The sequence below is a fragment of the Ideonella sp. genome (genome assembly GCF_041914305.1).
Taxonomy (GTDB): Bacteria; Pseudomonadota; Gammaproteobacteria; order Burkholderiales; family Burkholderiaceae_C; genus Ideonella.
On record NZ_JAYSDQ010000002.1, the window covers coordinates 1 to 115343 of the forward strand.

General features: G+C 68.6%; 95 protein-coding genes, 2 tRNA genes and 1 riboswitch (1 of these 98 running past the window's edge). Of the genes, 41 read left to right on the top strand and 56 right to left on the bottom strand.

Translation table 11 applies throughout. From position 1 onward, the window contains the following. Positions 1-323 precede the first annotated feature (323 nt). The 5 genes from ACE3SG_RS02845 to ACE3SG_RS02865 all read right to left on the bottom strand — a co-directional run bounded on the left by ACE3SG_RS02845 (position 324) and on the right by ACE3SG_RS02865 (position 12315). Positions 324-1595, bottom strand: coding sequence for an MFS transporter (locus tag ACE3SG_RS02845; RefSeq protein WP_374562454.1), 1272 nt, complete (start codon positions 1593-1595; stop codon positions 324-326). A 110-nt stretch (positions 1596-1705) separates the two neighbouring features. Next, a complete protein-coding gene (locus ACE3SG_RS02850; protein ID WP_374562455.1) occupies positions 1706-4165 on the bottom strand; it encodes an HDOD domain-containing protein in 2460 nt (819 codons plus the stop codon). After that, positions 4162-6039: a serine/threonine protein kinase gene (locus tag ACE3SG_RS02855; protein WP_374562456.1), complete on the bottom strand. Its 1878-nt coding sequence runs from the start codon at positions 6037-6039 to the stop codon at positions 4162-4164. Before ACE3SG_RS02855 ends, ACE3SG_RS02850 begins: the two co-directional genes overlap by 4 nt. Positions 6040-6286: 247 nt before the next feature. After that, positions 6287-9640 (bottom strand): UvrD-helicase domain-containing protein, encoded by a 3354-nt coding sequence (locus ACE3SG_RS02860; RefSeq protein WP_374562457.1) that lies wholly within the window; start codon positions 9638-9640, stop codon positions 6287-6289. Continuing rightward, positions 9637-12315, bottom strand: coding sequence for a PD-(D/E)XK nuclease family protein (locus ACE3SG_RS02865; RefSeq protein ID WP_374562458.1), 2679 nt, complete (start codon positions 12313-12315; stop codon positions 9637-9639). Before ACE3SG_RS02865 ends, ACE3SG_RS02860 begins: the two co-directional genes overlap by 4 nt. A 229-nt stretch (positions 12316-12544) precedes the next feature. Between ACE3SG_RS02865 and trxA the strand changes: the two genes are divergently transcribed. The 5 genes from trxA (at position 12545) to ACE3SG_RS02890 (ending at position 18386) form a co-directional block, all read left to right on the top strand. Then, on the top strand, positions 12545-12874 hold the full coding sequence (trxA, locus tag ACE3SG_RS02870; RefSeq protein WP_324154224.1) for a thioredoxin TrxA: 330 nt from the start codon (positions 12545-12547) through the stop codon (positions 12872-12874). Positions 12875-13138: 264 nt separating this feature from the next. Then, positions 13139-14404, top strand: a complete 1266-nt coding sequence (gene rho / locus ACE3SG_RS02875) for a transcription termination factor Rho (RefSeq protein ID WP_374562459.1) — start codon at positions 13139-13141, stop codon at positions 14402-14404. Positions 14405-14514: 110 nt separating this feature from the next. Further along, positions 14515-16230 (top strand): YbaL family putative K(+) efflux transporter, encoded by a 1716-nt coding sequence (gene ybaL / locus ACE3SG_RS02880; protein ID WP_374562460.1) that lies wholly within the window; start codon positions 14515-14517, stop codon positions 16228-16230. Positions 16231-16339: 109 nt separating this feature from the next. After that, positions 16340-16600, top strand: coding sequence for a type B 50S ribosomal protein L31 (locus ACE3SG_RS02885; RefSeq protein WP_329725337.1), 261 nt, complete (start codon positions 16340-16342; stop codon positions 16598-16600). A 133-nt stretch (positions 16601-16733) separates the two neighbouring features. Next, positions 16734-18386: a hypothetical protein gene (locus ACE3SG_RS02890; RefSeq protein ID WP_374562461.1), complete on the top strand. Its 1653-nt coding sequence runs from the start codon at positions 16734-16736 to the stop codon at positions 18384-18386. A gap of 48 nt (positions 18387-18434) precedes the next feature. On the opposite strand, the gene phoR is transcribed toward ACE3SG_RS02890, so the two are convergent. The 11 genes from phoR to ACE3SG_RS02945 form a co-directional block, all read right to left on the bottom strand. Next, positions 18435-19775 (bottom strand): phosphate regulon sensor histidine kinase PhoR, encoded by a 1341-nt coding sequence (gene phoR, locus ACE3SG_RS02895; RefSeq protein ID WP_374562462.1) that lies wholly within the window; start codon positions 19773-19775, stop codon positions 18435-18437. A gap of 34 nt (positions 19776-19809) precedes the next feature. Beyond that, positions 19810-20511, bottom strand: coding sequence for a phosphate regulon transcriptional regulator PhoB (gene phoB, locus ACE3SG_RS02900; RefSeq protein ID WP_374562463.1), 702 nt, complete (start codon positions 20509-20511; stop codon positions 19810-19812). Between the two features lie 44 nt (positions 20512-20555). Beyond that, positions 20556-21272, bottom strand: a complete 717-nt coding sequence (phoU, locus tag ACE3SG_RS02905; RefSeq protein WP_374562464.1) for a phosphate signaling complex protein PhoU — start codon at positions 21270-21272, stop codon at positions 20556-20558. Positions 21273-21292: 20 nt separating this feature from the next. Next, on the bottom strand, positions 21293-22078 hold the full coding sequence (gene pstB / locus ACE3SG_RS02910; protein ID WP_374562465.1) for a phosphate ABC transporter ATP-binding protein PstB: 786 nt from the start codon (positions 22076-22078) through the stop codon (positions 21293-21295). Positions 22079-22096: 18 nt separating this feature from the next. Continuing rightward, complete coding sequence (gene pstA, locus ACE3SG_RS02915; protein ID WP_374562466.1) at positions 22097-22966, bottom strand: phosphate ABC transporter permease PstA; 870 nt, start codon at positions 22964-22966, stop codon at positions 22097-22099. Continuing rightward, complete coding sequence (pstC, locus tag ACE3SG_RS02920; protein WP_374562467.1) at positions 22963-23940, bottom strand: phosphate ABC transporter permease PstC; 978 nt, start codon at positions 23938-23940, stop codon at positions 22963-22965. Before pstC ends, pstA begins: the two co-directional genes overlap by 4 nt. 142 nt (positions 23941-24082) lie before the next feature. Next, positions 24083-25120, bottom strand: a complete 1038-nt coding sequence (gene pstS, locus ACE3SG_RS02925) for a phosphate ABC transporter substrate-binding protein PstS (RefSeq protein ID WP_374562468.1) — start codon at positions 25118-25120, stop codon at positions 24083-24085. A gap of 234 nt (positions 25121-25354) precedes the next feature. Continuing rightward, positions 25355-26710 (bottom strand): phosphoglucosamine mutase, encoded by a 1356-nt coding sequence (gene glmM, locus ACE3SG_RS02930; protein WP_374562469.1) that lies wholly within the window; start codon positions 26708-26710, stop codon positions 25355-25357. Positions 26711-26751: 41 nt separating this feature from the next. Next, positions 26752-27537, bottom strand: a complete 786-nt coding sequence (folP, locus tag ACE3SG_RS02935; RefSeq protein WP_374562471.1) for a dihydropteroate synthase — start codon at positions 27535-27537, stop codon at positions 26752-26754. Positions 27538-27685: 148 nt separating this feature from the next. Beyond that, a complete protein-coding gene (gene ftsH / locus ACE3SG_RS02940; protein WP_374562473.1) occupies positions 27686-29569 on the bottom strand; it encodes an ATP-dependent zinc metalloprotease FtsH in 1884 nt (627 codons plus the stop codon). Positions 29570-29746: 177 nt separating this feature from the next. After that, the gene (locus tag ACE3SG_RS02945; protein ID WP_374562850.1) at positions 29747-30421 is read right to left on the bottom strand and encodes an RlmE family RNA methyltransferase; all 675 of its coding nucleotides are present in this window, start codon (positions 30419-30421) and stop codon (positions 29747-29749) included. Between the two features lie 20 nt (positions 30422-30441). Between ACE3SG_RS02945 and ACE3SG_RS02950 the strand changes: the two genes are divergently transcribed. After that, positions 30442-30918 (top strand): YhbY family RNA-binding protein, encoded by a 477-nt coding sequence (locus ACE3SG_RS02950; RefSeq protein WP_374562475.1) that lies wholly within the window; start codon positions 30442-30444, stop codon positions 30916-30918. Here ACE3SG_RS02950 and ACE3SG_RS02955 read toward each other — a convergent pair. The 4 genes from ACE3SG_RS02955 to carA all read right to left on the bottom strand — a co-directional run bounded on the left by ACE3SG_RS02955 (position 30893) and on the right by carA (position 36429). Next, positions 30893-31363, bottom strand: a complete 471-nt coding sequence (locus ACE3SG_RS02955) for a DUF4149 domain-containing protein (RefSeq protein ID WP_374562477.1) — start codon at positions 31361-31363, stop codon at positions 30893-30895. The genes ACE3SG_RS02950 and ACE3SG_RS02955 overlap by 26 nt on opposite strands. Continuing rightward, positions 31360-31836, bottom strand: coding sequence for a transcription elongation factor GreA (gene greA, locus ACE3SG_RS02960; RefSeq protein WP_374562478.1), 477 nt, complete (start codon positions 31834-31836; stop codon positions 31360-31362). The genes ACE3SG_RS02955 and greA overlap by 4 nt, the downstream gene beginning before the upstream one ends. A gap of 157 nt (positions 31837-31993) precedes the next feature. Then, on the bottom strand, positions 31994-35248 hold the full coding sequence (gene carB / locus ACE3SG_RS02965; RefSeq protein WP_374562480.1) for a carbamoyl-phosphate synthase large subunit: 3255 nt from the start codon (positions 35246-35248) through the stop codon (positions 31994-31996). Further along, entirely contained in the window at positions 35248-36429 is a 1182-nt protein-coding gene (gene carA / locus ACE3SG_RS02970; RefSeq protein WP_374562852.1) for a glutamine-hydrolyzing carbamoyl-phosphate synthase small subunit, read from the bottom strand. Before carA ends, carB begins: the two co-directional genes overlap by 1 nt. 315 nt (positions 36430-36744) lie before the next feature. On the opposite strand from carA, the gene ACE3SG_RS02975 reads away from it, so the two are divergent. Together ACE3SG_RS02975 and ACE3SG_RS02980 are read left to right on the top strand one after the other, a co-directional pair. Next, complete coding sequence (locus tag ACE3SG_RS02975; protein ID WP_374562481.1) at positions 36745-37440, top strand: Bax inhibitor-1/YccA family protein; 696 nt, start codon at positions 36745-36747, stop codon at positions 37438-37440. A 123-nt stretch (positions 37441-37563) separates the two neighbouring features. Beyond that, entirely contained in the window at positions 37564-38811 is a 1248-nt protein-coding gene (locus tag ACE3SG_RS02980; protein WP_374562483.1) for an NAD(P)/FAD-dependent oxidoreductase, read from the top strand. A 230-nt stretch (positions 38812-39041) separates the two neighbouring features. Here the strand turns inward: ACE3SG_RS02980 and rlmD are convergent, their stop codons facing one another. The 4 genes from rlmD to surE all read right to left on the bottom strand — a co-directional run bounded on the left by rlmD (position 39042) and on the right by surE (position 42979). Beyond that, the gene (rlmD, locus tag ACE3SG_RS02985) at positions 39042-40391 is read right to left on the bottom strand and encodes a 23S rRNA (uracil(1939)-C(5))-methyltransferase RlmD (protein ID WP_374562485.1); all 1350 of its coding nucleotides are present in this window, start codon (positions 40389-40391) and stop codon (positions 39042-39044) included. A 79-nt stretch (positions 40392-40470) separates the two neighbouring features. Further along, positions 40471-41352: a peptidoglycan DD-metalloendopeptidase family protein gene (locus ACE3SG_RS02990; RefSeq protein ID WP_374562486.1), complete on the bottom strand. Its 882-nt coding sequence runs from the start codon at positions 41350-41352 to the stop codon at positions 40471-40473. 32 nt (positions 41353-41384) lie between these two features. Further along, positions 41385-42209: a protein-L-isoaspartate(D-aspartate) O-methyltransferase gene (locus ACE3SG_RS02995; RefSeq protein WP_374562487.1), complete on the bottom strand. Its 825-nt coding sequence runs from the start codon at positions 42207-42209 to the stop codon at positions 41385-41387. After that, entirely contained in the window at positions 42206-42979 is a 774-nt protein-coding gene (surE, locus tag ACE3SG_RS03000) for a 5'/3'-nucleotidase SurE (protein ID WP_374562488.1), read from the bottom strand. The genes ACE3SG_RS02995 and surE overlap by 4 nt, the downstream gene beginning before the upstream one ends. A 161-nt stretch (positions 42980-43140) precedes the next feature. On the opposite strand from surE, the gene ACE3SG_RS03005 reads away from it, so the two are divergent. From ACE3SG_RS03005 to ACE3SG_RS03015, 3 genes are all read left to right on the top strand, one after another. Continuing rightward, positions 43141-44118, top strand: coding sequence for an NADPH:quinone oxidoreductase family protein (locus tag ACE3SG_RS03005; protein WP_374562853.1), 978 nt, complete (start codon positions 43141-43143; stop codon positions 44116-44118). 145 nt (positions 44119-44263) lie between these two features. After that, positions 44264-45007, top strand: a complete 744-nt coding sequence (locus ACE3SG_RS03010) for a LuxR C-terminal-related transcriptional regulator (protein WP_374562489.1) — start codon at positions 44264-44266, stop codon at positions 45005-45007. A gap of 76 nt (positions 45008-45083) precedes the next feature. Further along, positions 45084-47393: a sensor histidine kinase gene (locus tag ACE3SG_RS03015; protein ID WP_374562490.1), complete on the top strand. Its 2310-nt coding sequence runs from the start codon at positions 45084-45086 to the stop codon at positions 47391-47393. On the opposite strand, the gene ACE3SG_RS03020 is transcribed toward ACE3SG_RS03015, so the two are convergent. Next, positions 47344-48882, bottom strand: coding sequence for a 3-hydroxyacyl-CoA dehydrogenase (locus ACE3SG_RS03020; protein ID WP_374562491.1), 1539 nt, complete (start codon positions 48880-48882; stop codon positions 47344-47346). The two genes, ACE3SG_RS03015 and ACE3SG_RS03020, sit on opposite strands and share 50 nt — an antisense overlap. A gap of 189 nt (positions 48883-49071) precedes the next feature. Here ACE3SG_RS03020 and ACE3SG_RS03025 point away from each other — a divergent pair, with 189 nt between their 5' ends. From ACE3SG_RS03025 to ACE3SG_RS03060, 8 genes are all read left to right on the top strand, one after another. Next, complete coding sequence (locus ACE3SG_RS03025; protein WP_374562492.1) at positions 49072-50247, top strand: ABC transporter substrate-binding protein; 1176 nt, start codon at positions 49072-49074, stop codon at positions 50245-50247. A 23-nt stretch (positions 50248-50270) separates the two neighbouring features. After that, on the top strand, positions 50271-51149 hold the full coding sequence (locus ACE3SG_RS03030) for a branched-chain amino acid ABC transporter permease (RefSeq protein ID WP_374562493.1): 879 nt from the start codon (positions 50271-50273) through the stop codon (positions 51147-51149). Next, on the top strand, positions 51146-52132 hold the full coding sequence (locus tag ACE3SG_RS03035; RefSeq protein WP_374562495.1) for a branched-chain amino acid ABC transporter permease: 987 nt from the start codon (positions 51146-51148) through the stop codon (positions 52130-52132). Before ACE3SG_RS03030 ends, ACE3SG_RS03035 begins: the two co-directional genes overlap by 4 nt. Beyond that, positions 52129-52875: an ABC transporter ATP-binding protein gene (locus tag ACE3SG_RS03040; protein ID WP_374562497.1), complete on the top strand. Its 747-nt coding sequence runs from the start codon at positions 52129-52131 to the stop codon at positions 52873-52875. The genes ACE3SG_RS03035 and ACE3SG_RS03040 overlap by 4 nt, the downstream gene beginning before the upstream one ends. A 383-nt stretch (positions 52876-53258) precedes the next feature. Further along, positions 53259-53969, top strand: coding sequence for an ABC transporter ATP-binding protein (locus tag ACE3SG_RS03045; protein ID WP_374562498.1), 711 nt, complete (start codon positions 53259-53261; stop codon positions 53967-53969). Between the two features lie 2 nt (positions 53970-53971). Then, positions 53972-55780 carry a feruloyl-CoA synthase gene (locus ACE3SG_RS03050; protein WP_374562499.1) on the top strand — a complete coding sequence of 603 codons (1809 nt, stop codon included), beginning with the start codon at positions 53972-53974 and terminating at the stop codon, positions 55778-55780. Next, a complete protein-coding gene (locus ACE3SG_RS03055) occupies positions 55780-56196 on the top strand; it encodes an acyl-CoA thioesterase (protein WP_374562500.1) in 417 nt (138 codons plus the stop codon). Before ACE3SG_RS03050 ends, ACE3SG_RS03055 begins: the two co-directional genes overlap by 1 nt. Before the next feature lie 64 nt (positions 56197-56260). Next, positions 56261-56845 carry an NADPH-dependent FMN reductase gene (locus ACE3SG_RS03060; RefSeq protein WP_374562501.1) on the top strand — a complete coding sequence of 195 codons (585 nt, stop codon included), beginning with the start codon at positions 56261-56263 and terminating at the stop codon, positions 56843-56845. Between the two features lie 359 nt (positions 56846-57204). Here the strand turns inward: ACE3SG_RS03060 and thiD are convergent, their stop codons facing one another. The 7 genes from thiD to ACE3SG_RS03095 form a co-directional block, all read right to left on the bottom strand. Continuing rightward, the gene (gene thiD, locus ACE3SG_RS03065) at positions 57205-58767 is read right to left on the bottom strand and encodes a bifunctional hydroxymethylpyrimidine kinase/phosphomethylpyrimidine kinase (protein ID WP_374562502.1); all 1563 of its coding nucleotides are present in this window, start codon (positions 58765-58767) and stop codon (positions 57205-57207) included. Positions 58768-58849: 82 nt separating this feature from the next. Next, positions 58850-59944: a GGDEF domain-containing protein gene (locus ACE3SG_RS03070; RefSeq protein WP_374562503.1), complete on the bottom strand. Its 1095-nt coding sequence runs from the start codon at positions 59942-59944 to the stop codon at positions 58850-58852. A gap of 182 nt (positions 59945-60126) precedes the next feature. After that, on the bottom strand, positions 60127-60924 hold the full coding sequence (locus ACE3SG_RS03075; RefSeq protein WP_374562504.1) for a thiazole synthase: 798 nt from the start codon (positions 60922-60924) through the stop codon (positions 60127-60129). Positions 60925-60929: 5 nt separating this feature from the next. Next, the gene (thiS, locus tag ACE3SG_RS03080) at positions 60930-61148 is read right to left on the bottom strand and encodes a sulfur carrier protein ThiS (RefSeq protein ID WP_374562505.1); all 219 of its coding nucleotides are present in this window, start codon (positions 61146-61148) and stop codon (positions 60930-60932) included. Beyond that, positions 61145-62200: an FAD-dependent oxidoreductase gene (locus ACE3SG_RS03085; RefSeq protein ID WP_374562506.1), complete on the bottom strand. Its 1056-nt coding sequence runs from the start codon at positions 62198-62200 to the stop codon at positions 61145-61147. The genes thiS and ACE3SG_RS03085 overlap by 4 nt, the downstream gene beginning before the upstream one ends. Before the next feature lie 4 nt (positions 62201-62204). After that, positions 62205-64094, bottom strand: a complete 1890-nt coding sequence (thiC, locus tag ACE3SG_RS03090; protein ID WP_374562507.1) for a phosphomethylpyrimidine synthase ThiC — start codon at positions 64092-64094, stop codon at positions 62205-62207. 74 nt (positions 64095-64168) lie between these two features. Then, positions 64169-64272, bottom strand: a riboswitch (TPP riboswitch). 127 nt (positions 64273-64399) lie between these two features. Then, positions 64400-64618: a hypothetical protein gene (locus ACE3SG_RS03095; RefSeq protein WP_374562508.1), complete on the bottom strand. Its 219-nt coding sequence runs from the start codon at positions 64616-64618 to the stop codon at positions 64400-64402. A gap of 253 nt (positions 64619-64871) precedes the next feature. On the opposite strand from ACE3SG_RS03095, the gene ACE3SG_RS03100 reads away from it, so the two are divergent. Next, positions 64872-66227, top strand: a complete 1356-nt coding sequence (locus ACE3SG_RS03100) for an IS5 family transposase (RefSeq protein ID WP_374562509.1) — start codon at positions 64872-64874, stop codon at positions 66225-66227. Between the two features lie 623 nt (positions 66228-66850). Continuing rightward, positions 66851-67492 (top strand): hypothetical protein, encoded by a 642-nt coding sequence (locus ACE3SG_RS03105; RefSeq protein ID WP_374562510.1) that lies wholly within the window; start codon positions 66851-66853, stop codon positions 67490-67492. Positions 67493-67896: 404 nt separating this feature from the next. Here ACE3SG_RS03105 and ACE3SG_RS03110 read toward each other — a convergent pair whose 3' ends face one another. The 3 genes from ACE3SG_RS03110 to ACE3SG_RS03120 all read right to left on the bottom strand — a co-directional run bounded on the left by ACE3SG_RS03110 (position 67897) and on the right by ACE3SG_RS03120 (position 69115). Beyond that, on the bottom strand, positions 67897-68337 hold the full coding sequence (locus tag ACE3SG_RS03110; protein WP_374562511.1) for a GNAT family N-acetyltransferase: 441 nt from the start codon (positions 68335-68337) through the stop codon (positions 67897-67899). Further along, a complete protein-coding gene (locus ACE3SG_RS03115) occupies positions 68334-68528 on the bottom strand; it encodes a hypothetical protein (protein ID WP_374562512.1) in 195 nt (64 codons plus the stop codon). Before ACE3SG_RS03115 ends, ACE3SG_RS03110 begins: the two co-directional genes overlap by 4 nt. A 68-nt stretch (positions 68529-68596) precedes the next feature. Then, positions 68597-69115, bottom strand: a complete 519-nt coding sequence (locus tag ACE3SG_RS03120; RefSeq protein WP_374562513.1) for an HNH endonuclease — start codon at positions 69113-69115, stop codon at positions 68597-68599. Positions 69116-69490: 375 nt separating this feature from the next. Here ACE3SG_RS03120 and ACE3SG_RS03125 point away from each other — a divergent pair, with 375 nt between their 5' ends. Next, on the top strand, positions 69491-70018 hold the full coding sequence (locus tag ACE3SG_RS03125; protein WP_374562514.1) for a hypothetical protein: 528 nt from the start codon (positions 69491-69493) through the stop codon (positions 70016-70018). Positions 70019-70020: 2 nt separating this feature from the next. Here ACE3SG_RS03125 and ACE3SG_RS03130 read toward each other — a convergent pair whose 3' ends face one another. From ACE3SG_RS03130 to uvrC, 8 genes are all read right to left on the bottom strand, one after another. Further along, a complete protein-coding gene (locus ACE3SG_RS03130) occupies positions 70021-70515 on the bottom strand; it encodes a hypothetical protein (RefSeq protein WP_374562515.1) in 495 nt (164 codons plus the stop codon). A 109-nt stretch (positions 70516-70624) separates the two neighbouring features. After that, a tRNA-His gene (locus ACE3SG_RS03135) sits at positions 70625-70700 on the bottom strand. Between the two features lie 42 nt (positions 70701-70742). Continuing rightward, the gene (locus ACE3SG_RS03140) at positions 70743-72650 is read right to left on the bottom strand and encodes a peptidylprolyl isomerase (RefSeq protein WP_374562516.1); all 1908 of its coding nucleotides are present in this window, start codon (positions 72648-72650) and stop codon (positions 70743-70745) included. 175 nt (positions 72651-72825) lie between these two features. Further along, positions 72826-72901 (bottom strand) — tRNA-Val (locus ACE3SG_RS03145). Between the two features lie 11 nt (positions 72902-72912). Beyond that, positions 72913-73185 carry an HU family DNA-binding protein gene (locus tag ACE3SG_RS03150; protein ID WP_374562517.1) on the bottom strand — a complete coding sequence of 91 codons (273 nt, stop codon included), beginning with the start codon at positions 73183-73185 and terminating at the stop codon, positions 72913-72915. Positions 73186-73498: 313 nt separating this feature from the next. Continuing rightward, entirely contained in the window at positions 73499-74065 is a 567-nt protein-coding gene (pgsA, locus tag ACE3SG_RS03155; protein WP_374562518.1) for a CDP-diacylglycerol--glycerol-3-phosphate 3-phosphatidyltransferase, read from the bottom strand. Between the two features lie 89 nt (positions 74066-74154). Continuing rightward, complete coding sequence (locus ACE3SG_RS03160) at positions 74155-74685, bottom strand: hypothetical protein (RefSeq protein WP_374562519.1); 531 nt, start codon at positions 74683-74685, stop codon at positions 74155-74157. Beyond that, positions 74672-76726 (bottom strand): excinuclease ABC subunit UvrC, encoded by a 2055-nt coding sequence (uvrC, locus tag ACE3SG_RS03165; RefSeq protein WP_374562521.1) that lies wholly within the window; start codon positions 76724-76726, stop codon positions 74672-74674. The genes ACE3SG_RS03160 and uvrC overlap by 14 nt, the downstream gene beginning before the upstream one ends. Before the next feature lie 43 nt (positions 76727-76769). Between uvrC and earP the strand changes: the two genes are divergently transcribed. The 3 genes from earP (at position 76770) to mnmC (ending at position 80641) form a co-directional block, all read left to right on the top strand. Further along, the gene (gene earP / locus ACE3SG_RS03170; RefSeq protein WP_374562522.1) at positions 76770-77843 is read left to right on the top strand and encodes an elongation factor P maturation arginine rhamnosyltransferase EarP; all 1074 of its coding nucleotides are present in this window, start codon (positions 76770-76772) and stop codon (positions 77841-77843) included. Between the two features lie 177 nt (positions 77844-78020). Then, on the top strand, positions 78021-78575 hold the full coding sequence (gene efp, locus ACE3SG_RS03175) for an elongation factor P (RefSeq protein ID WP_374562523.1): 555 nt from the start codon (positions 78021-78023) through the stop codon (positions 78573-78575). 83 nt (positions 78576-78658) lie between these two features. After that, positions 78659-80641, top strand: coding sequence for an FAD-dependent 5-carboxymethylaminomethyl-2-thiouridine(34) oxidoreductase MnmC (gene mnmC / locus ACE3SG_RS03180; RefSeq protein WP_374562525.1), 1983 nt, complete (start codon positions 78659-78661; stop codon positions 80639-80641). 20 nt (positions 80642-80661) lie between these two features. On the opposite strand, the gene ACE3SG_RS03185 is transcribed toward mnmC, so the two are convergent. Together ACE3SG_RS03185 and rpiA are read right to left on the bottom strand one after the other, a co-directional pair. After that, positions 80662-80844, bottom strand: coding sequence for a hypothetical protein (locus ACE3SG_RS03185; protein WP_374562526.1), 183 nt, complete (start codon positions 80842-80844; stop codon positions 80662-80664). 106 nt (positions 80845-80950) lie between these two features. Further along, positions 80951-81613 (bottom strand): ribose-5-phosphate isomerase RpiA, encoded by a 663-nt coding sequence (gene rpiA / locus ACE3SG_RS03190; RefSeq protein ID WP_374562527.1) that lies wholly within the window; start codon positions 81611-81613, stop codon positions 80951-80953. A gap of 64 nt (positions 81614-81677) precedes the next feature. On the opposite strand from rpiA, the gene ACE3SG_RS03195 reads away from it, so the two are divergent. After that, positions 81678-82718: a quinone-dependent dihydroorotate dehydrogenase gene (locus ACE3SG_RS03195; RefSeq protein WP_374562528.1), complete on the top strand. Its 1041-nt coding sequence runs from the start codon at positions 81678-81680 to the stop codon at positions 82716-82718. Positions 82719-82730: 12 nt separating this feature from the next. Here the strand turns inward: ACE3SG_RS03195 and ACE3SG_RS03200 are convergent, their stop codons facing one another. Together ACE3SG_RS03200 and ACE3SG_RS03205 are read right to left on the bottom strand one after the other, a co-directional pair. After that, a complete protein-coding gene (locus tag ACE3SG_RS03200) occupies positions 82731-84590 on the bottom strand; it encodes a gamma-glutamyltransferase family protein (RefSeq protein WP_374562529.1) in 1860 nt (619 codons plus the stop codon). Between the two features lie 73 nt (positions 84591-84663). Continuing rightward, a complete protein-coding gene (locus ACE3SG_RS03205) occupies positions 84664-85446 on the bottom strand; it encodes an SDR family NAD(P)-dependent oxidoreductase (RefSeq protein WP_374562530.1) in 783 nt (260 codons plus the stop codon). Between the two features lie 123 nt (positions 85447-85569). On the opposite strand from ACE3SG_RS03205, the gene ACE3SG_RS03210 reads away from it, so the two are divergent. After that, complete coding sequence (locus tag ACE3SG_RS03210) at positions 85570-86481, top strand: LysR family transcriptional regulator (RefSeq protein WP_374562531.1); 912 nt, start codon at positions 85570-85572, stop codon at positions 86479-86481. A gap of 103 nt (positions 86482-86584) precedes the next feature. Continuing rightward, positions 86585-89473, top strand: coding sequence for a DUF3857 domain-containing protein (locus ACE3SG_RS03215; RefSeq protein WP_374562532.1), 2889 nt, complete (start codon positions 86585-86587; stop codon positions 89471-89473). A 40-nt stretch (positions 89474-89513) separates the two neighbouring features. On the opposite strand, the gene ACE3SG_RS03220 is transcribed toward ACE3SG_RS03215, so the two are convergent. Next, entirely contained in the window at positions 89514-90152 is a 639-nt protein-coding gene (locus ACE3SG_RS03220) for a CoA transferase subunit B (RefSeq protein WP_374562533.1), read from the bottom strand. Positions 90153-90165: 13 nt separating this feature from the next. Continuing rightward, positions 90166-90864 (bottom strand): CoA transferase subunit A, encoded by a 699-nt coding sequence (locus ACE3SG_RS03225; protein ID WP_374562534.1) that lies wholly within the window; start codon positions 90862-90864, stop codon positions 90166-90168. 97 nt (positions 90865-90961) lie between these two features. Between ACE3SG_RS03225 and ACE3SG_RS03230 the strand changes: the two genes are divergently transcribed. The 3 genes from ACE3SG_RS03230 to ACE3SG_RS03240 all read left to right on the top strand — a co-directional run bounded on the left by ACE3SG_RS03230 (position 90962) and on the right by ACE3SG_RS03240 (position 93987). Further along, entirely contained in the window at positions 90962-91399 is a 438-nt protein-coding gene (locus ACE3SG_RS03230; RefSeq protein WP_374562535.1) for a PaaI family thioesterase, read from the top strand. A gap of 29 nt (positions 91400-91428) precedes the next feature. After that, entirely contained in the window at positions 91429-91971 is a 543-nt protein-coding gene (locus ACE3SG_RS03235) for a LuxR C-terminal-related transcriptional regulator (RefSeq protein ID WP_374562854.1), read from the top strand. Between the two features lie 252 nt (positions 91972-92223). Then, positions 92224-93987, top strand: coding sequence for a right-handed parallel beta-helix repeat-containing protein (locus ACE3SG_RS03240; protein WP_374562536.1), 1764 nt, complete (start codon positions 92224-92226; stop codon positions 93985-93987). A 64-nt stretch (positions 93988-94051) separates the two neighbouring features. Here ACE3SG_RS03240 and ACE3SG_RS03245 read toward each other — a convergent pair whose 3' ends face one another. From ACE3SG_RS03245 to ACE3SG_RS03255, 3 genes are read right to left on the bottom strand one after another with little or no spacing between them, the layout of a single operon-like run. Then, a complete protein-coding gene (locus tag ACE3SG_RS03245) occupies positions 94052-94471 on the bottom strand; it encodes an acyl-CoA thioesterase (RefSeq protein ID WP_374562537.1) in 420 nt (139 codons plus the stop codon). Then, positions 94471-95127 carry a YceH family protein gene (locus ACE3SG_RS03250; RefSeq protein ID WP_374562538.1) on the bottom strand — a complete coding sequence of 219 codons (657 nt, stop codon included), beginning with the start codon at positions 95125-95127 and terminating at the stop codon, positions 94471-94473. Before ACE3SG_RS03250 ends, ACE3SG_RS03245 begins: the two co-directional genes overlap by 1 nt. A gap of 14 nt (positions 95128-95141) precedes the next feature. Beyond that, the gene (locus ACE3SG_RS03255) at positions 95142-95924 is read right to left on the bottom strand and encodes an SDR family oxidoreductase (protein WP_374562539.1); all 783 of its coding nucleotides are present in this window, start codon (positions 95922-95924) and stop codon (positions 95142-95144) included. A gap of 325 nt (positions 95925-96249) precedes the next feature. On the opposite strand from ACE3SG_RS03255, the gene ACE3SG_RS03260 reads away from it, so the two are divergent. From ACE3SG_RS03260 to ACE3SG_RS03270, 3 genes are all read left to right on the top strand, one after another. Beyond that, positions 96250-97935 carry an electron transfer flavoprotein-ubiquinone oxidoreductase gene (locus ACE3SG_RS03260; protein WP_374562540.1) on the top strand — a complete coding sequence of 562 codons (1686 nt, stop codon included), beginning with the start codon at positions 96250-96252 and terminating at the stop codon, positions 97933-97935. Between the two features lie 120 nt (positions 97936-98055). Continuing rightward, positions 98056-99045 carry a phosphotransferase enzyme family protein gene (locus tag ACE3SG_RS03265; RefSeq protein ID WP_374562541.1) on the top strand — a complete coding sequence of 330 codons (990 nt, stop codon included), beginning with the start codon at positions 98056-98058 and terminating at the stop codon, positions 99043-99045. Positions 99046-99121: 76 nt separating this feature from the next. After that, on the top strand, positions 99122-100510 hold the full coding sequence (locus ACE3SG_RS03270; RefSeq protein WP_374562542.1) for a serine hydrolase domain-containing protein: 1389 nt from the start codon (positions 99122-99124) through the stop codon (positions 100508-100510). 36 nt (positions 100511-100546) lie between these two features. Here the strand turns inward: ACE3SG_RS03270 and ACE3SG_RS03275 are convergent, their stop codons facing one another. The 4 genes from ACE3SG_RS03275 to ACE3SG_RS03290 all read right to left on the bottom strand — a co-directional run bounded on the left by ACE3SG_RS03275 (position 100547) and on the right by ACE3SG_RS03290 (position 104848). After that, positions 100547-101686 carry a S1C family serine protease gene (locus tag ACE3SG_RS03275; protein WP_374562544.1) on the bottom strand — a complete coding sequence of 380 codons (1140 nt, stop codon included), beginning with the start codon at positions 101684-101686 and terminating at the stop codon, positions 100547-100549. 93 nt (positions 101687-101779) lie between these two features. Beyond that, the gene (locus ACE3SG_RS03280; RefSeq protein ID WP_374562545.1) at positions 101780-102193 is read right to left on the bottom strand and encodes an Hsp20/alpha crystallin family protein; all 414 of its coding nucleotides are present in this window, start codon (positions 102191-102193) and stop codon (positions 101780-101782) included. A gap of 33 nt (positions 102194-102226) precedes the next feature. Next, on the bottom strand, positions 102227-102685 hold the full coding sequence (locus ACE3SG_RS03285; RefSeq protein WP_374562546.1) for an Hsp20/alpha crystallin family protein: 459 nt from the start codon (positions 102683-102685) through the stop codon (positions 102227-102229). A 147-nt stretch (positions 102686-102832) separates the two neighbouring features. Next, positions 102833-104848: a PhoX family phosphatase gene (locus ACE3SG_RS03290; RefSeq protein WP_374562547.1), complete on the bottom strand. Its 2016-nt coding sequence runs from the start codon at positions 104846-104848 to the stop codon at positions 102833-102835. Between the two features lie 131 nt (positions 104849-104979). Here ACE3SG_RS03290 and ACE3SG_RS03295 point away from each other — a divergent pair, with 131 nt between their 5' ends. The 7 genes from ACE3SG_RS03295 to ACE3SG_RS03325 all read left to right on the top strand — a co-directional run. Then, positions 104980-106731 (top strand): ABC transporter ATP-binding protein, encoded by a 1752-nt coding sequence (locus ACE3SG_RS03295; RefSeq protein ID WP_374562548.1) that lies wholly within the window; start codon positions 104980-104982, stop codon positions 106729-106731. Between the two features lie 171 nt (positions 106732-106902). After that, the gene (locus ACE3SG_RS03300) at positions 106903-108693 is read left to right on the top strand and encodes an ABC transporter ATP-binding protein (protein WP_374562549.1); all 1791 of its coding nucleotides are present in this window, start codon (positions 106903-106905) and stop codon (positions 108691-108693) included. A 39-nt stretch (positions 108694-108732) separates the two neighbouring features. Continuing rightward, the gene (locus ACE3SG_RS03305; RefSeq protein ID WP_374562550.1) at positions 108733-109731 is read left to right on the top strand and encodes a LuxR C-terminal-related transcriptional regulator; all 999 of its coding nucleotides are present in this window, start codon (positions 108733-108735) and stop codon (positions 109729-109731) included. Positions 109732-109868: 137 nt separating this feature from the next. Then, complete coding sequence (locus ACE3SG_RS03310) at positions 109869-111842, top strand: amidohydrolase (RefSeq protein ID WP_374562551.1); 1974 nt, start codon at positions 109869-109871, stop codon at positions 111840-111842. A 311-nt stretch (positions 111843-112153) separates the two neighbouring features. Next, entirely contained in the window at positions 112154-114238 is a 2085-nt protein-coding gene (locus ACE3SG_RS03315; protein WP_374562552.1) for a neutral/alkaline non-lysosomal ceramidase N-terminal domain-containing protein, read from the top strand. Between the two features lie 122 nt (positions 114239-114360). Then, entirely contained in the window at positions 114361-115263 is a 903-nt protein-coding gene (locus ACE3SG_RS03320; RefSeq protein ID WP_374562553.1) for a lipase secretion chaperone, read from the top strand. Positions 115264-115278: 15 nt separating this feature from the next. Continuing rightward, positions 115279-115343 carry the 5' end (the start) of a sphingomyelin phosphodiesterase gene (locus ACE3SG_RS03325; protein WP_374562554.1) on the top strand. 1240 nt of this gene lie beyond the right edge of the window, so only the first 65 of its 1305 coding nucleotides appear in the window; the start codon lies at positions 115279-115281; its stop codon lies off the right edge, out of view.

Genomic DNA, 115343 nt, shown 5'->3' on the forward strand with positions numbered 1-115343 from the left:
CCTTCTCGGCCCTGTAAAAGCCATCGTGCGCGCAGGCATTGCGCTTGCGCTCTCGACCTATAGTCGTCAATGGCGAGCGTTCCGACATCCCATTTCATGAGGGTGTTGCAGTCGCTTGTTGAACCTGCGCTCCTGGCGTGTCAGTCGAGAATCAGTTGTCCCTTGGAGAGGATCTCTTCTTCCCTGGCGCATTCGCGATCGATTGCGTTGTATATGCGGCCGTGGTGTGGCTGGTGTTCCATGTTTCCGCGCGGAGGCAGCGCACCGTCGCGCGGTCGGCGAGCTGACACGGCATCAGCCCATCCCCGTCACTCCCCCTGCCTTCACTCCGCCCGCAACCGATCTCGCCGCGCCAGCGCCGGAAACAGGCGCCACCACAGCAGCACCACCACGATGGTGCCGGCGCCGCCCAGCAGCACCGAGCCGACGGGGCCGAGCAGTGCGGCGGTGGCGCCGGATTCGAATTCGCCGAGTTGGTTGCTGGCGCCGATGAAGACGGAGTTGACGGCGCCGACGCGGCCGCGCATGTCGTCTGGTGTTTCGAGTTGCACCAGCGACTGGCGGATGACGATGCTGAACATGTCGGCCGCGCCTGCGATGGCGAGCATCAGCAGCGCCAGCGGCATCGTGCGCGCCAGGCCGAAGCCGATGGTTGCGGTGCCATAGACGGCGACCGCGCCAAGCAGCCAGGCGCCGGCGTGGCGTTGGATGCCGCGGCGGGCCAGCCACAGGCCGACCACCACCGCGCCGACGGCCGGTGCCGCGCGCAGCAGGCCCAGACCCCGCGGCCCGGTTTGCAGGATGTCTCGCGCGAAGATGGGCAGCAGCGCGGTCGCCCCGCCCAGCAGCACGGCGAACAGGTCGAGCGAGATCGCGCCCAGCATCACCGGCCGTTGCCAGATGAAGCGCAGGCCGGCGGTCACGCTGTCCCAGCTGGCCGCTGCGGTGCGTTCGAATCGTGCGCGGTAGCGCAGCAGCGCAACCGCCACCATCGACAGCAGCAGCATCAGCAAGGACACGCCGTACACGCCGACAGCCCCGGGCGACGCGCCGAGGTGGCCGCTGCCAGCGACCGAGGCCCAGGCATAGATCGCGCCGCCCAGCGCCGGGCCGATGACGATCGCCCCTTGCATCACCGAGCTGCTCGCAGCCACGGCGCGCGGCAGCAGCACCGCCGGCACCAGCGATGGCGTCAGTGCCTGCAGCGCAGGCATCTGGACCGCACGGGCGATTCCCAGCAGCACCGAGGTCGCCAGGATCCAGCGCGCGTCGACCCAGCCACCGGCGCTGCCGGTGGCCAGCACCGATGCCACCACGGCCTGCAGCAGCAGGCTGCCGACCAGCATCCAGCGGCGGTCGTGCCGGTCGACCAGATGGCCGGCGGGCAAGGTGAACAGCAGCGCGGGCAGAAACTGCGCCAACCCGACCAAGCCGAGCGCCCAGGCACTGGCGGTGATGTCGTAGACCTGCCAGCCCAGCGCCACCATCAGCATCTGGTTGGCGGCCGTGCCGCTGATGCGCGCGCCCAGCAGGCGCAGGTAGTCGTGCTGGTCGCGCAGGCGTGGCGCGGCCGTGTCCGGGGTCGAATCAGGCATGCAGCGCCGATTGTCGGCGGGCCCGGCGCGCGGCACCGGTGTGGGGGCTTGGCGCAGCGCCGCCCGGGGGCCGGTGCGGTTCACCCCTGCGCCGACTGGCGCGCGTGGGTTCAGCCCGCGGCTTTGAAGGCCATCACGGCCTGGTTGCGCAGCGTGCGCAGCAGCGTCAGCTCGCGCTCGCCGAAGTCCAGCGGGGTCGAGTGCCGGTCGGCGTAGATCAGTGCAAAGGGCGCGCTCTTCAGCATCATCGGCAGCAGCATGAAGCTGTGCGCCGGTGCGCCGCGGTACCAGGTCGGCAGCCGGGGCCCGAGTGCGGTGCTGCGGCCGTCGGCGATCATCGTGTCGGCGCCCTTCAGGCAGGCGGCGCCGAAAAGGTCGGTCGGTTGCGGGCCGCGCGCGTCGACGACGAAGCGCTTGGCCATCTGGTCGGCGCCATGGCCCAGGCCGATGCGGCCGGTGAGCTGGCCGGTCTTCGGGTCGCGCAGGCAGAACACCACGCGGTCGAAGCCCAGGCCTTTGTGGATCGTGTCGAGGATCAGCTTCAGCACCTCGTTGAGCTTGAAGCTGTCGCTGGCCATCGTGGTGGTCACGTCGGCGATGCCGGCCGAGAGCATCGCCTCGGCCTGCTCGTGGCTGGGCGGCGGGGCGGACAGGACCATCGTCGCATCGCGCGCCGCCTCCACACCCGGCGCTGCCGTTGGGGCCAACGGGCGCGACACGATGGTCGCGTCGACCACGCCGGCCTTGGCGCCAGGCTTGGCAGATATCGCCTCCGGGGCCGGATTCATCAGCCGGCGGGCCTTGGCCTGCGCCCCCGGCTCGATCTTCAGGCTAACGGCCATCTCCGACAGGTTCACCCGCGCCAGCTTCAGCGCCGAGCCAAAGGCCTCGGGCTTCAGGTCCAGCGCACGCGAGTAGCGCTCGCCCAGCGCCAGCACGCGCTGGTCGGTGAGTGCCGGGTCGCCGTCCAGCAGGATCTGCACCAGCTCACCCGACGCGCGCACGCGCCAACGCATGCGCTCGATCGGTGATTCGACCAAGCGGCCGGGCACGTCTTCTTGCGGCACGCACATCATGCGGCGCATGTTGTCGGGCAGGCCCCAGGACTGGGCCACGCCCTGCCCCAGGTCGTCGTAGCTCAGGCCCAGCACATCGGCGGCCACGCGGGCCTCGTCGGGCGCGTCGGCCCCGGTATCGCGCAAGCCGCTGCGCAACACGCGTGCGCGCACCTGCGCGGCCTCTTCGGGAAAGTAGTACTCGGCCATCATGCGGCCCAGGTGGCTCAACATGCCGCCGAGAAACGCCTCTTCACGCTCGCGCGTGGTGGGCGACAGCTGGTCGGTCAGCGTGCCGGTCAGCAGCGCCTGCAGGAACAGCTCTTTCATGCGCTGGGCATGGGTCTGGTCCTTCATGTGCTCGAGCAGCACCACCGACAACGCCATGTTGCGAATGCCGGCAAAGCCGATCAGCGCCGTGGCACGCGAGACGGTGGCGATCTCGCCCGCGCCCACATGGCGGAACTGCGCGGTGTTGACCAGGCGCAGCAGCTTCTGCGTCAGCGCCACGTCTTTCAGGATCTCGCTCGACAGCGCCTGCAGGCTCTCGTTTTCGGACGCAGTCACGCGCTGGATGCGGGTCACCGAATCGGACAGCGCCGGGAAATCGCCGTGCAGCCGCATGCGGCGCAACAAGAAGTCGAGCGTGCCGTGGCCGCCGACCTGCGGCGGCGCATCGGGCGGCGTCAGCCACTTGGCCAGCGCATCGCGAAACTCGGCGGCGCTCGCATAGCGCGCCTCGGGTGCGCGCGACGTGGCACGCATCACCATCGTGCGCAGCTTGTCGTCCACCGGCGCCTTGCCGGTCGGCCAGACCAGGTCCTGGTCGATCGCCTGCCGCAGTGCGGCCTCGGCGCTGGCCGGGATCGGCCGCAACGGCGCGCCCAGCAACAGCTGGCCCAGCATCATGCCGGCGGCGTACACATCCATCGCCGGCGACGGCGCCTGGCCCCCGGCTGCTTCGGGCGAGATGTAGCCCGGCGTGCCGACGATGCGGCCGTCGTGCGCTTCAGAGAGCTTGGCCGCGATGCCGAAATCCATCACCCGCGCACGGCCGTCGCTGCCAACGAGGATGTTCGACGGCTTCAGGTCGCGGTGCACCACGCCACGGGCGTGGGCAAAAGCCAGCGCGTCCAGCACCTCGCGCATCAGCTCGGCGGCTTCACGGGCCGGCATCGGGCCCAGGCCCTTGAGCTTCTCGCTCAGCGTCGGCCCGTCGACCCGTTCGAAGACGAGAAAGATGGCCCGGCCGTCCTGGTCGGCCTCATAGACCGGCACGATGCCCGGGTGGGCCAGCGCACTGGTCGCCCGCGCCTCGCTCAGCCATTCGTCGATCGCCTCGGCGCCGGCATCGGCGCTGATGACCTTGACGGCCACCTCGCGCTGCAGCTTCGGGTCCCAGCCCAGCCAGACGGTGGCCTGCGCCCCGCGGCCCAGCACGGCGCGAAGTTCGAATCGGCCCACGCGCTGCGCGCCGCCTTTGGCCGGCGTATTCGCCACCGCCGCCACGCTCATGTGAGGGTGCCCTCCAGCGCTTCAGACCAAGGGCCGGCCGGTGGCTTGCGGCCCGGTGCCGCACCCGCCGGTTTGCCGGCAGCGTCGCCGTCGCGGCGGGCCGGTGCGGCGCCAGCGGCGTGCTGCTTGCGCGCGCCCTCGCCTTGCAGTGCGTCTTGCATGTCGCGTCCGGTCAGGCCCAGCGGGCGGGCGTAGCGTTGCACCACCAGGTTCAGGGCCTTGGGGGCGCGGGCGGCCGGCAGCGTCATCGCGTCGACCAGGTCGTTGGCGCAGCTCGCGCAGACGCGCAGGATGTCGCCATCGGATTCAGGTGTGCGCACCGGCGCGTTCGGCGCAATGCGGCGGATCATGTGCTGCACCGAGTCATCGAGCCCCCAGTGGCGCGCCACCGCGGCGCCCAGGGCCTCGAGATCGGCGCCGAGCACGGCATACGACGCAGCTTCGGCGCTCATGCCCGGTTCTTCCTTGGTTTCAGGCTCCATGCCCGGTGTCTTGTGCGGCAGCGTCACGATGGTCGGCTGCATCAGGCGGCGGATCTGGCCGGCTTCGTCCGGGAAGTGGTACTGCACCAGCAGCCGGCCCAGGTTCTGCAGCAGCGTGATCAGGTAGACGACCTCGCCGTCGTAGCCGGCCGGCACCAGGCGCGTCGCCACGCGGCCGGCGCGCTTGATGCGGCGGATCAGCGTGTCGAGCTCGGACGCGGCCTGCTCGTTCAACGGCCCCGGCCAGCGGCGCAGCGACAACGCGGCACGGCGCACGCCGTCGACCCCCAGCATCGCGATCGCGCGGCGCAGCATCAGCACGGGGCCATCGCCCGAGACGCGGCCCCCGTGGACCTGCGCGTTGTTCACCGTGCGCAGCAATTCAAAAGTCAGCGCCAGGTCTTCGAGCACGATCTCGGCCAGGTCGCTGGTGCGCGCGCTTTCCATCAGCGCCATATGGGCCGCACGATCGGCGCCACCGGGTTGAGCCGGCAGCGTGCCGACCTGGCGCAGGCGGTCGAGCAGCAGCGCCAGCGGGCCGCCGTCTTGCTCGGTCGTGGTCTTGATCCAGCCTTCGAGCGCACGCTGCAAGGTGCGGGCGTTGAGGTAGCGGTGGCGCTCTTGTCGGTCGGTCGCGCGGTTGACGATCGCGCGCAGCGGCTCGGCAATCGGGCGCGGCACGGTCCACGGCAGGCGGACGATGTCAGCGCCTTGCGGCGGCATGCAGGCGATCACGCGGCCGATGTCGGGCTCGTCCAGCGGCGGCTGGCCGGCCAGGCACCAGTGGGCGATCAGGCCCAGCGCGAGCACATCCTGCCCGGCGGCGTCGCGCACGGCGCGCAGTTCGTCCAGCCCGCCGGGTTGGGTGACCGAGGCGCGCGGGGCGCCGGCCACTTCGAGGCCGAGCACGCTGACGCGGTTGTCGTCGTCGACCAGCAGCCACCACGGCTGCAGGTCGTGGTGGGCGGTGCCCGCTTCGTGGGCAAAGGCCAGCCCCTGGGCGGCTTGCGCCACCCAGTCGGCCAGTTCGGTGCCCGCCATGCCCTGGGACGAGACCTTCTCGGCCCAGGTAACCGCGGCGCCACGCTCGTAGACCACATAGGGCCAGCGCTCGTGCTCACCGATCTCCAGCGCCTTGGCCAGGCGCGGGTGGTTCAGCCGCGCGGCGCGGCGCACCGCCTGCTGCCAGGCGTGGGCACCTTCGCCAGGCTGCGTGCGGGGCATGGCCAGCATCAGCTCTTGCTGCGTGCGTGAATCGAGCGCGAGCCACAACATGCCGCGCTCGCTCTTGCCGAGCAGGCGCAACAACTGGAAGTGGCCGAACATGCGTACCGCGCCGGTCGAGGCGGCGTGGCGTGGACTGTCGGCAGAGTGATGGGCGGGCAGGACCATGGACGAATTGGGCGCTTTGCCGATTGAAACCCAGCGTCGGCAGCCTTGGCGGCCGAAAGTGCCGGGGAATCCGTGACCAATTCGCGCTCAAGCACCGGCAAGGCCAGCGTCAAACGTTTCCACGAGCCTTGAACCTCCCCGGCCTCTTTGGAATCCCTCTGTACCGCGCCTATCGTCCGGTCGGGGGCATTGTTTAGGGCCACCTTGAATAAGTCCCCGCGAGGCCGCGCGGGGCTTGTTCAGCGTTTTAGGGCAGCTCGATCAATTCGCCCCGGCCGTTGATGAACGCGGCCCGCACCGGCTCGCCCACTTGCAGCGCCGCCACCACCCGGCGGTAGCGCGCCAGCTGAGCCAGGTTGTCGGGGTCGCGTTGCGGGTGGGGCTCGAGCTTGTAGTCCAGCACCCACCAGGTGCGGGCGGCGGTGCCGCTGAACAGGTCGAGCGTGGCGGACGGCTCGGTCAGCGCGACCAGGCGGTCGATGCGCAGCGCTTCGCCGCCGTCGGCCACGGGCACCTCGTCGCCGGCCCAGTCGATGCGCGGGCCGCGCAGCAAGGGGGCGCAGGCCGGGCTGCCCAGCACCGCGGCGGCGGCGCGGCGGGCCAGCGCGGCTTCGTCGGCGGCCAAGGTGAACTCGGCCGCGGCCGAGGGCACGGCGGCGTCGAGCCAGGCGGCTCGCTGGTCGGGGTTGTCCAGCGGCGGGCCGTTCGGGCCGGCGGCCCACTGCAGCAGGCGGTGGAAGGTTTCGCCGATCAGCGTGGCGCGGGTGGCGGGGGCGGCCAGCACCTGGGCCGGCGCGGCGCGTGGCACCGGCGTGCCCCAGGCGGGCTCGGGCCAGCGGATCACCTCGATCGGCGCCGCGGCGGCCGGCGCGCCGGCCACCGGCGCTGGCGCGGCAGGCTCCCAGGCCTGAGCCTCGCCGACGAGACGGTCCCACCAGGCCGGGTCGGACGCCTTGCGCCGCGGCTCGATGCTGGACAGCACCAGGCGCTTTCGAGCCCGCGTGACCGCCACATACAGGCCGTTCAGCTCTTCACGCTCGGACTCGAGTTCTTCCTGAGCCTGCAACGCGCGCAGCGACGGCGCCAGCCGGGCCCAGCGCCCGACGAAGGCCACCGCCGTCGGGTGGGTCGACTCGACCGGCCAGTCGACCAGCAGGCTGCCGCTCTCGGCGTTGCGGGCCTCGGGGTCGGTGTCCATCAGGAACACGACCTCCGATTCCAGGCCCTTGGCGCCGTGCACCGTGAGCAGGCGCACCGCGTCGTCCGCCGCGGCCACGCTGCCGGTCAGCCAGCCGCTCTTCAGCGCCCGCACAAAGCGGTAGGGCGTGGTGTAGCGGCCACCGTCCAGCGCCAGGGTCTGCGCCAGCAGGCTGTCGATCACCGCACGGGCATGGTCGCGCCGCTCGGGCGGGGCCGAGCGCAGCATGCGCGCAGCGATGTCGCCCTCGTGCAGCACCCGGTCCAGCAGGTCGTGCGGCGGCAGCATGCGCGCCACCTCGGCCCAGCGCGCCAGCAGCATCGCGGCGCGGGCCAGGGCCGGTGGCGCCTGCGGGCCGGCGGCCTGCAATGCCGCCCACCAGCCACCGCTGCCAGCGCTGCGGGCGCGGGTCGACAACCACATCAGGTCAGCGTCGCTGGCATCGAAGATCGGGCTCTTGAGCGTCTGGGCCAGCGACAGGTCGTGCCCCGGCGAGGCCAGCGCGTCGAGCAGCGCGATCAGGTCGCGCGCCTCGGGCTCGTCGGCCAGCTGCAGTTCGTCGGGCCGCACATGGGGGATGTGCACGGCGCGCAAGGCGTCGGACAACTGACCCAACACGCTGCGCCGGCGCGCCAGCACCTGGATGTCGCCGGGGCGAAGGTTTTGGCCAGCGAGCAGCTCGGCGATCGCCGCGGCCACCCGGCGCGCTTCGGCCGCGGTGCGGCGCTCTTCTTCTTCGACGCGCGGCACGGTCAGGCTGTCGCGCCAGGTCAGTGGCGCGTCGCGGTCGGTGCGGGCGCGCTGCGGCGGCTTCGGCTCGCGCGGGAGCGTCCAGACCCCGCTGAAGGTGTCGCCCGGCGCGGTCTGCACCTCGGTCGTGTGGGGCCGAAAGCCGGCGTAGTGGCCCGCGGCCTGGGCCGCCACGAAAACGTGGTTCAGCGCCGCCAGCACCCGCGGCGCGTTGCGGCGCGTGTGGTCGCAGGCCAGGCGGCGCCCGTGCATCGCCCGGGCGATGAACTCGCCTGCCGCGGCGAACACCCGCGGCTCGGCGCGGCGAAAGCGGTAGATGCTTTGCTTCGGGTCACCGACGATGAACACCGACAAGGGCTCATGCCCGCTGGCCCCGCCGCCGGCGCCCGCGTAGCCAGCCAACCAGGGCCGCAGCGCGTGCCATTGCAGGGGGCTGGTGTCCTGGAATTCGTCGATCAGCAGGTGGCGCAGGCGCGTGTCGAGCCGCTCCTGGATCCAGCCGGCCCAGTCGCCCTCGCCCAGCAGTTGCAAGGCCAGCTGCTCCAGGTCGTTCATGTCGACCAGCGCGCGCTCGCGTTTCAGCGCGGCGTATTCGGCGAACAGCGCGCGCGCCAGCGGCACCATGCGGCGCTGGTCGTCGTGGGCGTCTTGCTGCATCACCTGCTGGTCGATCGCGACCAGCCAGTCGCTCAGCGCGGCGAACTCGGGCGGCACGCCACTGAGCTTGCGCAGCGTGCCCTCGTCGGTGTGGACCGCCTTCCACGCCAGCGCAAAGGCCTGCACGCGGTCGTCGGTCTCGAGCGCCTGGGCCAGCGCCCGCGCCGCCTTCTGGTGGTTGGCCTTCTCGACCGCGCCCAGGGCCCGGGCCACGATGGTCATCAGATCTTGCAGCGGCGCGGCGTCCCATTGGTCCAGCGGATGCGCAAAACCCGCGCAGGCCGGGAACTGCACGGCAGCTGGTGGCACCGAGTCGGCCAGCACGCCGGCCGCGTCGGCCCGCTCGACCTCGCTGCGGCGCTGCCACGCGGTGTTGAGCCAGCGCATCAGCGTGGTCCGGCCCTGGCGGGCGACGAGCGCGTGGTAGTGCTCGTTCAGCTCGGCGTCGGCCGCGGCGCGGCGCTGGAAGCGGCGCATCAGCTCGGGGCCCAGCTCCTCGGGGTCTTCGATCAGCGCCATGCCGGGCGACAACCCCTGCGCCACCAGCACCTCGAGCGGCGCCATGCGCATCAGCTGCGCAAACCACGCGTGGAAGGTGCGCACCTGCACGACGCGGCCGCTGGCGAGCACCTTGCCGTGCAGTTGGCCGAGCGCAGGGGCCAGCCGCTCGGCATCGGCCTCGCCCAGGCCCCGGTCGCGCAGCGCCTGCACACGCTGCGCATGGTTGGCACGCACATCGGAGAACTCGGCCAGCCAGTCGTTCAGGCGCTCACGCATCTCGCCCGCGGCCTTGCGGGTGAAGGTGATGGCCAGGATCTGCTGGGGCTCGGCGCCTTCCAGCAGTGCCCGCAGGATGCGCGAGACCAGCATCCAGGTCTTGCCGGCGCCGGCGCAGGCTTCGACCACCACGCTTTGCCGCGGGTCGCAGGCGGTGGCGTAGAAGCGGGCCCGGTCGGACTCGGCGCCGTCGATGCTGTAGGCGGCGTGCTGGCTCATCGCGTGTCGGTGGGGGGGGTGATGGGTGCGGCGGCATCGGGCGCCCAGTGGTCGCGCCGGCACAGCCCGCGCGCCTCGCAGTGCTCGCACAGCTCGCCCTGCCCCAGCGCGCGCAGGGGCTCGCCGGCACGCACGCGCCGCAGTTCGTCCGCCAGGCCGGCGACCAGCATCACCGCAGACGCGCCCACCTGCGCATGGGCCAGCTCGATCGGCGAGGCCCGGTCGTCCAGCGCCAGATAGGCGGCGCTCACCGCCTCGGGCGGCACCTCGCCTTCGCTGGCCACCAGCGCGGCGTAGAAGGCCAGTTGTGTGTCTTCGCTGCGGTCGATCAGCTGGTCTTTCAGCGCGGCGACGCTGCCGGTCTTGTAGTCGAGCAACTGCACCCGGCCGTCGAGGTGGCGGTCCAGCCGGTCGAGCCGGCCGTGGATCGACAGGCCTGCCAACGCCTGCGGCGCGGTGCGGCGCTCTTGCTCGCCATGGGCCCAGCGCCAGCCCTCGGCCTCGCGCGCATGCAGCCAGCGCAGGTAGCGCTCGGCCAGGGCCTCGAAGCTGGCCAGAAAGGGCAGCAGGTCGGCCTGGCTGTGGCCCGATTCGGCCTGCTCGTCCTGCGCCGCCTGGTGCAGGCGCGCGCTGTCGGCTGCCAGGTCCTGCGTCGGCACGCGGTCCAGGTGGAAGCGGTAGAGCACGGCGTGCAGCCAGTTGCCGTAGTCGCGCTTGGCCAGGCTGCGGTCCAGCTCGTCGGCCTCGCCCAGGCCCAGCAGCACGCGGCTGTAGAAGCGGTAGGGGCAGGCGCGCAGCGCCTCGACCGCACTGGCGCTCAGGCTGCTCGGCCAGCGGCTGCCGACCGTGGGCATGGGCGGCAGCACCGGCTGCGGCGCCACCTGGCGCGTCGACAAACGCGGCGCCACGCGCGGCAACTCGCGTGCACCACCAGGGGCGGCCAGCCAGGCCAGGCGCAGCCGCTCAACCAGCGCGCTGGCGCCCAGCGGCTCGCTGCCTTCGGCCACCCGGCGCAGCAGCGTCAACCGGGGTTGCCGCAGCAGTTGTGCGAACGCCAGCGTCTCGCGTGTGCGCTGTGCGGCCGCACCGTCCAGGCCCAAGGTCTGCGCCGCCGAGTGCGGGATCAGTTCAGGCTGCGGCTCGACCACGCCGAAGCGGCGCTCGTCGACCCCGGGGAACACCACCGCGTCGAACGGCCGCAACAGCGCCCGTGCCAGCGGCGTGATCACGACACGGGCGTGGCTGTCGTGCGGCGGCACGAAGCTGGCCTCGGACAACACCTCGTCGACCCAGGCGACGAAGTCGTCCAGCGTCATCGTCGCCTGGTTGGCCAGCGCAGCCCAGGTGCCCTCGTGGCCGGCCTGGGGTTCCAGCCGCAGCGCGGTCAACACCGCGCGCCCGGCCGAGTCGTCGCGCCAGCGGGCGGCCTCCGTCGGCTCGGCCAGACACAGGGCCGACAGCGCGCGCAGCCACTCGGCCAACGGCCGGCGGCGATCGGCCAGCAAAGGCGCAAGGCGCGCTTGCGCGTCGGCCCACAAGGCTTCGGCGGGCTCGAGCAAGGCTTCGTCGATGCGGCGGCCGCGCCAGTGCGCTTCGAGCGCGGCCAGGGCCTCGGGGCGCGCCAGGCCCAGCGGGTCGTCCTTGAGCCAGTCCAGGCGCTGGTCGGCGGCAGCCGTGTCGGCCCGGCCAGGCCGCAGCCCCTGCGCCGCCCGCAGCAGGGCCACCAGGCGCGCCGCGGCCCGGGTGGTGGCCAGGCGCCAGCCGGTGTCGTCGATGACCGGCACGCCGAACCGCTCGAGCAACGCCCGCACGCGGCGCACGCCTTCGCGGTCTTGCGCGATCAGTGCAACCTGGGCGTCAGGTGCCGACCGCAGTTCGGCCAGCACCTGGGCGCACGCGGCCTGCGCCTCGGTTTCTGCATCGGGGCACAGCGCCTCGGCTGGCGGCTCGTGCGCCAGCGCCAAGGTGAAGGGGGCGTCCAACGGGGGGTCGGCATCGAGCACCAGGCAGGGTGTGCCCCGGGCCGCCGCCTCGGCGAGCACCGCGTCTGCCAATCGATCGGGCCCGCCAGCGCGCAGCAGCACCCAGGCCGACGGGCGCACGCGGCGCAGCGCGTCTGCGTCACCCGCGTCGCCACTGGCCGCCCACTCGAGCGCAATGCGCGCGAGCAGGCGCTCGATGCCGCCCGGCCCGCTGCCGCCCGCCAGCAGCGCCCTGGCCTCGCCCCACCAGGCGTCGCGCACCGCAGGGGCATGGCAGGCGGCGGTGGCTTGCAGCGCCTCGGCACTGCGCACCAGGGCATCCACGCCCTGGCGAAAGGCGCGCGCGTCTTCGCGCGCCCAGGCTGCGCCGGCCGGCTGCTCGCGCAGCCATTGCGCGGCTTGCAATCGGTTCAGCACGGCATCGAGCCCCGGGCCCGGGCTGGGCAGGCGCGGCCCCAGCTGCACCCGCAAGGTGGCCAGCGTCTCGACCCGCGGCTGCCAGCCACCGGCGTCGGCCAGGGCCTGGCGCGCGGCCGGCAGCAATGCCGCGTACGGCAGCAGCCAGATGGCATCGCGCAGGTCGACCCCCACCTCGCCGGCCCAGCCGTGCAGCGCCTGCGCCACCGCCCGCCACCAGGCCCGATCGGGCCGGCCGGGTGGCAAAGAGGCGATGGTGGGGGCGGTGTCGGTCATGCAGATGGGAGGGCCGCGCAAGTACCCGCTGTGCAAAGGGCCACCGCCCCAGCGCCACCGACGATTGCGCAAGCTTTATGTCAGAATCATTGTGCCCGGCTCACATCAGGTGCACGGCGCGTTCCGGGGCTTGAAAAAGCGCTGCATCAGCAGCACCTGCCCCACCCGGGCCGAGCGCCCACCGCCTGCGCCCATTTCGGCCGCCGAGGCCTTCCCCCAAGGATCTTTCATGAGCAGCGAATTGATCAAGCACATCTCCGATGCCTCGTTCGAGGCCGATGTCCTGAAGTCCGACAAGCCGGTGCTGGTCGACTACTGGGCCGAATGGTGTGGCCCGTGCAAGATGATTGCGCCCATCCTCGACGAAACCGCCAAGGAATATGGCGAGCGCCTGCAAATCGCCAAGATGAACGTCGACGACAACCGCGACGTGCCGGCCAAGTTCGGTATCCGCGGCATCCCGACGCTGATGCTGTTCAAGGGCGGTCAGCTGGCCGCAACGAAAGTTGGCGCGTTGTCGAAAGCCCAATTGACGGCATTCCTCGACGGCCATCTATAATCGCGCCTGACGCACCGGGTGCGGCGGCCCAAACCTCACGGTAGAGGCCCCGCCCTGACGGTGTGAACAGGCTCCAAGGCCACGGCGCCCACGGTAATCCACCGGATGGCGCGTCGGATTCAGGCCCACAGCTCCCCGACCCCACTTTCTCGAATCGCGGTATGCGCCCAAGGCGCCGGTGATCCCCGGCGGTTGGGCATCACCGAACCGGCCCGGCGCATTTGAAGGCGCAACGCGGCTGCTTGCCCCAAAGGGTGTTTGTCGATGCATCTGTCAGAACTCAAGGCGCTCCACGTCTCCGCCCTCATCCAGATGGGCGAGGAACTGGAGATCGACAACGTCTCGCGCCTGCGCAAGCAGGAGCTGATGTTCGCGATCATGAAAAAGCGCGCCAAGGCCGGCGAGCAAGTGTTCGGCGACGGTGTGCTCGAAGTGCTGCCCGACGGCTTCGGCTTCCTGCGCTCGATCGACACCAGCTACATGGCGTCGACCGACGACATCTACCTGTCGCCGAGCCAGATCCGCCGCTTCAACCTGCACACCGGCGACCTGATCGAAGGCGAAGTGCGGGTGCCAAAAGATGGCGAGCGCTACTTCGCACTGGTCAAGGTCGACCGCGTGAACGGCCTGACGCCCGAGGAGAACAAGCACAAGATCATGTTCGAGAACTTGACCCCCCTCTTCCCGAAAGAGGCGTTCAAGCTCGAGCGTGATGCGTTCAAGGGCGAAGAAAACATCACCGGCCGCATCATCGACCTGATCGCGCCGATCGGCAAAGGCCAGCGCGCCCTGCTCGTGGCCCAGCCCAAGACCGGCAAGACGGTGATGATGCAGCACTTGGCGCACGCCATTGTTGCCAACCACCCCGATGTGCACCTGATCGTGCTGCTGGTCGACGAGCGGCCCGAAGAAGTGACCGAAATGCTGCGCACCGTGCGCGGCGAAGTCATCAGCTCGACCTTCGACGAGCCGGCCGCCCGCCACGTGCAGGTGGCCGAGATGGTGATCGAGCGCGCCAAACGCCTGGTCGAGTTGAAGAAAGACGTGGTGATCCTGCTCGACTCGATCACCCGCCTGGCCCGCGCCTATAACAACGTGCTGCCCAGTTCCGGCAAGGTGCTGACCGGCGGTGTCGACGCCAACGCGCTGCAGCGCCCGAAGCGCTTCTTCGGCGCGGCGCGAAACGTCGAGGAAGGCGGCTCGCTGACGATCATCGGCACCGCGCTGATCGACACCGGCTCGCGCATGGACGAGGTGATCTACGAAGAGTTCAAGGGCACCGGCAACTGCGAAATCCACCTGGATCGCCGCATGGCCGAGAAGCGCGTCTACCCGTCGATCCTGATCAACAAGTCGGGCACGCGGCGCGAGGAACTTCTGATGAAGCCCGAGATCCTGCAGAAGACCTGGATCCTGCGCAAACTCATCTACCCGATGGACGAGATCGAGGCGATGGAGTTCATGCTCGACAAGATGAAGGCGAGCAAGACCAACCTCGACTTCTTCGACATGATGCGCCGGGGCGGGTAGACCGCGCCGCAGCCATCCGCACAACCCGTGCCCAGACAGCCCGCCGCGACGCGGGCTGTTTCTTTTTCAGGGTCTGCCCCAATGCCGGGGCCTTAGCCAAGGGGAGCCGCATGCCGCACGCCGTCAGCCTGATCACCACCCTGGCCGCCGGCTTTGCGCTGGCGTTGGTGCTGGGCTTCGTGGCGGTGAAGCTGCGGTTGCCGGCCTTGGTGGGCTACCTGCTGGCGGGCGTGGCGATCGGGCCGGCGACACCCGGCTTCGTGGCAGACAGCGTGATCGCCGGTCAACTGGCCGAGATCGGCGTGATGCTGCTGATGTTCGGCGTCGGCCTGCACTTCTCGGTGGCCGACCTGCTGGCCGTGCGCCGGGTGGCGCTGCCCGGCGCGATTGCGCAGATGCTGGTGGCCACCGCCCTGGGCGCCGGCGTGGCCGCGCTGTGGGGCTGGCCGCTGGGCGCAGCGCTGATCTTCGGGCTGTCGCTGTCGGTGGCCAGCACGGTCGTCTTGTTGAAGGCGCTCGAAACCCGCGGCATCGTCGATACCGCCAACGGGCGCATCGCCATCGGCTGGCTGGTGGTCGAAGACCTGGCGATGGTGTTGGTGCTGGTGCTGCTGCCCGCCGTGGCGCCAATGCTGGGGGGCGAGGCCCCGGCGTCGGCCAGCGGCAAAAGCCTGGGCTGGACTTTGGCGATCACCCTCGCCCAGGTCGGTGGCTTTGTGGCGTTCATGCTGATCGTCGGCCGCCGCCTGTTCCCGTGGGTGCTGTGGCAGGTGACGAAAACCGGCTCGCGCGAGCTCTTCACGCTCTGCGTGGTGGCCGCGGCGGTGAGCATCGCCTACGGCTCGTCGGCGCTGTTCGGCGTGTCTTTCGCGCTGGGCGCCTTCTTCGCCGGCATGGTGCTGCGCGAATCCGAGTTCAGCCAGCGTGCGGCCGAGCAGACGCTGCCGCTGCAGGACGCCTTCGCCGTGCTGTTCTTCGTCTCGGTGGGCATGCTGTTCGACCCCGCGGTGCTGGTGGACCGGCCGCTGCAGGTGCTGGCCACCGTGCTGATCATCATGCTGGGCAAATCGGCGGCGGCCGCGGCGCTGGTGCTGGCGCTGCGCTACCCGGTGAAGACCGCGCTGACCGCGTCGGCCAGCCTGGCGCAGATCGGCGAGTTCTCGTTCATCCTGGCCGGGCTCGGGCTGTCGCTGGGCCTGCTGCCGCGCGAAGGGCAAAGCCTGGTCGTCGCCGGTGCGTTGATCTCGATCGCGCTGAACCCGTTGATGTTCAGCATCGTCGACCCGGTCCAGGCCTGGCTGCAGAAGCACCCTCGTCTGGCCCGGCGGCTGGAGCCGGCCGAAGACCCGCTGGCCGCGCTGCCGATGGCGACCGAAGCGAAGTACCTGTCGAACCAGGTCGTGCTGGTGGGCTGGGGCCGTGTCGGCAAGCGCATCGCCGATGGGCTGTCGGCCCAGGGTGTCCCGTTCGTCGTCGCCGAACAGAACCGCGACGCGGTGGAGCTCTTGCGGTCGATGGGCCACGCGGCCGTCTGGGGCGACGCGACCGAACCCGAGGTGCTGATCCAGGCGCACATCAAGGACGCGCGCGCACTGGCCATCGCCACGCCGGACACCGTCCATGTGCGCAAGATGGTCGAGACCGCCCGCGCGCTGAACCCGCAGATCCAGGTCATCGTGCGCAGCCACAACGCCGAAGAGGCCGAATTGCTGCGCAACGAGGGCGCCGGCACGGTGCTGGTGGGTGAGCACGAGTTGGCAGGCGCGATGTGCCGCCATGTCCTGGCGGCGGTGGACCCCCAACTGGCCACCGCGGGGGCGCTATAATCCAATGTTTTTCCAGACCCCGGCTCTTCTGCCCAGGTTGTCTGCCCTGGTAAGTGCGCACGCATGGTGCGGCGTGGCTGCCGACGATTCCCCGCGAAAGGTTTGCGACATGAAAGAAGGCATCCACCCCAACTACCGCGACGTTTGCTTCGTGGATCTGTCCAACGGCTTCAAGTTCGTCACGCGTTCGTGCGCGCCGACCAAGGAAACCGTGAAGATGGACGACGGCCGCGAACTGCCGCTGTTCAAGCTGGAAACCACCAGCGAGTCGCATCCCTTCTACACGGGCCAGCAAAAGAGCGTGGATACGCTGGGCGGCCGCGTCGAGAAGTTCCGCAACAAGTTCGCCCGCGTCGGCCTCAAGAAGTGATCTTGAGGGCTCGAGCCCGGATGGAAAAGGCAGCCTCGGCTGCCTTTTTCTTTTGCCGCGCCCGCGGCCCGCGCAACAGATTCTTTTGACGCCCGCCGGCTGACCGCCGTCCGACCTTGGCATGATCGCGCCCGTGAACCAACCGACCCCTGCACTCGTCACCCAGCGTGCGGCCGAGCGTTTGCCAAGGCTGGTGCTGGTGCTGTTCTGCGCCGCCTACCTGCTGCCGGGCCTGTTCGGCCGCGACCCGTGGCGCAACGCCGACCTGACCGCGTTCGCGACGATGCTCGGCATGGCCGAGGGCCGCACGCCGTGGTGGTCGCCCACGCTGGGTGACCTGCCGGCCGAAACCGCCCTGTTGCCGCATGCGCTGGGCGCCATGTTCATCAAGCTGCTGGGCACCTGGATGGACCCCGCGCTGGCCGCGCGCCTGCCGTTTGCCGCCCTGCTGGCGCTGACGCTGGCGTTGATCTGGTACGCGACCTTCAACCTGGCGCGCACCGACGCCGCGCAACCGGTGCCCTTTGCATTCGGCGGCGAGGCCGACCCGATCGACTACGCGCGCGCATTGGCCGACGGTGCGCTGCTGGCCACGATCGCAACGCTGGGGCTGCTGCAACTGGGCCATGAGACCACGCCCGAGCTGATGCAGCTGAGCGAGGTGGCGCTGTGGCTGTGGGCGCTGGCTGCCGCGCCCTACCGCTCGGCGCCGGTGCGCGCCGGGCTGCTGCTGGCCCTGCCCGCGCTGGCCAGCAGCGGCGCGCCGACGATGGCGGTGGCGTTGGGCGCGATGGCGCTGTTGGTCGTGCTGCGTTCCAGCTACGCCGAGGTGCGCGCGCTGTGGCCCTGGCTGCTGGCCTCGCTGGCGCTGGCCGTCGGCGTGGCCACGCTGCTGGGTGCCTGGCAATCGCGGCTGGCCACGCCGAGCTTGGCGGGCACCGGCCGGTTGTTGCTGTGGTTCCCCTGGCCGGCGTGGCCATTGGCCCTGTGGACGCTGTGGCGCTGGCGCCAGCACTGGCTGCGGCGGCACATCGCCGTGCCGCTGGTCACCGTGATCGTCGGCCTCGCGGCCTGCATCGCGATGGGCGGGTCTGACCGCGCGCTGATGCTCGCAACGCCCGGCTTGGCGGTGCTGGCCGCCTTCTCGCTGCCGACGCTCAAGCGCAGCGCCGGCTCGGCGATCGATTGGTTCTCGGTCTTCTTCTTCAGCCTCGCGGCGCTGGCGGTCTGGGTCATCTACCTGTCGATGCAGACCGGCGTGCCGGCCAAGCCGATGGCCAACATCCAGCGCCTGGCGCCGGGCTTCATGCCGCGCTTTTCGGTGATCGAGCTGGTGGCGGCTACGCTCGGCACGGTGGCCTGGCTGTGGCTGGTGCGCTGGCGCACCTCACGCCACCGCCACCCGCTGTGGAAGAGCCTGGTGTTGCCGGCGAGCGGCGTGGCACTGGCCTGGCTGCTGACGATGACCTTGCTGCTGCCCGCCCTCGACTACGGCCGCAGCCCGCGGCCGCTGATGGAATTGGTCGACCGCCATGTGCCCCGCGGCACCTGCGTGCGCGCCCCTGGCATGACGCGCGCCAACGTGGCCGCGCTGGAGGTCTTTGGCGACCACCGCGTGGTGACCGCGGCCAACGTCGGCGCCCCGGTGGCCGCCTGCCAGCACCTGCTGATCAGCTGGCGCGGCGCGGCGTTGCCGCCGGCGCCGTCGGGCTGGGAGTTGACCGCCCGCCTGCGCCGGCCTGGCGAACGCAGCGAGCAACTGCTGATCTACCACCCGGCAGACTGAGCGCCTGAAGACGGTCCTTCGCCCAAGGGCGAGATCAAGGGTGGGAAATCAAGGCTGGGAAACCGCCACCCGCCCCGCCGGCAACCGCACCCGCATCGCCGGCAGCACCAGCGTGAAGCACGAGCCCTGCCCCGGGGTGCTGTCGATCAGCAGCTCGCCGCCATGGCGCTGCGCCACGTGCTTGACGATCGCCAGCCCCAGGCCGGTGCCGCCGGTGTCACGCGAGCGGCTGCCGTCGACACGGTAGAAGCGCTCGGTCAGCCGCGGCAGGTGTTCGGCGGCGATGCCGGGGCCGGTGTCGCGCACGGTGATCTCGCCCGCCCCCTCGGGCCGCTGGCGCCAGTGCACCTCGATCTGGCCCGACTCCGGCGTGTAGCGCACGGCATTGCTGACCAGGTTGGTCACCGCGCTCAGCAGCTCCGCCTCGTTGCCGGCAAGCTCTACCTCGTCGCCCCAATCGAAGCTCAGCCGGTGCCTGCCCGCAGACAGGCCGCGCGCATCCATCTCGACGGCCGAGCCCAGGCGGGCCAGCGGCAACCAGGCGTCCGACGACGGCCGCGGGCTGCCTTCGAGCCGCGCCAGGGTCAGCAGGTCGCCGACCAGGCTTTGCATGCGCTGCGTCTGCTGCGCCATCAGCGCCAGCACACGCTTGCGCTCGACCTCGGACAGCGGCAGGTTGGTCAAGGTCTCGACGAAGCCCGCCACCACCGTCAACGGCGTGCGGATCTCGTGCGACACGTTGGCAACGAAATCGCGCCGCATCGCGTCGGCCCGCTCGCGTTCGGTGATGTCTTGCGTCAGCACGAGGCGCTGGCCGTCGCCGTACGAGCGCACGATGACCGACAGCAGCCCGCTGCCGTCTGGTTGCGGGATCTGCACCGGCTGCTCGAACGCCCGCGCCTGCAGCATCGCGACGAAGGCCGGCGCGCGGACCAGGTTGGTCACGCGCTGGCGCAGGTCGCGGTGGCGGTCGAGCCCCAGGTGGTCGGCGGCCAGCGCGTTGCACCACTCGATCTGCTCGCTCGCATCCAGCAGCAGCACGCCGTTCGGCGACGCCTCGATTGCCGACAGGAACTGCGCCAACCGGTCACGCTCGTTGGCAGCGCTGCGTTCGCGCGAGCGCAGCGCACGCTCGATGCGCGTGGCCATCTCGCCCCAGAAGCCCCCCATGCGCGGAGGCTCGGCGCCGATGGCGCCGCCACTGAGCCAGCGCAGCAGCTGGTGGCCGCGCCAGATGTCGCGCACGATGAACACCAGCAATCCGCCGGCGATGCCCGCCAGGGCCCCTTGCAGTTCCCTGCGCTCGCCACCGCCGAACAGATGGCCGATGACACCGCCGAGCAGCACCAGCGCCGCGGTCAGCAGCACCCGCAACCAGATCCAGGACATCAACGCGCCTCGCGTCGCTGGGCGTGCCCGGCGCTCACGCGGCCGACGCGATGGCCTGCTGGCTCAGGCGGTAGCCGGCACCACGCACCGTCTCGATCATCGAGGCGCAGCGGGCCGGCAGCAACGCCTCGCGCAAGCGCTTCACATGCACGTCGACCGTGCGTTCCTCGATGAAGACATGGTCGCCCCAGACGCGGTCCAGCAGTTGGGCACGGCTGTGCACCCGCTCGGGGTGGGTCATGAAGAAGTGCAGCAGGCGGAACTCGGTCGGCCCGAGCTTCAGGTCCACCCCTTCGCGGCTGACGCGGCGGGTCGACGGGTCGAGCTTCAGCCCCCCCACCTCGACCACCGTGTCCAGCGCCTCGGGCACGCGGCGCCGCAGCACCGCGCGAATGCGCGCGAGCAGCTCTTGTGTCGAGAAAGGCTTGGTCAGGTAGTCGTCGGCACCGGCGTCCAGGCCGGCGACCTTGTCGGTCTCGTCGGCACGGGCGGTCAGCATGATGATCGGCAGCTCGCGCGTGCGCGCATCGCCGCGCCAACGGCGCGCCAACGCAACGCCGGACTGGCCGGGCAGCATCCAGTCCAGCAGCACCAGGTCGGGCAGCACGGCGTCGACCGCCACGTTGGCCTGGTCGGCGTTCTCGGCCAGCGTGACTTCAAAGCCGGCGTGGCGCAGATTGATGGCGACCAACTCGGCAATCGCCGCTTCGTCTTCGACGACGAGCACGGTGGGCATGTGTCAGGTTCTCCGTTCTTCCAGCAGGCGGTACGGGTCGGGGGTCAATTGCGCGTCAGCGCGATCGACTCCACCGTTTCGACCGGGTTGTGCCGCACGTCCCGCCCCTTGACGATGTAGATGATCTGTTCGGCCAGGTTCTTGGCGTGGTCACCCACACGCTCGATGGCCTTGGCCACGAACACCAGGTCGATGCTGGCCGAGATGGTGCGCGGGTCTTCCATCATGTAGGTGATGAGCTTGCGCATCAGGCCGTCGAACTCGGCGTCGATCTGGTTGTCGTTCTTGATCACATCCAGCGCCTGCACCGTGTCGAGCCGCGCGAATGCATCGAGCGCCTTGCGCAGCGACGCGGTGGCCAGCTTGGCCTCGAACGACACGTCGCCCACCGGCAGGCGCAGGCGGCTGAAGACGCCGGTGTTGATCAGGCGCTGCACCGTGCGCGCGATGCGGGCCGCTTCGTCGCCCACCCGCTCGAGGTTGCCGATGGTCTTGCTGATCGCGATCAGCAGCCGCAGGTCACGCGCGGTGGGCTGGCGGCGGGCAATGATGGCCGACAGGTCGGCGTCGATGTCGACCTCGAGTTGGTTGACCCGCTCTTCCATCTGCAGCACTTGCGTCGCCGTCTCGGCGCTGAAGTTGGTCAGCGCGTAGATGGCCTGCGCCACCTGGGCCTCGACCAGGCCGCCCATTTCGAGCACGCGGGTCGAGACGCCGCTCAACTCGGCATCGAACTGGGTGGAGAGATGCTTGTCGCTCATGGTGTGTGTCTCCCGCTCGATCAACCGAAACGCCCGGTGATGTAGTCTTCCGTGTCTTTCTTCTGCGGCTTCATGAAGAGATCGCGCGTCGGGCCGAACTCGATCAGGTCACCCAGGTACATGTAGGCGGTGTAGTCGGACACCCGCGCCGCCTGCTGCATGTTGTGCGTGACGATGACGACGGTGTAGTCGCTCTTCAACTCATGGATCAGTTCTTCGACCTTGCCGGTGGAGATCGGGTCCAGCGCCGAGCAGGGCTCGTCAAGCAGCAGCACCTCGGGCTTGATCGCGATGCCGCGCGCAATGCACAGCCGCTGCTGCTGGCCACCAGACAAGCCCGAGCCGCTCTGGCCGAGCTTGTCTTTCACCTCGTTCCACAGCGCCGACTTCTTCAGCGCCCATTCGACCCGCTCGTCCATCTCAACCCGCGACAGGTTTTCGAACAGCTTCACACCGAATGCGATGTTGTCGTAGATCGACATCGGGAACGGCGTGGGCTTCTGAAAGACCATGCCGACCTTGGCACGGATCAGCGACACGTCGAGCCGCTTGTCGAGCACATTCTCGCCATCGACCAGGATCTCGCCTTCCGCCCGCTGCTCGGGGTACAGCTCGAACATGCGGTTGAAGGTGCGCAGCAGCGTGGACTTGCCGCAACCCGACGGCCCGATGAAGGCGGTCACCTTCTTCTCGGGGATGTTCAGGTTGATGTGCTTCAGCGCGTGGAAGCTGCCGTAGTAGAAATTCAGGTCGCGCACCGCGATCTTGGATTTCTCGGTGACAGACAGGTCGACTTTCGCGTCCATGGTGCTTTCGCGTTTCGGTCAGTGTTTGTTGCGGAACAGCACGCGCGCCAGGATGTTGAGCGCGAGCACGCCGAGCGTGATCAGGAAGACACCAGCCCAGGCGAGCTGTTGCCAGTTCTCGTAAGGGCTCATCGCGAACTTGAAGATCGTCACGGGCAGGCTGGCCATCGGCTCGCCGAGGTTCGAGGTCCAGAACTGGTTGGACAGCGCCGTGAACAGCAGCGGCGCGGTTTCGCCCGAGATCCGAGCCAGCGCCAGCAGCACACCGGTCACCACCCCGGCACGCGCCGCCTTCAGCGTGATCGACAGGATGACCTTCCACTTCGGCGTGCCCAATGCGTAGGCGGCTTCACGCAGCGCGTTCGGCACCAGGCTCAACATGTTCTCGGTCGTGCGGATCACCACCGGGATCACGATCAGCGCCAGCGCCAGCACACCCGCCCAGCCCGAGAAGGACTTGAAGCGCGACACGACGACCGCGTAAATGAACAGCCCGATCACGATCGACGGCGCCGACAGCAGGATGTCGTTGATGAACTGCGTCGTGCGGCCCAGCCAGGTGCGCTGCCCGTACTCGGCCAGGTAGATGCCGGCCATGATGCCGACCGGCGTGCCGATCAGCGTGGCCAGGCCAACCATCATCAGCGAGCCGTAAATCGCGTTGGCCAGGCCACCGGTCTCGGCCTGCGGCGGCGGCGTCATTTCGGTAAAGACCTGCCAGCTCAGGCCACCGAGGCCCAGGTGGACGGTTTCGTAGAGGATCCAGATCAACCAGAAGACGCCAAAGGCCATCGCGCCGAGCGACAGCGTCAGCGCGACCACGTTGACCCGCTTGCGCTTGCGGTGCATGGCCAGGCGGCCGGCGTCGAGGCTTGTCAGGCTGCTCATGACTTGCTGCCCTCGCTCTTCTTCAACTGCGCCAGCAGGATCTTCGAGAACGCCAGCACGACGAAGGTGATGAAGAACAGCACCAGGCCCAGGTAGATCAGCGAGGCCTGGTGCAGGCCCTCGCCGGCTTCGGCAAACTCGTTGGCCAGCGCCGAGGTGATGCTGTTGGCCGCCTCGAACACCGAGATCGAATTCAGCTGGTTCATGTTGCCGATGAGAAAGGTCACGGCCATCGTCTCGCCGAGCGCGCGGCCGAGCCCGAGCATGACACCACCGACCACACCGGTCTTGGTGTAGGGCAGCACCACGTTCCAGACCACCTCCCAGGTGGTCGAGCCCAACCCGTAAGCCGACTCTTTCAACATCGGCGGCGTGACCTCGAACACGTCACGCATCACCGAGGCGATGAACGGGATGATCATGATCGCCAGGATGATGCCGGCCGACAGCAGGCCGATGCCCACCGGCGGGCCGGAGAACAGCGCGCCCAGCACCGGCACGCCCTTGAAGATGTGCTGCAGCGGCTGCTGCACGTAGGTGGCCAGCAGCGGGCTGAAGACCAGCAGGCCCCACATGCCGTAGACGATCGACGGCACGGCGGCCAGCAGCTCGATCGCCACGCCCAGCGGGCGCTTCAACCACTGCGGCGACAACTCGGTCAGGAACAGCGCGATGCCGAAGCTCACCGGCACCGCGATCAGCAGCGCGATGAACGAGGTCATCAGCGTGCCGTAGATCATCACCAGGCCGCCGTAGCGGTCCTGCACCGGGTCCCACTCGCTGCGCCAGAGGAAGCTCAGGCCGTACTCGCGGATCGCCGGCGCCGCCCCGGCGATCAGCGACAGCAAGATGCCCACCAGGAGCGCCAGCGTCAGCCAGGCGGCGCCGTGTGCGGCCAAGGCAAACAGCCGGTCGGCCCAGGGGGCGCGCACCGCGCGCCCGCCCGGTCGCCCTGCCGGGGACGATCGTTCCATGGACAGCTCTTTGGCAATGGGGCTGGCCGGCAGTGTAGCGGTCACCTTGCGCTCCTTCATGCGGCGTCGGCCTGCCCCACGGCCACGAGGGCACGCGGGGCGCGGCAGCAACAACTCGACGTCGTGGCGAGTCTCGTGCGGCTTACTTGTAGGCGACCGGCTTGCCCGCGCCGTCCTTCACGTCGGCCCACTGCTTGTGGATCAAGGCCTTCAGCGAGTCAGGCAGCGGAACGTATTCCAGCTCGGCGGCCATCTTGTCGCCGTTGGCGTAGGCCCAGTCGAAGAACTTCAGCGCAGTGGTGGCCTGCTCGGGCTTGGCCTGCACCTTGTGCATCAGGATGAAGGTGGCACCGGTCAGGGGCCACGAGTCCTTGCCCGGCTGCTCGGTCAGCACCTGGTAGAAGGTCTTGGACCAGTCGGCGTTCGCGGCGGCGGCCTTGAAGTTCAGGTCGTCCGGCGCGACGAAAGCGCCGTCCTTGTTCTTCAGCAGCACGTGGGCCATCTTGTTCTGCTTGGCGTAGGCGTACTCGACATAACCGATCGAGTTCGGCAGGCGCTGCACATACGAAGCCACGCCTTCGTTGCCCTTGCCGCCGGCGCCGGTCGGCCAGTTGACCGCCGTGCCTTCACCGACCTTGGCCTTCCACTCGGCGTTCACCTTGCTCAGGTAGTTGGTGAAGATGAAGCTGGTGCCCGAGCCATCGGCGCGGCGCACCACGGCGATGTCGGCATCGGGCAGCGCGACGCCAGCGTTCAGCGCGGCGATCGACGCGTCGTTCCACTTCGTGACCTTGCCCAGGAAGATGTCGCCCAACACCTGGCCGGAGAGCTTCAACTGGCCGGGGGCCAGACCCTTGACATTGATCACCGGCACGACGCCGCCGATCACCGTGGGGAACTGCAACAGGCCATCCGCGGCCAGCTCTTCGTCTTTCAGCGGCATGTCCGACGCGCCGAAATCGACCGTCTTTGACTTGATCTGCTTGATGCCGGCGCCCGAGCCCACCGACTGGTAGTTGATGCGGGCCCCGCTGGCCTTGTTGTAGGCGTCGGCCCACTTGGCATAGATGGGCGCCGGGAACGAGGCGCCAGCACCGGTCACGTCTTGGGCGAAAGCGGCTTGCGTCAGCGCGATCGCGGCAACACCCACCCACAGGGGGCGAACAAGGGAAGTCAGCATGTCGTCAAACCTTTCTTCAGTGTCCGGCCGGCGCGTTAGCGCACCCTCAGCTCGGCTCGAGCGGGACTGTAGGAAGGTTTTGTGACGCCCCCGTGACGGTGGGTCGGCTGCGGTGTCGACCGCCCTTGGCGCGCGACAGCCGTCACCCGGCCGTCACAGAACTGACATGGGGCTTTTTCGGGCTTCTTCTTTCTTTTTCGGTCTTCGCCGCCTTGTTTCGGCCGACCGAGGCGCCTATCGCGCCGCCGCGGCGAGGTCGGCCAGGCGCTGCGCCAATTGCTTGGCCTGCTGCGCCTCGCGCGCCTCGACCATCACCCGCAACACCGGCTCGGTGCCCGAGGCGCGGATCAACACCCGGCCCGACCGGCCCAGCTCGGCCTTCACCGCTTCGATCTCGTGGGCCAGCGCCGTGTCGTCGGCCCAGTTGCAGCCATCGGCCAGCCGCACGTTGATCATCGTCTGCGGGAACAGCACCACCTCGCTCAGCAACTCGGACAGGCTGCGTCCGCTGCGCTGGACCGCTTGCAGCACCTGCAGCGCGCTGACGATGCCATCGCCGGTGCTGTGCTTGTCCAGCGCCAGCAAGTGGCCCGAGCCCTCACCGCCCAGCAGCCAGCCGCGCCGGCCCAGCTCTTCGAGCACGTAGCGGTCGCCGACCTTGGCCCGCACGAACTCGATGCCCTGCCCGACCAGCGCCACCTCGACCGCCATGTTGGTCATCAGCGTGCCGACCACGCCCGGCACCGGCTCGCCTTGCGCGCGGCGGTCCATCGCCATCAGGTAGACCAGCTCATCGCCGTTGTACAGCCGCCCTTCAGCGTCGACCAGTTGCAGGCGGTCGGCGTCGCCATCGAGCGCCACGCCATAGTCGGCGCCATGCTCCTTGACCGCGGCCACCAGCGCCTGCGGCGCGGTCGCGCCAAATCCGGCGTTGATGTTGGTGCCGTTCGGCGCGCAGCCGATGCTGATGACCTCGGCACCCAACTCGTGGAACACCGCCGGCGCCACCTGGTAGGCGGCCCCATGCGCTGCGTCGATGACCAGCTTCAGGCCCTTCAGCGTCAGCTCACCGCTGACGGTGGATTTGCAGAATTCGACGTAGCGGCCTTGCGCATCGCTCAGCCGGCGGGCGCGACCCAGGCGGGCCGAATCCACCCATTGCGGCGGCTCTGCCAAGGCCTCTTCGACGGCCAGTTCCCAGGCGTCCGGCAGTTTCTCGCCCTTGGCCGAGAAGAACTTGATGCCGTTGTCGGGAAACGCGTTGTGCGACGCGCTGATCACCACGCCCAGGTCCAGCCGCAGCGCGCGGGTCAGGTAGGCCACGCCTGGCGTGGGCAACGGGCCGGTCAGCAGCACATCGACCCCGGCCGAAGCAAAACCCGCCTCCAGCGCCGACTCCATCATGTAGCCCGAGATGCGGGTGTCCTTGCCGATCAGCACCGCCGGCGCACGCTTGCTGCCGCGGCGTTGCAAGCTCTGCTGCAACACGCGCCCGACGGCATGGCCAAGCCGCAGCGCGAAGTCGGCCGTGATCGGGTCTTGCCCCACCGTGCCGCGGATGCCGTCGGTGCCGAAATATTGGCGAGTCATGTTTTTGTGCTCCTCTTGAATCTCGATCTCAGTGAAAACGGTCAGGCAGCGGCGCCCAGGCCCGCGGCGTTCCAGACCTTCAGGGCGTCGACGGTGGCGGCCACGTCGTGCACCCGCACGATGCGAGCGCCACGCGCCACCGCCGCCAGGGCCGCGCCGACGCTGGCAGGCAGGCGCTGGTCCACAGGCCGGCCGGTCAGCTGGCCCAAAGTGCCCTTGCGCGACCAGCCCACCAGCAAAGGTGGGCCCAGCGCCAGCAGTTGTTCTTGCGCCCTGAACAGCGCCAGGTTGTGTTCGAGCGACTTGCCAAAGCCGTAACCCGGGTCGAGCACGATGCGCTCGGCGGCGATCCCGGCGGCCAGGGCCTGCTTCAGGCGTTGGCCGAGGAAAGCCGCCACCTCGGCCAGCACATCCTCGTACTGTGGGGCTTGCTGCATCGTGGCCGGCTCGCCATGCATGTGCATCAGGCACACGCCGGCACCGGCATGGGCAGCCACGGCCGCCAGCGCCCCTGGCCATTGAAGCGCACGCACGTCGTTGACGATGTCGGCACCGGCTTGCAGTGCGGCGGCCATCACCTCAGGGCGGCTGGTGTCCACCGACACGGGCACACCCAGCGTCACCGCGTGCCGCACCACGGGCAGCACCCGGTCCAGTTCGTCCGCCAACGACGGGGGCACCGAGCCCGGGCGGGTCGACTCGCCGCCGATGTCCAGGATGTCGACGCCTTCTGCCACCAGGCGATCGCAGTGGGCGCAGGCCTGGCTGGCGGCGGCGTGGTGGCCGCCGTCCGAAAAGGAGTCGGGCGTCACGTTGACGATACCCATCACCTGTGGGCGCGCAGCGAGGTCAATCGTGAAGCGGGCAGTCTGCCAAGTCAGCGGCACGGTGAAACGAAGGTCGTCCGAAGAGGGCAGCAAGCACAACGGGGCCCCGTGGCCCCGTTGATCAGGAAAGCAGCCGTGTGGGCCGGGCTCAGGCCGCGGCGGGCGCGCTGTCCGGGTTGACCGGCGGCGTGGCGCCGGCCGGGCGGTTGGCGGACGGCGTCCAGTCCTTCGGCGGACGCGGCGGCTTGTCGTTCATGATGTCGTCGATCTGCTCGCCGTCGATGGTTTCCCATTCGAGCAACGCCTTGGCCATCGCGTGCATCTTGTCCTGGTGGTCTTCGATCAGTTTGCGGGCGATCGCGTACTGCTCGTCGATGATGCGACGCACTTCGGTGTCGACCTTGCGCATCGTTTCTTCCGACACGTTAGTGGTCTTGGTCACCGAGCGGCCCAGGAACACTTCACCTTCGTTTTCGGCATAGACCATCGGGCCGAGCGAGTCGGTCATGCCATAGCGCATGACCATGTCGCGGGCAATCTGCGTGGCACGCTCGAAGTCGTTGCTGGCGCCGGTCGTCATCTGGTTCATGAAGACTTCTTCGGCGATGCGGCCACCGAACAGCATCGAGATGCGGCTGAGCATCATGATCTTGTCGGTGCTGTAGCGGTCCTTCTCGGGCAGCGACACCGTCACGCCCAGTGCGCCGCCACGCGGAATGATCGTCACCTTGTGCACCGGGTCCAGCTTGGGCAGCAGGCGCGCGATCAGGGCATGGCCAGCTTCGTGGTAGGCGGTGTTCTTGCGCTCTTCCTCGTCCATGACCATGGACTTGCGCTCGGTGCCCATGATGATCTTGTCCTTGGCGCGCTCGAAGTCGATCATCTCGACCACCCGGCCATTGCGACGAGCGGCAAACAGCGCAGCCTCGTTGACCAAGTTGGCCAGGTCAGCACCCGAGAACCCCGGCGTGCCGCGGGCGATGATGTCGGCCTTGACGTCGCCGCCCACCGGCACCTTGCGCATGTGCACGTTCAGGATCTGCTCGCGGCCGCGGATGTCCGGCAGCGTCACGTAGACCTGGCGGTCGAAGCGGCCCGGGCGCAGCAGCGCGGGGTCGAGGATGTCGGGCCGGTTGGTGGCCGCCATCACGATCACGCCGAGGTTGGTCTCGAAACCATCCATCTCGACCAGCATCTGGTTCAGCGTCTGCTCGCGCTCGTCGTTGCCGCCGCCCAGGCCGGCACCACGGTGGCGGCCCACAGCGTCGATTTCGTCGACGAAGATGATGCAGGGGGCGCTCTTCTTGGCCTGCTCGAACATGTCGCGCACACGGGCCGCGCCGACACCGACGAACATTTCAACGAAGTCGGAACCCGAGATCGAGAAGAACGGCACCTTGGCTTCGCCGGCGATGGCCTTGGCCAGCAGCGTCTTGCCGGTGCCCGGGGGGCCGACCAGCAACACACCGCGCGGAATGCGGCCACCCAGCTTCTGGAACTTCTGCGGGTCTTTCAGGAAGTCGACCAGTTCCTTGACCTCTTCCTTGGCTTCGTCGCAACCCGCGACATCAGCGAAGGTGGTGGTGTTGTTGGCCTCGTCCAGCATGCGGGCCTTCGATTTGCCGAAGCTGAACGCACCACCCTTGCCGCCGCCTTGCATCTGGCGCATGAAGTAGATCCACACGCCGATCAGCAGCAGCATCGGGCCCCAGGACAGCAGCAGCGTCTGCAGTAGCGAGGGCTCTTCGTCGGGCTTGCCGGACACCTGCACGCCGTACTTCATCAGGTCGCCGACCATCCACAGGTCGCCGGGCGACGAGATGGTGAAGGGTTGGCCGTCGTTCGGCGTCACCTTCAGCTGGCGGCCCTGCACCTCGACGCGCTTGACGCGGCCTTGCTTTGCGTCGTCCATGAACTGGGTGTAGGTCACCTGTTCATTGGTGCGCGGCTTGTCGAACTGCTTGAAGACGGTGAACAGCACCAAAGCGATCACCAGCCAAACGGCGACCTTCGAAATCCACTGATTGTTCACCGCGGTTCCTTTGCGAGATCCTGGTTGGATGTTCAGGCGGATGAGTCCACCTGCCACCCCAGGCATATAGGGTTGATTCTAGTCGACTCAATACCCCGCCATCCTGACAGAACGGGTTCCCCGTCAAGGCTGCCGGAACCGTCCAAACGCCCGGTTTTTCGAGTCATCACCCGTATTTCAGGGCTTTTTCAAGCCGATTCCGACCAAAAAGGTTTCGGACGACCGATCGCGCGACGCCTTGGGCTTGATCGGCTTGACGACGCGGAACTGCCGCTTGAACAGCTCTGCGAGCTGGCTGTAGCCGCTGCCGTGGAACACCTTGGCCACCAACGCGCCATCGGGCTTGAGATGGCGAACACTGAAATCGACCGCCAACTCGACCAGGTGCGCGATGCGCGCAGAATCCGCCGACGCGATGCCGGACAAGTTGGGGGCCATGTCGGACACCACCACGTCCACCGGCCTCCCGGCCAGAGCGGCCTCCAACTGGTGCATCACCTCGTCTTCCCGGAAGTCGCCCTGGATGAAGTGGACGCCATCGATCGGCTCGAACTCCAGCACGTCCAGCGCGATGATCGTGCCGTCGAGCTCACCGGTGGCGGCACCGCCCACACCCGCGGCCTTGGGCGCAAAGCGCCGGCGCAGGTACTGGCTCCAGGCACCGGGCACGGCGCCCAGGTCCACGACCACCTGGCCGGGATGGATCAGCTTGAACGCCTCGTCGATCTCTTTCAGCTTGTAGGCCGCACGCGCCCGATAGCCCTCTTTCTGGGCCATCTTGACGTAGGGGTCGTTCATGTGGTCGTGCAACCACGCCTTGTTGACCTTCTTGCTTTTCGTTTTGATTTTCATGCGGCGGAGATAATAGAAGGATGCCTGCAATTACTCTGACACCCGCCGAACGCAAAGAACAGCGGGGCTTGGCCCATCACCTCGACCCGGTGGTGATGATCGGCGCCGAGGGCCTGACCCCCGCGATCGTGAAGGAAACCGATGCCGCCTTGAAGGCCCACGGCCTGATCAAGGTACGCATGTTCTCGGACGACCGCGCCAACCGTGAAGCCACCCTGGCCCAACTGGCCGACACGCTGAACGCTGCGCCCGTGCAGCACATCGGCAAGCTGCTGGTGCTGTGGCGACCGCTGCCGCCCAAGGCCAAGGTCGAGAAAGAAGACCGCATGCCCGGCCCGCGCACCGTGAAGATCGTCAGCTTCTCCAAGAGCGGCACCCACCGGCCGACGGTCAAGAAGGTCAAGGTCTTCGGCAACGAGCGGGTCGCCGCCGGCGGCCAGATCAAACGCGCCAAGGTGCGGACCACCAGCGTCAAGAAGAAGGCGCAGCAGGGCTGACGGGGCCGGCCACCGGGCCGCTCGCCGCGCGCCAGGCCAGCCCGAACACCACCAGCGTCTTCACGCCGAACAAGCCCAGGCTGACGGCGTGCAACTGGCCGAATGTCCAGCGGCCCTCGCCCGCCTTGGCTGCGGCCATCATCGGCTGAAGACCGAAGTAGCCGGCAACGGTGCAGAACACGGCCACCAGGGCCAGCAGCATCGGCGTAGACAGGCGGGCGCTTCCGTCCGACGAGCTCGCTGCGCGCCGCTCGAGCAGCAGGCACGACACGCCCAGCGCGAGGCTGAGATAGGCCTCTTGCACAAAGATACGGCCAACCACGCGGCCGGCATCTGGTGACGCCAACGCGGCGAACGCCGCTGGCGTGGCGATCAGCGCGATGCACAGCAGCGCGCCAGCCCACAGGCCAGGCAGCAGCCGCCGCGCGCGCTCGAGCAGGCTCACTGGTAGCGCACCGCCACGATCTCATAAGTCTTCACGCCGCCGGGTGCGCGCACCTCGGCCACGTCGCCGGCCTCTTTGCCGATCATCGCGCGCGCGATCGGCGAGCTGATCGAGATCAGGCCCAGCTTCAGGTCGGCTTCGTCGTCGCCGACGATCTGGTAGGTCACCTTGGCGCCGGATTCCTCTTCTTCGAGCTCGACCGTGGCGCCGAAGACCACGCGACCACCGGCGTCGAGCATCGACGGATCGATGATCTGCGCCGCGGCGAGCTTGCTTTCGATTTCCAGGATGCGGCCTTCGATGAAGCCTTGCTTGTCCTTGGCCGCGTCGTACTCGGCGTTTTCGGACAGGTCGCCCTGCGCCCGCGCCTCGGCGATCGCCTGGATCACCGCGTGGCGCTCAACGGTCTTCAGCCGCTGCAGTTCTTCCTTCAGCTTTTCGGCGCCGCGCGTGGTCAGAGGAATGGTGCTCACTGGAAATACCTTCGCTCAGGACTCGCCGGATGCAGCCCTGGGCAGGCCGGCAAACCCCTGAAATTCGTGGGAAAAAGGAAAACGCGCCAACTGGCGCGCTTGGAGGGAAGTTTAGAGCAGATTGGGCGGGCTGCAAGCCCGCACCAACCCCGTGGGATCAGCCCAACGCCGCGTGCAGCTCTTGCAGCGACAGCACGTTCGGGTCGTCCTGGTGCTTCAGCGCTTCGGTGGCAGCTTCGCAGCCGGCCATCGTCGTGTAGTAAGTCACCCGGTGCGCCAACGCCGCGGTGCGGATGTAGCGCGAGTCGGCAATCGCCGTGCGCGTTTCGTCCACCGTCGTGAAGACGAGCTGGATCTCGCCGGCCTTGATCATGTCGGCGATGTGCGGCCGGCCGTCTTTGACCTTGTTGACCAGCTTCACCGGCACGCCGGCCGCCGCGATGGCCGCCGCGGTGCCCTTGGTGGCCACCACCTGATAGCCCAGGTCGACGAGGTCACCAGCCACCTTGACGGCGCGGTCCTTGTCGTTGTTCTTGACCGTGATCACCACCGTGCCCTTGGCCGGCAGGCGTGAGCCCGCGCCGAGCTGGCTCTTCAGCATCGCTTCGCCGAAGCTGTAGGCCACGCCCATCACCTCGCCGGTCGAGCGCATCTCGGGGCCGAGGATCGGGTCGACGCCCGGGAACTTGTTGAACGGGAACACCGCCTCCTTCACGCTGAAGTAAGGCGGGATCACCTCGCGCGGCGCCTTGCCGTCCTTGCCGCGCTGGTCGGCCAGCTTCTGGCCCGCCATGCAGCGCGCGGCGATCTTCGCCAGCGGCTGGCCGGTCGCCTTGGAGACGAACGGCACGGTGCGCGACGCACGCGGGTTCACTTCCAGCACGTAGACGATCGATTCGTCGCCCTCGCCCTGGATCGCGAACTGCACGTTCATCAGGCCGACGACCTTCAGCGCCCGCGCCATCAGCGCGGTCTGGCGCCGAAGCTCGTCCTGCAGTGCCGGCGGCAGCGAGTACGGCGGCAGCGAGCAGGCCGAGTCGCCCGAGTGCACGCCGGCTTGCTCGATGTGCTCCATGATGCCGCCGATCATCACGTCGCGGCCGTCGCTGATGCAGTCGACGTCGACCTCGATCGCATCGTCGAGGAAACGGTCCAGCAGCACGGGCGACTTCTCGCTCACGCGCACCGCCTCGCGCATGTAGCGCTCGAGATCCTTGTCGTCCTGCACGATTTCCATCGCGCGGCCACCCAGCACGTAGCTCGGGCGAACGACCAGCGGGTAGCCGATCTCGTGGGCCATCGCCATCGCGCCCTCTTCGGTGCGCGCGGTGCGGTTGGGCGGCTGCTTCAGGCCCAGCTCGTGCAGCAGCTTCTGGAAGCGCTCACGGTCTTCGGCCACGTCGATCGAATCGGGGCTGGTGCCGATGATCGGCACGCCCGCGCGCTCCAGGTCCAGCGCCAGCTTCAGCGGCGTCTGGCCGCCGTACTGCACGATCACGCCGACCGGTTTTTCCTTGTCGACGATCTCCAGCACATCTTCGAGCGTCACCGGCTCGAAGTACAGGCGGTCGCTGGTGTCGTAGTCGGTCGACACGGTTTCGGGGTTGCAGTTGACCATGATGGTCTCGTACCCGTCTTCGCGCATCGCCAATGCCGCGTGCACGCAGCAGTAGTCGAACTCGATGCCCTGGCCGATGCGGTTCGGCCCGCCGCCCAGCACCATGATCTTCTTCTTGTCGGTCGGCTCGGCCTCGCACTCCTCGTCGTAGGTCGAGTACAGGTACGCCGTTTCCGTCGCGAACTCGGCTGCGCAGGTGTCCACGCGCTTGTAGACCGGGCGCACGCCCAGCGCGTGGCGCTTGGCGCGCAGCTCGTGCTGGTTGGTGCCCAGCAGTTTGGCCAGGCGCTTGTCCGAGAAGCCTTTGTGCTTCAAGAAGAACAATTCGTCCTTGCTCAGGCTTTCCAGCGAGCGGCCCGCGAGTGCCTTCTCGGTCGAGACGATCTGCTCGATCTGGGCCAGGAACCAGGGGTCGATCGCCGTCTCGGCAAAGATCTCATCCAGCGTCATGCCGATGCGGAAAGCGTCGGCCACGAAGAGGATCCGCTCGGGGCCGGCTTCGCCGATCTCCTGGATGATGTCTTCACGATCGGTCGAGCGCTCGGTCAGGCCGTCGATGCCGGTTTCGAGACCACGCAGCGCCTTCTGGAAGCTTTCCTGGAAGCTGCGGCCCATGGCCATCACCTCGCCCACCGACTTCATCTGCGTCGTCAGGTGCGAGTCGGCGGCCGGGAACTTCTCGAACGCGAAGCGCGGGATCTTGGTCACCACGTAGTCGATCGAGGGCTCGAACGAGGCCGGCGTGGCGCCGCCGGTGATGTCGTTGCGCAGCTCATCGAGCGTGTAGCCCACGGCCAGCTTGGCGGCCACCTTGGCGATCGGGAAACCGGTGGCCTTGGAGGCCAGCGCCGACGAGCGCGACACGCGCGGGTTCATCTCGATCACGATCATCCGGCCGGTGTCGGGGTTGATCGAGAACTGCACGTTCGAGCCGCCGGTGTCCACGCCGATCTCGCGCAGGATCGCGATCGACGCGTTGCGCAGCAGCTGGTATTCCTTGTCGGTCAGCGTCTGCGCCGGGGCCACGGTGATCGAGTCGCCGGTGTGGATGCCCATCGGGTCGAGGTTCTCGATCGAGCAGACGATGATGCAGTTGTCCGCCTTGTCGCGGACGACCTCCATCTCGTACTCTTTCCAGCCGATCAGCGACTCTTCGATCAGCAGCTCGTTGGTCGGCGACAGGTCCAGGCCGCGCTTGCAGATCTCTTCGAATTCCTCGGGGTTGTAGGCAATGCCGCCGCCCGTGCCACCGAGCGTGAAGCTGGGGCGGATGACCATCGGGAAGCCCGAGCCCCCGACTTCGGCCTGGATGCTCTTCTGCACCGCCCAGGCTTCGTCCATCGTGTGCGCAATGCCAGACTTGGCCGAGCCCAGGCCGATCTTGGTCATCGCGTCCTTGAACTTCAGCCGGTCTTCGGCCTTCTCGATCGCGTGCTCGTTGGCACCGATCATCTCGACGCCGTACTTGGCCAGCACGCCGTGCTTGTGCAGGTCGAGCGCGCAGTTCAGCGCGGTCTGGCCGCCCATCGTCGGCAGGATGGCGTCGGGGCGCTCTTTCGCGATGATCTTCTCGACCACCGGCCAGGTGATCGGCTCGATGTAGGTCACATCGGCCGTGTCCGGGTCGGTCATGATGGTCGCCGGGTTCGAGTTGACCAGGATGACCTTGTAGCCCTCTTCGCGCAGCGCCTTGCAGGCCTGCGCGCCGGAGTAGTCGAACTCGCAAGCCTGGCCGATGATGATCGGGCCGGCGCCGATGATGAGGATGCTCTTGATGTCGGTGCGCTTGGCCATTAGTTCTTCTCCGCCTTCTTCTCGGTCATCAGCGCTGTGAATCGGTCGAACAGGTAGTTGATGTCGTGCGGGCCGGGGGAGGCTTCCGGGTGACCCTGGAAGCAGAAGGCCGGCTTGTCGGTGCGAGCCAGGCCTTGCAGCGTGCCGTCGAACAGGCTCACGTGCGTCGGGCGCAGGTTGGCCGGCAGCGTCTTCTCGTCGACCGCGAAACCGTGGTTCTGGCTGGTGATCGACACGCGGCCCGAGTCCAGGTCTTTCACCGGGTGGTTCGCGCCATGGTGGCCGAACTTCATCTTGAAGGTCTTGGCCCCCGACGCCAGCGCCATGATCTGGTGGCCCAGGCAGATGCCGAAGGTCGGGATGCCGGTGTCGATCAGCTCACGCACGGCGGCGATCGCGTAATCGCAAGGCTCGGGGTCACCGGGCCCGTTCGACAGGAAGATGCCGTCGGGCTTGTGCTTCAGCACCTCGGCGGCCGGCGTCTGCGCAGGCACCACCGTGACCTTGCAGCCTCGCTCGGCGAGCATGCGCAGGATGTTGCGCTTGACGCCGAAGTCATAGGCCACGACGTGGAATTTCGGGTCGACCAGCTTGCCGTAGCCGGGCGTGCCGTCTTCGCGGGTCAGCTTCCACTCGGTCTCGGTCCACGGGTAGGCGGCATCGACGCTGACGACCTTGGCCAGGTCCTGCCCCGCCATGCTCGGCGCGGCCTTGGCGCGCGCCACTGCGTCGGCGATCTCGGCCTCGGTGACCCGGTGGCCTTCGGCAAAGGTCGCGATGCAGCCGTTTTGGGCACCGGTCGTGCGCAGCACGCGCGTCAGGCGGCGCGTGTCGATGTCGGCGATCGCCACCGTGCCCTGCTCGCGCAGGTAGCCCGACAAGGTTTGCGACTGGCGGAAGTTGGACACGCGGACCGGCAGGTCCTTGATGATCAGGCCGGCGGCATGGACTTTGGACGCCTCGACATCCTCGGCGTTGACCCCGTAGTTGCCGATGTGCGGGTACGTCAGCGTGACGATCTGCCGGCAGTAGCTGGGGTCGGTGAGGATTTCCTGGTAGCCGGTGAGCGCGGTGTTGAACACCACTTCACCGACCGTGTGACCGGCTGCGCCGATCGAGGTGCCGGAAAAGACCGTGCCGTCTGCGAGAGCCAGGATGGCGGGCGCCACAACGGGCACCAGGGATTCGGACACCTGGGAAGACGGAAGCGGCAACAATGGAAACTCCGGTGTTCGCGCACCCAGCCCGGGCCCACTACCGCCTCGATGGATCGAAGGCTAGGGCAGGACTCGAGAGGAAACCGTGAGGGGGAGTTTCGCTGGGCGGCTGTGTTTTCGGGTAAACCCGCTAAGTATAACCGGAGCTCGCCGAACGTCCAAGCCAGCGGCTGCCTCCACCCGCCTCGCGCCACGCGGCCGCCCAGGGCGCGGAACTAGAATCGGCGCTCACCGGTCTGACCTGTGCGCTTCGGCGCAACTGCAATCAACGGAGGTTCCATGAACGAAAGCCTGCAAACCTACACCGGCGTCGCCGGATCGGGCTCGCTGGCCGCGCAACGCAACCGCGTACTGCGCAACACCTACTGGCTGCTGGCCCTGTCGATGATCCCCACGGTGCTGGGCGCCTGGGTTGGCGTGTCCACCGGCGTCGTCGCCGCGATGAGCCCTGTCGCCGGCCTGATCGTGTTCATGGTCGGCGCGTTCGGCTTCATGTTCGCGATCGAGAAGACCAAGCATTCGGCCGCCGGCGTCGGCGTGCTGCTCGCCTTCACCTTCTTCATGGGCCTGATGCTCTCGCGGCTGCTGGCCGCGGTGCTGGGCTTCAAGAACGGCAGCGCACTGGTGATGACGGCCTTCGGCGGCACCGCCGGCGTGTTCCTCGCGATGGCGATGCTGGCCTCGGTGATCAAGCGCGACCTGTCCGGCATGGGCAAGTTCCTGTTCGTCGGTGCGCTGGTGATCATGGTGGCCGGCATCATCAACGTGTTCGTGCAATCCACCGCGGCCTTCCTGACGATGTCGGTGCTGTGCATCGGCCTGTTCTCGGCCTTCATGGTGTACGACCTGAAGCGTGTGATCGACGGCGGCGAAACCAACTACATCAGCGCCACGCTGGCGCTGTACCTGGACATCTACAACGTGTTCCAGAGCCTGCTCAGCCTGCTGGGCATCTTCGGCGGCGAGAGCGACTGAGCAATCGTTGGCGCGGGCTCGCGCCAAGCCGAGACCAAGGGCCCCGCGCGGGCCCTTTTTCTTTGACGCCGGGCGGCACAATGGAAGCCGCCACCCCTTTCCGCTCGCCTGCCCTTTCTCACGATGAATGTCCCGGACTGGAACCAGCCCTTGGCCGCACTGCCCGCGCGTTGCGAGGTGCTCGTGGTCGGCGCCGGCCCGGCCGGCAGCGCCTGCGCCCGCCTGCTCGCACATGCCGGCCGCGACGTGGTGCTGGTCGACGCACAGGCCTTCCCGCGCGACAAGGTCTGCGGCGACGGGCTGGTGCCGGACACCCACGCCGCGCTGCGCCGGCTCGGGGTGCATGAGCGGGTGATGGCGCTCGCCCACCGCGCCAAGGCGGCGCAGTGCGTGGCCCCGAGCGGTGGGTTCATCGACGTGCCGGGCGAGCTGGCCGTGCTGCCGCGCCGCGAGTTCGATGCGCTGCTGTGTGCCGCCGCGGTAGAGGCCGGCGCCCGCATGGTGGCGCCGGCGCGTTTCATCGTCCCGCTGCACGACGACAGCGGTCGAGTGGTCGGCGCCCGCTTCGGCCATGCCGGCTCGACGCAAGAGGTCCGTTGCCGCTGGCTCGTGCTGGCCACCGGGGCCGCGCCCGCTGCGCTGCTGGCCGCCAACCTGTGCGAGCGGCGCACGCCCAGCGCGATGGCGCTGCGCACCTATGTGCGGCACGCCGGCATGGTCGACGAGATCCCCAACCTGCGCTTCGTCTGGAACCGGCGCCTGAGCGGCGGTTACGGCTGGATCTTCCCGGCACCCGACGGCACGTTCAACATCGGCGTCGGCCTGCTCGACAGCCACGTCCTGCGCGGCGACGACAGCACGCCGCACAAGCCCCGCAACCTACGCGAGTTGTTCAACGATTTCCTGGCGATCGACCCGCTGGCCGCGCGCCTGATGCGCGAAGGCGAAGTGCTGGGCGAGCTCAAGGGCGCGCCGCTGCGCTGCGACCTGCGGGGTGCAAAGTGGGCAGCGCCCGGCGTGCTGGTGACCGGTGAGGCGGCTGGTGCCACTTACGCCTTCACCGGTGAAGGCATCGGCAAGGCGCTGGAAACTGGCATCGCTGCCGCCGAGAGCCTGCTGGTGGCGCCCGATGGCGCGGACGACCCGGTCCTTGCCGACTATCGCCGCCGCCTGGACGGCCTGCGCCCCCGCTTCGAGATGTACCGCAAAGCCGCCAGCTTCAACCGCTACCCGTTCTTGGTCAGCCTGGTGATCTGGCGTGCCCGGCACAGCCAGCGCATGACCGACCGGCTGTCCGACATCCTGAACGAGCGCCGCATGCCGGGCAGCCTGCTGTCGTGGCGGGGGTTCAAGAGGATGATGTTCGGGTAGATGAGGCCCCCACGCCCCTCCCGGGGCTGCCCCCCATGGGGGCTCGCGCAGCGGACTGGCAGAGCCAGATCCGCGCACGCCACTTGACGGTGGCGGCGCTGCGCGCGCCTAGGGCCCCCAGCTTCAGCTTAGTTCGAAGACGGCGATGCTTTCGACGTGGGCGTCGCGCAGTGGACTGGCGGAGCCAGATCCGCGCACGCCACTTGACGGCGACGGCGCTTCGCGCGCCTTCAGGGGCGCTCGAAGACGGCGATGGATTCGACGTGGGCGGTGTGGGGGAACATGTTGACGGCGCCGGCTGCTGTGCATCGGTAGCCGGCCACGTTGACCAGCAGGCCCGCGTCGCGCGCGAGCGTGGCGGGGTTGCAGCTGACGTAGACGATGCGTTGGGGTGGCTGCCAGTCGTCGCGGGGTGATTCGGCCAGGTCGGCCACGGCCTTGGCCAGCGCGAAGGCGCCCTCGCGCGGCGGGTCGACCAGCCATTTGTCGGCGCGACCGAAGGCCACCAGATCGTCGGGCGTCAGCTCGAACAGGTTGCGGGCCGCGAAGCTGGTCTTCGCAGCCAGGCCGTTGCGCGCGGCGTTTTGCCGCGAGCGCTCGACCAGCACCTCGCTGCCTTCGATACCCAGCACCTCGCGCGCCTGGGTGGCCAGCGGCAGCGTGAAGTTGCCCAGGCCGCAGAACCAGTCGATCACCCGTTCACCGGGCTGCACCTGCAGCAGGCGCAGCGCGCGGCCGACCAGCACGGTGTTGATCTGGTGGTTCACCTGGGTGAAATCGGTCGGCTTGAACGGCATCGTCAAGCCGAATTCGGGCAGCGTGTAGGCCAGCTCGGGGCCGCCATCGTCGAGCAGGTGCACGGTCTCAGGCCCCTTGGGCTGCAGCCACCACTGCACGCCGTGCTTCGCGCCGAACTCACGCAAGCGCGTCACGTCTGCGCCAGACAAGGGCTCCAGATGGCGCAGCACCAAGGCCGTCACGGCCTCGCTGCCAGCCAGCTCGATCTGCGGCAGGCGGTCGCGCCCGTCCATCGAGCCGATCAGCTCGCGCAGCGGCAGCAGCATGTCGCTGACGCTTCGAGGCAGCACGTGGCATTCGCTCATGTCGGCCACGTAGCGCGATTTGCGCTCGTGAAAGCCGACCAGCACCGTGCCCTTCTTGGCCACATAGCGCACCGAGAGTCGGGCGCGCAGCCGGTAGCCCCAGGTGGGGCCTTCGATCGGCCGCAGCATGCGCTCGGACTTCACCTTGCCCAGGTGGGCGAGGTTGTCTTCCAGCACGCGCTGCTTGATCGCCACCTGCGCGCCAGCATGCAGGTGCTGCATCTTGCAGCCGCCACAGGCGCCCGCATGCAGGCCGAAGTGCGGGCAGGCCGGGCGAACGCGCTGCGAGCTTTCGCGCCGCATTGCGCGCATCGTCGCCTGCTCCCACTGGTTCTTGCGCCGGCCGACGTCGACCTGCACCTGTTCGCCAGGCAGCGCCCCTTCGATGAAGACGACCTTGCCTTCGCTGTTGTGGGCCACGCCCTGGGCTTCGATGTCGAGCGATTCGACGGTCAGCCACTCGTCTGGTTGGGTCATGAGAATCTCGTGCGGGACTGCGCAAAGGCCGACGCCGCCCGAAGGCGGCGCCATGGAGCCGAAGCAGAGTTGGGGCCTGTCAGCGTGCGGGCAACAGCTTGGCGGGGTCGACGGGCTTGCCCTGGCGGCGCACCTCGAAGTGCAGTTGCACCCGTTCAGCGTCCGACGATCCCATCTCGGCGATCTTCTGCCCCTTGCGCACGACCTGGTCTTCCTTCACCAGCAGCGTCTGGTTGTGGGCGTAGGCCGTGAGGTAGGTGGCGTTGTGCTTGACGATGACGAGGTTGCCATAGCCGCGCAGGCCCGAGCCGGCGTAGACCACGCGCCCATCGGCCGCGGCGTAGACCGGGTCGCCGACCTTGCCGGTGATGGCCAGGCCCTTGTTGCGCGATTCGTCGAACGGCGTGGCCACCGGGCCGGCGGCGGGCCAGGCCCACTGCACGTCGTCGTCGTTGTCCTTGGCAGGCACCGCGGGCGCGACGCCCGACGCCGCCGGCGGGGCGCCCGAGGCGGCGGTCGCCGGCGGTTTGGCGCTGCCATCGAGCGGCTTGGTCTCGATCTTCGGCGGCGTCACCGGCTTGGTGCTGACCGTGGCCTCGCCGGCCGGCGGCAACACGCGCAGCACCTGGCCGACCTCGATCACGTTGGGGTTGTCCATGCCGTTCCAGCGCGCGATGTCGCGCCAGGCCTGGCCAGACTCCAGGGCGATGCGCATCAGCGTGTCGCCCGGCTTCACGGTGTAGGTCGCCGAGCGCGTATCGCCCGCCGCACTGGCCGGCGCAGAGGCCGGCTTGGCGGCCTCGGGTGCCGAGGCCGGTTTGGCGGCAGCGGCCGGGGCCGTGGGCCGCACCTCTACCGGGGCCTGGTTGCGGGGTGACGCGCAGCCGGCCAACAGCAACACGGTGGCTGCGGCCAACAGGCCGAGCGATCGTGTTGTCCAACGCCCTTTTATGGTGCTCATCGGGTAGTGGGTTCCCTGTGCTGTTGTCAAGGTCAATGGGTGCCGGATTTTAAGGGGACGAACTGCACCGCCTCGCCGAGGCGGCGGTGCAGGCCCTCAGGTGTGCGGTCGACGATCACGAGCACCTGGCCGCGGCCATCGGCCGAGCGCGCCGGCGCCACCAGCCGGCCGCCCACGGCCAACTGGTCGAGCCAGGCGCTGGGCAGGTCGTCACCGCCCGCTGCGGCGATGATGGTGTCGTATGGCGCGTTGGGCGGGTGGCCGCGCATGCCGTCGCCATAGACCAGGCGGCAGCGTGGCACCTGCAGGCGGTGCAGATGGCGGGCGGCCAGTTCGTGCAGGGCCTTCAGGCGTTCGACCGAGATGACCTGGGTCGACAGCTGCGCCAGCACCGCGGCCTGGTAACCACAGCCGGTGCCGATCTCGAGCACACGGCCCAGGTGGCCACGGCCCCGGGCGTTCTCGCCCAGGTACAGCCACTCGATCATCCGCGCGACGACCGAAGGCTTGGAAATCGTCTGCGACAGGCCGATCGGCAAGCTCGTGTCTTCGTAGGCCTGCGCGGCCAGCGCCGAGTCGACGAACTCGTGCCGCAGCACCTGGCCCATGGCCTGCAGCAGCGGCTCGCAGCACACGCCGTCGGCCCGCAGGCGCTGCACCATGCGGTGCCGCACTGGCGCGCTGTCGAGCCCCAGGCCGCGCGGCGCCACGGTGCGGGCGGCGTCCAATGCTGCTTCATGCAGCAGGCGCTGGGGCCTCAGCAGCGGCGGCGCCTGGGTGGCACTGATGGGGCTGCGGCTGTCAAGCGAAGCTGGAAAGCGCGCCGGCCGCGCAGGCGCGGGCTTCTTGTCGCTCATGCCCCACCCAGCCGCGCCCGCCAATCAGGCAGCGCGGCGTGGTCGGTCAGGTCGACCTGCAGCGGCGTGATCGATACCTGGCCGTTGGCCACGGCGTAGAAATCGGTGCCCTCGCCGGCTTCGCGTGCATCGCCTGCCGGCCCGATCCAATAGACCGGCTCGCCGCGCGGGCTGATCTGGCGAATCACGCCTTCGCTGGCATGGCGCCGGCCCAGGCGGGTGGTGACCCAGGGCAGTTGATCCGCATCGGGCCTGTTCGGGATGTTCACGTTCAGCAGCCACGGCTTTTGCGCCGGCGGCCGTTGCAGCACGGACTCGAGCACCGCCTCGACGACCTTGCGCGCCACGCGGGCGGCGGCGTCCAGGTGCGTCCAGCCCTTTTCGGCTTGCGAGAAGGCGATCGCCGGGATACCGAACAAGTAACCCTCCATCGCGGCGGCCACGGTGCCCGAGTACAGCGTGTCGTCGCCCATGTTGGCTCCCTGGTTGATGCCCGAGAGCACCAGGTCGGGCTTGTGCGGCAGCAGGCCGGTCAGCGCGATGTGCACGCTGTCCGACGGCGTGCCATTGACGAAGCGAAAGCCTTGCACCGGCTCGCCGCGTGCTTCGTGCACCGTCAAGGGCCGCGTCAGGCTGAGGGCGTTCGAGGTGCCACTGGCGTTCTGCTCGGGCGCGATGACGTCGATCTCGCCCAGGCCCTGGCAGGCCTGGACCAGCGCAGCGATGCCCGGTGCGAGATAACCATCGTCGTTGGCGATGAGGATGCGCATGCGACCGATTGTAGGCAGCCGCAACAGCTGGTCACTTGTTTTGATGCCGCCAGGTTGTACCGGCTCGTGCCGCCAACGCATCGAAGTCACCCAGGCGACGAGCGAACACCCCTGGCTTGCCTATGATCAAGTCCCATCAGAACACCTTCTTGGAGCGCAGCATGCACGCCTGGCTTTGTGAAACCACCACCGGCCCGGGCGACCTCGTCTGGCGCGAGCTGCCCACGCCTGAACCGGCGGCCGACGAGGTGCGCGTGGCGATCCACGCCGCCAGCATCAACTTCCCTGATCTGCTGACGGTCGAAGGCAAATACCAGGTCCGGCCGCCGCTGCCTTTTGTGCCGGGGTCTGAATTCGCCGGCAAGGTCGACGCGGTGGGCTCTGCCGTCACGTACCTGAAGGTGGGCGACCCGGTGGCCGCAATCGGCAGCTCGGGTGGCTTCGGCACCCACGCGTGCATCAAGGCCGCGCAAGCCATCCCACTGCCACCCGGCTTCGCGCTCGAAGACGCCGCCGCCTTTGCCTTCACCTACGGCACTTCGCACCATGCGCTGCTCGACCGCGGCCAGCTCAAGGCCGGCGAGACGGTGCTGGTGCTCGGCGCCGCGGGTGGCGTGGGCACCGCGGCCGTGCAGATCGCCAAGGCCGCCGGCGCGAAGGTGATTGCCGCGGCCTCCACCGACGAGAAGTGCGAGGCCTGCCGGGGCATCGGCGCCGACGAGACGATCAACTACAGCCGCGACAACCTGCGCGACGCGCTGAAGACGATGACCGGCGGCCGCGGCCCGGACATCATCTACGACCCCGTGGGCGGTGACCTGGCAGAGCCCGCCTTCCGCTCGATCGCCTGGCGCGGCCGCTACCTCGTGGTCGGCTTCGCGGCGGGCGGCATCCCCGCCCTGCCCTTCAACCTGTCGCTGCTGAAGGGCGCGTCGATCGTCGGCGTGTTCTGGGGCGACTACGTGCGCCGCGAGCCCGCCGCCAACGCGCGCGCGCTGGGCGAGCTGGCCCGCTGGTACGCCGAGGGCAAGATCAAGCCGCTGATCGACACCCTGCTGCCGATGAGCGAACTGCCCACCGCCTACCGCCGCATGGCCGAGCGCGCCATCAAAGGAAAGCTGGTTCTGGTCAACCGCTGATCCATATCACGATGGACTCCTGAGCCTTTCCCCCTAAGAATAGGGAGAGGGAAGGGCCTGGGCACGTCCCCCAAAAGGGGGCTCGGTCCCCCCTCGGCACGCTGCTAGCATGCCGCCCGACGCTAGGTTGTAAAGGGAGCGCGTAATGACCGTGAAGGTGCTGATCCTCGAAGACAACCCGGTGGCCCGCGATTTTTTGTCGCGTGTGCTGCGGGAAAGCTTCAGCGATCCGATTTCGATCACCGAGGCGGGGGACCTCGAAACCGCACGCGAGCAGATCGCGTTGACGGGTCCACAAGGCCTGCACGGCGCTGACCCGTTCAAGCTGATGCTGGTCGACTTGGAACTGCCCGATGGCAATGGCCTGGAGCTGTTGGCCGAGCTGACGCAGTACCCCGCCACCAAGGTGGTGACGACGCTGTATTCGGACGACGACCACCTCTTCCCGGCGCTGCAATGCGGCGCCGATGGCTACTTGCTGAAGGAAGACCGCTTCGACGTGCTGGTCGAAGAGCTGCGCAAGATCGTGCTCGGCCAGCCGCCGCTGTCGCCAGCCATCGCACGCCGGCTGTTGACGCACTTCCGCCATGGCTCGGCCGCCGATTCGGCCGCGCCCGCGCCGGCCAGCAGCTTCTCGAGCGCCCCCAGCGGCAGCGCCGGGCAAAAGCCCGTGCCGATCGAGAAGCCGGTCGACCTGCCCCACCTGACGCCCCGCGAAATCGAGGTCTTGACGTACCTGAGCAAGGGTTTCACGATCAAGGAGATCGCCAACCTGATGGGCATCAAGTGGTTCACCGTCAACGATCACATCAAGTCGATCTACCGCAAGCTCAACGTTTCCAGCCGCGCCGAAGCGGCGGTCCTGGCCAGCAAGCAAGGCCTGGTCTGAGCCCCGCCCGGCCCCCCGTCGGGGCCGGGCATCCTCTCTCCGTGATTTGGACACCGCGCAAGGCGGTGGGCGGCCCATGAGTTCCACCACCACGGCCGCGGACGACGCGCCCGACACCGGCGTGCCCAGCGACAGCGGCTGGCCCCACACCACCGATTCGCGCTTCAGCGAGCCCAGCAGCTTCGGCAGCACCGCCGCCGCCGCGATGGCCGGCGGCACGCCGCGCATCGGCTGGCGCCGCCAGGCCTTGCTGCTGGCCGCGGTGGTCGCCTGCCTGACCGTCTTCTTGCTGGCGCGGGTGATGGCCAACAACCCGCATGTGGCCGCCGACTGGCGCGTCACCCACGACGGCGGGCTGGAGCTGGTCTACACCAACCTGCCGGGCCTGAAAGAACAGGTCGGCCACGAGCTGGCCAGCATCGAGACGGCGCCGGGCTCCGCACTGGCCTTCGATGCCCTCGCGCTGACACACTCGGCGCGCTGGCTGGCCGACGACGCGCTGCGCGAGCGCCTGATCAACACGCGGCTCACCGTGGCACGGGCGGTCGAATCCGGCCACATCGTGCTGGTCTTCCGCGACGGCCACCGTGTCGACGTGATCCCTCGCCCGCGCGGCTACGCAGGCCTGGGCGCGATGTTCTGGCTGCTCAGCGCCTTCGCGATGGTGCTGTTCCTGGTCGGCTGGATCGTGCCGCTGGTGCAGCCGCAGTTGCGCAACCTGCTCTACGCGCTGATGGCCTTGTCGCAGGCCGGCCAGTTGCTGCTGGCCGCCATCGGCTCGGTGCCCGGGCTCACGTTGCCCAGCGCGCTGGTGCTGCGCGAGCATTCGCTGCTGACGATGCTCGACCTGGCCACCGGCGCCGCGATCCTGCACGCCACGGCGCTGCACCCCTACCGCTCGCGCTGGCGCGTGCTGCCGGTGCTGCTCAGCTGGGGTGCCACGCTGGGCTTCGGCATCTACGCGGTGCTGGGCCAGCAGCCACACCACTGGTGGACGGCCCAGTCGCTGCTGATCGGCGACGGCTTGCTCTGCATCGTCTTCCTGGCCTGGCCCGTCGGGCCGCAGCCGCACCCGTTTGCGGTGGTGATGCGGCGCTTCGCCTCGGTCACGGTGGGCGCGCTGGTGCTGCTGACGCTGGCGGTGGCGCTGGTGCCGCACATGCCGCCCGATGTGCAGCCACTGGCCGCTGTCGGCCCGGTGATCTGGAGCGTGTTCTTCGCGTCGGTGATCCTGATGGTGCCATTCATCTCGCGCTCACAAAACGTGATGCGCGAGTTCGCGATGCTGGCCGGCGTGAGCACCGTCGCCACCTCGGTCGACCTGCTGTTCGTCGCGGTGTTCTCGTTCAGCCAGTTCGCCTCGCTGACGCTCTCGCTGTTCCTCGCGCTGGGCGCCTATGCGGCCGTGCGCCAGTGGCTGGTCAACCAGATGATGGGCGCGCGCACGCTGACCACCGAGCGCATGTTCGACCACCTCTACCGCATCGCGCGCGAGGTCGAGGCCAAACCCGAGCGCGCCGCCGACCGCATGGCCGACCTGCTGCGCCACGTGTTCGAGCCGCTGGAAACCACCCGCACCGGCGGCCAGGGGCGGCAGAGCCGCGTCGTCGCCAATGGCGCGGTGCTGCTGGTGCCGGCGCCCAACCTGACGCAAGGCCCGATGCTCGACGGCCAGATCGCGCTGCGCTTCGCCGAGCGCGGCAAGCGCCTGTTCACGCCCGAAGATGCACGCTTGGCCGACCGCATCGTCGAGCAGCTGATGCGCGCGCTGGCCCACGACCGCGCGGTCGAGCGCGGCCGCAGTGAAGAGCGGGTGCGCATCGCGCAAGACCTGCACGACGACATCGGCGCACGCCTGTTGACGCTGATGTACAAGGCCCAGAACAAGGAGATGGAGGACTACGTCCGCCACACCCTGCAAGACTTGAAGACGCTGACGCGCGGGCTGGCCGCGTCGACCCATTCGCTCGCGCTGGCCGCTGCCGAATGGAAGACCGACATCACCGCGCGCCTGGAGGCCGTGCGCTGCGAGCTGGAGTGGAGCGCCAGCTTCGACGAAGACCTGACACTGACGATCATCCAGTGGTCGTCACTGACCCGCATCATGCGCGAGCTGATCAGCAACATCATCGCCCACTCGAAGGCGACCCAGGTGCTGATCGAGATGCGGCTGCACGAGGGCCTGTTCACCGTGACGATCAGCGACGACGGCGTGGGCCGCACGCCGGCCAAGTGGTCTCACGGCCTGGGCCTGGGCGGCATCCGCAAGCGCGTGAAGCTGATGGGGGGCTCGGTCTCGTGGCGAGAGCGCGAGCCCAAGGGCATCGTCTGCCTGGTCAGCGTGCCGAACCTGGACGGGGTTGGCGCCGGCGCAGCCAAGGGCTGACGCGGTAGCGCTCGCCGCGGTAGAAGCGGTCGAGCTGGTCGATCAGCTCGACGACCGCGGCGCCGTCCCAACGGGCCAGCCACTCGAACGGCCCGGCCGGGTAATTGACGCCCAGCTTCATCGCCAGGTCGGCGCCCTCGGCGTTGCACACGCCCTGCTGCACCGCATCGGCCGCTTCGTTGATCAGCATCGCCACGGTGCGCGCCACGGCCAGGCCGGGGGCATCGTCCAGCTGCTGCGGTTGCACGCCGGCACAGGCCAGCAGCGCCGCCGCCTGGTCCAGCCATGCGTTGTGGGCAGAGGCCGCACCGGCATAGGCCAATGAGGCGCCGGCCGGCAGCTCGGCGATCGGCAGGTCGAACACCACCATCTCGGCGCAGGCTTCGTCGGCCGCGCGCTGGGTGGCGCTGCGGCCATCGGTGAGCGCGAGGCGGCGGCCTTCGGATTCGAGACCGATCCATTCGGACGCCATCACCTGCTCAACGGCCACACCGGCGGCCGACAACGCGTCGCGCCAGCGTTGGCCAAAGGCCGCCATCGCCGATCCGCCCTGCCCGGCCCCATGCCAGCGCACCGTCGCCGGCAAGGCACCGTGGCGTGCAGCCGGCAAGGCCGGTGCCGCCACGCCGTCGCCATAGGCAAAGAAGCCGCGGCCAGACTTGCGGCCCAGCAGGCCACCATCGACCATCTCGCGCTGCACCAGCGAAGGCTGGAAGCGCTTGTCGTAGAAGTTCGCCTGGTAGACCGACTCGGTGACCGAGAAGTTGGTGTCGTGGCCGATCAGGTCCATCAGCTCGCACGGGCCCATGCGAAAGCCGGCGCCGCGCAGGCACGCGTCCAGCACCGCCGGCTCGGCCGCGCGCTCCAGCAGCAGCGCCAGCGTCTCGGCGTAGTACGGCCGCGCGATGCGATTGACGATGAAGCCCGGCGTCGAGCGGGTGTGCACCGCCGTCTTGCCCCAGCTCGTGGCGAGCTTGAACACCTGCTCGGCCACCGCCGCATCGGTCTGCAAGCCCGACACCACCTCGACCAGCTTCATCAGCGGCACCGGGTTGAAGAAATGCATGCCGACCACGCGGCCCGGCGCCTTCAGGCCGTTGGCCAATGCGGTGATCGAGATCGACGAGGTGTTCGATGCCAGCACCGCGTCGGGCGACACACAAGCCTCGAGCTGGAGCAGCAGCGTGCGCTTGGCCTCGAGGTTTTCAACGATGGCCTCGACGACCAGGCCTGCATCGGCCGCGTCTTCCAGCCTGGCCACCGGCGCAATGCGCGCCAGCGTGGCGTCGGCCGCATCGCCGGTCAGCTTGCCTTTGGCGACCAGGCCTTGCAGTGTCTGGCCCAGCTTGTCGCGGGCGGCCGCGGCGGCGCCTTCTCGGGCGTCGAACAGCATGACGCGGCGCCCGGCCTGTGCGGCCACTTGCGCGATGCCCGCGCCCATGATGCCCGCGCCGACCACCAGGACGGACGGAAGCTGCGATTGGTTCATGATTGAAGTTCTCCTGGGCGAAGCATACCGTTGGCAGGGTATGCACTATATTGCCTAGTCATTGTATATAGCGGTAGTCTTGATACCAAGCAAGCACAATGATGCATCTCCGAGCGCCCGGTGCTTGCCCTAGCGGCGCCTTTGGGCGGCTGCGACTACCCTCGGTCGACAACCCACACGGAGACTTCGATGACCCTGCGCCGCACGCTTCTCGCCACCGCCGCCCTGGCCGCCTGCGCCCTGATCGCCGGCCCCGCCGCAGCCCAATCAGCGCCGAAGCTGAAGGTCGGCCTGATGCTGCCCTACACCGGCACCTACGCCGCGCTGGGCAATGCGATCGAGAACGGCTTTCGCCTGTACGTGAGCGAGCAAGGCGGCAAGCTGGGCGGCCGCGAGGTCGAGTTCTTCAAGGTCGACGACGAGAGCGACCCCGCCAAGGCCACCGACAACGTCAACAAGCTGGTCAAGCGTGACCAGGTCGACGTGCTGGTCGGCACCGTTCACTCCGGCGTGGCGATGGCGATGGCCAAGGTCGCGAAAGAGACCAACACGCTGCTGGTGGTGCCCAACGCGGGCGCCGATGCCGTGACCGGCCCGCTGTGCGGCCCGAACATCGTGCGCAGCTCGTTCTCGAACTGGCAGCCCGGCTATGCGATGGGCGAGGTGGTGGCCAAGAAGGGCCACAAGAAGGTCGTGACCATCACCTGGAAGTACGCCGCCGGCGACGAGTCGGTCAAGGGCTTCAAGGAGGCCTTCGAAAAGAGCGGCGGCCAGGTCGTGAAAGACCTGTCGCTGCCCTTCCCTAACGTCGAGTTTCAAGCGCTGTTGACCGAGATCGCGGCGACCAAGCCCGACGCCGTGTTCACCTTCTTCGCCGGCGCCGGCGCGGTGAAGTTCGTCAAAGACTACGCCGCCGCGGGCCTGAAGAAGAACATCCCGCTCTACGGCTCGGGCTTCCTGACCGACGGCACGCTCGAAGCGCAAGGCGCCGATGCCGACGGCATCCTGACCGCGCTGCACTACGGCGACAGCCTGAACACCCCGCGCGACAACGCGTTCCGCCTGGCCTATGCCAAGACCTACAAGCTGCAGCCCGATGTCTACGCCGTGCAAGGCTACGACGCCGGCCAGATCCTCGGCACCGGCCTGGCCGCCGTGAAGGGCGACGTCAGCAAGAAAGCCGAGTTTGCCGCCGCGGTGCAAAAGGCCAAGATCGACAGCCCGCGCGGGCCGTTCACCATCAGCAAGGCCGGCAACCCGGTGCAAGACTTCTACCTGCGCCAGGTCTCGGGCAAGGAGAACAAGGTGATCGGCGTCGCGTCGAAGGCGCTGGCCGATCCCGCGCGCGGCTGCAAGGCAAGCTGAGCGGGTCGCCCGCAGCGCGTTCGATGGACCTCGCCACCTTCTTAGTCCAATGCCTGAACGCGCTGCAGTACGGGCTGCTGCTGTTCCTGGTGGCCTCGGGGCTGACGCTGATCTTCGGGATCATGGGCGTCATCAACCTGGCGCACGGCAGCTTCTACATGATCGGCGCCTACATGGCCTACGCGCTGGCACCGGCAGTGGCCGCCACCATCGGCGGCGGCTTCTTCGCCACGCTGGCGGTGGGCCTGGTGCTCGCGGTGCTGCTGGGCTATGTGCTCGAGTGGGCCTTCTTTAGCTTTCTCTACGAGCGCGAGCACCTGCAGCAGGTGCTGATGACCTACGGCCTGATCCTGGTCTTCGAAGAGTTGCGCTCGATCTTGGTGGGTGACGACGTGCACAGCGTCGCCCCGCCCGAGTGGCTGGCGGGCAGCATCGCGCTCGGTGACCTGATGAGCTACCCGGTCTACCGGCTCTTCATCTCCGGCGTGTGCCTGCTGCTGGCGCTCGGCATGTATGTGGTGTTCGCGAAGACACGGCTGGGCATGATGATCCGCGCCGGGGCCAGCAACCGCGAGATGGTGCAGTCGCTCGGCGTCGACATCAAGTTTCTCTACCGCGTGGTCTTCGCCGCCGGCGTGGCGATCGCGGTGCTGGCCGGCATGGTCGCGGCGCCGGTGTCATCGGTCTACCCGGGCATGGGCAACCAGGTGCTGATCATCTGCTTCGTGGTTGTCGTGATCGGCGGCATCGGCTCGATCCGCGGCGCGCTGCTGGCCGCCTTGCTGATCGGCCTGGTCGACACCTTCGGCAAGGTCGTCTTCCCGCAGGCGGCCGGCGTGCTGGTCTATGTGCTGATGGCGCTGATCCTGCTGTGGAAGCCCGACGGGCTGTTCAAGGCATGAGCGGCATGGCCTGGGGCAAACACGCCTTCGTTGCGGCGGCCGTGATCGGGCTGGCGCTGCTGCCGCTGCTCACCGGCAGCTTCGGCATCGACCTGGTCACCAAGATCATGATCTTCGCGATCTTGGCCCTCAGCCTGGAGCTGCTGGTCGGCATGACCGGCCTCGTGTGCTTCGGCCAAGCGGCGCTGTTCGGCCTGGCGGGTTATGCCGCGGTAAAGCTGTCGCCCGAGTCCGATTCGGCCTCGATGTGGTGGCTGCTGCCGGCTTGCATGGGCGTGTCGGGGCTGTATGCGCTGTTCATGGGTGCGTTGTCGCTGCGCACCCGAGGCGTCTACTTCATCATGGTCACGCTGGCCTTCGCGCAGATGGCCTACTACGTGGTGCACGACACCCCATTGGGCGGCGGCACCGACGGCATCTATCTGTACTTCAAGCCGACGCTCACCATCGGCAGCTTCACGCTGGTCGATCTCGACAAGCCGCTGCCCTTCTACTACCTGGTGCTGGCGTGCCTGCTGGGCGTGTTTGCCAAGCTCGCGCTGCTGGCCCGCTCACGCTTCGGCCGCGCGCTGGCCGGCATCCACGCCAACGAGCAGCGCATGCGCGCGGCCGGCTACTCGACCTACCCGTACAAGCTGGCGGCCTTTGTCGTGTCGGGCTGCATCGCGGGCCTGGCAGGCTTTCTGTTCGCGGTGAAAGACGGCTTCGTGAACCCCGAGCTGCTGTCGTGGCACCAGTCGGGCGCGGTGCTGATCATGATCATCCTTGGCGGCCTGGGCCACTTGCGCGGTGCGGTGCTGGGCGCATTTGCATTCACGCTGCTGCAGGAGCTGTTTCAAAGCGAAGCCGTGTTCGGTTCGTTTGCCAAGCACTGGCACCTGGGCCTGGGCGCCACCATCATCGCCTGCGTCGCACTGCTGCCCAACGGGCTGATCGGCCTGCCGGCGCTGGTGCGGCAGCGCCTGTTCGGTGAGAGCAAATGAGCCAGACGCTGCTGCGCTGTGAAGGCCTGACACGCCGCTGGGGCGGTCTGCTCGCGGTCGACGGCGTGTCGCTCGAACTGGCGCTGGGCCAGGTGCATGCGGTGATCGGCACCAACGGCGCCGGCAAGTCGACGCTGATCAACATGCTGTCGGGCGAGATTGCGCCGTCGGCTGGCACCGTGGCGTTGATGGGCGAAGACGTGACCGGGTGGACACAGCCGCGCCGCGCCCGAGCGGGCCTGGGCCGCAGCTACCAGCGCAACACGATCTTCCCGAACTTCAGCGTGCTGGAGAACTGCCGCCTCGCCGCGCAAGCCAGCTACCAACGCCCGTGGGCCTGGTGGCAAGCCGCGGCGCGTTGCGAGCGCAGCCTCACCGCCGCACACGAGGCCAGCGCACGTGCCGGCCTGAACGACGTGCTCGATCGCCCGGCCGGCCTGCTCTCGCACGGCCAGAAGCGCCAACTCGAAATCGCGATGTGCCTGGCCACGGCACCCAAGGTGCTGCTGCTGGACGAGCCACTCGCAGGCATGGGTGCCGAAGAGACCGAGCGCATGCTGGCCCTGCTGAGCGAGCTGCGCGCCGGCCACGCAACGCTGCTGGTCGAGCACGACATGGACGCGGTGTTCCGCATCGCCGACTGGATCACCGTGATGGTCAATGGCGCGGTCATTGCCTCGGCCCGGCCCGACGCCATCCGAAGCGATCCTGCTGTGCAGGCTGCGTACCTGGGCGGGCATTGAGATGGACGAGCGCGTGACGGCATCGCTGAGTTTGCGAAGCTGGGTGACCGAGCAAGGCACTGAAGGCCGGCCGCGCGGAGCAGCCCCCACCTTGCCACTCGCGGCGGGGGGTACCCGATGGGGCGAGGTCGGGAGCGCCGAAGCGCGCAGCGTTCGTGGCAGCTCGCGAAGCGAGCCTCGTGAACTGACTCGCTGGCGAGTGTCTGAACGAAGCGAACGCAGTGAGCGCAGTGAGTTCGACAGCGGCCACGAACGCGAGCACTGCAGGGAACCCTCGCCCAAGGCGAGGGCGCGGACGCATGAGCCCCAGCGGGTGCCGCCCGCCGCGACGCGCCAACCCACCCGCCAGCGAGTGTCGGCCATGGGACGAGGCCACTGACAGCATGACCACCCCGATCATCGAAGCCACCGGCATCCACGCCTGGTATGGCTCCAGCCACGTGCTGCACGGTGTCGACATCACGGTGAACGCCGGCGAAACGGTCGGCCTGCTCGGCCGCAACGGCATGGGCAAGTCGACCTTGATTCGTACGCTGCTGGGCCATGTAAAGCAGCGCGAAGGCCGCATCGCCGTGCGTGGGCAAGACCTGTCGCGCGCGGCGCCGCACGAGGTGGCGCGCGCCGGCATCGGCTACGTGCCCGAGGGCCGCGGTGTGTTCCCCAACCTCAGCGTGCGCGAGAACCTGGTGATGGCCGCGCGCCCCAGCCGCGAAGGCCGGCGCGACTGGACCTTCGAGCGTGTGCTCGACACCTTTCCCCGCCTGGCAGAACGCTTGACGAACCAGGGCAACCAGCTCTCGGGCGGCGAGCAGCAGATGCTGTCGATCGGCCGCGTGCTGATGACGCACCCCGACCTGATCGTCCTCGACGAAGCCACCGAAGGCCTGGCGCCGCTGATCGTGGCCGAGATCTGGCGCGTGATCGGCCAGATCCGCGCCAGCGGCATCGCCACGCTGATTGTCGATCGCGACTACCGCAAGGTGGCCGCCCAGGCCGACCGCCTGGTCGTGCTGCAAAAAGGCCAGGTCGTGCTGGCCGGTGAAGCGTCCGCGCTCGCCGGCAGCGATGCGCTGGCCGCCTGTCTCGGAGTTTGACCATGCGCATGATCCAACCCTTTGGCGACCCCGGCGCCTTGGCGCCAGCCCGCGTGCTGCGCGAAGACTTGCCCGGCGGCGGCTTCATTTTGCGCAGCGCTGAACCGCTGCAACCCTTTGCGCGCTGCATCGGCGACTGGCTGGAGCACTGGGCCCGCGCGACACCCGACGCCCCGTTCCTGGCCGAGCGCGAGGGCGCCGCCGCATGGCGGCAACTCAGCTATGCGCAGGCCCGCGATCAGGTCGGCCGCATCGCACAAGGCCTGCTCGATCTCAAGCTGCCTTCTGGCAAGCCGGTGGTCGTGCTGTCGGACAACGCCGTCGACCACGCACTGCTGGCGCTGGCCGCGATGCATGTCGGCCGGCCCGTCTGCACCGTGTCCAGCGCCTACTGCCGCCTGACCAAAGACTATGCCAAGGCCCACGCCATCCTCGACACGCTCGACCCGGCGCTGGTCTACGCCGCCGAGCCCAGCGTTTACGGCCCGCCGATCGCCAGCTGGGCCGCGCGGGGCACGCGCCCCATCGTCTTCAGCCGCGGCGCGGCCGAGCTGCCCGGCGCGCTGCCCTTTGCGCAGCTGGCCGCCACCGCCGAAGCACCGGCCGTGATGCGGGCCTTTGCCGCCATCACGCCCGACACCCACGCCAAGTACCTGCTGACCAGCGGCTCCACCGGCACGCCCAAGGTCGTGATCAACACGCACCGCATGCTGTGCGCCAACCAGCAGCAGATGGCGCAGGCCTGGCCCTTCCTAAGCCGCCATCCGCTGCGCCTGCTGGACTGGCTGCCGTGGAGCCACACATTCGGCGCGAACCACAACTTCAACCTGGTGCTGGCCCACGGCGGCAGCCTGCATGTGGACGACGGCCGGCCGATGCCGGGGCTGGTCGAGAAGACCGTGGCCAACCTGCGCGAAGTGCGACCGAACTTCTATTTCAACGTGCCGCGCGGCTTCGACATGCTGCTGCCGTTTCTCGAAGCAGACGAGGGCTTCGCGCGCAGCTTCTTCGAGCCGCTGGAGGGCCTGTTCTACGCCGGCGCGGCGCTGCCGCAAAGCCTGTGGCAGCGCATCGAGGCGGTGGCCAGCCGCGTGCGCGAGCGGCCGATCTGGTTCACCTCGTCGTGGGGCGCAACCGAGACCGCGCCCGCGGTGACCAGTGTGCACTGGGCCATCGACCGCGCCGGCTGCATCGGTGCGCCGTTGCCAGGCGTGGCGCTGAAGCTCGTGCCCAGCGGTGACAAGCTGGAGATGCGCGTACGCGGGCCCAATGTCTTCCCCGGCTACCGCGACGCGCCGGCATTGACGGCGAAGGCCTTCGACGAAGACGGCTACTACCTGATCGGCGACGCCGGCAAGCTGGTCGATGCCGACGACCCGAGCCGGGGCGTGGCCTTCGACGGCCGCGTCGCCGAAGACTTCAAGCTGATGAGCGGCACCTGGGTCTCGGTCGGCACGCTGTGCGTGCGCGCAGTGGCCGCGCTGTCGCCGCTGGCGGCCGACGTGGTGGTCACCGGCCATGACCGCGAAGAGGTCGGCCTGCTCATCTTTGCGAGCCCCGCCGCCAAGGCGATGGACGCCACCGAGCGCGCCGACAAAGTCCGCGCGGCGCTGCGGGCGTTGCAGGCCGAAGGCGGTGGCTCGTCGCAGGCGCCCACGCGCGCGCTGTGGCTGGCCGAGCCGCCGAACGCCGATGCCGGCGAGATCACCGACAAGGGCTATGTCAACCAGCGCGCGGTGTTGGCCCGCCGTGCCGACCAGGTGCTGGCGCTGTACAGTGACCTGCCCACCACCGAAGTCATACGCACCTGATGAGCAAAACGCACATCCACCGCGTCGACGTGCATTTCGGCGATTGCGACCCCGCCGGCATCGTCTTCTTTCCCAACTTCTCGCGCTGGATGGACCAGGCCTCGCTGGCCTTCTTCATGGCCTGCGGCGTGCCGCCCTGGCGCGAGCTCGAAGCCACGCGCGGCATCGTCGGCACGCCGCTGCTGGAGATCAACACCCGCTTTCTGCGCCCGGCCACCTACGGCCAGACGCTGGAGGTGCACACCCATGTCGAAGAGTGGCGGGCGCGGGTGCTGATCCAGCACCACCGCATCATTCGCGACGACGAGCTGCTGTGCGAAGGCCGCGAGACGCGCGCCTTCGTCGTGCGCATCCCCGGCAGCTACAAGCTCAAGTCGATCCCGATCCCCGAAGACATCAAGGCCATGTGCCTCTGAGGCCGGCACCCCGCTGGTGCCCGAGCCAACAGCAAGGACGAACAAGGACGAAACAAGGACGAAGATGAAACTGCTCTTGATCTCCGGCAGCCAACGCCAGGGCTCGTTCAACCTGAGCCTGGCCCATGTGGTGGCCGGCCTCGCACGCGCCCGCGGCGCCGAGGTGAACCTGCTGGACCTGCGCGCGCTGGCGTTGCCGCTGTACGACGGCGACCTCGAAGCCGCCAGCGGCGTGCCCGCCGGTGCTCGCACCTTGCAGGCCGCACTGGCCGAGGCCGACGCGATGCTCGTCGTCACGCCCGAGTACAACGGCTTTCCGACGCCGCTGGTGATCAACGCGTTCGACTGGCTCTCGCGCCTGGGCGCGGGCGACGGCCTGCCCACGGGCCTGGCCACCACCGCCAACAAGCCGGTCGGCCTGCTCTCGGCCTCGCCCGGCGCGCTGGGTGGCTTGCGCTCGATGAACTACCTGCGCCAGTACTTCCAGATGAACTTCCAGATGGTGGTGCAGCCGCAGCAGAACGCGCTCAGCCGCGCCGGCGACGCGTTCGACGAGAGCGGCGCCCTGAAAGACCCGAAGACGGCCGCGGCGGTGGCCGGCGTGGTCGACGCGCTGCTGGCATTCGCCGCCAAGCTCGCGGCGCGCTGAAGGGCGCAACGGCCACCGTGGCCCGGCCGCCGCCACGGCGGCGGGCATTTGTCATGTCGAAAACGCCACTGCCCTGTTTCGACACCTGAGCCGAGGCAAAATCTGCTTCAGGCCCGCGCCACGATGCGGCGGGTCATTCAAAAAACTCGTGGGGAAAACCGGTGTTGTGGCGGGTGGTTTACGGTCAGGGTCGAAGGGAGCGCAGCGCTTTTTCTGCTGGCCCTTGGCATCCGGACAAAGCGCATGTCGAACGATGGGCCGCCTGGCTCAAGGCCGCAGGCCAGGATGTACAGGTGCAATCGAGCGGCTCCGCCACGTCCCAGCTCTACCGCGGCGGCATGTCCTGATACGAACAAAGGTCAAAACTCTGCCGCCGCCAGCATGGCGTGCGGCAACGGTGGTGGCGCCACGATCGGCGCCAGCCGCCCCGCCGCCACGGCCTGCCTGAAGCCCGGCACGGTGGTTTCGGGCCAGGCGCCCAAGCCACGAACGACACACACCCCATCGGCCCCGCAGGCCGCCGCGGCCTCGGCCTGCTCGGGCGCCAGGATGCCCCCGATCGCCACCACCGGGCGCCCGGCCATGTGGCACCACCAGCGCAGGTTGTCGAGCCCTTGCGAGCGCCACGGCATCGCCTTGGTCAACGTGGGCCAGACCGGGCCGCAGGCAATGTAGCGCGGTGCCAGCGCACGGGCGCGCGCCAGTTCCCACAGGCTGTGCGAGCTGATGCCGAGCTCGATGCCGCTGGCGGCCAGCACGGCCTGCCCCGAGGGGCCGAGCGCCGCCAGGTCCTCCTGGCCCAGGTGGACGCCCGGGGCGCCGAGCTCGACCGCCAGTTCCCAATGGTCGTTGACGAACAGCAGCGCGCCAACCGCGCGGCAGGCCTGCACGGCCGCCTGGATCTCAGCGCGCAGCCGCGCCGCGTCTGCCACGTCGGCCTTGATGCGCAGTTGCACGGTTCGCACGCCGGCCGCCAGCACCTGCTTGATGCGCGCGACGCTGTCGACAATGGCGTACAGGCCCAGCGGCTCGTCCAGCGTGTCGCGCGGCGGTGCGAACGTGGGCACCTCGCCCCACGACAACATCGGCATCCACGACGGATCTTGGCCAAAGCCCGCGGCAGCGCGCACCGGCCCTGCGCCCTGCCCGGCGGCGCGGCCGCGCTGCAGCGCATGCAGCGTGGCCATCTTGGCCAGCACCACCGCATCGGCCGGCACATGGCCCAGCGCCATCGCCGCGGCGGCGCTGCTGGCAAAGGTGCAGCCGGTGCCATGGTGGTGAGGCGTATCGAGGCGGGGCGCGGCCAGCCAGCCGGCGGCTTGCGGGGTGTCGAGCCAGTCGAGCACCAGGTCGTCGGAGGCCGCGCTGTCACCGCCGGTGATCACCACCGCCTGGGCACCGCGCTCACGCAGCGCGCGTGCCAACGCCGGCACGGTTGACGCTTCGCACGCGCCTTCCGGCGATTCGCCGAGCAGCAGCGCCGCCTCGCGCCGGTTCGGCGTCAGCAGCGTCGCGCGGGGCAACAACTCGTCGCGGTAGGCAGCCAGCAAGGCCTCGTCGACAAAGGCGCGGCCGGTGCTGGCGCCGAGCACCGGGTCCACCACCAGCGGGATCGGGCCATGGTCGGCGCGCAGTTGGTCGACCCAGCGCAGCAGCACGCGCAGGTTGTCGGCACTGCCGAGCAGGCCGCACTTGATGGCGCGGGGTGGCATGTCGGCGGCCAGCGCCGCGAGTTGGGCATCGAGCCAGTCGGGCGGCACCGGCTGCACCTGGGTCACGGCCACGCTGTTCTGCGCGGTGACCGCGGCCACCACGGGGCAGAGGTGGGTGCCCAAGGCATCGGCAGCGCGCTGGTCGGCAGACAAGCCGGCGCCGCCGCCCGAATCGGTGCCGGCAACGCTCCAGACGATCGGTGGGGTCATGGTGTGTGCTCACAGAAGCCACGCACCGACACGCGAGGCGCCAGCCCCGGTGCCGGGGCACAGCGGATTGAGATGGAAAGAGTCAACCGGCCGGCAGCGCGTGCGCCGGGGCCTCGGCCAGGCTGCGCGCGGCTTGCGGCGTGGTGGGGCGCGCCGGCAGGGCCAGCGGCGCCACGCAGACCTGGTTGCGGCCCGCGTTCTTGGCGGTGTAGAGCGCCGCGTCGGCGTTCTTGAAGGCGTGGTCCAGCGGCTGGCCGGGCAGCACCTCGCACACGCCGAGCGACATGGTCACCGGCACCGTCACGCCAGCGTGCTGGCAGGCCACCTGCTCGACGCTGGCGCGCATGCGCTCGCTCAGCTCCAGCGCACCGTTGCCGTCGGTCATCGGCAGCAGCATCACGAACTCTTCGCCACCCCAGCGGCCGATCAGGTCGCCGGTGCGGGCCTGATGCCGCATCAACCCGGCCACATGCTGGATCACGCGGTCGCCGGTGTCGTGCCCATGCTGGTCGTTGACGAGCTTGAAGTGGTCGATGTCGGCCAGCACCAACGCCAGCGGCGTGCCATGCCGGCTGGCACGGTCGATCTCGGCGTGCGCCATCTGCAGAAAATGCCGCCGGTTCCACAGGCCCGACAGCGGGTCGACCGTGGCCAGGTCGTAGAGCCGGCCCTCGGCCTCGTGCACCCGCTGCGTGTAGTAGCGCGCGGTGTAGCCGAACATCACGAAGACGACCGTGATGCTGAGCCAGCGCAAAGCCATCAACGGCCCCGGGTCCAGCGGGTAGGCCACGGGGATCGTCTGCGTCGCCGCATCCAGCCCCAGGTAGGCCGCCAGCACGAAGCCCATTGCCGCGATCGCGTAGCGCGGCGAGCGGCTCACCGCGACCGCCGGCAGGAACACCAGCAGAAAGTAGTGGGTGCCGCTGTCCCACCCGAGCAAGATCGTGCAGGCGCCGGCATGGCCCATCACTTCGGTCCACATCAGCGCCACGGCCGGCAGGTTGCGGCGCCGGCCCAGCAGCGCATAGGCCGCGGCATACATGCCGGCGCTGAGCAGGTTCACCAACGCCAGCACCGGCATGCCGAGCGCGAAGAACGCCACCAGGTAGACCAGGTCGACACAGGCGGCGAACACCGCGATGCGCCGCAGCATCAGCCAGAAAGCGCCACGCGACATGCCTCGATCGAATTCGGCAGGGGTGCGGGCAAATGGCATCGGTGGGCGGCGATCGGAAATGGAGAGATCCGATCGTTGTCGGCCGATGCGGCGCGAACTGGAGAAAGCAATTCCCAGCGCCTGCAACAAGGCGTTGGGGTTTGTGCGTTCCTCGGCAGCTGGCTGACATCTGCACCCCGCTGTCAGCCGATCAACAGCGGCCCGTCGGCCACCGGCGTGCTGGGCACCGCCATGTCCTGCGGGGCCATCACGCCGGCCTCGTAGCCCAGGCGCCCGGCCGTGATGGCATGGCCGAACGCAGCGGCCATGCGCACGGGGTCGCGCGCCTGCGCGACGGCCGAGTTCAGCAGCACGCCGTCGAAACCCAGCTCCATCGCCCGCGCCGCATGGTGTGGCGCGCCGATGCCCGCGTCGACGATCAGCGGCACGCCCGGCAACCGCTCGCGCAGCGTGCGCAGCGCGTAGGGGTTCAATAGACCCTGGCCCGAGCCGATCGGCGCGCCCCAGGGCATCAGCACCTCGCAACCGGCGTCGAGCAGACGGCGGCAGGCCACCAGGTCGTCGGTGCAGTACGGAAAGACCTGGAAACCCTCGCGCACCAGCTGGGTCGCCGCGTCCAGCAGCTCCCACGGCTCGGGTTGCAGCGTGTGCTCGTCACCGATCACCTCGAGCTTGACCCAACGGGTGCCGAACAGCTCACGCGCCATCTGGGCCAGCACCACCGCCTCGCGCGCCGTGCGGCAGCCGGCGGTGTTGGGCAGCAGGTGCGCGCCGCTGGCCCGCACGATCTCGACGAAGCCGTTGTCGCCCGCGCCGGCGGCCAGCGAACGCTTGAGCCCAACCGTCACCACCTGCGCGCCGGCGGCGGCGATGGCGTCGCGCAGCACCTGGGGCGACGGGTAGCCGGCGCTGCCGATCAGGAAGCGGCTGGCCAGGTTGGTGCCGTAAAGCGACCACGGCGTGGTGCTGCTCGATGTCATCTCTTTCACCCTCCGACGATGGCCTTGAAGACCGTGATGCGGTCGCCCGTGGCCAGTTGCACCTCGTCGCGGCGGTCGCGCGCGACGAAGCTGCCGTTCAGCGCGGTGGCCACCTGGTCGGCCGGTTCGCCGAGCCGAAGCAGCAGCTCGGCCAGGCTCAGCCCTTCGGCGCCAGCCACCGGCTCGCCGTTGACGATGACGGCGTTGCGCGAGGTGCCGCTCATGCCAGCTCCATCGTGCGCAGCGTGTCGTCGACCAGTGCCGGCGCCATCAACCAGCCATGGCGGAACAGGCCGTTGATGCGGCCCAGGCCGGGCTGGACGTCGATGCGGGGCTCATGGTCGGGCAACGCGGGCCGCAGGTTGCGGTCCAGCCGCAGGATGCGTGCCTCTTGCAGCGCAGGCATCACGCTCTGCGCGGCCGACATCAGCTCGACCGCGCTCTTCAGCGACACCTCGCTGCGGTCTTCGCTCTCGACCTCGCTCGCGCCGACCACCAGCACATCACCCGGCCGCGGCGCGATGTAGATGCGGTGACGTGGGTGCAGCAGCCGCAACGGCCGCGTCAGGCCATGGCCCGGCGCGCGCAACCACACCGTCTCGCCCCGCACACCGCGCAGCGGCAGTTCGGGCCTTGCGCCGAGGCCACGCAGGTCGAGCACCGCGTCGAAGCGTTGCCAGTCGCCCGGCACGCCCCGGTCCATCACACGCAACGCGCCCGGCATCAGCTCGGCCACGTGCTGGCCCCAATGCCACTGCACCGACGGCGCTCCGTCGTGCAACGCACGCATCGTCTGCACCGTGTCGATCTGGCCTTCGCCAGGCAGCAGCCAGGCGTGCGACACGCCACGCAGCGCCGGCTCCACCGCGGCCAACTTGTCGCTCGTCAGCGCCACCGGGGCGCGGGCGCCGCTGCCCGGCGCGGGCAGGCGCGCCAGCGTGCGCTGCGCGGTGCCCAGGTCGCCCCGGTGCACCAGCAGCAGGCTGCCGCGCTCGGCAAAGTACGGCTCGCCCGGCAACGCCTTGACGATGCCGCGCCACAGCCCGATCGAACGCCAGCCCAGCTGCGCGACACGGTCGCTGGCCACGTCGCGCTCGGCCATCGGGCTCAACAGCCCGGCGGCGGTGAACGCGGCGGCGCCCTGCCCGTCGAACGTCGGCTGCGGCCCGCCGGCCGGGTCGAACACACTGACGCGGCAGCCACGCTGCGCCAACCGCCAGGCCGCCAACCGACCCAGCAGTCCTGCCCCTGCAATGCCCACATGCATGGCGACCATGCCATCAAGCCTTGTCGTTATGGATCGGGATGTAGATCTCGCCGCCACCGGCGCGGAACTCGCCGGACTTCTCGGCCATGCCCCGGTCGAGCGCCTCGGCTTCGGCAACACCCAGGTTGGCAGCGTAGTCGCGCACCTCCTGCGTGATCTTCATCGAGCAGAATTTCGGGCCACACATCGAGCAGAAATGCGCGACCTTGCTGCTGTCTTTGGGCAGCGTTTCGTCGTGGAAGTCGCGCGCGGTGTCCGGGTCCAGGCTCAGGTTGAACTGGTCGGTCCAGCGGAACTCGAAGCGCGCCTTCGAAAGCGCGTCGTCACGGGCGCGCGAGCCCGGGTGGCCCTTGGCAACATCGGCCGCGTGGGCGGCGATCTTGTACGCGATGATCCCTTGCTTGACGTCGTCGCGGTCGGGCAGGCCCAGGTGCTCCTTCGGCGTCACGTAGCACAGCATCGCGGTGCCCATCCAGCCGATCATCGCGGCGCCGATCGCGCTGGCGATGTGGTCGTAGCCCGGCGCGATGTCGATCGTCAGCGGGCCCAGCGTGTAGAACGGCGCCTCGTGGCAGTGCTTGAGCTGCTCGTCCATGTTGGCCTGGATCATGTGCATCGGCACATGGCCCGGGCCTTCGATCATCGTCTGCACGTCGTGCTTCCACGCCACCTGCGTCAGCTCGCCGAGTGTGCGCAGCTCGGCAAACTGGGCTTCATCGTTCGCATCCGAAGCGCAACCGGGGCGCAGGCCGTCACCGAGCGAGAAGCTCACGTCGTAGGCCTTCATGATCTCGCAGATCTCTTCGAAGTGCGTGTACAGGAAGCTCTCTTGGTGGTGCGCGATGCACCACTTGGCCATGATCGAGCCGCCGCGCGAGACGATGCCGGTGACACGGTCGGCCGTCAGGTGGATGAACGGCAGCCGCACGCCGGCGTGGATGGTGAAGTAGTCGACCCCCTGCTCGGCCTGTTCGATCAGCGTGTCGCGAAAGATCGCCCAGGTCAGATCTTCAGCGACGCCGCCGACCTTCTCCAGCGCCTGGTAGATCGGCACCGTGCCGATGGGCACCGGCGAGTTGCGCACGATCCAGTCGCGCGTGGTGTGGATGTGGCGGCCGGTGGAGAGATCCATCACCGTGTCGGCGCCCCAGCGGATCGACCAGACCAGCTTCTCGACCTCTTCCTCGATGCTCGAGGTGACCGCAGAGTTGCCGATGTTGGCGTTGATCTTGACCAGGAAGTTGCGGCCGATCGCCATCGGCTCGATTTCCGGGTGGTTGATGTTGGCCGGGATGATCGCGCGGCCACGCGCCACCTCGTCGCGCACGAACTCGGGCGTGATGGGCCCGCGCGGCAGCACCGCACCCATGCCGTTGCCGGCGCGGCGTTGCTCGCGCTTGGCATCGGCCAGGTACTGCGCCATCCACTCGCGCCGGCCGTTTTCGCGCAGCGCGACGAACTCCATCTCGGGGGTCACGATGCCGCGCTTGGCGTAGTGCATCTGCGTCACGTTGGCACCGCTGATGGCACGGCGCGGCGTGCGCTGCAAGGCCGCGGCTTCGGCGCGCAAGGTGGCCAGGCTGTCGGCGATGCGCTCGACCTGCTTCGCGCCATCGTCCAACGCCTGCGGTGCACGGCCTGTGTAGGCCTCGGTGTCGCGCCGCTGCTCGATCCAGCCCAGGCGCAGGCCGGCCAAGCCATGGCGCACGTCGATCGCCACGCTGGGGTCGGTGTAGGGGCCCGAGGTGTCGTAGAGCACCACCGTCTCGCCGTTGGTCAGGCTGACCTCGCGCAGCGGCACCTGCAGGTCGGGCCGCGAACCGGTGAGGTGGATCTTGCGGGAGGCGGGGAACGGCTCGCGTGTCAGCGACAGCAGCTCGTCCAGGCGTTCGGGGGCGTTCATGGCGGTCCTTCGCAACAAGGTCGTTGCTCCGAAGGTCGCCCCGTGGCGCGCTCGCCCAGGCAGGGCAGCGCGACTCAAGGATCGACGGCTCTTCTTACGCCGGTACTAACCGGTTCAAGTTCTCGGGTTCGGATCAACCATCTCAGCACGCACCATGCGTGCACCCCGGAGCAGGCGCGCATTCTGCGCGGCCGGGCGAACCACTGTCAACGCAATTCGGTATCGATCGAGAGGCGTGCGTCGAGACAGCGGAAATCGCCGCAGCAGGGGCGGAGCGCTGGCAAACAGCGCTCGCCCGTGCAGCACTACTCGCCGGAAAGGCGCTGCCAGGTGTCCATCGATTCGGACTTCGCTCGCTCTTCCATCAGGTCCACGCCACCGAGCACCTCGGCCATCGCCTGCGCGAGCATCTCGCTCACGTTGTCGGCGGTGGCACCGTTCACCTCGCGCGCGGCCCTCGACTGCAAACGCCCCGCCACGATGGCCGCCGCAGCCGCGAGCAGCGCGTCATTGCTGAAGTTCATCGTCACCCCTTTGGCGCGCCCGATTGGCGCAAGGGCGATGGTGCGTGAAACGGCGCGGCATGCCAAGGAGAATGCCCCGGCCCACGCTGGGCGGGCCACAAAGCAAAACGGCGACAGCCGCTAAGTGGTCCGCCCCTGAAAAACGCCTGCAACCCGCATGAATGCTGGCTTTGGCGGGCGATTGCCGATGGTGGAGATTGCAGGATTGAGGCTCAATGGATATTGAATCCTTGCAAACTGCCCCGAGGTTTGAATGGGCACGAAGCCGGCTGAAGAGCGCAGCGACCACGACCTGTTTCGCACCGAACTGGTCAACCTGATCGACCAACGGCACGAGCTGGTGAAGCTGGCTGCGTTGATCGACTGGCAGGCGTTTACCGACAAATGGAGCCCGCAGTTCGAATCGACCACCGGGCGGCCTGCGCTGCCTACGCGGCTGATGGCGGCGCTGCTGTACCTGAAGCACGTGTACGCGCTCAGCGACGAGGCGGTGGTCGAGCGCTGGTGCGAGAACCCGTACTGGCAGCACTTCAGTGGCGAGCGGTACTTCCGCCATGAACTGCCGTGCGATCCGTCGAGCCTGGTGCGCTGGCGACAGCGCATTGGCGAGGAAGGCTGCGAATGGCTGCTGGCCCACAGCATCGAAGCGGCCACACGCGCCGGCGTGATCAAGCGCCGCAGCCTGGACACCGTGGTGCTGGACACGACGGTGGCTCCGAAGGCGATTGCGCACCCCACCGACAGCCGGTTGCTCAACCGGGCCCGCGAGCATCTGGTGGCCGCAGCACAAGATGCAGGCATCACGCTGCGCCAGAGCTACGCTCGCGTGGGCAAGGCCGCCGAAGCCCAGGCCGGGCGCTACGCCCACGCCAAACAGTACCGGCGCATGCAGCGCGAGATCAGGAAGCTGCGCACGTCGCTGGGCCGTGTGATCCGCGATGTGCAACGTAAGGCCCAGGCCGTTGGCGGCGAGATCGCAGGCGCCCTCAAGGACAGGCTGGAGTTGGCGCAGCGGCTGCACCAGCAGCGGCGCGATTCGAAGAACAAGCTGTACGCGCTGCACGCGCCCGAGGTCGAGTGCATCGCCAAGGGCAAGGCCCGCACGCCCTACGAGTTCGGCGTGAAGGTGTCGGTGGCGGTGACTGCCAACGAAGGGTTGGTGGTGGGCATGCGCTCAATGCCGGGCAACCCGTATGACGGTCACACCGTGGACAGCCAACTCGAACAGGTCGGCATCCTCACCGGACACACGCCCAAGACCGTCCTGGCGGACCGGAGCTACCGCGGTGTGCAGCCGCCCAGCGGCATTCGGCTGATCATCAGCCATACGCGCCGGCTGCCACCGCGGCTGAAGAAGTTGCTCAAGCGCCGCCAGGTGGTCGAGCCGATGATCGGCCACATGAAGGCCGATGGACTGCTCGCCAAGAACTGGCTCAAGGGCGCCGTTGGCGATGCGCTTCATGCGCTGCTGTGCGGCGCCGGGCACAACCTGAGGATGATCCTGCGGCACCTGCGGGTGCTTTGCTTGGCATTCATTGGCTGGCTCATGCTCGTCGACCCCGTCTCGTCCTCGCCTTCAGCTTCAATGCCTCGCCCCGCAGTCGGGTGAAAACGGGTTGTTCAGGGCGGACTAGCTATCTGCTGTTAGGGCTCCTTGTCGGTGAACCCGTGCTCATGGTCGCGGAGTGTCTCTTCCACTTGCCGTGGCTTCCTCTCGGCGGTACGCACTTAGCTCAGGCGGGTGCGTGTGCTGTCATTGGGCACGTCGTGGACCAATGCGTGAAGTTTCTGCGCAGCGAAGGACGCGGCAGGGTCGAACGATCAGGTGATCGACGCGTCGGTCCGACAGACCGCCGTGCTGTGCCCCGCGGAGGCCGGCGACGCACCGATCAGCTGCAGTTGGCCTGTCCGGCGGATACCGCCAAGTAGTCGGAAGTGCGAACTCGGATCGAAGCACGTCTGAGCCAAGTGGCCATACGAGCTGGGCGTGAAGCACGGTGCTGTTCTGATAGCAGACACCGACTGTCGAAGTTGGGCAAGCTCTAGGCAAAGATGCTCACGTCCGGCTGAAGCTGACCATTGAACCTTCGCGCCGCGCGCATCGACCTGATCCTTGAACTTGCCCCTGACCTGCGCCTAGTGAAGTTCGGCCAGCACCAGCTGGCACGTCGCGCGCTACGATGACCGGCGCAGACGTTCAACAACATCGTGCCGCGCAGCAAGGGAGTTTGCATGAGCTGGATCGAAGAGGCAAAGAAGGCCGCGGTAGACGCCACCGACTCGCTAGCCCGCTCCGGACCGAAGCTCCTGCTATTGGTAGTTCATCCCTCCAAGTTCTATCGCCGCAGCCGGCGCGTCAAGGAGGTTGCCGCGGTTCTAGCCTTAAATGCAGTCCTCCTCGCGGCGATCCACTTCTTCGTGCTCAAGTCCGTTGTCGAAGTCAAAGACCCCTCACAGTACGCCATCGGGGCCGTGTTCTTCAACGTGTTGCACCTGGCCATCATGGGTTTTGCCTTTGCGGCACCGAGCGCCATCGGCGTGCGATCAACACCGTTCCCTACGCATCTAGCGAACGCGCTTTTCGCCATGGCCGTCCTACCGATCGTTGCTATGCTAACGGTCAGTGCGACAAGGCTGCGGGCCGCTGCCACACTCGCTGGAAACCCCTCCCCAGTCATCTGGCAAGATCTGTTAGTACTGCTCGGATACTGCTGGGTGACCTACCGCGTCTACTGCGGGCTGAGAGTCGGCGCGAACTCGTCACGACCGCGCGCCGCTGTCGCGGCTCTCGCCGGGTTTGCCCTGGTGCTGACAGTGATGGCAACCAACCTCGCTCCAAATCAAGCGATGCTGCTGAGTGCTTGGACGCGATAGAGGACGCAGGCTCAACATCGTACGGAGCGCTCGCGACTCTTGAGCCACGGATGCTAGGGAGCGGCGTTGATCCGCTTCCAGTACCAGACAGCTTCCTTCCACTCGTGAACGTGAGTGGTACCGTCTGGATCGAGCACGGTAAAGCCGTCTTGTCTGGGGATGTAGAGATCCATCGGGACTACGCGCCCTGCCAACTTGACGCCAATCCCATCACCAGGCCCGAGGCCGATCTGCTCCGATTCCCAGTACGAGGCGTGCTTGAACCTCACCCACTTAGGAAATGGCGGCTTAGGCTTGCGGAATGGCCACATCAAGCAAATATACCCACGTCTGGCGCGAGCAGTCCGTTGAACCCGTGTGCCCGCGCATCGACCTCGTCGTTGGCCTTGCCCTAGCCAGTTGTGTCAGGACGTGCCACGGAGTAGCAGGCGCTTCTCCATGTGCTCTGGGTCACTTGCGGTTTGACGGTAGCCCAGCTTTGTGTACCAAGCAATCAATCGACATTGATCGGTCTCTTGATCTAGGGCGTAAGGCTTTAAACGAACAACCTGATATCCAAGTTGTACGGCATGTCGCTCCGCGTGCGAGAGCAATGCCCCACCGATCCCCTGCCCCCGAAGCGAAGGAAGGACGAAGATTTCGTAGATGAAGGCTGACTCGTGGTCGCTCCGGTCCTCGTAGGACAGAAGGCCAGCCTCTTCACCTTGGACCGATGCAAGGAACTCTATCGACCAACCGCAATGCGCTCGTTCAGCGCGCCCACGAAGGGTCTCGCTATGCAAATCGCTGATGCGTGCGAGTGTCGATACTTGGCACACGCGCGGTACGGGGTCTACCGGGGTCATCCGGGCTTCTTGGCGTCGCGATGCTTCCTGACAATGTCCGCGATTTCCTTGTTCAGCGCAGTTTGCTCCGCTGAGACCCTGGCCTGCTGCGAACGAAGCAGTTCTGCAGCTTTGGGGTCAAACTTTCCATCGACGTAGTTCGCCGGGTTCTCTTCCGGAAAGTCCTCGAAGTACTCGCTCCACTCTCCCATGTGAGACTCCTATTGCGGAAAGACGGTCGGACAAAGAAACCCACCTGAGCTGTCCACGGTCCGATTGGTCACGCGATATCGGCACCGCGAGCGAAGCGACGAATGAACTCGACCCCCGCATCTGTTACCCAATACGTGAAATTCATGGGAAACGCCTTGTTGAAGTCGTCGCTCTGTACTACGAAGTTCGCGCTTTGAACCTTCTGATCTTCAAACAAGCCGTCCTTGACCGCATTCGCCACAAGCAGATCACCTGCGGCGCCGAGGACGAATATTCGCTCTTCAGACTTTGCCAGGACCTCGAAAAGCCTTCGCTCGAACTCGCCGTACCGGTTGTTCAAGATACCGAGGTTGTGCTTGTACATCTTGACGGATAGCCGGTCCATCTCCTTCTTCTGATCGTACCGCGTGTGGCAATTCGGGCAAAGTGCTATGAGATTCGCGAACGAGTTGTCTTGCGTCTCCGCCCAAGGAACGATGTGGGCGATTTCCGTAGTTGTCGCGCGGCACGTAGGAATTGCGCAACGATGACCGGCCTCGACGAGCACGGCTCTCTTGATCTCTGATGGGACCGAATCACGACTCATGTGGACCTCCGCTCTAGACAATTGGTCGAATAACATAGTTGTGAGGAGCAACCACGTAGTCTTCGCCGACCTGTGCTAGACGCCAGCCACGCGCCCGCACTGCCGCTGTCAGTTCTGCTTCGTAGCTTCCTTGCCTATAGACGGAGGCGACGTTTCGCTTACGCGTCTTACCTGCGCCAATTCCCGTCGCCATCCGATTCAGTTGCTGAGCGACCCAAGCAGGATTTGGCATAGAGAACCTTTCTACCGATCGAGTCCAGGCATCTACTGGAACGAAATCGCGACGCCAAAGCCGACACGTCAAGGGTATGTCCCCTGCTGGCCAAGTTCCTGGACTGGATCGCGAAGCAGACTCCGCAGCGCAGGATCATCGGCATGGCCGCCGAGTACGCAAGCCTGGCCGGCAATCGGAAGGTCAAGTTCCTCGACCTCTGCTGGCCGCAGATCCAGCGCCTGCCCGTCGAGACGCGGCGCGAGATACTGGCCGGCCGACGAGATGAGAGTCTTGGCGTGATCCGAGTCAAGCGTGCGAAGCAGCGTGGGAAGAAGCGCGGCGAGGTGATCGAGGCCATAGAGGTCACGCCGACCCTCGACGCCCTGCTGAACCGACTGGAGGCCCTTCGAGAGGAACGCGGGGTCGAATGTCTGTACGTCTTTCCGACGCGCGACAACAACGCCTACAGCGCCCGCGGGTTCAAGACCTTGTGGCAGCGCTGCGTGCTGCAGGCGATCGAGGAAAAGGTGATCACCGCCTCGGACCGATTCACCTTCCACGATCTGCGGGCCTACTACGCGACGATGCACAAGCGGGACACCGGTGAACTACCGGACCTTCATGCTGACCCCGGAACAACGGCCCGCGTATACGACCGCAACAGGGAAGTCAAGCGGCGAGCGCTTTGATACTAGCGCCGCCATACATTGGGTGGACCCACCTGATAGGTCATTCGGGTTGCAAGCCTTACGAGCCGAAGCTCACTTTTCGCTGCGCTGATCGCGGTCAAGCCGAGGATAGTAGCCAATCCACCGAGTGCCAGACTAATGTTGAACCAAAGGTGCGCAGCCGAACTGGAACTGCCGGATGGGACAGTCCCAAAGATGGTGGCGAAGATGAAGAAGACTATGCCGCAGAGGACCTCAACTAGGCCACGCAGCGCCAAGACATGCGCTGCGTCCCTAGTCAGTGCGGTTTCGATCGGACAAGCGGCCAGGCAAGCAATCTCGTCGTAGGCTCGGCACAGCAAGAGGTGCTGAGCGCGCTCGGAGACCGCGGAAACCCTAGACATCGCGGAATCGATCGGCCGCTTGAGGTAGGCGCTGACCAAGTTGATCGCGATGCCAACCAGGACAACGCTCAGCCACCAATAGGCTGTTCCAAGCGACGCAACAAATTCGTCCACCGTCTGCCTCCCAGCGTTCGTTTTCCCACCGTGGGAATTTTCGCGCGATCCGAGAGGCCAATGCAAAACGGCGACAGCACGTAAGTGCTTGTCGCCGTTCGATGTTAGGTGGGGTGGCTGATGGGACTCGAACCCACGACAACCAGAATCACAATCTGGGACTCTACCAACTGAGCTACAGCCACCACCGGAAGCCAAAGATTATAGCCCGACTTCGCGGGCCCGCGTCACGGGCTTGCTGCAGAGGCCGCTTCAGCGCTCGGGGCCGCCTTGTCGAGCTTGACCTTGTAGCGGCGCTTCAGGGCCTCGTAGTAGGCCGCCGATTCGGCTGCCGTCACCTGCTGGGCCACATAGGCCTTGGCACGCTCGTTGTCGGGGTCCTTCGCATCGCGCTCGACGCGCTTGACGACGCGCGCGACCGTGTAGCCGTCGTTGCCGAGGTCAACGCCGATCACCGCGGGCGCCTTGCTCAGGTCGGCGCGCAAGACGGCCTCGACCACCTGGCGCGGTTGCTCGCGCGACTGGCGCGATAGCGTCACCGCGGCGGGCATCGTTTCGTCGGGGCTCTGCTTCAGTGCGGCCAGGCGGGCCTCGCCGTCTTTCTTGGCGGCGGCGGTGGCCTGCTCGGCCTTCACGGCGGCCATCACGCGGTCGCGCACTTCGGCCAAGGGCAGCACCCGCTCGGGGTGGTGCTCGACGACGCGCGCCGACACCAGCTGGTTCGGGCCGGTCTCGACGGCCTCGGTGTTGCGCTTGTTCTTCACCGAATCGGTCGAGAAGATCGCGTCGAGCAGCTTGGGCGAAGCCAGCGGGCCAGAGGCACCCGGCACCGGCGTGCGCTGCACGGTGGCCTCGACCTTGGCGAGCTTGAGCTTGTCGATCACCGGCTGCAGGCTGTCGGACTGCTCGTAGACGGTGTTGGTGAACTGCTCGGCGGCGCTGGCGTACATCTCCTGCGCCTTGGGCTTGCTCACTTCGTCGACGATCTGCGCGCGCACCGATTCGAACGGCTTCTTCTCACCGCCGCGCACCGCGATCAGCTTGATGATGTGAAAGCCGAACTCCGACTCGACCACGTTGCTGATCTCGCCCGGCTTCATCGCGAAGGCCGCGTCTTCGAACGGCTTGACCATCGCGCCGCGGCCGAAGAAGTCGAGGTCGCCGCCGTTGGTGGCCGAGCCCTTGTCGTCGGAGTTCTTCTTGGCCAGCTCGGCGAAGCCGGCCGGGTTCTTGCGCGCCTCGGCCAGCAGGCTCTCGGCCTTGGCCTTGGCCTTTTCGCGGTCGGCGGCCGGCGCATCCTTGGGCGCGTTGACCAGGATATGCGCGGCGTGGCGCTCCTCGGCGCTGGTGTAGCGGGTGATGTTCTGCTCGTAGTACTTGCGCAGGTCGTCTTCGCTCAGCGTGATCTGCTTCTTCAGCGAGTCCAGGTCCAGCACCACGTATTCGATGCGTGCTTCCTCGTTGCTGTGGAACTGAGCCTGGTGGCCCTTGTAGTAGGCCTCCAGTTCGGCGTCGGTCGGGTTGACCTTGGCCAGGTAGTCCTTCGCCAGGAACGGCTGCAGCTGCACCTCGCGGCGCTCCAGGATCGCATTCACCGCCGAGGCGTTGGCCGTCTGGCCGACCACCAGCGAGCCGGTCACGCCGGCCAGCACCTGGGTCTTGGCCAACTCGTCGCGCAGCTCCTGGGCGAAGCCGGCCGAGGTCATGCCGCGGGCCGACAAGAATTCTTTGCTGACGGTGCCTTCCGGCGAGCGGATCGGGGCGAACTGCGGGTCGGTCTTGAACGTGCGCACCAGCCGGTCTTCGGTGATGACCAGGTTCTCCTTGACCACCGCCGTGCGCATCACGCGGTCACGCACCAGGCTGTCGAGCGTGCGGGCCTTCATCTCGGGCGTGTCGAACAGCTTGGTGTCGACGCCGGGCATCTGCTGCTGCATGCGTGCAACTTGCTGCTTGTGCGCCTGGTCCAGCTCGGACTGCTTGATCTCCATGCTGCCGACCTTGGCCACCGTGGCGTTGCTCGCGTCGGTGAAGCGCGAGTAGCCCTGGATGCCGAAGAAGACAAACGACGGGAAGATCAGCAGCACCAGGATGAACTGCAGCAGCTTGGTGTGCGTGCGAACGAAATCGAACATGGATCTCAGCCTTGAATGAAGGTGCTGCGCAAGAAACGACGGGCCCGGATGGCTTGCCCCCTTCAGAGGGGACAGAAACAAAAAAGGCGAACCTGGGTTCGCCTTGTCGTCATCGGTCTGCGTACGCCGCGCGGGATTCTAATCAATGCCCGCGGGGGGCTGCCGATGATGGGGGTGGTGGGTGCTGAGGGGCTCGAACCCCCGACCTACGCCTTGTAAGGGCGCCGCTCTACCAACTGAGCTAAGCACCCGAAAGATGGCATCAGTTCAACGCGTCTTTCAGGCCCTTGCCGGGACGGAATTTTGGCACCTTGGCCGACTTGATCTTGATCGTGTCGCCGGTGCGCGGGTTGCGGCCGGTGCGGGCGGCACGCTTGGTGACGGCAAAGGTGCCGAAGCCCACGATCGACACGCTGCCGCCCTTTTTCAGGGTGACTTTCACGCCCCCGATCACGGCTTCCAGTGCGCGCGTGGCGGCGGCTTTGGAGATGTCCGCCTGGCGCGCAATGTGTTCGATCAACTCGGATTTGTTCACGTAGGTACCCCTCTCTCAACGGTCTCGCAATGGTGTGGCTTGGCTTGAAGTTCAAGCGTCCGGTGAATGACCTGGTGCGACGTGCAATCGCGGCGCGCTGCGAGGGGCAATGGCCTGATTCGCAGGCGAAAAATCATTACAGCCTCGGGTCCCGGCGGTGTCAAGCGCGGAAGCGGATTCTATGTGTAAACCCCAAGGCTGCTGGCTTCGCGGGCTTGCGCGAGCCTTGTTTTGTTCCTTGTTTTGTGACGATGCGCGTCGCGTTTCTTCGCCTCGCGCGCGCACCGTTGCAGCGCTTGCTGCCGTGTCGATCTCAGCGCGCTTTGGCGCGAATTTCAGGCAGGGCTTTTTGCAGGTAGTACACCATCGACCAGATGGTCAGCACCGTGGCCGCGATGATCAGCACGGTGCCCCAGAACTGGGTGTCGATCAGGTCGAACAAGCGGCCGTGGAACAGCAGGAACGGGATCGCCACCATCTGCACCGTCGTCTTGACCTTGCCCAGCATGTGCACGGCCACGCTGCGCGACGCGCCGATCTGCGCCATCCACTCGCGCAGCGAAGAGATCGCGATCTCGCGGCCGATGATGACCAGCGCGATGAAGGCATGCACCCGCCCCAGGTGGACCAGCACGATCAACGATGCGCAGACCAGGAACTTGTCGGCCACCGGGTCGAGGAAGGCGCCGAAGGCCGAGCTCTGGTTGAGCTTGCGCGCGAGGTAGCCGTCCAGCCAGTCGGTCAGCGCGAAGACCACGAACATCACCGTGGCGGCGAGGTTGCGCGTGGTGTCTTCGAACGGCAGGTAGAACACCCCGACGATCAGGGGGATCGCCACGATGCGGGCCCAGGTCAGCAGCGTCGGAACGGTGAAGAACATGATGGGCGCATTCTGCCCTCTAACCGCGGCGCGAGCGTTTTGCTCGCTCGCGTGTCGGATCGGCGGGCATCGGCATCACCTGCCGGCCTTCAACGGTCGAGCGTGACCGGCTTGAACTTGCGGTTCTCGTCGAAGAGGAAAGTCTCGACGTACTTCCACGGCTTGGGCAGGCGCGAGACATCACCGAAGGGCGCGGCGCGGCGCACCGCATCGATGGCGATCTGCGTGGTGTCCTTGGCCTGGCTCGGGTAGCGCATGACCTCGATCTTCGAGATGCTGCCGTCGCCGTTGAGCTCGATCGACAACACCGGGATCGCCAGCAAGGGCTCGGGCACGCTGCCGGTGTAGGTGATGGTGGCGTTGGCAGACACCAGCTTCTGCGCGGCGCGCACGCGGTACTCGTCCCAGCTGCGCGCGGCGTTGGCCGCAGGGCGCGGCGCAGGCGCCGGAGCCATCGGCCGCGGGGTCACCGGCGCAGGTGCCGGCGGCGGCATCGGGCTCGAGCATGCGGCCAGCCACGCGGTCGGCGCGGCGATGGTGAACAGGTACGCCAGCGATGTGCGGCGCGCGGGGGCCGCCGGGCCGGAGCCAGCAGCGATGTCGGTTTCAATGCAACGCACGGTAGATGTCCTCTGCCAATTCCTTCGAAATGCCTTCCACGCTGGCCAGGTCATCAACGCTCGCGGCCGTCACGCCGCGGACACCGCCAAAACGCTGTAACAGTTTCGCGCGTTTCTTCGGCCCGATGCCGGCAATGTCCTCGAGCCGGCTGCCGCCGGTGCGCACACTGGCACGCTTGGCGCGCATGCCGGTGATCGCGAAGCGGTGCGCCTCGTCGCGGATCTGCGCGATCAGCATCAGCGCCGCCGAATCGGGCGGCAGGCTGAGCTTGTCGCGCCCATCGGCGAAGACCAGTTCCTCGAGGCCCACCTTGCGGCCCTCGCCTTTTTCGACGCCCGCGATCAGCGACAGGTCGAGGCCCAGCTCGCCGAAGACCTCGCGCGCCATCGCCACCTGGCCCCGACCGCCATCGACCAGCACCAGGTCGGGCAGGCGCACCTTGGCACCCGCCACCTGGGCCTGGTTGCCCTCGGCGGCGGTGATCTCGGCCAGCTTGGCGTAGCGCCGGTTCAGCACCTGGCGCATGGCGGCGTAGTCGTCGCCGCCGGTCACACCCTCGATGTTGAATCGCCGGTACTGCGCGTTCTGCATGCGGTGGTCTTCATAGACCACGCAGCTTGCCTGCGTGGCTTCGCCGGCCGTGTGGCTGATGTCGAAACATTCGACACGGAATGTGTCGAGGTTGTCGATCGCCAGGTCCAGGGTGTCGACCAGTGCGCGCGTGCGCTCGCGCTGCGAGCCCTCTTCGGCCAGCAGGCGCGCCAGCGCCAGCTCGCAACCCTTGATGGCCATGTCGAGCCAGATGCGGCGCTGCTCGCGCGGCTGGTGCTGCGCGTTGAGCTTGATGCCGGTCTGCGCGCTCAGCGCGGCCAGCAGCGACTTGTCGACCGCATGGCTCACCACCAGCAGCGGCGGCGGTGGGCTGTGCAGGTAGTGCTGGGCCATGAAGGCCTGCAGCACCTGCTGCTCGGCGCGCGCCAGCTGTTGCTCGGCGCTGCGCTCCACCGCTTCGGCAGGCGCCTCGTCCAGCGCCATCGATTCGTCGGCGGCCAGCGCAGTGGCGTCGTCGACATGGGTCGGGAAGAACGCGCGGTCGCCGAGGTGCCGGCCGCCCCGCACCATCGCCAGGTTCACGCAGGCGCGCCCGCCAGCCACCTTGACGGCGAGGATGTCGACCTCCTTGCCGGCGGCCGACAGGCTGCTCTCGTCCATCGATTGCTGGTGCAGCACCCGCGCCAGCGCCGAGATGCGGTTGCGCAACTCGGCCGCCTTCTCGAATTCCAGCACCTCGGCGTGGGCCATCATCTTGGCCTGCAGCTCGTCGACCACCTGCTGCTGCTCGCCGAGCAGGAAGCGCTCGGTGTCGCGCACGTCGCGTGCGTAGTCGTCGGGCGTGATGAAGCCGACGCACGGCGCCGAGCAGCGCCGGATCTGGTACAGCAGGCAGGGCCGCGACCGGTTGTTGAACACCGTGTCTTCGCAGGTGCGCAGGCGAAAGACCTTCTGGATCAGCTGAATCGTCTCTTTCACCGCCCAGGCGCCGGGGTACGGGCCGAAGTAGCGGTGCTTGCGATCGACCGCGCCGCGGTAGTAGGCGACGCGCGGAAACCCGTGCGAGACCAGCTTCAGGTAGGGGTAGCTCTTGTCGTCACGGAACAGGATGTTGAACTTCGGGTTCAACGCCTTGATCAGGTTGTTCTCGAGCAGCAGCGCCTCGGCCTCGGTGCGCACCACCGTGGTCTCGAGCCGTGCGATGCGCGAGACCATCACGCCGATGCGCGTGCCGCCCAGGTCTTTCTGGAAGTAGCTCGACACACGCTTCTTCAGGTCGCGCGCCTTGCCCACATACAGCACCTGGCCGTGGGCATCGAAGTAGCGGTACACGCCGGGCAGGCTCGGCAGCGCGGCCACTTCGGCCAGCACGCGCTCGCGTGCCGCGGCGGCAGCAACCAGCGCGCGTTGGGCATCGGCTTCAACGGTCGCCGCATCGGGGGGCAGCGCTTCGGGAACGGGCAAGGAAGAGGTGTCGGGGTCGGCCATCGGACGGCGATTGTGCAGTAGCGCCGGCTTCGATAATGCCGCGATGCCGCCCACCTCTTGCCCGGCCCTGCGCTGGGACCTTTTCTGCCGTGTGGTCGACAACTTCGGCGACATCGGTGTTTGCTGGCGCCTGGCGGCCGACCTCGCCGCCCGCGGCCACACGCTGCGGCTGTGGGTCGACGACCCGTCGGCACTGGCCTGGCTGGCGCCCGCAGGCGCACCGGGCGTGCAGGTGCTGCACTGGACCGCCGACGCCGCGGCCGGCGACCCTGGCGACGTGGTGGTCGAAGCCTTCGGTTGCGACCCGCCCGCGGGTTTCGTCGCGGCGATGGCCGCACGGCCGCGGCCGCCGGTGTGGGTCAACCTCGAATACCTCAGCGCCGAAGCCTATGTCGAGCGCAGCCACCGCCTGCCGTCGCCGCAGATGAGCGGCCCCGGCGCCGGCCTGACCAAATGGTTCTTCTACCCCGGCTTCACGCCAGCCACCGGCGGCTTGCTGCGAGAGCCCGGTTTGATGGCCGACCAGGCGGACTTTGACGCCCCGACATGGCTGGCCGAACAAGGCATCGTGGCGCGAACCGGCGAGCGCCTGGTCAGCCTGTTCTGCTACCCGAACCCGGCCTTGCCCGCGCTGGCCGAGCGGCTGGGCAACGCACCGACGCTGCTGCTGACCGCGCCGGGTGCGGCCACCACACAGCTGGCCGGCCTGTCGCTGCCGGCCACCGTGCGCCACCAGGCCCTGCCGTGGTTGCCGCAGCCGGGCTATGACCGCCTGCTGTGGTCTTGCGACCTGAACTTCGTGCGCGGCGAAGACTCCTTCGTGCGGGCCCAGTGGGCCGGCAAGCCGTTCGTCTGGCACATCTACCCGCAAGACGACGGTGTCCACGCCACCAAGCTCGACGCCTTCCTGGCGCGCCATCTGGCCGCGGCCACCCCAGCGCTGGCCGAGCCGGTTCGCGCCTGGATGCGCGCCTGGAACGGCCTCGCCGGCCCGTTGCCGGCCACGCTGCCCAGCCTGCCCGACTGGGCGGCCCACGCCCGGTGCTGGCGTGACACCTTGCTCGCCCAAACCGACCTGGTCGGGCAGTTGCTGGCGTTCGTCACCGAAAAGCGTTAAAATTCAAGGCTTTGCGGAACACGGCCCGCCCGCCTTGAAATGGCCGCCAGGGAACCCATCTTTGGCATCGCCTCTCAAGCACATGACCCGCCGGCCGCGCAACTTGCAGCGAACTGACCTGCCGGCTTAGGCCCGCGGCAGCCACTGCCCCGATTCCCGACTCTTCGGAAACTCACCATGAAACTCGCACAGGAAATCCGCGCCGGCAACGTGATCATGCAGGGCAAGGACCCGATGGTCGTTCTCAAGACCGAATACAGCCGTGGTGGCCGCGGCGCGGCCACCGTGCGCATCAAGATGAAGAGCCTGCTCAGCGGCTTCGGCGCTGAAACGGTGTTCAAGGCCGACGACAAGATGGACCAGATCGTGCTGGACAAGAAGGAGTGCACCTACTCCTACTTCGCCGACCCGATGTACGCCTTCATGGACGCCGAGTACAACCAGTTCGAGGTCGAAGCCGAGAACATGGGCGACGCCATCAACTACCTCGAAGACGGCATGGCCGTCGAAGTGGTCTTCTACGACGGCAAGGCCATCTCGGTCGAACTGCCGACCACCGTGGTCCGCGAAATCGAGACCGACCCCGCCGTCAAGGGCGACACCTCGGGCAAGGTGCTGAAGCCGGCCAAGCTGGTGGGCACCGGTTTCGAGATCAGCGTGCCGATCTTCGTCGAAAACGGCGACAAGATCGAAATCGACACCCGCACGCACGAGTACCGCAAGCGCGTCTGAGTGCGCCCCCAGCCCCCCCTTCAAGCGGGGGCTCCAGCTTGAAAATCGAGCCGGCCTTGTAGGCCGGCTTTTTTCATTCAACCGTGAAGACTGAACCGATCGTTCCGGCGCGCATCGAGTTTCGAGACGGGGTGCCGTTCGCGCCCGAATTCGGCGATGTGTACCACCCGCGCGTCGGCGCATTTGCGCAGGCGCGTGACGTGTTCCTGGCGAGCAACGGCTTGCCCGCGCGCTGGCGTGGGCGCGAGCGCTTCGTCGTGCTGGAAACCGGCTTCGGCCTGGGCAACAACTTTCTCGCCACCTGGGCCGCCTGGCGCGGCGACGAGCAACGGCCGCAACGGCTGGTCTTTGTGTCGGTCGAGAAGCATCCGCCCACGTCGGCCGACATGGTTCGTGTGCACGCCGACTCGCCCGAGCCGGCGCTCGCCGCGCAGTTGATCGCGGCCTGGCCCCCCGCCACGCCCGACCTGCACCAGCTGGAGTTCGAAGGTGGCCGGGTCACGCTGCTGCTGGGCCTGGGCGACCTGGCCTTATGGCTGCCCGAGTTGCAGGCGCAGGCCGATGCGGTCTTCCTCGATGGCTTCGCGCCGGCCCGCAACCCGCCGATGTGGGACGCGCGGGTGCTGCGGGCCTTGGCGCGCTTGGCCGCCCCCGGCGCCACCGCAGCCACCTGGAGCGCCGCCCGCAGCGCACGCGACGCGCTGACCGGCGCGGGCTTTCACGTCCAGCGCGTGCCAGGGTTCGCGGGCAAGTTCGAGACGACGCAGGCGCAGGTCGTGGGCGACGCCGCCGCGCGCCGGCGCGGCCCGCCGCCGGGGCGGCTGCCTGCCCCTCAAGCCCGCCACGCGCTGGTTGTCGGCGCGGGCCTGGCCGGCGCCGCGGCAGCGCGCGCGCTGGCCCGCCAGGGCTTGCAGGTCACCGTGCTCGAACGGGCAGACCAGGCCGCCAGCGGCGCCTCGGGCAACCCCGGCGGCCTGTTCCATGGCGTGGTGCACGCGCACGACGGGCCACACGCGCAGTTGCTGCGCACTGCGGCGCTGCGGGCCGAGCCGGTATACCGGCCGTTGATCGCCTCGGGGCGCGTGCCCGGCACATTGCAGGGCCTGCTGCGCGGGGCCGGCAGCGACCCGTGGGCAACCCTGCAGGCGGTGGTCGACGCGCAGCAGGTGCCGCCCGCCTACGCCGAAGCGCTGTCGCGCGAGGCAGCCTCGGCGGCGGCCGGTTGCCCGCTGGCCGGTGCGGCGTGGCGCTTTGCGGGTGCCGGCTGGCTGCAACCGTCGGCGCTGGTGCGGGCCTGGCTTCAAGAGCCCGGCGTTTGCCTGCGCACCGCCGCACCGGTCGCCCGGCTGCAGCCCTTGCCCGATGGACGTTGGCAGGCGCTGGACGCACACGCGGCCCCGCTCGCCGAGGCCGATCTGGTGGTGGTGGCGGCGGCGCATGCCACCCCCACCCTGCTGGCCGAGCACAGCGATGCCCAGGCCTGGCCCTGGCGCCGCACGCGGGGCCAGATCACGGTGGTGCGCGCCGCCGAGGCCACGGCCCTGCCCCGGCCGCAAGTGCCGATCGCCAGCGGCGGCTACCTGCTGGCCTTGCCTGATTCACTGGGCGGCGGCCTGCTGTGCGGCGCCACCTCGCACGTGCAGGACGACGACCCTCAGGTGCGCGAGGCCGACCACCGCGCCAACCTGGCGCAGATCGCCGCACTCATCGGCACGGCGATCGATATTCCGCCGCATTGGTTCGATGCCGACAGCCGAGTGCTCGAGGGTCGTGTCGCCTGGCGGCTGGGGTGCGACGACCGCTTGCCGGTCGTCGGCCCGGTGCCTGCGCCGGCCGCGGCGCTGGTGGGCGCCCGGCGGCTCGAACAGCCGCGGCATGTGCCCCGGGTGCAGGGCTTGTATGTGCTGGCCGGGCTGGGTTCGCGCGGCATCACCTGGGCGCCGTTGTTGGGCGAGGTGCTGGCTGCCGGCATCACCGGCGCGCCGCTGCCGCTGGCCGGCAGTCTGCTGGATGCGATCGACCCCGCGCGCTTCGTGGCGCGGCAGCATCGCCAACCGCCCGGCTGAGCCGGCGCGGGTTCAAAAAATCAGCCGGCGTTCGTCGGCTCGTTGCCGCTGCCTGGCGTGGTGTTCGCGGGCTGGCCGGTGTCGCCGCCCTGGCCGGAATCGGACGATCCGCCTTGCGACTTGCGAGCGGCCTTCTCTTCCTTCTTGCGCTTCTTGGCCAGTTCGCGCTGGCGTTTTTCGTAGGAGTAATTGGGTGTGGCCACGGGCCGTCCTTTGCTTCAGAGGGAAGAGGCGAATGCCGCCGCGGCGAGCGGCATCTTGGTCCAACGATACACCCACTGCGAGGGGGCGCACCGCCGGGCCCGTCGGTCAAAAGCGCAAGGTCTTCACACCCTCGGGCGTGCCGAGCAGGCAGACGCTGGCCTTGTGCCGCGCGAACACACCCATCGTGACCACGCCGGGCCACTGGTTGACCTCGGCCTCCATCGCCGGCGGGTCGCTGATGGTCAGGCCGCGCACATCGAGGATCAGGTTGCCGTTGTCGGTCACCACGCCCTCGCGCACCGTCGCCTCGCCGCCATAGGTCTGGCGAAAACGCCGGGCCACCTGCGCCGCCGCCATCGGGATCACCTCGACCGGCAGCGGGAACTTGCCGAGCGTGTCGACCAGCTTGGACGCATCGGCGATGCAGACGAAACGCTCGGCCAGGTCGGCCACGATCTTCTCGCGCGTCAGCGCCGCGCCACCGCCCTTGACCATGTGGCCACGGTGGTCGATCTCGTCGGCGCCGTCGATGTAGACCGGGATCGACTCGACCTCGTTCGCATCGAGCACCTTGATGCCCAGCGCCTTCAAGCGCTCGGTGCTCTTGACCGAGCTGGACACGGCGCCGGCGATGCGGTCCTTCATCGTCGCGAGCGCGTCGATGAAGCAGTTCACCGTCGACCCGGTGCCCACGCCCACCACCGCGCCGGGCACCACCTCGGCCAGGGCCGCCCGGCCCACGAGGACCTTCAATTCGTCTTGGTTCATTCGCTCCCCTTGGCGCTGCGTGCTGATGGGGCCGGATTATCGCGGGCTGAGAGAATGCAGCCCCATGTCCCTCGTCCCCTATGCCCTCGCCCGCCCGTTTCTCTTTGGCCTCGACCCCGAGGCTGCGCACGACCTGACGCTGGGCAGCATCGCCCGGCTGCAGAACACGCCGGCGCAGTGCCTGTGGTCGCAAAGCCGTGTCGACGACCCAGTCACCGTGGCCGGGCTGCGCTTCCCGAACCGCGTGGGCCTGGCGGCCGGGCTCGACAAGAACGGCCGCTGCATCGACGGCCTGGGCGCGATGGGCTTCGGCTTCATCGAGGTCGGCACCGTCACGCCGAAGGCGCAGCCGGGCAACCCGAAGCCGCGCATGTTCCGCCTGCCGCAGGCGCAGGCGCTGATCAACCGGCTGGGCTTCAACAACGAGGGGCTCGAGGCCTTTCTCGCCAACGTGCGGCGCGCGCGCAGCTTCCGCGCGGCCGGCGGCGTGCTCGGCCTGAACATCGGCAAGAACGCGGTGACGCCAATCGAGAACGCGGTCGACGATTACCTGATCGGGCTGACCGGCGTGTTCCCGCACGCCGACTACATCACTGTCAACATCTCGAGCCCGAACACCAAGAACCTGCGCGCGCTGCAAAGCGACGAGGCGCTGGACGCGTTGCTGGGCCGCCTGACCGAGCACAAGGCACTGCTGGAGCAGCAGCAGGCGCGCCGCGTGCCGATGTTTTTGAAGATCGCGCCCGACCTCGACGACGACCAGATCGGCGTCATCGCCGCCACGCTCAAGCGCCACGGCATGGACGGCGTCATCGCCACCAACACCACGATCGCGCGCGACGCGGTCAAGGGCCTGCCGCATGCCGAAGAGACCGGGGGCCTCTCGGGTGCCCCGGTGCGCGAGGCCAGCAACCGGGTCGTGCGGGCCTTGCGCAGCGCGCTGGGCGCGGGCTTCCCGATCATCGGCGTGGGCGGCGTGATGAGCGCCGACGACGCCAAGGCCAAGGTCGCCGCCGGCGCCGACCTGGTGCAGGTCTACACCGGATTCATCTACGGCGGCCCGCCGCTGGTGCCGCAGATCGCCCGCGCGCTGGCCCGGCGCTGAGGCGCAACGGCGCTATTCGCCGACCACCACGCCTTCGCGGCGCCGGTCGGCGCCACCGAGCCAGCCGCCGTCGACCCGCTGCAGCACCTGCGAGCCGCTGGTCAGGTCTTGCTCGATCACGCGTTGCCCGCGCGCGCGCAGCGCCTCGATCGTCGCCACCGGGAAACGGCCGGTCTCGAGCCGTGTCGCGCCGTTGTCGTTGGCAAAGTTCGGCAGGTCCAGCGTGGCTTGCGGTGACAGGCCCCAGGCCAGCGTGCCGAGCAGGGTCTTCGCGTTGTAGTGGATGATCGCCGAGCCCCCCGGCGAGCCCATCACCATCGTCAGTTGCTTCTGCGCCGGCGCTTGGGTGTCGAAGACCATCGCCGGGCCCATGCTCGAACGCGGGCGTTTGCCCGGCTGCACGCGATTGGCCACCGGCTTGCCCTGCGCATCGCGCGGCATGAAGGCGAAGTCGGTCAACTCGTTGTTGAGCAAGAAGCCGCCGGCCAGGCCGGTGCCACCATCGCTCATCACGCGGCTGCCGAACGCGGCTTCGACGGTCGTCGTCATCGACACCGCGTGGCCTTGCCGGTCGACGATGCTGATGTGGCTGGTGCCGTGTTCGGGCTGATCCTGCTGCGGCGCCCATTGGCTGGCCTTCACCGCCACGGAGGGCTCGCCAGCGGTGGCGGTGCCCAGGCTGCGCCGGTCGTCGACCAGCGAGGCGCGCTGCGCCAGGTAGGGCTCGTCGAGCAGGCTGCTCCAGCGGCCTGCGGGCGGCGCCACGAAATCCGGGTCGGCCACGTAGCGGGCGCGGTCGGCAAATGCCAGGCGCGCCACCTCGGTGTAGCGATGCAGAAAACCGGCGCTCGGCACACCGCCCTGCAGCGGCGCGGGCGGCGCCGGCAACGCGTCCAGCATGCCCAGCATCTGCATCACCGCGATGTGGCCAGACGATGGCGGCGGGAAGCCGCACACGCGGTACCGGTGGCGCCACAGCGTGCACATCGGCTCGCGCTGCCTGGGCTGGTAGGCCGCCAGGTCGGGCTCGCTCAACACGCCCGGGTTGCCGGGGTACTGGCGCACGCGGCGCACGATGTCGGCCGCGATGGGGCCCTGGTGCAACGCGGCGCTGCCCTCGGCCGCGAGGCGGCGCAGCACGGCGGCAAAGGCCGGGTTGCGCACCCGGTCACCGGCGGCCAGCGGCTCGGCGGCGCCGGCCGAACGAAAGAAATACGCCGCGGCCTGCGGATCACGGCGCAGCGCCTCGGCATCGGCGCTGCGCAGCAAGCCCGCCAGGCGCGGGCCAACGGTGAAGCCTTGCTCCGCCAGGGCGATCGCCGGCTCGAACAGCGTGGCCCACGGCAAGTGGCCGTGCTGCCGATGGGCGGCCTCCAGCATCCGCACGGCGCCCGGCGTGCCGACAGACCGGCCGCCCGTCACCGCAGCGTCGAACGGCATCGGCTGGCCGGCGGCATCGAGGAACAGCGACTCGGTGACCGCCGCGGGCGCGGTCTCGCGGCCGTCCCAGGCTTGCAGTGCAGCGCCGTCCCAGTGCAGCAGGAACGCACCGCCGCCCAGGCCACTGGACTGCGGCTCGACCAGCGCCAACACCAACTGCACGGCGACCGCCGCGTCCATCGCGTTGCCGCCCTGGCGCAGCATCGCCGCGCCGGCTTCGCTGGCGGCCGGGTTCGCACTCGCCACGGCCCCTTGTTGCCAGCGCTGCGGTGCGGCCGCGGCGGCCAGGCCGGTGGCCGCCTCGGGTGCGCGTGGCAGGTCTTCGGGTGCCGGCGGCTGAAGCGGCGCCTGGGTGCAGGCCGCCAGGCTCGCCGCGGCCAACCACGGCAGCCACCGAGTGGCCACCTGCTTGTTCAACCTGCCACCTGCCATGCGCCGTGCCTCGATGCCTGCAAAGCGGCGGATGATGCCACCGCCCCAAGGTGGCGGCGTAACGCCTCGTCGGTCAGAGCACCATGCCGCCCGACACCTCGATGCGCTGGCCGGTGATCCAGCCGCTGCCGGGCGACAACAGCATCGCCACCGCGGCGCCGATGTCGTCGGGCTGGCCGACCCGGCCGAGCGTGGTCTGCCCGGCGATGGCGGCGTTCAGCTGCGCGTTGTCGCGCACCGCGCCGCCGCCGAAGTCGGTCTCGACGGCACCCGGCGCCACCACGTTGACGGTGATGCCGCGCGGCGCCAGCTCTTTCGCCAGGTAGCGCGTCATCACCTCGATGCCGCCCTTCATCGCCGCATAGGCGCCGTAGCCCGGGAAGGTGAAGCGCGCCAGGCCGGACGACACGTTGAGGATCCGGCCGCCATCGGCCAGCAGCGGCAACAGGCGCTGGGTCAGGAACAGCACACCCTTCAGGTGGATGTTGAACATCTGGTCGAACTGCGCTTCGGTCGTCTCGGCCAGGGGCGCATGCGTACCGGCACCGGCGTTGTTGACCAACGCGTCGAAGTCGCTGCGGCCGAAGTGCTGCGACAGCGCCGTCTGCACCTGGTCGGCAAAGGCGGCGAAGCCGGCCGTGCTGCCCATGTCCAGCGGCAGCGCCAGTGCACGCCGGCCCAGCGCCTCGATCTGCGCCACCACCTCGGCCGCCTCGGCGGCCTGTGAGCGGAAGGTCAGCAGCACATCGAAACCCTGGCGCGCCAGCTGCAGCGCCGACGCGCGGCCCAGGCCACGGCTGCCGCCGGTGACCAGGGCGATCTTCAGAGAGGGGGTGGAAGCAACAGTCGTCGTCATGGCAGGTCCTTGGGTCAGGTGAAACAGAAGCGATGACGGGACTTTATTGATCCGCCTTCAGCTGATAAATTGCCAGAAACAGATCAATTTGTTCTCACCACAAGAACAGTCAGGCACCCCGCGATGAGCTTGCTGGACCAACTGAACGCCTTCGCCCAGGTCGCCGAGCTGGGCAGCTTCACCCAGGCCGCCGACCGGCTGGGCTGGCCCAAGGGCAAGGTCTCGACCACCATCCAGGCGCTCGAAAACCACCTCGGCACGCGCCTGCTGCACCGAACCACACGCAAGGTGCAGCTGACGCAGGACGGCCTCGCGTTCCAGGACCGTTGCCGCGACCTGCTGGCCGACGTCGACGAGCTGCAGACGCTGTTCCAGCGCAGCGCGCCCGAGCTGCGCGGCCGCGTGCGGGTGGACATGTCGACCGGCGCCGCGCGCCACATGGTGATCCCGCACCTGCCCGAGCTCTTGCAGCGCCACCCGAAGCTGGAGATCGAGATCAGCAGCACCGACCGCCGGGTCGACTTGGTGCGCGAGGGTTTCGACTGCGTGCTGCGCGTCGGCGCGGTGGTCGACAGCGGCTTGATCGCGCGGCCGCTGGGCCGCTTCAAGATGATCAACTGCGCGAGCCCCGGCTACCTGGCACGCCACGGCACGCCGCAATCGCCCGACGAGCTGGCCACGCATCTGCTGGTGCACTACGTGCCGGTGCTCGGCGCGCGGCCCGACGGCTTCGACATCGCCCACCCAGACGGCAGCGTGCGCACCGTGGCGATGGCCGGCCAGGTGACGGTGAACAACGCCGAGGCCTACCAGGCCGCCTGCCTGGCCGGGCTCGGCCTGATCCAGGCGCCCCAACACGGCGTGCAGGCGCTGATCGCCGACGGCGCACTCGTCGAGGTGCTGCCCGAACACCGCGCGCCCTCGATGCCCGTGCACCTGCTCTACGCGAACCGACGCCACCAGCCCCAGCGCGTGCGCGCGGTGATGGACTGGCTGGCCGAGGTGATGGCCCCGCATCTCGAGCCCTGGGCGTGAAAACCGCCCCACCCGCCCTCCACGTTTGACGGAGTGGCGCACTGCGGCGCGGCCGTCGCGTCGGGCATCATGTCGGCACTCACAAGGGAGGGAGATCACTCACATGGGGAAGACCGTCGCCGCCGCCGACATGGCACGCGGCCACCTGGCCGGCCGTTGGGCCCACGTTGCAAACGCCTGCCTGCTGGCGGCCTGCGGGCTGTGGGCCACCGCGGCCTCGGCGCAAGCGCCAGCCGGCACACCGGCGAAGGCACGCACCACAGCCGCCGCCGCAGCCAAGAACCCGACCGGTTTCAACATCGCACCGGCGCCCGCCTGGGTCTTGCCGGTGCCGGTCGACGCGGGCCTCGTGGCCCAGCTGCCCAAGGCGCCGCTGCAGTTGCTGGTCATCGACCGCCAGACGCGGGTGGAAGCGGGCGACGAAACCCGCTACATGCGGGCCGTGCGGCAGATCAACGAGACCGCCGGCCTGGAAGCCGGGGCGCAGCTGCAGATCGAGTTCGACCCCAGCTACCAGAAGCTGACGCTGCACAAGCTCGAGCTCTGGCGCAACGGCCAGCGCATCGACAAGCTGGACGCGCGCCAGGTGAAGCTGCTGCAACGCGAATCACAGCTCGAGCGGCAGATGGTCGACGGCCGCAGCACCGCCTCGGTGGTGCTGAGCGACGTGCGCGTCGGCGACCGCGTCGAGTTCGCCTACAGCCTGCGCGGCGCCAACCCGGTCTTCGAAGGCAAGTTCGTCGACACCGACTGGGCGCTGGGCGTGCGCGGGCCCACGGCCCTGCTGCGCTACCGCCTGCTGGCGCCGCAGGGCCGCGCCATCCAGGTCCAGGCCGACCCGAGCCGCATCGAGACCAACAGCCAGGTCCAGGCCGGCTGGCGCGACACGGTGATGCGCCGCACGCTGATCCCGCAGTTCCAGTCCGACGCGAACACGCCGCCGGCAGCGTATCTGCCCGACGTGATCCAGCTCAGCGAATACGCAGATTGGGCCGACGTGGCCCGCTGGGCCACACGTGTGTTCACACCGGGTGGCGGCGCCGCGCCGGCCGTGCAGGCCCAGGCCGACACGCTGGCCGGCCCCGCCGCCGACGCGGTGGCCGAGCGCGTGCGCCGCACGCTCGACTTCGTGCAAAACGAGGTGCGCTACTTCGGCACCGAAACCGGCATCAACAGCCACCGCCCGGCCGACCCCGACCAGGTGCTGAAGCAACGCTTCGGCGATTGCAAGGACAAGGTGGCGTTGCTCGTGGCGCTGCTGAAGGCCCAGGGCGTGGTCGCCACGCCGGTGCTGGTGTCCACCGGCTTTCACGACGACGTGGCGCGCATGCTGCCGAGCCCGCTGGCCTTCAACCACGTGATCGCCCGGGTGCAGGTGGGTGACCAGGCCTGGCTGCTCGACGGCACCCGCTCGCGCCAGACCGGGCCGCTGGCGGAACGCCAGTCGTTCGGCCTGGGCCAGGGCCTGGTGGTCGATGCCGGCACGGCCGGCCTCAGCAGCGTGCCCGATGGGCACGACACGCTGCGCGTGGCCGGCGAAGACCGCCTGGTCTTCACCAGCCTGGCCGAAGACCCGCGCCTGAGCGCCGACATCGTCTACCACGGCGACGTCGCCGAAAGCGTGCGGCACACGCTCGATGCCCAGCCCGCCAGCGAGCTGGAGAAGCAGTTCCTCGACGAATACACCCGCTTCTACAGCGGCGCCCAGCTGGACGGCGCGATGCAGGTCGACGAGGTCGAGGGCCACAACGCGCTGCGGGTGCGGCTGAACTTCAAGCTGCCGAACTACCTGCGCCTGGTCGACCGCAAGACCCTGGTCGGCGACTACGGGCTGCCGGGCCTCGTGCAGATGCTGCGCCTGCCCGACCAGGTGCCACGCAAGCTGCCGATGGTGCTGGGCTCGCCAGGAATCTACCGCCACACGCTGGAGTTTCGGTTCCCGGAAGAGGTCTACACCAGCGAAGCCAAGCGGCCATTCGACGTGGTCGACCCCAATTTCGAGCTGCACATCGCGGCCGATTTCAAGCGCGCCAGCGCCCGCTTCGACGGAGAACTGCGCCTGCTCAACGAGCAACTGAAAGCCGCCGATTGGTCGGCGCACCGCGAACAGCTGGTCAAGCTGTGGCCCCGACTGATGGGCACGGTCAACGTGCCGACCATCGGGCCGAAAGAAGCCGCACGCTTGACCGAACGCGGGAAGAAGGACAACGCAGAGACCCTGCGGGTGCTGTCCAGCCGGCGCACGAAGGTGCAGGTCACCGCCCAGATCAACCTCTGGGTGGCCCAGGCGCAGCTCGACTCGAACCGCCTGACGCCGTTGCTGCGCGCCAAGATCCTCACCGAGCGTGGCGTGCAGCAAGACCATCTCGGCCAGGCCAGCGAAGCCGCGCTGAGCTTCACCGAAGCACTCAAGCTGGACCCGAGCAACAGCGAGGCCCATGCGGGCCTGTCGGTCAATGCGCTGATGCAGCGGCAAGACGCGCTGGCCATCGAACATGCGTCGAAGGCACTCGCACTGGCACCGAGCGACTCAGGCCCGCGCTACACCCGCGCCTACGCCCACTACTACGCCGGCCAGCCCGAGCAGGCGCGCGACGAACTGCTGGAGGTGCTGAAGAACCGCGCCGACGTGGACCGCGGTTATGCCACGCTGTGGCTGCACGTGGTGTCCAAGCGCCTGGGCAGTGATGGCGTGGCGGCCACCCAGCCGTTCAAGCCCAGCGACAGCAAGCCGGCCTGGCCGTACCCGGTGGTCGAGCTGTTGAACGGCACCGGCAGCCTGGACCAGGCGCTGGCCGCCGCCCGCGCCGACAAGGACGAGACCGACGGGCGACTGTGCGAGCTGTATTTCTTCCTCGGCCAGCAGCAGTTGCTGGACGGCAAGCCACAGGTCGCGCGCGACTGGTTCCAGAAGGCCGTCAACACGCGCGTGGTCGAGTTCGTCGAGTACGCGCTGGCCGAGCGCGAGCTGCAGAAGCTGGCGGCCCGCTGATCGGGCCGCCCGGCCGGCGTGACCCGCCGGCCGATCGGGTTCAGTGCAGCGGAACGCCGGTCTTGGCCTGCACTTCTTCGCGCGTCACGCCTTCGGCCAGCTCGACCAGCTTCAGGCCCTGCGGCGTCACGTCCATCACCGCAAGGTCGGTGATGATGCGGTTGACCACACCCAGGCCGGTCAGCGGCAGCGTGCAGCTCGGCAGGATCTTCAGGTCGGTCGAGCCGTCTTTCTTGGTCGCGACATGCTCCATCAGCACGATCACGCGGCCAACGCCGGCCACGAGGTCCATCGCGCCGCCCATGCCCTTGACCATCTTGCCCGGGATCATCCAGTTCGCCAGGTCGCCCTTCTCGCTGACCTGCATCGCGCCGAGGATCGCCAGGTTGATCTTGCCGCCGCGGATCATGCCGAAGCTGTCCGCGCTGCTGAAGATCGACGAGCCCGGCAGCGTGGTCACGGTCTGCTTGCCGGCGTTGATCATGTCGGGGTCGACTTCGTCTTCGGTCGGGAACGGGCCGATGCCGAGCAGGCCGTTCTCGCTTTGCAGCCACACCTCCATGCCGGACGGCACATGGTTGGCCACCAGCGTGGGCAGGCCGATGCCCAGGTTCACGTAGAAGCCATCGCGCAGTTCCTGCGCCGCGCGCTTGGCCATCTCTTCACGGGTCCATGCCATTTGTGGGTCTCCTTCAGGCCTTGCGGGTCGTGCGTTGCTCGATGCGCTTTTCCGGCGTCGTGTTCAGCACGATGCGGTGCACGAAGATGCCCGGCAGGTGAACCTGGTCCGGGTCCAGCTCGCCGGTCTCGACGATCTTCTCGACCTCGACGATCGTGACCTTGCCGGCCATCGCGACGTTGGGGTTGAAGTTGCGCGCGGTGCGGCGGAACTGCAGGTTGCCGCTCTTGTCGGCCACGTGCGCCTTGACCAGCGACACCTCGGGCAGCAGCGAGCGCTCCATCACGTAGGTGTGGCCGTCGAACTCGCGCAGCTCCTTGCCTTCGGCCACGATGGTGCCGACACCGGTCTTGGTGAAGAACGCCGGGATGCCGGCGCCGCCGGCGCGCAGCTTCTCGGCCAGCGTGCCCTGGGGCGTGAATTCGAGCTCCAGCTCGCCCGACAGGTACTGGCGCTCGAACTCCTTGTTCTCGCCGACATAGCTGGAGATCATCTTCTTGATCTGCCGCGTGGCCAGCAGCTTGCCGAGGCCGAAGCCGTCGACGCCCGCGTTGTTCGAGATCACCGTCAGGCCCTTGACGCCGCTGGCCTGCAGCGCGTCGATCAGCGCCTCGGGGATGCCGCAAAGGCCGAAGCCGCCGACCGCCATCAACTGGCCATCTTTGACGATGCCGTCCAGCGCTGCGGCAGCGCTTGGGTATACCTTGTTCATTCGGAATTGCCTCCGGGCTTGTTCGGATGGGCACGAAGGGTACTACGTAACACATTAAGTAGTCGTTACGTAGATTTGACTAAGGTTTGTCCGACCCATGACTGATTCCCCCCGCCCGATCGGCCCAGTTGACGCCGCCCACCTGCAAGACCTGCTCGCCACGATGTTCGCGCCCTGGGTGCAGGACCTGGACCTCGTCGTGCGCGCCGTCGAACCCGATGGCGTGATGCTGGCGCTGCCGGTGGGCCACCGCCACGTGCACGGCGGCGGCGTGCTGTGCGGCCAGACGCTGATGGCCGCCGCCGACACGGCGATGGTGCTGGCCATCAGTGCGCAGTTGGGCGGCTTTCGCCCGATGACCACCGTGCAGCTGCAGACCAGCTTCATGCGGCCGGTGCCCAAGGATGTGGGCGAGGTCACGGTCGTCGCGCGGGTGCTCAAGCCCGGCCGGCAACTCGTGTTCGGCGAGATCGAATGCCTGCTGCCCGACGGCAAGCTGGCCGCGCACGCGACCACCACCTACGCGCTGTTGTGAGCGCCCCGCCCACCGCAGCGGCACCGGCGATCGACCTCGACTACCGCACCGCCTTCGACCTCGCCCCGATCGGCATGATCCTGTCGCGCCACCGGCTGGTGGTCGACTGCAACCAGCGCGTGCTGGAGATGTTCCGCGCCCAGGCCGACCAGTTGATCGGCCAGTCGTTCGAGGCGATGTACCCCAGCGCCGACGAGTACGAGCGCACCGGCGCCCGCATCGTCGCCAGCCTCGACGCCACCGGCTTCTACGCCGACGACCGGGTGATGAAGCGCATCGACGGCGAGCTGTTCTGGTGCCACGTGTCGGGCCGCGCGCTGGACGCGAACGACCCGCACGCCGCCGGCATCTGGACCTTCGAAGACCTGTCGGCGCGGCGCGTGCTGAAGGTCGACTTCACGCCCCGCGAACGCGAGATCGCCGCCTTGCTGATCGACGGCGCGACCAGCAAGCAGATCGGCAAGCGCCTGGCCATCAGCCCGCGCACGGTCGATGTCTACCGGGCCCGGCTGATGCGCAAGGTCGGCGCCAGCACCACGCCCGAGCTGGTGCACCGGTTGCTGGGCGGCTGAACCTGGACGCAGCTTGAAGGCGACGCTGAATAGGCCCCGCGAGGCTGCGCGCCCTGGTTTGGGATGGGCTGCAAGGCGCAAACCACAGCCATAGCTTGTGCTATGGCGAGGATTTGCAACGCAGCAGACCGCCCAAAGCAGGGACGCGCGGCCCGCGAGGGACTTGTTCAGCGTTGCCTGAAACCCCTTCCTTGAGTGTTTGAACAGGGCTCGACAGAATCTGCGCCCCAAAACCAAACTCAGAGGAAGACCATGTCATTGATTCGAAGGGCCACCGCCGCGGCGGCGGTGTTGGCGTTGCAAGGGCTGCCGCTCGCCGCGATGGCGGGGCATTACTACGTCTCGGCCTCCGGCACCGCCGACAACAGCGGCCCCGGCACCAAGGAGCAGCCCTGGGGCCACCTGCAGCGCGCGATCAGCGAGGCCCTGCAGGCCGGCGACACGCTGACCGTGCTGGACACCTACCCCGTCACCAGCCGCCTGCGCATCACCAAGAACCCGATCGGCGCGCCGATCACGATCAACGGCGAAGCATCGGTGCCCAACGGCAGCCACCAGCTCAGCTGCGCCGTCGTACGCCAGTCGCAGGAAGAAACGCCCGACTGCATCACCATCGAAGATGCCAGCAACCTGGTGCTCGCCGGCCTGGTGATCGACGGCACAGCCACGCCCGAAGGCAGCCTCGTGCGCATCAAGCGCAGCCACGACATCCGCGTCACCGGCAGCACGCTGAAGAACTCGAACGTCTACGGCATCTACCTGGACGGCGCGCGCAACGTCGACCACAGCGAGGTGTTCGAGCACAACACCATCACCAACAACAAGAACACCGCCATCTACCTCGTGCTCGGCAACAACCTGACCGTGTTCCACAACACCGTCGACACGGTCACCAACGGCGACGGCATCGTGATCGTCGAGAGCGTCGGCGCGACCGTGACCAACAACACCGTCAAGAACATCCGCAAGGTCGTCAACGGCCAGGGCAAGGACGGCATCAAGATCCGTCCGTCCGAGAACCTGGTCATTCAAGGCAACTGGATCGAGAACATCGCCGGCTCGGGCATCTACCTGGCCGACCCGTACGACTGGGCGATTCGCCAGCGGCACACGGGCGTGAAGGTGCTCGACAACACCATCACCCAGGTGGTCATGGTCAACCAGGGCGACGGCACGCCGCGCTGCCAGGGCTTCGGCTGGCCCTCGGCGCTGAACATCAGCCGCACCGACGACGTACTGGCCCAGGGCAACACCGTCTACCGCAACTTCGGCGAGGGCCTCGTCCTCAACGACGTCACGCGTGCCACCGTCAAGCGCAACGATGCCCACGACAACTTCGGCGTCAACTTCTACCTGAACAACGCGTCGAACAGCGTGGTCGACCAGAACCAGGCCATCAACGACCCGGCGCTGACCGCCTACTACCGGTGCGGTGCGCCAGCAGGCGGCATCGGCATGGCCAACGAGCGGGCCGACTACGACAACCACCAGCCGCTCAGCCGCCTGAAGATCAGCAACAACATCGTGGTGAACAGCCGCTTCGGCATCAACTTCTACTGGGAAAAGTCGGACCACTACCACCCGCGCAACATGACGGGGCTGAAGAAGGTCGACATCCTGAACAACACGGTCCACCGAACCTGGGAAAACGCGCTGGCGATCGTGGACACGAGCAACCACAGCGACAACCGCGTCCAGAGCAACATCTGGGCGCCCGACGCGTCCACCTGGCCGGTGGCCAAGGTGCCCGCGGTCGGCTTCGACTGCCTGGCGAACCTGTGGTGGGCCTCGACCTCGAATGGCGACTGCACCAGCAAGGCCGACGTGGTGGCCGACCCGCAGTTCGCCGATGCGAACGACGACTCGCCCAAGGGCCACATGCTGGCCGCGGGCTCACCGGCGATCGATGCCGCCCAGTATTCGACCGTGATGCCGAGCATCTGGCACGACTACTTCGGCAACAAGCGCGCGCTGAGCGCGTGGGACATCGGCGCCCACGAGTACCGCAAGCCGTAAGCCCGTCTCGGCCGGTCGGCGCAACGGCAACGAAGCGCCGGCCGGTGCTCAGCCTGTCAGGCCCTCAGGCGATCAGCGCCCGCAACCAGTCCGGCACCGGCACCGACTTGCCGGCCGGGAAGTCCACCCACACCGTCGTCGCGCCGCCTTCGGCGTGGATCACACCGGGCTGGTCGGTGCGCTCCAGTGTGATGAAGGTGTCGAAGCTGGTCCGGCCCAGGTTGGCCACGTAGTGCTTGGCCAGCACGTCGCCCGGGTACTCGAGCTGCTTGATGAAGTTGCAGAAGGCGTTGACGATCACCGGGCCCTGGGCGGTCGGGTCGGGTGCGCCGCCCACCTCGTGCAGCCACTGCACGCGAATGATCTCGAGGTAGCGGAAGTAGACGGTGTTGTTGACATGGCCCATCGCGTCCATGTCGCCCCAGCGGATGGGGATCACCATCTCGTAGGTCAACTTCTTGTCGGCGGGCAGTTCGAAACGCATCAGCCCAGGCCCAGCTCTGCCTTGACCGCCGCCAGGTCGGCGCGCAGCGCGGCCAGCTCGTCGGACAGGCGCGTCACCTCGCTGCGCAGGGCCGCGACCTCGCCCGCGGCGACGCCCCCGCCCTCACCGGCCGATGCGCCATACGCCGCGCTCGGCTGCGCCGGCTCGCCGCACAGCAGGTGCGCCCAGCGCGCCTCGCGCTCGCCCGGCGCACGGGCCAGCTTCACCACGCGGGCCGGCTGCTTGGTCGACAGCTCGTCGAGAAAGCCTTCGACCGACGAGATGTCGGCAAAGCGGTGCAGGCGCTCGCAGTTCAAGCGCAACTCGGCCGAGGTCTGCGGCCCGCGCAGCATCAGCACCGCCAACAGCGCCACGGACTGGCTCGGCACACCCAGCACCCGGCCCAGGTTGTGCTCGTAACGCGCCACGCGGCTGCCGCTGACCTCGAAGATCAAATGCAGGTGCTTCAGGCTGTCCACCGCCACCAGCAGGTCGGCCTCGCTCGCCTCCATCACCGGCGCACGCGCCGTCTTCTGGTTGCAGCCCGACTGCAGCGCGTTCAGCGACAGCGGGTAGGTGTCGGGCACGGTGTGCTGCTTCTCGACCAGCACGCCGAGCACGCGCGCTTCGAGAGGGGTAAGGATTCGCAATTCCATCGTCGACAGCGCGCTCACACACCGAAGCCGTCATCGGCTTGAATGACCGCGCCATTGACGAAGTGACTTTCCTTCGCGCACAGCGACAGCAGCATCAGGTCCAGGTCTTCCGGCTTGCCGATGCGCTTGCGCGGCATCATCTGCACCAGCTTCTGGCCGGCGTCGGTCTGCCAGTGGTGGTGGTTGATCTCGGTGTCGATGTAGCCGGGGCAGATGCAGTTGACGTTGATGTCGTAGCGGCCCCATTCGAGCGCCATGGCGCGGGTCATGTGGATCACAGCGGCCTTGCTCATCGCATAGACGCCGATCTGGCTCAGCACGCGCACGCCGGCCATCGAGGCGATGTTGACGATGCGCCCGCCGGTGAAGGTGCCCGGCGCCGCGCCGCGGGCCCGCGCCACCATGCGCTTGCCCACCTCTTGCGCCACGAAGAATGCGCCGCGCACATTCGTGTCCATCACGTAGTCGAAATCTTCCGGCGTCACGTCGAGCAGCTTCTGCGTCGTGCTGACCCCGGCGTTGTTGATCAGCAGGTCCAGCGTGCCGACCTCGGTCTCGGCGTGCGCCACGCCGGCGCGGATGCTGACCGGGTCGCTCACGTCCATCGCCACCACGTGGGCGTCGCCGCCGGCGCCTTCGATCTCGGCGCGCAAGGTCTTCAGCCGCTCGACCCGGCGGGCCGACAGCACCACCGCCGCCCCGGCCTTGGCCAGCGTGCGCGCGAACTGCGCGCCCAGGCCGCTGGATGCCCCGGTGATGAGGGCCACGCGGCCGGACAGATCGATGTTGTAGCTCATGGTGTTGGGCGCGCAGCGCTTGGGGCGGGGAGGCGAAAAGCGTAGCACGCCCGGTTCGGCGCCAGCATGTCATCCCTCAACTAGGGCCGGTTCACACTACGGAAACCCGGGCTTGCGTAGTGTGAACAGGCCCTAGCGCGCCATCGCCGGTGGTGCAGCGTGCCGGCCACAGCAGAAAAGCACGACCGTTCTATTTTTCAGCGCTGCCGCTAGAATGCCCCTCGCTCGGCCCGGCCCCCCGCCCTGCGGCCCGGCCCCGACCCTGCATCCGCGCGGCGCTACGCCGCAGGCCGCCCGGCCGCCGTCACCACTCGAAAGACCTGCCATGACCGCCCCCGAACTGCTTGCCCAATACGGCCCCCGCGAATCGATGGAATACGACGTGGTGATCGTCGGCGGCGGCCCTGCAGGCCTGGCCACGGCCATCCGGCTGAAGCAGCTGGCGGCCGAAAAAGGCGGCGAGGTCAACGTGGTGGTGCTCGAGAAAGGCTCCGAGCCCGGCGCGCACATTCTCTCCGGCGCGGTGATGGACCCGCGCGCCATCACCGAGCTGTTCCCGAACTGGAAGGAACTCGGCGCCCCGCTGAACCAGGCCGTGACCGGCGACGACGTGCTGTTCTTGAGCGAAACCGGCTCGACCCGCACGCCCGACGCCTTCGTGCCGCGCAACCTGCACAACGATGGCTGCTATGTCATCTCGCTGAGCAACGTCGTCAAGTGGATGGCGCAGCAGGCCGAAGCCCTCGGCGTCGAGATCTTCCCCGGCTTCTCGGCCGCCGAGGTGCTGTACGACGAGCAAGGCCGTGTGCGCGGCGTGGCCACCGGCGATCTGGGCATCGGCAAAGATGGTCAGCCGCACGACGGCTTCCAGCTCGGCATGGAGCTGGTCGGCAAGTACACGGTCTTTGCCGAAGGCGCGCGCGGCCACCTGGGCAAGCAACTGCTGGCCAAGTACAAGCTCACCGAAGGCAAGGACCCGCAGAGTTATGCCATCGGCATCAAAGAGCTGTGGGAGATCCCGGCCGACAAGGCCAAGCCCGGCCTGGTGGTGCACACGGCCGGCTGGCCGATGGTGGACGACACCTTCGGCGGCGGCTTCCTCTACCACCTCGAAGACAACAAGGTGACGCTCGGCTTCGTGATCGGCCTGGACTACCAGAACCCGTACATGAGCCCGTTCGAGGAAATGCAGCGCTGGAAGACGCACCCCGCCATCCGCGCGCACATCGAGGGCGGCAAGCGCATCGGTTATGGCGCCCGCGCCATCAACAACGGCACGCCGCAAGCGCTGCCCAAGACCGTGTTCCCCGGCGGCGCACTGATCGGTTGTGATGCCGGCTACCTGAACGCCGCGCGCATCAAGGGCAGCCACGCCGCGATCAAGAGCGGCATGCTCTGCGCCGACGCGCTGTTCGACGCGCTCAAGGCCGGCCGCAGCGCTGACGAGCTGAGCGCCTACCCCGAAGCCTTCGAGAAGAGCTGGCTCAACGACGAGCTGCAGCAGACGCGCAACTTCAAGCTCTGGTTCAAGAAGGGTGACCTGGTCGGCAAGCTGATGACCGGTGTCGAGCAATGGCTGCTGCCCAAGCTCGGCGTGCAAAGCCCGCCGTGGACGCTGCACGCCACCAAGCGAGACCACGAGTACCTGAAGCCGGCCGCTCAGTGCCAGCCGATCACCTACCCGAAGCCCGACGGCAAGCTCAGCTTCGACCGCCTGTCGTCGGTGTTCATCAGCAACACCAACCACGAAGAGAACCAGCCCGCGCACCTGACGCTGAAGAACGACAGCGTGCCGGTGGCCGTGAACCTGGCCAAGTACGCCGGCCCCGAGAGCCGCTACTGCCCCGCCGGCGTCTACGAGTTCGTCAAGAACGACGATGGCGCCGACCGCCTGCAGATCAACGCGCAGAACTGCGTGCACTGCAAGACCTGCGACATCAAGGACCCGACGCAGAACATCGTCTGGGTCACGCCCGAGGGCGGCGGCGGGCCGAACTACGCGGGCATGTGATGCCCCGCGCCGGGTGCCAGGTGCCAACAGGCACCGGCGCGCGGCATCCTTCGCATTGAGGACGGCAGCCCCGTGGGTCGCGCCCGGATCGGGGCGCGATGCGCCATGATCTGCCCGCCCATGAACGACTTCGCCGCGTTTCGCCCCACGCCATCAACCCGGGCGAAGCCTGTCCATTCTTGGTTGGCCGAGTTCTACGGCATCGACGTGGCGCGCGCCCGCTGCGTTGCGCGGCTCGATTGCGAGATCTACCGGCTGACCGTGCCCGGCCGTGCGGACCTGGCGCTGCGCATCTACCCGCCGCGGATCGTCAACGAAACGGCGATCGCCGATGAGGTGAACTGGCTCGTTGCGCTCGGTGCCGAAGGCCTGCACGTGCCGACGCCGCAACCGGCGCTCGATGGCCGCTTCATCCAGCGCTGGCCCGATGGCCGACTCGCGGTGGTGCTCAGCTGGGTCGATGGCCGCCTGCTCGACAAGGCGCTGCGGCCGGTGCACCTGCAACGCGTCGGCCGGCTGGCCGGCGCGATGCACCGCGTCGCCGAGCGCCTGGTCGCCGCCGGCCAGGTCGTCGGCCAGCGCCTGGGCGATGGTGACGGGCCCGACCTGGGCGCCTGGGCCGATGGCAGCCGACCACCCCACCCCGCCCTGCCGCCGGCCGCCCATCAGCGTGTCCAGGCCGCGGCCCGGCGCCTGGTCGATGAGCTGGCCGGTTTTCCGCGCGACAGCACCGCGTGGGGCTTCATCCACGCCGACCTGCACCCGTGGAACCTGCTGTTCAGCGGCGCCGCCGCCGGCGCGATCGACTTCAGCGAATGCGGCTGGGGCCACCATGCGCTGGACCTCGCGGCCACGCTGCAGTACCTGAAGCACCCGGCCGTCGGCAACCACGACCACGCGCCGCTGTACCCGCGCCACCGTGCCGCGCTGCTCGAAGGTTATGCCCAGGCGCGGCCGCTGCCGCCGGGCATCGAGCGGCAGCTCGACGCCTACATCGAGGTCCGCATGGTCAACACGATCGAGTGGGTGCTCGACTGCTGGCCCACGCTTGACGAGCGGCCCTGGGGCCGCGGCTTCCTGCAGCGTGCCGGCGAGTTCTTCGCCGATTGAGCCTGCGCGCCGGCCGGGCCGCAAAGCCTGTCAAGATGCCGCTCCATTCTTGACCCTTCATGCAAAGGAGCGGACCTTGGACAGATGGCTTGCCGCGGCGCTTGACTACCTCCCCACGTGGATCGACCACCAGATGCGCCTGAGCGAACAACCCGGCTGCACGCTGGCGGTGGCGAGCAAGGGCAAGCTGGTCTTCGAGGCCGCTTTCGGCCATGCAGACCTGGCCCGGCAGCTGCCGCTGACGCCGCAGCATCGCTTTCGGGTCGCCTCGCACAGCAAGACCTTTGCCGCGGCCGCGATCATGAAGCTGCGCGAGCAAGGCCGCCTGCAGCTGGACGATGCGGTGGGCCGCTACGTAAAGGGCTTGCACCCGAGCGTCGCGAAAGCCACGTTGACCCAGCTGCTGTCGCACACCGCCGGCCTGGTGCGCGACGGCTCAGACGCCAGCCAATGGCAAGACCGCCGGCCTTTCCTGAATGCGCAAGAGCTGCTGGCCGACCTGGCCGACGGCCCGACGATCGACGCCAACACGCGGTTCAAGTACTCGAACCACGGCTACGGCCTGGTGGGCCTGGTGATCGAGGCGGTGACCGGCGAGAGCTTCGGCGAGTGGACGGCGCGCGAGATCGTGGCCGCCTCGGGGCTGGAGCACACCACGCCCGACATGCCGGCCAGCCCCAAGCTGCCCTTCGCACACGGCCACAGCAGCAAGATGCCGCTCGGCCGCCGCGTGGTGATCCCGGCCACCAACCCGACGAACGCCCTGGCCGCCGCGACCGGCTTCGTCAGCACCGCCGGCGACCTGGCGCGCTTCTTCGGCAGCCTGGCCCCCGGCGCCAAACGCAGCGTGCTGAAGCCCGAGAGCCGGCGCGAGATGGTGCGCCGGCAGTGGAAAGACGCCTACGGCACGGTCGAGCGCTGGTACGGCCTGGGCACCATCTCGGGCAAGCTGGGCGAGTGGGAATGGTTCGGCCACTCCGGCGGCTTCCAGGGCACGATCACGCGCACCTGCTGCGTGCCCGAGCAGGACCTGACGGTGTCGGTGCTGACCAATGCCGCCGACGGCATCTCGCACGTCTGGCTCGACGGCGCGCTGCACATCTTCCAGGCCTTTGCCAAACACGGCGCGCCCAGCCCGCGCACCGCCCGCTGGGGCGGCCGCTACTGGAGCCTGTGGGGCGCGTTCGACTTCGTGCCGGTGGGCGGCAAGGTGCTGATCGCCAACCCCAACCTGCCGAACCCGATGCAGGACGCCTCGCAGGTGGTGCCCGACGCACGACGGCAGGGCGGCACCGACAGCGGCCTGATCACGCTGGCCGGCGGCTTCGCCAACCACGGCGAACGCGCGCGCATCGAGCGCGACGCGCGCGACCGCGTCACCCAGGCCTGGGTGGGCGGCACCCGGCTGGTCAGCGAAGCCAAGGCAGCGAAAGAGCTGGCGGCCCGCTACGCGGCGGACCACTGAGGCCGGCGCCCCCGCGGAGGGCGGCGACGGCCGCCCTTAGTCGTTCGCCTCGCCCAGCGTCACCGCCAGCTTGCGCGTCTGGCCGCCGCGCCACAGGCTCAGCGTCACCTTGTCGCCGGGGCGATAACGCTCCAGTGCGGTCAGCAGGTCGTCGAGGTCGGTCACCGCTTCGTCGTTGACCGCGGTGATCACGTCGCCTTGCACCACCCGCCCGTCGCGGCCGCGGCGGAAAGGCTCGAGCCCGGCGCGCTGGGCCGGCCCGCCGCTGGTCACGCCGACCAGCGCCACGCCGGTGGGCAGCTCGAGCGAGCGGGTCAGCGAAGGCGGCCCGCCGCTGATGCCCAGCGCCGGCCGCACCATGCGACCGTCGCGGATCAGCCGCGGCACGATGCGGTTGACCTCGTCGACCGGGATCGCGAAGCCGATGCCCGAGCTGGCGCCGGACGGGCTGTAGATCGCCGTCGTCACGCCCACCAGCCGGCCCGCCGAATCGAGCAGCGGCCCGCCGGAGTTGCCGGGGTTGATGGCCGCGTCGGTCTGGATCACGCCGCGGATCATGCGCCGCGTGGCCGACTCGATCTCGCGCCCGAGCGCGCTGACGATGCCGGTGGTCAGCGTCTGGTCGAGCCCGAACGGGTTGCCGATCGCGAACACGCGCTGGCCCACCTGCAGCTCGCGGCTGGTGCCAATCGGCAGCGCCGGCAGCCGCGCCTTGGGCGCGTCGATGCGCAGCACCGCCAGGTCGCGGTCGGGGAAGGCACCGACCAGCTCGGCGCGGTAGCTCGTCTGGTCGGCCAGCGTCACCCGCGCCGCGCTGGCGCCCTGGATGACGTGGAAGTTGGTGACGATGTGGCCGCGATCGTCCCACACGAAACCGGTGCCGGTGCCGCGCGGCACCTGCTGCACGTTGAGCGAAAAGAAGTCGCGCTCGACGGTGAGCGCGGTGATGTTGACCACCGACGGCGACGCGGCCTTGAAGACTGCGATGTTGTTCTGCTCGTCGCCCGACAGCGGGCCGCGCGTGGCGATGCTGCGCGGCGCCGCATCGGGGCGGCCCCAGGCGGGCTGCAGGCTGGCCACGCCGGCGGCGGCGGCCAGAACGACAAACGACGCCGCCGCCCAAAGGCGGCGGCGTCGGCGGGGTGGCGGCGGCGTCTGCGCCACGGCTTGAATCATGCCGATCTCCTTGTGCACATCCTCGTGCGCGGCAGGCCCGCCGCCGGCCGGTGCTCATGCACCCGCTGGCGGCCGGGCCTGCGCTTCAGACCTTCAGCCGACCTGAACGTTCACTCGGCGTGGTTGGGCATGCGCCTGCTTCGGGATGCGCAGGTTCAGCACGCCATCTTTCAGGTTGGCCTCGATGTGGGCCGAATCGAGCTCACGGCTGAGCGTGAACGAGCGGCGGTAGCGCGGCACGCGCAACTCGACATAGCCCGGCTGCAGCCCTGCCGGCGTGGCGGTGGCCACGGTGCCTTCGATCGTCAGCGTCTCGCCGTCGACCTTGATGTCCAGTTGCTCGCGCGGCACGCCCGGCAGGTCGGCCAGCAGCGTGATGCCGCGCTCGTCTTCGAACACGTCCACGCGCGGCAGCAAGGCCCGGGTGTCGGCGTTCTTCTCGACCGCCGTGCCGGTGGCCGGCAGCGTGGGGGTCGTCTTTTGCAGTTCGGTAGGGGTGGTGGTCATGGTCTTGGCTCCTTGTCGGCGGCTGTCAGCTCGTCACTGCACGGTGATGCGCTTGGGCTGCGCTTCTTCGCGGCGCGCGATGCTCACGTTGAGCACGCCGTCGCGGTAGCTGGCCTGCACGCGGGAGGCGTCCACGTCGTCCGGCAGGCTGATCGCCCGCTTGAACGCGCCGCTGGCCCGCTCGTGGGTGTAGACGCTGGTCTTGGTGTCGCCGCCGGCGCGCGGCAGAGACGAGGGCCGCTCGCCAGAGATCGTCAGCACGCCGCGGTCGAGCACCACGTCGATCTTGGCCGGGTCGAGGCCGGGCGCAAAGGCATAGACCTCGACGCTGTTCGGCGTCTGGCCCACGTTGATGGCCGGGAACGCGCCAGGGGCCGCCGAGCGGATGCTGCTGGGCGCGCCACCACCGGTGAACACGTCGTCCAATTCACGGCGCAGGCGTTCGAATTCGCCGAGCACGCCGCCAGGGAAGCTCCAAAGGGATTCGTACATGGCTGCTCCTTTCAAGGGGTGAAAACGCGGCGCCGGGTTGCCCCTCGCAGGGGCTTCGGCAGCGCCGCATGCTCAACGAATTAAGGGCAGCTTCGGAGAGTTCAAGACCCCTTTTTGTTGCGCCAACGCAAACGGGTGAGCGAGTGCTCAGGTGCCGATGACGCCGCCGTCGAGCTTGGTGATCGCCACCGTGGCCGAGCGCGGGCGGCCGCCGTCGGGCCATTTCGAGTAACGGCTGGGCGCGTCGGGGTCGCCGCGCTCGGAGGGCGACTCGCCCGGGTGCTGGATGTTGACGAACAGCGTGCGCAGGTCGCTGGCCATCGTGAGGCCGGTCACCTCGCAGCCGGTGGGGCCGACGAGGAAGCGGCGGATCTCGCCCTTGGGGTCGGTCGGGTCGCAGGCCAGCATCTGGTTGTTCGGCAGGTTCGCGTACTCGCCCTTGCCCATCGCCGACGACGACACGTCGGTCTGGATCCACAACACGCCGCGCGGGTCGACCCACAGGCCGTCCGGGCTGCCGAAGATGTCGCCGCGCACATTGCCCTTGGCCTCGGCCCGCGGCTGGGCTGGGTCGCCAGCCAGCACCAGGTGGTCCCAGCGGAACCGGGTGCCGTCCAGGTCGCCCTGCTCTTGCCAGCGGATGATCTGGCCCATCGTGTTGTTGGCGCGCGGGTTGGCAGCATCGGGACCGGGCCGGTCGGGCTTGCCGCGGTCGCTGTTGTTGGTCAGCGTGCAATAGACCTGCTTGGTGATCGGGTCGACCGTCGTCCACTCGGGCCGGTCCATCTTGGTGGCGCCGAGCGCGTCGCTGGCCTGGCGCGACTTGATCAGCACCTCGCCCTGGTCGGCAAAGCCGTTGGCCGCCGTCAGCGGGCCCTGGCCGTGCACCAGCGGCAGCCATTCGCCGCTGCCGCCGGCGTCGAAGCGGGCAACGTACAGCGTGCCATGGTCCAGCAGCTCGCGGTTGGCGGCCAGGCCGCCGGGTTTCATCGCGTCACGGCTGACAAATTTGTAGATGTATTCGAAGCGCGCGTCCTCGCCCATGTAGACCACGGCCTTGCCGCCGGCCGTCAGCGCAGTGGCCGCCCCTTCGTGCGCCGCGCGGCCCAGCGCGGTGTGCTTGACCGGCATGCTGGTCGGGTCCATCGGGTCGATCTCGACGATCCAGCCGAAGCGGTTGAACTCGTTCGGGTGCTTGGTCGCATCGAAGCGCTCGTCGGCCTCGTACCAGTGGTAGTAGCCGCCGTTGCCCTTCTTCACGCCCCAGCGCTTCTGGTGCGCGCTGGGCTGCTCGGGGCCCTCGAAGTAGCCGGCCCAGTTTTCTTCGCAGGTCAGGTAGGTGCCCCACGGGGTCTGGCCATTGGCGCAGTTGTTGAAGGTGCCCAGCACCAGCGTGCCGGTCGGGTCGGCGGCCGTCTTCATCAGCGCGTGGCCGGCGGCGGGCCCGGCAATGCGCATCGGCGTGCGGGCGGTGATGCGGCGGGCGTAGCGCGAGGGCGTCACCACCCGCCAGGCGCCGACGAACGCCGGGCCGCTGCCGGGCGCCTGGCCCGCCGGCGGCGCCACACCCTCGGCCACGGCCCGGGGCGCGATGTCGACCCGCTCGACCTCGATCACCGACACGCCGTGCGCGGCCATGCTCTTGAACGCCTTCTCGTTGCTCCAGGTCTTCACGCCGTCGGTGTGCAGCAGGCCGTCGTCGACATACTCGTGGTTCATCGCCAGCACGCCGCGGCGGGTGCCACCATCGAGCGGAAAGAAGGCCATGCCGTCGTGGTGCATGCCGGCCTGCAGCGCCTGTTCGGCGGCGGTGTTCGACGCATCGGGCTTGAATGCCGGCATCTGCCCGGCCACCCCCACCGGGTCGCCCCAGCGGTACAGCACCTGGGCGCGGTAGCCTTCGGGCACGACCACCGTGTCCACCGCGGCCATCGGCACGCTCTTGAAGCCGATGCGGCGACCGAGCGAAGCCGGGCCGGCAGGCGTGGTGGCCTGCTGCGCCGCGCCGGCGCAGGCGGTGAGCAGGCCGGGGCCGAACAAGCCACCCGCCATCGCCCCGAAGCCGCCGCGCAGCCACACGCGGCGCGCCGGGTCCGACACCTCGTGGATGCTCGGGTTGGCGCTGGGGTTCGAGTCTTCCATGTCACTGAAATTCTTGGCCATGCGGGTGCTCCTGGAGTGGCATCGGCAGCGTGCACACTGCCCTTACGAAATGTCGTGGTCGTGTCATTGTCCTGGCAGCAGCAAGGTTCGCACCGATCTCTAGAATTATTCGCTTTGCCCGGCCTTTCCGCATGACGCTTGCAGCCCTGATCCGCGCCTTCGTCCGCCGTCATGCGGCGGCCTACGCCGGCGCGGCGGTGATGCTGCTGGGCATCGCGCTGTTGACGGTCTGGCTGCCGCGCCAGATCGGCCACCTGGTCGACGCGCTGGTCGCGCACCAGCTGGCCGGCGCGGCGCTGTGGCGTGAGTTGGCGCTGCTGCTGGCGGCGGGCCTGGCGATCTACCTGTTGCGGGTGGGCTGGCGCATGCGGCTGTATGCCGCGGCCTACCAGATGGGCGTAGAGCTGCGCCGGCGCCTGTACCAGCGGCTGGCCAGCCAGGGCCCGCGCTTTTACCAAACGCGGCGCACCGGCGACCTGATGGCGCTGGCCACCAACGATGTCGACGCGGTCGAGATGGCCGCCGGCGAGGCGATGCTGGCCGGCTTCGACGGCACGCTGACCCTGGTGCTCGTGGTGTCGACGATGGCGCTCGGCGTCGACTGGCGCCTGGCCGCGATCGCGCTGCTGCCGTTTCCGCTGATGGCCTGGAGCTTCGCCTGGATCTCGGGCCATGTGCACGGCCGCTCGAAAGAGGCGCTGGAGCGTTTCGGCGACTTGAACGACCACGTGCAAGAGACGCTGTCGGGCGTGCGCACGCTGCGCGCGCTGGGCCTGGAGGCACGCAGCGCGAAGGTCTTTGCCGACCTGGCCGAGAAGGCCGCCGATGCCGCCTACTGGTCGCAGCGCTGGGAAGCCCGCTACGAGCCCGCCGTGGGCATGACGCTGGCCACCTCGGTCGTGCTGTCGCTGGCGCTGGGTGGCTGGCTGGTGTGGCACGGTGAGCTCACGATCGGCCAGCTGACCAGCTTCCAGCTCTACCTGATCCAGCTGATCTGGCCGATGTTCGCGGCCGGCTGGGTGCTGGCGCTGTGGCAGCGTGGCCGCGCGGCATGGACGCGCCTGTCGGCCGTGCTCGACGAGCCGCTCGCGATCGACGACGACGGCAGTGTCGAGGCCGTGCGCCCCGGCGAGATCGCGCTGCGCGACGTGCGCTTTGCCTACCCGGGCGCCAACAACGCGGCGCTCGACAGCCTGTCGCTGCACATCGCCCCGGGCTCGACGCTGGGCCTGGTCGGCCCCACCGGCTCGGGCAAGAGCACGCTGATCAAGTTGCTGCTGCGCCAATGGATGCCGCAGGCCGGCGCCATCACCTGGGGCGGCGTCGGCCTGCCCGACTACACGCTGAACGCGCTGCGCGCCGGCATCGCCTGGGTGCCGCAAGAGCCGATCCTGTTCTCGGCCAGCGTGGCCGAGAACATCGCGCTGGCCAAGCCCGCTGCCACGCGCGCCGAGATCGAGGCGGTGGCCGAGCTGGCCGATGTGCACGACGACATCCAGCGCCTGCCGCAGGGCTACGACACGCCGGTCGGCGAGCGTGGCGTCACGCTGTCTGGCGGGCAGCGCCAACGCGTGGCGATCGCCCGCGCGCTGCTGGCCGATGCGCCGCTGCTGCTGCTCGACGACGCGCTGTCGGCCGTCGACACCGAGACCGAACACCGCATCCTGGCCCACCTGCGCGAGCAGCGCAAAGGCCGCACCGTGATCGTCGTCAGCCATCGCTTGTCTGCCGTTGCGGACGCCGACTTGATCGCGGTGCTGCGCCACGGCCACCTGGCCGAGCGCGGCACGCACGAGCAGTTGCTGGCCAAAGGCCTGGCCCACAGCTGGTATGCGCAGCAGTGGCGCATACAGCAGCTGAAGGCATCGCTCGAGGCGGACTGAGATGCGGGCATCGAATCTCCCATCCAAGGTGGCGGGTCGCGGCGGGCGGCACCCGGCAGGGGCTCATGGTTGCGCTCCACAAATCGGCCCCGCCAGGTACCGCCCGCCGCGAGGGCTACCGATGGTGGCCATGGCACGCCTGTTCAACCCACCACGGCTCGGTCATCGCGCGTGAAGAACACTGACACCAACTCCCCCGGCCGCCGCGCCGCCGCGCTGCTGTGGCGCGCCGCCAAGCCCGAGTCACGGCACCTGTGGATCGGCTTGGCCTGGTTGGCGCTGGCCGCTGGGCTGGACGCGCTCGGCCCCGTGCTCGGCAAGGCCTACATCGACCGCTACCTGCTGCCGCGTGACCCGGCGCTGGCCAACATCGCCGCGCTGTTGATCGGCGCGCTGGTGGCCGGCTGGGTGGCAAGCTGGGTGCGCTATCGCCAACTCTCGCGGCTGGCGGGGGTGGCGATGCGCTCGGTGCGGCGCATCCGCGAATCGGTCTATGGCCACGTGCTGCGGCTGCCGATGAGCTTCTTCGACAAGGCCATCACCGGCCAGCTCGTCAGCCGCGTCACCAACGACACCGAGTCGGTCAAGCAGCTGTACGTGCAGGTGCTGTTCGTGATGCTCGACTGCCTGATCATGCTGGCCAGCCTGTTGGTGACGATGGCGTTTCTCGACTGGCGGCTGATGCTGATCGTGACCACGCTGGTGCCTGCGGTGTTCGGCATCGTCTACCTGTACCAGCGCCTGTCGGCCCCCGCCGTGGCCCGCACCCGCCAGCTGCGCAGCGAGCTGAACGCGCAGACCGCCGAGTCGATTTCGGGCATGGCGGTGCTGCAGGCCACCGGCGCCACGCTGGGCTATGGCGACCGCTACGCCCGCATCAACAACGACCACTACCAGTCGCGCCAGACCGAGCTGCGTGCCAATGCGCTGCTGCTGCGCCCCGCGCTCGACCTGCTGAACGTGGCGATGTTGGCCGTCGTGATCGCGGTCTTCGGCCTGCGCGAAAGCGGGGGTGCGCTGAGCGCGATCGAGGTTGGCGTGTTGTATGCCTTCGTCAGCTACGTGGGCCGCGTGACCGAGCCGCTGATCCAGCTGACGATGCAGTTCTCGCAGCTGCAGCAGGCGATCATCGCCGCCGCGCGCGTCAACACCTTGCTCGACGAGGCCGAGGCCGACCGGCCGGCGGCTGAAGGGCGCGTCACCGCCGGTGCCGTGAGCATCCGCCAGCTCGACTTTGCCTACACCCCTGGCACGCCGGTGCTGCGCCAGGTGTCGTTGGACATTGCGCCGGGCGAGTTCATCGGCATCGTCGGCCCCACGGGCAGCGGCAAGTCGAGCCTGCTGTCGCTGTTGCTGCGCTTCTACCCCGTGGCCGACGGCCAGTTGCTGGTCGACGGCCAGCCGATCGCCAGCCTCGACGAGGCCGCCTTTCGCGACGCGGTGGGGTTGGTGCCGCAAGAGCCTTTCCTGCTGGCGGCGAGCGCCCGCGAGAACATCGCGATGGGCCGCGCGCTGACCGACGCGCAGGTCGAGACCGCGGCCATCGCCGCCGGCGCGCACGGCTTCATCAGCCGGCTCGAGCACGGCTACGACACCAAGCTCGGCGAAGGCGGCGCGCGCCTGGCGGTCGGCGAGAAGCAGCTGATCGCGATCTCCCGCGCGCTGGCCGGCCAGCCGCGCATCCTGCTGCTCGACGAGGCCACCTCGCACATCGACAGCGAAACCGAAGCCGTCGTGCAGCAGGCGCTGGCCAAGTTGCACGGCAAGCTGACGCTGATCTCGATCGCCCACCGGCTGTCGACCATCCGCGACGCCGACCGCATCGTCGTGCTCAACCACGGCCGCATCGCCGAGCTGGGCCCGCACGAGGCGCTGATGCAGATCGAGGGCGGCCTGTACCGCCGGCTGGTCGAGCTTCAGCAACTCAGCAGCGCCGAACAAGCCGAGCCCGACGCGGTGTAGCGCCTGCCGTGGGCCGCGGCCCACCGCGACAATGCCGGCATGCCGCCGCCCGAAGACAGACCCGAAGACGCGCCCGTCATCGCGGCCCTCTCGGGCCTCAGCCGCTGCCTGCTGGACCTGCACGCCTCGGCCGACCAACCGCTGGGCATGCAATGGGTGGCCCGCGCGCTGGAGACGCTTCGCCCGCTGGTGCCGTTCGATCGGGCCTGGTGGGGCGAATGCTCCACCGGCGACGCGAGCGAGCCGCCGCTGAACTGGCAGCACGGCAGCATCGGCCTGGCGGCCAGCTTCGCCGACGAATGGAACGAGATCGGCTCGTCGGATGAATTCGCCCGCGCAACGATGGGCCAGCTGGGCGTGGCCTGCCGCTCCAGCGGCCACGATTCTGCCGGCCCGGCGATCGAGGGCTTCTCGCGGCGCCATGACCTCTACCACGCGATGGCGGTGACGCTCGAGCTGCCCGACAGCGGCCTGATGTTTTTCGTCTCGCTGTACCGGGGCGACAACGAGCCGGCCTTCGATGGGCTCGAAGCGACCGCCTTCGAGGCCTACTGCCTGCACCTGCGGCAGATCTGGCATCGGCGGCTGCAGCAGTTGCTGCGCGGCCCGGGCCGGCGGGCCGGCGAGGGCTTTGCGCTGGCCGAAGCCACGGGGCGGGTGGTCTACCTCGACCACGCCTTCGCCCGCGCGCTGCGCCATGAGTTCGCTGGTTGGCAAGGGCACCACCTGCCGCCGCCGCTCGTGCGCCCGGCCGAGCTGTTGCCCGCCACCCTGCGCCTGGGCGGCCAGGCGCTGACCGTGGCGGCCTGCGGCGCGTTGCTGGCCCTTTCGTGGGGCCGCAGGCCCAGCGCACCGGCGCTGGCGCCGCGCGAGCGGGCGGTGGCCGTGTTGTACGCCGAGGGCCAGTCGTACAAGGCGATCGCGGCACGGCTCGACCTCAGCCCGGCGACCGTTCGCACCTACCTGCGCGATGCCTACCTGCAGCTCGGCGTGCGCAACAAGGTCGAGCTGGGCGCCCGCCTGGCGCGAGACGGCTGATCCTCCGCATCTGCAGAGGGCCGTTCGGCAACCCGCCTCGATAGGCTGCTGCCCACGATGGCCCAGTGGCGTGCCCGACGACCATCGCGCGCCCCGGCGGCACGCCGGCGCCGGGCGATGCTTGCGAAGGGGTTGGCATGTGGGGTTCGAGGGTTGCGCTGCGGCGTGCGGGTGGGGTGAGCGGCCGGGCGCTGCTGGCATTCGTGTCGGTGGGGGCACTGGCGGGCATGGTGCTGGCCGCCGGCTGCGGGGGGTCTGAGCGAGAGGCCGATACCGTGCTGCGCCACGGTTATGTCTACACCGTGGACGACCGTGACTCGGTGCAGCAGGCGGTCGCCGTGCGCGACGGGCGCATCGTCTATGTGGGCGAAGACGAAGGCGCGGACCGCCTCGTGGGGGCGCACACCCAGGTCATCGACCTGGGGGGCCGGATGTTGATGCCCGGCTTTGTCGACGGCCATCTGCATGCGCTGGCTGGCGGGCGCGCCTTGCTGCTGTGCAACCTGAACTACGCCGCGTTGACCCGCGCGCAGCTGCAAGCCGCGATCCAGGTCTGCCTCGACGACAGCAGCGCGAAGGAGCCCGACACCTGGCTCGAAGTGGTCAACTGGGTGCGGCAGGCCACCCAGGCGATCGACGCCGACCCGGACAAGGCCACGCTCGATGCGCTGACCACGTCGCGGCCGGTCCTCGTGCGCTCGTCGGACTTTCACACCGTGCTGACCAACAGCCGCGGCCTGGCGCTGGCCGGTGTCACCCGCGACACACCCGACCCCGCCGGCGGCAGCTTTGCCCGCGACGCGCAGGGCAACCCGACCGGCATCTGCGAAGACGCGGCGGGCTGGGCGGTGTCGGCGGTGATCCCGCCCGACACCGACGACGACCGCCTGGCCCAGGGGCGAGCGGCACTCGGTGCGATGCGCCTGCAGGGCGTGACCACGTTCATGGACGCGGCCGCGGGTGATGACCAGGGCAAGACCTTCACGGTGCTGCAGCAGGCAGGCGAGCTGACGGCACGCAGCTTCCTCGCGGCGCCGATCGCGGTCGAGGCCGCCACCGCCAGCCCGGCCCAGGCGGTGGCAGATGCGAAGGCACTCGCCGCGCGCTACGACCAGGGTGCGATCGCGCCCGCGCCGGGGGTGAGCTTTCACCACGTCAAGATCTTCGGCGACGGGGTGGTCAACGCACCGGCCGACACCGGTGGCCTGCTGACGCCCTACTACACCAACATCGGCACCGACGACGCGCCGAACTGGGTGCCCGGCAGCAAGCTCGGCAGCGTGTACTTCGCACCCACGGTGCTGGGCCCGCTGATGACCGAGATCGCCAAATCGGGCCTCGACCCGCACGTGCACGCCACCGGCGAGCGCACGGTGCGGCAGACGCTGGACGCGATCGCCCAGGCGCGCCTGCAAGTGCCCGGCACCGACTTCCGCCCGGTGATCGCGCACAACGAGACGGTCGCTGAGGCCGACTACGCGCGCTACCAGGCCCATGGCGTGATGGCGAGCTTCTCGTTCCAGTGGGCGCAGCAGGCACCCTACTCGGTGGGCGAGACCGAGCACCACCTGGGCCCGGACCGTTTCGCCCGCATGGAGCCCTTTGGCAGCCTGCGCGCGGCGGGTGCCCGCGTGGGCTTCGGCAGCGACTGGCCGATCGACCCGTTCGACGAACTGCTGGCGCTGAAGATCGGCGTCACCCGCTCCGGCGACCCGCAAAGCCCGAACAGCTTCGGCCCCGACTTCGCCGGCCCGATCAACGGCGACCCGGCCCTCAGCCGCGCCGACGCGCTGCGGGCGATCACGATGAACTCGGCCTGGCAGCTGCGCATGGACCAGCAGGTGGGCTCGATCGAAGTCGGCAAGCTGGCCGACCTGATCGTGCTGGACAAGAACTTCATGCAGATGCCCTTGGCCGAGCTGGCGCGCAACCGGGTGCTGCTGACGATGACCGGTGGCCAGGTGGTGATGGCCCAGGCACCGTTCGGCACGGTGGCCAATCGCCTCACCACGGCCGCGGCCGGCGGGCGCCAGCGCCTGCTCGACCTGCGGGCCTCGACCGGCCACGCCGCCGGGCCCGGTGGGCCGCACGGTGACGGGCACCGGCATTGAAATCGCTCGGGCCGCCGTCCCGGGCGGCCTGAGTGGCCCGGTCGGCCTGAGCGGCCTGAACGACCGGAGCGGCCTCGGGTAGTCCCCGATGGTTGAGTAGTCATGACTACCTAATAGTCATGGCTATGAATGGCGTTCGTCGTGCATTCCGGCGTCTTGCAGTCTGACCCGGTGCATTGATCAGAGCAATGCCAGGCCCTCTCGCGGGGGCCGTCCAGCAGCCCTCGTGTGCGCCTTCATGTCCTCCACCCTGCGCCGCCGCCAAGGGGGCCGGGGCGGTTCGTTTTCGAGCCAACCTTGAGAGGCATTTCATGAAGCACGGGAACCCAGCCCCACGAGGGCTGACCACCTTCGCCCGCCATGGGCTGATGGCTGCAACCCTGGCCCTGTTCGGGCACGGCGCGTCGGCCGGCGAGTTCAACATCGGCACCGGCGTCTACGACATCACCGGGCCGGTGGCCGAGACGGGCCTGTTCGGCTACGTGGCACAGCAAGAGGCCGACGGCCTGCACATGCGACTGCGGGCACGGGCCTTCATCATCCAGAGCCCGACGAGCGGCAAGCGGGTCGTCTACGTCAACGCCGATCTCGGCGCGATGTTCCAGTCGATCAAGCTCGAGGTCGTCAAGAAGCTCAAGGCCAAGTACGGCAACCTCTACGACCACAGCAACGTGATGCTGGCCGCCACGCACACCCACTCGGGCAATGCGGGCCTGTCGCACTACACGCTGTACACGCTGGCCTCGGCCGACAAGTCGCTCTTCGGCTACAGCTCGCAGGCCTACAACGCCGCGGTCAACGGCATCGTCGCCGCGATCGACCGGGCCCACCAGAACTTGGGCCCCGGCAGCATCGAGCTGACCCAGGGCGAGCTGCTCGGCGCCACGCGCAACCGGTCGGCGCTGGCCTACCAGACCAACCCCGAGGCCAACCAGTCGGCCTACGACACCAACAAGACGATGACCCAGCTGAAGTTCCGCAAGGACAACGGCCAGGAGGTCGGCTTGCTGAACTGGTTCTCGATCCACCCGACCGCGCTGAGCATGCTGCAGACCAAGATCAGCTCGGACAGCAAGGGCTACGCCGAATCGTTCTTCGAGCGCTCGAAGGCCAGCGACTACAACGCCCGCGAGACCTTCGTCGCCGCGTTCTCGAACAGCGACGAAGGCGACGTGGTCTCGTCGCAGGGCAACGCCCACTCGGCCCCCGGCTTCGAGGGCAGCCCCGACGAATACACCAACGTCGAGGTCGACGGCAGCCGGCAATTGCAGCGGGCCAAAGAGCTGTACGCGCAATCGGGCCAGCGGCTGTACGACCGCATCGACTACCGCCACCAGTGGACGGCGATGAACGGCCTCACCGTGCGGCCCGAGTTCACCAAGACCTCGGCGAAGACGCTGTGCACCGCGGCGCGTGGCTACTCGATGGCCGCCGGCGGCGAAAACGGCCCCGGCACCATCCCCGGCATGTACGAGGGCATGACCAACGAGAACACCAACCTGGCCACCGCCGCCGAGCTGTTCCTGACCTCGCCGCTGGCCGGCGCGATCCTGTTCACCTTCAACGTCGTCACGCTTGGCGCCGACGACTCGTGCCAATGGCCCAAGCCCAACATGCTGGCCACCGGCGCGCTCGACTGGGTGCCCGAGGTGTTGCCGCACCAGGTGATGGTGGTGGGCCCGCTGGCGATCATCGGCGTGCCGTATGAGGTGACCACGATGTCGGGCCGCCGCATCCGCGCGCAGGTGCTGCAGCAGCTGGCCGGCCAGGGCGTGACCACCGCGGTGATCGCCGGCCTGTCGAACAGCTACTCGGGCTACCTCGCCACGCACGAAGAGTTCCAGCTGCAGCACTACGAGGGCGCCAGCACCGAGTACGGGCCGTATGCCAGCGCGGCGGTCGAGCAGATCACGCACGACCTGTCGGCGGCATTGGCAAGCGGCACCACGCTGGCCGACACCGGCACGCCGCCGGACAAGTCCAACGAGATCCGCCTGGAGCGGCCGGGGGTGGTGTTCGACGACAAGCCGCTGTTCCAGAGCTTCGGCCAGGTGCTCACGCAGCCCAACGGCAGCTACGCGCGCGGCAGCACGGCGGTGGTCACCTTCCGCGCCGGTCACCCGAAGAACAACCTGCGCACGCAAGATACCTTTCTCAAGGTCGAGCGGCTGAACGGCTCGACCTGGGAGACCGTGGCCAACGACTGGGATTTCGAGACCACCTACACCTGGCGCCGCGAAGGCATCGCCAACTCGCGGGTCGACGTGGAATGGCGCATCCCCGCCAACGCCCAGCCCGGCACCTACCGCATCCGCCACTTCGGCCACTGGAAGAGCGGCTGGACAGGCGCCATCTCGGCCTACTCGGGAACGTCACGAACCTTTCAAGTGAACTGACTATCGTCGGGCCCCTGCACACAAGGCGGCGGCCCGGCGCGACCAACCCAATAAGAATGAAGCCGTTTCAATCCATCGCGTTGACAGCGGCCTGCGCCGGCGCCCTATTGCTCGGGTGGGCCGTGAGCGGCAACTCTGCGATCCAGAGTGCCGCTGCATCGCCCGACCCCGCCGCCGCCCCGCCTGCTGCGCTGGCCGCAGCGGCGGCGCTCGCGCCCATCGACAAGGTCGAGAAGCCCCGCAGCCATGACGAGCGGGCCCGCCTGAGCCGGCAACTCGCCGCCGACCTCGCCGGCGCCGGCGACCTGCCGCCATCGCTGAAGCAGTTGGAAAAGCTGTGCGGCAGCACGGCCCCCAGCCCCTGCCTCGACGAGGTGCTGGCCGGCCTGCCCGCCGCGCAACGGCAAACGCTGAACGACATCCTGGCCCGGCTGCCACTGCTGGGGCCGCGGCTGTCGGCGCTGCTGATGTCGACCCAGCAGCCGCTGCAAGAGCGCATCGACGCAGTCAGCCGCGTGCGGGCCGAGGTGCTGGGCACTGCCAACGCGCAGCTGCTGTTCGGCCGCCAAGAGGCCCAGCTGCGCTACCAGGCCCAGCTCGAACAGTTCATCGAGCGTGATGCCGCCCGCCTGCCGCTGGCACAGCGCCTGGCGGCGGCCCAGGCGCTGCGCGCATCGTGGCTGCCAGACAGTGCTGCGCCTGCCGCCAACGACCCCAACGAGCGCACCCGCCAGTACCAGCTCACGCTGCGCCTGGCCCTGCTGGACGCCACCAGCGAGGCCGACAAGGCCCGGTTGACGGCGCAGGTGCGCAGCCAGTTCTTCCCGCCCGAGCAGGCCGAGCAACTGGCCCGCAACGACCGCTTCGACGCGCAGCAGCGCGATCGCATGGCGGTCTACGCCGAGCGCAAGCAGGCCATTCAGGCCCGCTATGCCGGCGTCACCGACCCGGCCTCGCTGCAACAGCGCGACGCCGAGCTCGACGCGCTGCGGCGCGACGTTTTCCCCGACAGCTTCCAACCCTAAGAACAGAAAGCCCCGATGAAACTCACCTCTGTCTTCGCGCGGCTGATGGCCGGCATCGCGCTGATGAGCGGCCTGGCCGC

Coding starts and splice junctions, on each gene's coding strand:
- ACE3SG_RS02845 (WP_374562454.1), bottom strand. CDS start 1,595: ATGCCTGATTCGACCCCGGACACGGCCGCGCCACGCCTGCGCGACCAG.
- ACE3SG_RS02850 (WP_374562455.1), bottom strand. CDS start 4,165: ATGAGCGTGGCGGCGGTGGCGAATACGCCGGCCAAAGGCGGCGCGCAG.
- ACE3SG_RS02855 (WP_374562456.1), bottom strand. CDS start 6,039: ATGGTCCTGCCCGCCCATCACTCTGCCGACAGTCCACGCCACGCCGCC.
- ACE3SG_RS02860 (WP_374562457.1), bottom strand. CDS start 9,640: ATGAGCCAGCACGCCGCCTACAGCATCGACGGCGCCGAGTCCGACCGG.
- ACE3SG_RS02865 (WP_374562458.1), bottom strand. CDS start 12,315: ATGACCGACACCGCCCCCACCATCGCCTCTTTGCCACCCGGCCGGCCC.
- trxA (WP_324154224.1), top strand. CDS start 12,545: ATGAGCAGCGAATTGATCAAGCACATCTCCGATGCCTCGTTCGAGGCC.
- rho (WP_374562459.1), top strand. CDS start 13,139: ATGCATCTGTCAGAACTCAAGGCGCTCCACGTCTCCGCCCTCATCCAG.
- ybaL (WP_374562460.1), top strand. CDS start 14,515: ATGCCGCACGCCGTCAGCCTGATCACCACCCTGGCCGCCGGCTTTGCG.
- ACE3SG_RS02885 (WP_329725337.1), top strand. CDS start 16,340: ATGAAAGAAGGCATCCACCCCAACTACCGCGACGTTTGCTTCGTGGAT.
- phoR (WP_374562462.1), bottom strand. CDS start 19,775: ATGTCCTGGATCTGGTTGCGGGTGCTGCTGACCGCGGCGCTGGTGCTG.
- phoB (WP_374562463.1), bottom strand. CDS start 20,511: ATGCCCACCGTGCTCGTCGTCGAAGACGAAGCGGCGATTGCCGAGTTG.
- phoU (WP_374562464.1), bottom strand. CDS start 21,272: ATGAGCGACAAGCATCTCTCCACCCAGTTCGATGCCGAGTTGAGCGGC.
- pstB (WP_374562465.1), bottom strand. CDS start 22,078: ATGGACGCGAAAGTCGACCTGTCTGTCACCGAGAAATCCAAGATCGCG.
- pstA (WP_374562466.1), bottom strand. CDS start 22,966: ATGAGCAGCCTGACAAGCCTCGACGCCGGCCGCCTGGCCATGCACCGC.
- pstC (WP_374562467.1), bottom strand. CDS start 23,940: ATGGAACGATCGTCCCCGGCAGGGCGACCGGGCGGGCGCGCGGTGCGC.
- pstS (WP_374562468.1), bottom strand. CDS start 25,120: ATGCTGACTTCCCTTGTTCGCCCCCTGTGGGTGGGTGTTGCCGCGATC.
- glmM (WP_374562469.1), bottom strand. CDS start 26,710: ATGACTCGCCAATATTTCGGCACCGACGGCATCCGCGGCACGGTGGGG.
- folP (WP_374562471.1), bottom strand. CDS start 27,537: ATGGGTATCGTCAACGTGACGCCCGACTCCTTTTCGGACGGCGGCCAC.
- ACE3SG_RS02945 (WP_374562850.1), bottom strand. CDS start 30,421: ATGAAAATCAAAACGAAAAGCAAGAAGGTCAACAAGGCGTGGTTGCAC.
- ACE3SG_RS02950 (WP_374562475.1), top strand. CDS start 30,442: ATGCCTGCAATTACTCTGACACCCGCCGAACGCAAAGAACAGCGGGGC.
- carB (WP_374562480.1), bottom strand. CDS start 35,248: ATGGCCAAGCGCACCGACATCAAGAGCATCCTCATCATCGGCGCCGGC.
- ACE3SG_RS02975 (WP_374562481.1), top strand. CDS start 36,745: ATGAACGAAAGCCTGCAAACCTACACCGGCGTCGCCGGATCGGGCTCG.
- ACE3SG_RS02980 (WP_374562483.1), top strand. CDS start 37,564: ATGAATGTCCCGGACTGGAACCAGCCCTTGGCCGCACTGCCCGCGCGT.
- rlmD (WP_374562485.1), bottom strand. CDS start 40,391: ATGACCCAACCAGACGAGTGGCTGACCGTCGAATCGCTCGACATCGAA.
- ACE3SG_RS02990 (WP_374562486.1), bottom strand. CDS start 41,352: ATGAGCACCATAAAAGGGCGTTGGACAACACGATCGCTCGGCCTGTTG.
- ACE3SG_RS02995 (WP_374562487.1), bottom strand. CDS start 42,209: ATGAGCGACAAGAAGCCCGCGCCTGCGCGGCCGGCGCGCTTTCCAGCT.
- surE (WP_374562488.1), bottom strand. CDS start 42,979: ATGCGCATCCTCATCGCCAACGACGATGGTTATCTCGCACCGGGCATC.
- ACE3SG_RS03005 (WP_374562853.1), top strand. CDS start 43,141: ATGCACGCCTGGCTTTGTGAAACCACCACCGGCCCGGGCGACCTCGTC.
- ACE3SG_RS03010 (WP_374562489.1), top strand. CDS start 44,264: ATGACCGTGAAGGTGCTGATCCTCGAAGACAACCCGGTGGCCCGCGAT.
- ACE3SG_RS03015 (WP_374562490.1), top strand. CDS start 45,084: ATGAGTTCCACCACCACGGCCGCGGACGACGCGCCCGACACCGGCGTG.
- ACE3SG_RS03020 (WP_374562491.1), bottom strand. CDS start 48,882: ATGAACCAATCGCAGCTTCCGTCCGTCCTGGTGGTCGGCGCGGGCATC.
- ACE3SG_RS03025 (WP_374562492.1), top strand. CDS start 49,072: ATGACCCTGCGCCGCACGCTTCTCGCCACCGCCGCCCTGGCCGCCTGC.
- ACE3SG_RS03030 (WP_374562493.1), top strand. CDS start 50,271: ATGGACCTCGCCACCTTCTTAGTCCAATGCCTGAACGCGCTGCAGTAC.
- ACE3SG_RS03035 (WP_374562495.1), top strand. CDS start 51,146: ATGAGCGGCATGGCCTGGGGCAAACACGCCTTCGTTGCGGCGGCCGTG.
- ACE3SG_RS03040 (WP_374562497.1), top strand. CDS start 52,129: ATGAGCCAGACGCTGCTGCGCTGTGAAGGCCTGACACGCCGCTGGGGC.
- ACE3SG_RS03045 (WP_374562498.1), top strand. CDS start 53,259: ATGACCACCCCGATCATCGAAGCCACCGGCATCCACGCCTGGTATGGC.
- ACE3SG_RS03050 (WP_374562499.1), top strand. CDS start 53,972: ATGCGCATGATCCAACCCTTTGGCGACCCCGGCGCCTTGGCGCCAGCC.
- ACE3SG_RS03055 (WP_374562500.1), top strand. CDS start 55,780: ATGAGCAAAACGCACATCCACCGCGTCGACGTGCATTTCGGCGATTGC.
- ACE3SG_RS03060 (WP_374562501.1), top strand. CDS start 56,261: ATGAAACTGCTCTTGATCTCCGGCAGCCAACGCCAGGGCTCGTTCAAC.
- thiD (WP_374562502.1), bottom strand. CDS start 58,767: ATGACCCCACCGATCGTCTGGAGCGTTGCCGGCACCGATTCGGGCGGC.
- ACE3SG_RS03070 (WP_374562503.1), bottom strand. CDS start 59,944: ATGTCGCGTGGCGCTTTCTGGCTGATGCTGCGGCGCATCGCGGTGTTC.
- ACE3SG_RS03075 (WP_374562504.1), bottom strand. CDS start 60,924: ATGACATCGAGCAGCACCACGCCGTGGTCGCTTTACGGCACCAACCTG.
- thiS (WP_374562505.1), bottom strand. CDS start 61,148: ATGAGCGGCACCTCGCGCAACGCCGTCATCGTCAACGGCGAGCCGGTG.
- ACE3SG_RS03085 (WP_374562506.1), bottom strand. CDS start 62,200: ATGGTCGCCATGCATGTGGGCATTGCAGGGGCAGGACTGCTGGGTCGG.
- thiC (WP_374562507.1), bottom strand. CDS start 64,094: ATGAACGCCCCCGAACGCCTGGACGAGCTGCTGTCGCTGACACGCGAG.
- ACE3SG_RS03095 (WP_374562508.1), bottom strand. CDS start 64,618: ATGAACTTCAGCAATGACGCGCTGCTCGCGGCTGCGGCGGCCATCGTG.
- ACE3SG_RS03100 (WP_374562509.1), top strand. CDS start 64,872: ATGGGCACGAAGCCGGCTGAAGAGCGCAGCGACCACGACCTGTTTCGC.
- ACE3SG_RS03105 (WP_374562510.1), top strand. CDS start 66,851: ATGAGCTGGATCGAAGAGGCAAAGAAGGCCGCGGTAGACGCCACCGAC.
- ACE3SG_RS03110 (WP_374562511.1), bottom strand. CDS start 68,337: ATGACCCCGGTAGACCCCGTACCGCGCGTGTGCCAAGTATCGACACTC.
- ACE3SG_RS03115 (WP_374562512.1), bottom strand. CDS start 68,528: ATGGGAGAGTGGAGCGAGTACTTCGAGGACTTTCCGGAAGAGAACCCG.
- ACE3SG_RS03120 (WP_374562513.1), bottom strand. CDS start 69,115: ATGAGTCGTGATTCGGTCCCATCAGAGATCAAGAGAGCCGTGCTCGTC.
- ACE3SG_RS03125 (WP_374562514.1), top strand. CDS start 69,491: ATGGCCGCCGAGTACGCAAGCCTGGCCGGCAATCGGAAGGTCAAGTTC.
- ACE3SG_RS03140 (WP_374562516.1), bottom strand. CDS start 72,650: ATGTTCGATTTCGTTCGCACGCACACCAAGCTGCTGCAGTTCATCCTG.
- pgsA (WP_374562518.1), bottom strand. CDS start 74,065: ATGTTCTTCACCGTTCCGACGCTGCTGACCTGGGCCCGCATCGTGGCG.
- uvrC (WP_374562521.1), bottom strand. CDS start 76,726: ATGGCCGACCCCGACACCTCTTCCTTGCCCGTTCCCGAAGCGCTGCCC.
- earP (WP_374562522.1), top strand. CDS start 76,770: ATGCCGCCCACCTCTTGCCCGGCCCTGCGCTGGGACCTTTTCTGCCGT.
- efp (WP_374562523.1), top strand. CDS start 78,021: ATGAAACTCGCACAGGAAATCCGCGCCGGCAACGTGATCATGCAGGGC.
- rpiA (WP_374562527.1), bottom strand. CDS start 81,613: ATGAACCAAGACGAATTGAAGGTCCTCGTGGGCCGGGCGGCCCTGGCC.
- ACE3SG_RS03195 (WP_374562528.1), top strand. CDS start 81,678: ATGTCCCTCGTCCCCTATGCCCTCGCCCGCCCGTTTCTCTTTGGCCTC.
- ACE3SG_RS03200 (WP_374562529.1), bottom strand. CDS start 84,590: ATGGCAGGTGGCAGGTTGAACAAGCAGGTGGCCACTCGGTGGCTGCCG.
- ACE3SG_RS03205 (WP_374562530.1), bottom strand. CDS start 85,446: ATGACGACGACTGTTGCTTCCACCCCCTCTCTGAAGATCGCCCTGGTC.
- ACE3SG_RS03210 (WP_374562531.1), top strand. CDS start 85,570: ATGAGCTTGCTGGACCAACTGAACGCCTTCGCCCAGGTCGCCGAGCTG.
- ACE3SG_RS03215 (WP_374562532.1), top strand. CDS start 86,585: ATGGGGAAGACCGTCGCCGCCGCCGACATGGCACGCGGCCACCTGGCC.
- ACE3SG_RS03220 (WP_374562533.1), bottom strand. CDS start 90,152: ATGGCATGGACCCGTGAAGAGATGGCCAAGCGCGCGGCGCAGGAACTG.
- ACE3SG_RS03225 (WP_374562534.1), bottom strand. CDS start 90,864: ATGAACAAGGTATACCCAAGCGCTGCCGCAGCGCTGGACGGCATCGTC.
- ACE3SG_RS03230 (WP_374562535.1), top strand. CDS start 90,962: ATGACTGATTCCCCCCGCCCGATCGGCCCAGTTGACGCCGCCCACCTG.
- ACE3SG_RS03240 (WP_374562536.1), top strand. CDS start 92,224: ATGTCATTGATTCGAAGGGCCACCGCCGCGGCGGCGGTGTTGGCGTTG.
- ACE3SG_RS03245 (WP_374562537.1), bottom strand. CDS start 94,471: ATGCGTTTCGAACTGCCCGCCGACAAGAAGTTGACCTACGAGATGGTG.
- ACE3SG_RS03250 (WP_374562538.1), bottom strand. CDS start 95,127: ATGGAATTGCGAATCCTTACCCCTCTCGAAGCGCGCGTGCTCGGCGTG.
- ACE3SG_RS03255 (WP_374562539.1), bottom strand. CDS start 95,924: ATGAGCTACAACATCGATCTGTCCGGCCGCGTGGCCCTCATCACCGGG.
- ACE3SG_RS03260 (WP_374562540.1), top strand. CDS start 96,250: ATGACCGCCCCCGAACTGCTTGCCCAATACGGCCCCCGCGAATCGATG.
- ACE3SG_RS03265 (WP_374562541.1), top strand. CDS start 98,056: ATGAACGACTTCGCCGCGTTTCGCCCCACGCCATCAACCCGGGCGAAG.
- ACE3SG_RS03275 (WP_374562544.1), bottom strand. CDS start 101,686: ATGATTCAAGCCGTGGCGCAGACGCCGCCGCCACCCCGCCGACGCCGC.
- ACE3SG_RS03280 (WP_374562545.1), bottom strand. CDS start 102,193: ATGACCACCACCCCTACCGAACTGCAAAAGACGACCCCCACGCTGCCG.
- ACE3SG_RS03285 (WP_374562546.1), bottom strand. CDS start 102,685: ATGTACGAATCCCTTTGGAGCTTCCCTGGCGGCGTGCTCGGCGAATTC.
- ACE3SG_RS03290 (WP_374562547.1), bottom strand. CDS start 104,848: ATGGCCAAGAATTTCAGTGACATGGAAGACTCGAACCCCAGCGCCAAC.
- ACE3SG_RS03295 (WP_374562548.1), top strand. CDS start 104,980: ATGACGCTTGCAGCCCTGATCCGCGCCTTCGTCCGCCGTCATGCGGCG.
- ACE3SG_RS03305 (WP_374562550.1), top strand. CDS start 108,733: ATGCCGCCGCCCGAAGACAGACCCGAAGACGCGCCCGTCATCGCGGCC.
- ACE3SG_RS03310 (WP_374562551.1), top strand. CDS start 109,869: ATGTGGGGTTCGAGGGTTGCGCTGCGGCGTGCGGGTGGGGTGAGCGGC.
- ACE3SG_RS03315 (WP_374562552.1), top strand. CDS start 112,154: ATGAAGCACGGGAACCCAGCCCCACGAGGGCTGACCACCTTCGCCCGC.